Source organism: Nocardiopsis sp. N85, from assembly GCF_028882275.1.
Taxonomy (GTDB): Bacteria; Actinomycetota; Actinomycetes; order Streptosporangiales; family Streptosporangiaceae; genus Nocardiopsis; species Nocardiopsis lambiniae.
The window spans coordinates 1-115,343 of the sequence record NZ_JARBUT010000011.1 but is presented as its reverse complement, the minus strand read 5'-3'; the positions used below and the strand labels follow the sequence as shown (position 1 = coordinate 115,343).

Here is a 115,343-nt window from a genome sequence, read left to right as displayed (position 1 = left end):
TGCACCGCTACCAGCACGACGGGGACGGGTTCTCCTTCACCGAGACACCCGAGGGCGCCCTCCCCGGGTTGCTGGAGGACGACCGGTTCCGGCAGGACTTCGGTCAGCTCTACCGCTACTACCGCGACGCCCGCCTCCTCCAACTGCGCAAGATCGAGGATCGGCTGCTGGCCGTCTTCCAGATCGGGCCGCGGACGGAGGACGTGCGGGTGCTGCGGTGGTCGGTGGCGCCCACCGGTGAGATCGCCTATCTCGACGATCGCGGCGAACGCGAGCACGTGTTCCCGCCGTCGCACGAGTTCACGTGGGTGGAGACCAGCCGCGAGGACCACGTGCTCGGCCGCCACCCGCACATCTCCGTCCTCGACGAGCTGTTCGTGGAGACGGTCGGCGGCGACCTCACCATCAAGATCGAGAACAACACCGAGGTCGGCGAGGGCATCTACAGCGAGCCCGTCGACGAGGCGTTGCAGAGCCTGGCCGACGCCGCGGTGTTCCACGCCGAGGCGGGTCCGCTCATCCTGCTGCGGATCCTGCCCTACAACGAGACCGAGTGGCGGCACCTGGTCTTCAACCGGCACACCAAGGACGTGCTGCGCCTCGACGGGATCGGCCAGTCCTGCCGCCGGCTGCCCGACGACCAGGGGCTGATCTTCCCCGGCGGCTACTACCTGGCCACCGGGGCGGCCCGGACGTTCGACACCGACGTCACCGACCTGGAGTTCGAGCGGGTGGTGCGCTCGCCCAACGGAGAGGACGTGCTGTACGTCTTCCACTCCCGGACGGACGGGCGCAGCCTGCTGCTGTCGTACAACACCATCCGCAAGGAGGTGGCGAACCCGATCGTCTGCCACGGATACTCGCTGTTCGACGACGGCACCATGACGGTGTTCCGGGAGACGTCGGGCGAGCCCACCCGGGTGCACCCCATGCAGGTGTGGCAGACCCCGTACGTGTCCGACGAGTACGCCGCCTCCCAGCCCGTGGGCACCGGCCCGCTGGAGCGGATCGGCAACGCCGAGCTGGTCCGGGGCGTGTCGGACTGCCTGTCGGTGTCGCGGATGGCCCAGGACATGCGGCCCTCCACCGAGGTGTTCGAGGCGCTCATCGCCGCCTGCCGCCGGGTGTCCGACCGGTTCCACTGGCTGGGCGAGGAGGAACTGGGCGACCTGGCGGGGCCGTTGGCGCGGGTGCGCGCCACCGCCGAACGCGTGCTGGAGGAGTTCGAGACCGTCCAGGCCCTGACCGCCCAGGCCGCCGAGTCCCTGGCCGAGGCCGAGGCGAGGGCGACCACGCTCATCCGCACGTCCCGGGGGGAGACCCCCCGGTCCGCGGAGGGGTGGGTGAACCGGCTGACGGAACTGCGCCGCGCCCAGGGGCGGGCGGCCACGCTGAGCGAGACGCGTTACGTGGACGCCGACCGGCTGGCGGAGCTGGACCGGTCCCTGGAGGAGGAGATCACCTCCGTCGGTCGGCGCACCGTCGCGTTCCTCGAACAGGACGACGCGTTCGACGGCTATCACTCCGAGGTGGAGCGGCTGGTCGAGGAGGCCGGGTCGATCGAGGCGGTCAGCGCCGCCACCGCCGTCGGCGAGCGCATCGCCGCGCAGACCGAGGGCCTGCGAACGGTCACCGAGGTCATCGGTTCGCTGGAGATCGGCGACGCCCAGGTGCGGACCCGCATCCTGGAACGGGTCAGCGAGGTCCTGGCCGGGATCAACCGGGCCCGGGCGACGCTGGAGAACCGGCGCGGGGAACTGTCGGCGTTGGAGGGCCGGGCCGAGTTCGCCGCGGAGTTCGCGCTGCTCGGGCAGGCCGTCACCGGCGCGCTGGCGGCCGCCGACACCCCCGAGCGGTGCGACGAGCAGCTGGGGCGGATCATGCTCCAGCTGGAGAACCTGGAGTCGAGGTTCGCCGAGTTCGACGACTTCCTGGGAGAGTTGTCGGACAAACGCGAGGACGTGTACGAGGCGTTCTCCGGCCGCAAGCAGACCCTGGTGGACGAGCGGGCCCGCCGGGCCGACCGGTTGGCGGCCTCCGCCGAACGGGTGCTGGAGGGCGTGCACCGTCGGGTGTCGACCCTGGGCACGTTGGAGGACGTCAACACCTACTTCGCCTCCGACGCGATGGTCACGCGGCTGCGCCGCACCGTCGAGGAGATGCGCGACCTCGGCGACACCGTGCGCGCCGAGGAGCTGGAGGGGCGGATCCTCGCCGCCCGGCAGGAGGCGGGGCGCGCCCTCCAGGACCGCACCGACCTGTACGACGGCGAGACGCTCCGCCTGGGGCGGCATCGGTTCGCGATCAACTCCCAGCCGATCGACCTCACCCTCACCCCGCATCACGGGGAGATGGCGTTGTCGATCACCGGAACCGACTTCCGGGAGCCGGTCACCGATCCCGAGTTCGCGAGGACCCGGCACCTGTGGGACCGCCCGCTGGTGTCGGAGAGCCCGCTGGTGTACCGGGCCGAGCACCTGGCGACGTCGATCCTGGCCGCCGCCGAGGAGGGCGCCGGCGGGCTCTCCCTGGAGCGGTTGAACGAGGCGGAACTGCACCCCGAGAACGGGTCGTCGCTGCTGTCGGTGGTGCGCGAGGCCGCCGAGACCCGTTACGACGAGGGCTACGAGCGCGGCGTGCACGACCACGACGCGGCGAGGATCCTGTCGTCCCTGCTGCGCCTGCGCACCGGGGCGGGGCTGCTGCGGTACCCGGGCCGGGTGCGCGCGGTCGCCCAGCTGTTCTGGGCGTTCGGCCCCGAACGGCAGCGGCAGGAGGCCTGGGCCACCCGGGCGGCGTCGCTGGCCCGCGCCCGCGCGGTGTTCGGGGCCCGGCGCTCCGCCGCCATCGACGCGCTGCGCACCGAGTTCGCCGGGGCCGTGGACGTGTTCCTCACCGACACGGGGCTGTACCGGGACACCGACCTGGACCTGGTCGGCGAGTACCTGTTCGAGGAGTTGGCGGCGGACACCCCGACCGAGCGCGGATTCGTGTCCGGCGCGGGCGCGCGCACCCTCCTGGACCGGTTCTCCCGGGCGCTGGGCAGCACCCGGGAGACCACCCGCAAGTCCTTCGAGGAGGACCTGCGCCGCCTCGGCGACGACCTGGCCGCCCGCCACCAGCTGGTCTCCGCGTGGCTGGAGGCGTACACGGCCACCCGCGACGACGTCGACGCCGAGGACCTGCCCGAGGCGGCCGCGATCTCCCTGGCGAAGGTCGACCGGTACGAGTCGTCGGCGGCGGTGCACGAGACCGTCACCGGGCTCCTCGGGTCGCACCCGCGGGTGCGGGACCGGTCCCTGGAGGTGCGGTTGGACGAGATCCTGCCGCGCACCCGCCGGTTCCGGCTGGAGGAGGTGCCCGCCTACCGGGACTTCCAGAAGCGGCGCCACACCCTGGTGGCGGCCGAACGCGACCGCCTGCGGGTGGAGGAGTACAAGCCGAAGGTGATGAGCGGGTTCGTCCGCAACAGGCTGCTGGACGAGTCGTACCTGCCGCTCATCGGCGACAACCTCGCCAAGCAGCTCGGCGCGGCGGGGGACGGCAAGCGCACCGACCAGAGCGGCCTGCTGCTGCTCATCTCCCCTCCGGGTTACGGCAAGACCACGCTCATGGAGTACGTGGCCAGCCGGCTCGGGTTGGTCTTCGTGAAGGTCAACGGACCCGCCCTGGGGCACGCGGTCACGTCGCTGGACCCGGCGGAGGCGCCCGACGCCACCTCCCGGCAGGAGATCGAGAAGATCTCCTTCGCCCTGGAGATGGGCAACAACACGATGCTGTACCTGGACGACATCCAGCACACGAACCCGGAGCTGCTCCAGAAGTTCATCTCGCTCTGTGACGGGCAGCGCAAGATGGAGGGCGTGTGGAACGGCCGCACCCGCACCTACGACCTGCGGGGCAAGAGGTTCGCGGTGTGCATGTCCGGCAACCCGTACACGGAGCAGGGCAAGCGCTTCCGGATCCCGGACATGCTGGCCAACCGCGCCGACGTGTACAACCTGGGCGACGTGCTCTCGGGGAAGGAGGAGCTGTTCGCGCTGAGCTACATCGAGAACGCGCTCACCTCCAACCCGATGCTGGCCCCGCTGTCCACGCGGGACCGGGAGGACGTGTACCGGTTCGTGCGGATGGCCCAGGGCGATGACTCGGTGACCCTGGACCGGATGAGCCACCCGTACTCGGCGGTCGAGGTCGAGCGGATCGTGTCGGTGCTGCGCAAGATGCTGCGGGTGCAGGAGGTGGTGATGGCCAACAACCGGGCCTACATCGCCTCGGCGGCCCAGTCGGAGGACGCCCGTACCGAGCCGCCGTTCCGGCTCCAGGGGTCGTACCGGAACATGAACCGGCTGGCGGAGAAGATCGTGCCGGTCATGAACGACGCCGAGGTGGAGGCCGTCATCGACGACCACTACATGGGCGAGGCGCAGACCCTGACCTCGGGCGCGGAGTCCAACCTGCTCAAGCTGGCGGAGCTGCGGGGGACCATGACCCCGGAGCAGGAGGCCCGCTGGGCGGAGGTCAAGGCGGCCTTCCGACGCGGTCGGGCTCTGGGCGGCGCCGAGGACGACCCGATGACCCGCGCCATCGGCGCGATGGGCCTGCTCGCCGACCGCGTCGGCGAGATCGGCGCGGCCCTCGACCGCGACCGCACCTGACCGACGCGAACGACCGCACGGGCCGTGGGGCCGGGCACCGCCCGGCCCCACGGCCCGTCGGCCCCCCGACACGACCGCGACCACGGATGCCCAGGCGGGCGCAGCGCGCCCGGAACCGCGCGGGGGCTCGGCGCGTCGGGGGGAGTACCGTCTCCGGTGACGGATTTCGAGGACGAGGAGCGGAATGTACGCGATCTCCCTGGGTGACGACGCCGAGCTGCGACCGCTGGAACCGTGGCGGGCGCGCGAGTTCCTGGAGCACATCGACCGGGGGCGCGAGTACATCGGCCGTTACGTCGGGATGCCGGACCTGGTCACGGACCTGGCGTCGAGCCGGGCGTACCTCCAGCGGCACGCGGACAAGACGGCCGCCGACACCGGCCGGATCTGCGGGATCTGGCTGGACGACAAACTGGTCGGCGGGGTCATGCTGCCGAACCTGGACACCGCCCAGGGAACCGCCGAGGCGGGGTGCTGGCTGGAGCCGTCGGCGGCGGGCCGGGGTCTGGTGACCCGGGCGGTGCGGCTGCTCATCGACTGGGCGATCGAGGAGCGCGGGGTGCACCGCGTCGAGTGGCACGTGGCGTCGAAGAACGCCGCCAGCATCGCGGTGGCCCGACGGCTCGGGATGAGCCGGGACGGTGTGCTGCGCGAGAACCACCTGTACCGGGGGCGTCGTCAGGACACGGAGGTCTGGTCGGTGCTCGCCCCGGAGTGGCGTGCCGCCCGCGCGGAGTCCTGAGGTCCCGCCTTCTCCGGGCTTCCCCGTGAGCCCTTCGCTCCGGGATGACCCGGGCCCTCTTCCGGCCGGGTGAACGAAGACGCCCCGACCGGCCCCGACACGCGCCGGCCCATGGGGCCGCCGGGGCCGCCCCGGGGCGTCGCCGCGGTCGCCGACCCGCGGCCGGTGGCCCGGGTGGCCGGAGCACACGGCCCTCCTCCGAATCCCGCGCCTGGAATTGCGGACCGAAAGGAACGTGAGTCCACCCGCGCCGCTTCGACGTTCTCTCCGTTACGGTCCCGCGAACCCGGAGACACACTACGGATAACGGTTTATACAACCTCTATCGAGTTTCTTCACGGCATGTTACTTTCGAGCCGCCCGGGGGACTGTGCAAGAAACGAACTACCCGAAGAGGCTCACCATGCCCGAATCGACGGCTCTGGACATCGACCTGCCCGAGCTGAACTTCGACGACATGGAGGTGATGAGCGTTCGCGAGGCCGTCGCGGTGCCCGAGACCGGGGCCACCAGCGGTTCGAGCAGCTGCACCTCCACCTCCTGCTGCGGCTCCAGCAGCTGCTGCTCCGGCGGATCCTGCGGCTGATCCGCGCCCTGCGACAGACCTGGGACGGGCTCCGGCGCGTCCCTCTCGGGCCGTGTCCACGTGCGGCGCGACCTGCTGTCATCCCCCCTTGTCCGCCCCCCAAACACCCATGTGCATTTTCGCGCTGAAAAAGCTGGCAGCAGCCTCGATAACCCGATGAGCGGCGCGGGTGACACCCTTCCCAGAGGATGCCCCGGGCCTCTTGAGAGCCCGAAACATCCCACTGCTCAGATAGGGAAATGTCCTAGCCGTTTCATCCGGTCAAAGCGTGAACGAACGACATACCGTTTCTCCGGCGTGTCCATCCCCTGTTCCACTCCGCGAAAGGTTCCCCATGCAGGACTCTCCCGTCATCGAGCTGCCCGACCTCGACTTCTCCGACATGGAGGTCATGAGCGTCCGCGAGGCCGTCGCCGTCCCCGAGACCGGCGCGACCAGCGGCTCCAGCAGCTGCACCTCCACCTCCTGCTGCGGCTCCAGCAGTTGCTGCTCCTCGGGGTCGTGCGGCTGATCCGGCCCGCGTAGGGCGGTTCCCCACCGGTCGGGGGGCCGCCCCTCCCCCGCATCACCCCCACGAGAACACCGAGGGCAGCACGTGCACGCCATCAACGCCACCGACATCACCAAGGACTACGGCAAGGGCCGGGTCCTCCACGGCATCGACTACCGGGTGCCCACCGGTACGATCTCCGCCCTGCTCGGCCCCAACGGCGCCGGGAAGACCACGCTCATCGAGATCCTGGAGGGACACCGCGGCCGCACCTCCGGCCGTCTGTCGGTCCTCGGGCTCGACCCCGGCGTCCGCCGCGACTTCGCCCGTCTGCGCACCCGGATGAGCGTCGTCCTGCAACAGACCATGCTGGAACCGGGCATGTCGGTGCGCGACATCCTGCGCCGGCACGCCTCGTACTACCCCGACCCCGTCGGCATCGCCGAGATCCTCGACCAGGTCGACCTCGCGGAGAAGCGCGACGCGCTGGTCAAGTCCCTCTCCGACGGCATGCGCCGCCGCCTCGACCTGGCGCTGGCCCTGACCGGCCGTCCCGAACTGCTCTTCCTCGACGAGCCCACCACCGGCCTGGACCCGGTGTCGCGTCGCCGCATCCGGGCGCTCGTCAGCGGCCTGCGCGACAGCGGCACCACCGTCGTCCTCACCTCGCACGACCTCGCCGAGGTGCAGGAGCTCGCCGATCGGGTGGACGTCATCCGTGAGGGATCGTTCATCGCTTCGGGCACCCCCGAGGACCTGGTCCGCTCCTCCGCCGCGTTCACCGTCGTGGAGTTCGCCGACCCGGGCGTGCCCGCCGACCGGCTCCCCGCGGGGGCGAGTCTGGTCAACGGCCGGGTGCGCATCCACACCGACGACCAGGACGCCGTGGTCCGCGAGGTCCAGGCCTGGGCCGACCGCGAGAACACGAGCGTCAGCGGGTTGACGATCGTGCCGCCCACCCTCGACGACGCCTATCTGGCGATGCTCGACGCGGGCGCGGAGAAAACCGGGACCACCACGGGGAAGGCCGAATGAGCACCACCGACACCGCACCCGCCACCCGGCCCCGCCGGGCCAACGGCCTGCGCACCTTCCTCCTGCACGTCGACGGGGAACTCAAGGAGTTCTGGCGTTCCCCCATCACGTTGGCGTTCATCGTCCTGATGCCGGTGATGTTCTACGTCGGCTTCGGATTCGCGTTCCGCTCCCAGGCCGACGAGATCCGGATCCTCGGCGAACACGAGATCACCCAGGCCAACCTGAGCTTCGGCGGCGTCCTCGGGTTCGCGCTGATGTCGGTGGCGTTCGCCAACGTCGCCATCGGGTTGGCGATCCGCCGCCACCACGGGCTGTTCAAGCGGTTCCGGACGACCCCGGTCCGGCCGGTCACCGTCATGGGCGCCTACCTCGCCAACACGCTGCTCACCACGCTCATCGTGGTCGCGGTGGTCACCGCGATCGGACTGCTGGGCATGGGAGTGGGCGTCGCCCCCGAGCGGATCCCCCTGGTGCTGGCCGCGATCGCGCTGGGGTTCGTGTGCATGGCGCCGCTGGGGGCGGCCGCCTCCCTGCTGCCGCCCAACGCCGACGCCGCCGTGCCGATGATCAACGGCGTCTTCTTCCCCGCCGCGTTCCTGGCGGGCGGGTTCGTCGTCCTGCCGTTGGGCGACACCCTGAGCGCGATCGTGGACGTGCTGCCGGGTCGGCCGCTGACGATCCTGCTGCACGGGGCGCTGTCGGAGAGCGGTCCGGTGTGGGACTGGCCGTCGGTGTGGCTGCTGCTGGGCTGGTCCCTGCTGGGCACCGTGGTGGCGCTGCGCTGGTTCCGGTGGGCGTCGGAACGCGAGCCGCGCGGCTTCGGGGCGGGTAGGCGCAAGAACGCGGAGGGCGAGTGAGCACGACGTCCTTCGATCTCGTGGAAGGCCCCTACCTGGTCTCCCGCGTGAACCTGTACCCCTACCGGCCGCTGCGGTCCGACCGCGTCGACCTGGACCGGGACCTGCTGCACACCCTCACCGACGAGGAGGCGCACCGGGAGTTCCTCCGTGACCGCCTCCTGGAGACCCTGCACCTGATCACCCCGTCCCTGGAGGAGGAGGACGACCGGCGGACCGCGCTCGCCGTCAAGCGCGACGTGTTCAACCGGCGTCCGCCCCGCACCCCGCTGGTGGGGCACCCGCTGGCGTGGCGGATCGGCGCGCTCGGGGAATGGGCGGACAGCTGGGAGCGGACCCGGCTCGCCACGGCCACCCTGGACGAGGCGCACGCCGCCGCCCTGGTGGAGGAGCGCGCCGAACTGGTGGCGTGGGCGCGCGATCCGGCCACCGACCGGAGCACCGCCCTGTCCAGCCCGGACCTGCACCGGGCGGTGGCGGCGCGGGCGGCCGCGCCCGCCGACCGCGCGCCGGACAAGCGCATGCGCAAGGCCGAACCGTCGTTGGTGCGCTACCACTCGCGGTCCACGGTGAAGGTGAGCCCGTACTCGCTGTACACCGGCGTGTTCTTCGACGACCTGGGGCTTCCGTCGTCGGCCACCCGTGACGGGGAGCCGTTGCGGTTCTCCACGGTGGCGGGCCTGCGCCGGCTGCTGGTGCGGCAGGCGGCACGGGCGTTGGCCGCCGACCCCAAGGCGCGCCTGGAGATGGAGTGGGTGTTCACCGGCGGGGCGCGCCGCGACGGCGACCGCTTGACGGTGCGGCGTCGGCGGTGGGCGCCGCCGAGCGCGGGCGCGCGGGCGGAGTCGTTCGGCGAGGAGGAGGTGCGCCTGCCCCTGAGCGGGGCGTGGGGCACGCTGGTCTCGGCGCTGGAACGCCGGGCCGCCCGCCCGGTGGTGCTGGCCGACCTGCGCGACGGGCTGGCCGCGGAGCTGGGGCAGCCGCCGGAGGCGCTGCTCGGGGTCCTGGTCAAGCTCATCGACGCCGGCGTGCTGGTGCCGTGGGCACCGGTCGCCGAACAGGACCCGGAGCACGACCGGCGCTGGCACGAGGCGGTCCGCCGGTTGCCGGGGCCGGTGGCCGCCCGGATGGCGACGGCGTTCGACGCCACCGAAGAGGTCCTCAAGGGGTTCGCCGAGGCCGACGGGGCCATGCGCGCCCGCTCGACGACGCACCTGCAACGCCTGTGGGCGGAGGCCGTCACCCCGCCCGGGGCGCCGCCCGCCGGCCCGGAGGTGGCCTCGTCACCGCTGGTGGAGGATTGCCACGTGTCGCGCGGGGCGCCGGTGCCGCGCGCGTGGACCCGGGACTGGGCGGCGGACCTGCGGCGGATCATGCCGTTGCTGTTCGCCCTCGACGACCAGCGGGTGCTCTCCGGTGCCCTGGAGAGCGTGTTCGTCTCCCGTTACGGCGTGGGCGGACGCTGCGACGACCTGGAAGGGTTCGCCGGGAACGCGCGCGCCGCCTTCCCCATGACGCAGCGCCTCATGGCGGGCGACACCGACGGGGCCGGCGAGGAGCTGCGCCGGCTGGTGGCCGCCCGGCGGCTGGCCGTCGATCACCTCGCCGGGCTGGCGCGGAGCGACGCCGACGAGGTCGAGGTCGATCCGGCGGTGGTCGCCGAGATCGCCGGCCTCCTTCCCGAGCGCGAGTTCAGGGCGCGGCGGTCACTGGCCGTGTTCGGTCAGCCCGACGGGGGCCGACTCGTGCTCAACCACCTGTACGGCGGGCGGGCCCGGTACTTCAGCCGGTTCCTGTCCGCTCTGCCGGCGCGGGCCCGCGACCGGGTCGCCGAGCACGTGCGGCGATCGGGCCCGCCCGGCACCCCCACCGTGCACATGCGGTCGACGCTCGGGTTCAACGCGAACCTGACGCCGCCGCTGGCCGACGAGGAGCTGGCGCTGCGCGACGAACCCGTCACGGGTTCGGGTCCCGCCACCGCCGACCTGGCACTGGTGCACACCCCGGACGGGTTGCGGCTGGTACGGCGCCGGGACGGGCGGGAGATCGACCCGATCTACACCGGTTTCCTGGTCCCCCACGCGCTGCCCTACGACGAGATGCTCGTGGCGATGATCGCGGACTCGCCGTTCTTCTCCTTCGGCGACACGGTGATGGACCTGCACGCGCGCTGGGAGACCGAGGGGTTCACCGGCCCGGTGCCGCGCATCCGGTCCGGCGACGTCACGCTGTTCCGCCGCCGGTGGGCGTTGGAGACCGGGGACCTCGCGGCCCGGCCCGGGGAGTCCGCCCAGGAACTGCACCGGCGGATCAACGTCGCCCGGCTGACACGGGGCATCCCCGACCAGGTGTTCGTCCGCCCCCTCCAGGGTGCCCGGTTGGGGCCGCTGGAGCGGGCGATGGCGCCCAAACCCCAGCACGTGGACTTCCTGAGCAGGTCGCACACGGCGACGGCGGCCAAACGACTCGACCACCTCGGGCCGAGCCTGCTCGTCGAGGAGCTGGACCCGTGCCCGGAGCGGGCGGGTCTGAGCGGCCCGCACGGCCGGCACGCCACCGAGGTGTTCCTCGAACTGGCCGTCGTGCCCACCTCCGTCGAGGCGGCCCATCCCCCAGGCGAAGTGAGGCTGGTCCCGTGACCGTCGGACTCAGAGTGACCTACTACGACAGCGACAAGACCGCCCTGCTGGGCGAATGCCTGGTCCCGGCCGCCCTGGACGCGGCGGCCCGGCCGGGCGTCACGGCGGCGTGGCCGCACCTGCACTGGCGGTTGGGCCCGCACTGTTCGCTGTACCTGGACGGCGAGGACGCGGCGGTGGCGACCGCGGCGGCCGACGTCGAGGCGCGGGCCCGGTCGTTCCTGGAGCGGCGGCCGTCCACGGCGACGATCGATCCGGAGCGGTACGCGGAGTTCTCGGCGCGGATGGGCCGGTTGGAGCTGGTGGAACCGCCCTACGCGCCGTTGGAGCCGGACAACTCGATCCGCCGGCTGGACGGCGACCCCGTGGACACGTTCCTGCGCGGTCCCGAGGCGATCGCGCTCAAGGGCCGGGTGCTCACCGACGGGTTGGCGCTGGTGGCCGACCGGGTGGACGGGAACGGGGCGACCGCGCACGTGTTCGCCGGGATGGGGGCCATCGCCTCGCGGTACCCGGAGTGGGGACTGAGGTCGGGGTACCAGGCGTTCCTGTCGCACTGGAAGGAGTACTTCCACTGGTCGGACCCCGAGGGGCGGGCGCAGGCGCGGTTGGCCGGGTCCTACCGCGACCAGCGCGCCGACCTGGTGGCGCTGCTCGGGCCGATCCACGAGGGGACCACCCGGGACCCGTCGGCGCTGGCGTGGCTGGGGTGGACGCGACGGTGGCTGCCGGAGGCGGTGGAGCTGGCACGGCGGGACCACATCCTGCCCTACCCCCACCAGGACCGGCTGGACACGGCGACGCGGTTCGGCGATGACGTGCGGGTGCGGTGGAGCGGGTCGGACGAGCGGTCCTACAGCGACTTCCACCGGGAGTTCCGCAAGTTGGACTTCACCCGGTTGGGGGACGGGTACGGGTTCGCGGCGTTCCGGTTCGTCATCAACTGCTTCTTCGACCTGCTGCCGTTGATGGGGGTGTCGCCGATCCGGCGGTACTCGATCGCGTACCTGTTCACCGAGGCCGCCCAGGAGGTCGTGGGCGAGACCTGGGAGGAGACGGTGCGGCGGGTGGTGGCGCACCAGCAGAGCGACCCGGAGCTGAGGCCGACGCTGCCGTGGGTGGGCGATGTCTGAGCCGACGCTGCGTTTGAAACGGGCCGTGCGGGCCCGATCCCTGGCCGCCGAGGGGGTCGCCGTGAGCATGGGCGCGACCGCGGTGGTGCTGCGCGGGGCGCCCGCGGACGCGGTGTGGCGGGCGTTGGAACCGGTGCTGCGCTCGGGGTTCACCCCGGAGGCGCTGGTGGAGCGCTTCCCCGAACGGGGCCGAGCCGTGCTCGTGGGGATTCTGGACCGGTTGAAGGAGCACGGGTTCCTCCGGGAGGTCGAGGAGGAACACGACCTCGACGAGTCCGGGCAGGCCGCCTACCCGCACCTGGAACCGCTGACGGCACGGCCGTTCGCGGCGCTGCGGGCGCTGGCGGGGTCCTCGGTGCGGGTGCGGTCGGAGTCGGCGCGTGTGGAGGCGCGGGTGCGGCGGGCGCTGGGGCGCGCGGGCTTTCGCGACGTGGCCGCCGACACGGGGGCACCGCTGCCGGGGGTCCTGGTGGGCACCCGGCTGACGGTGCCGGGGCATCCGGAGGCGGTGCACGTGATCGTCGCCGAACGCGGGGTGTGGGTCTCGGGCCCGCGCGACGCGACCGCGACCCCGGAGGTCCTCGACGGGCTGCGCGCCTGGGCCGCCGCGCTCGACGAGCCGCCGGGGATCGGGCCGGACGCGCCGGAGTCGGAGGTGGCCCGCACCCTGGTGGCGGCGCAGCTCGCGCTGGCACTGGTGGCGCACGTGGCCCGGGTGACGGAGGGGACCCCTCAGGCCCGGGATCCGGAGTTCATGGTGACCACGGACGAACTCGTCTCCGAGCCCCATCGCCTGCCGCTGCTGCCCGCCCTGGATCCGGAGGTCACCGGGGCGTTCCCGGAGGTCTCCGCGCCCGCACCGCTGGTCACCGACCGGCTGGACGCGCTCGCTCCCCTGTGGGACCGCGTGTTCGGCCCGGTGGGCGAGCCGCTGCCGGGCGACCTGCCGCAGTTGCCGGTGGGCCTGGCCCGCACCGCCCGCCGGGGCGGGAGTGGCTGCGGTGTCACCACCGCCGAGGCGCGGCTGGACGCGCTGACGGGGTCGTTGCACGCCGTGGCCTGGGGCCGCAAGAGCGCGCTCGCCGGACACGGGGTGGGCTCGACCCGCGCCGAGGCGATCGGTGACGCCGTCGGCGACCTGGTGTTGCGCGAGACGGTGCCGTGGAAGGAGGTGGACCCGCCGGAACCGATGTCGGCGCGGGCCCGCCGCCTGTGGGCCGCGTTGACGCTGCGCTCCGGTGTGGCGGCGACGGCGTGCTTCCACGAGCTGGAGGACCTCGGCCTGTGGCGGGTGGACGTGGTCGGACCGGACGGGTCGGCGCTGGCCGTGGGCGCGGCGGCCGAGCCGGACCCCGCGCTGCGCGAGGCCCTGGTGCGCGCCGTCGCCGTCGTGCGGGAGGACCCGCCGGGGTTGGCGGTGCGCGCCGCGCGCACCCCGGACGCCGCACTGTCCCTGGCCGCCTGGGCGGACGCCTCCGGCCGGGTCCGGGTGGCCGCCCCCGAGGGCGCCGCCGCCTGGGCCGCCCACGGGGTCCACACGGCGGTGGCCGCGTGGACGTGACCGTGCTCTCGACGACCGGTCCGCACCGCGACGCCGGTGGGATCCGACGACGGGAACCGTGGGACGGGAGGGGGGCGCATGAACACGGTGGCGCGTGAGGAGACCCGGGCTCCGTCGCCGGTGGGAGCCACGTTGGCGGAGCCACGCACCGTCCGGGCCGGCGACGGCGTCCTGTACCTGGGCATGAGCGGCGGGCTGGCGGTGGTCGGGCCGTGGACCGCCGATGACGGGACCGGGTGCGCCCGGTGCGCCGGAAGGTGGCGACGCGACCTGGAGGGCGACACCTCCCCCGTCGGCGACGAACCCCCGCTCTTCCCCCTGTGGGCCGATGTCTGGACCGTCCTGACCCGCGCCGCGGCCGAGGTCCCCGAGTCGCTGCGGCTGGCGTTGTGGGCGCTGGACTGCCGCACCGGCGAGATCACCCGCCACACGTTCGTCCCCCACCCCCGGTGCGGCCACTGCTTCCCCGACGGGGAGGGCCTGACCGTGCCCGGCGGTCTGGACACGGCGGTCGCGCGCCCGGTCCCCGGCGACGCGCTGCGGGTACGGCGGATGGACCGCGAGGAACTGCGCGAACGGTTGCTGGACTTCCGGTTCGGCCCCGCCGCCCATGTGTACCGGGACGAGGAGTCCCCGCTGGCGTTGGTGACCTGCGAGACCGTCTCCCCCGGTCACGCCCGGCGCGAAGGCGGGTACGGCCGCTCCACCCGGTTCGCCGACAGCGAGGTCCCCGCCCTGCTGGAGGGCGTCGAACGGGTCACCGGCGGCCACCGGCACTCCGGCGCGCCCCGCGTGTGGGGTTCCTACTCCGCTTTGGCCGACGACGCCGTCGACCCCGCCCGCCTGGGCCTGCACGAACCCGAATGGCACGGCCATCCGGCGTTCGACCCGATCCCCTACACCCCGCACACCCCCACCCACTGGGTGTGGGCCTGGTCCACCCTGGAGGGCCGCCGGGTGCTGGTGCCCGAGCACGTGGCGTTCTGGCACGCCGGCACCGGCGACACCCGCTTCCTGTACGAGTCCTCCAACGGATGCGCGGTCGGCGGCGACCTGGCCGAGGCCGTCCTGTACGGCCTGTTCGAGGTGATCGAGCGCGACGCCTTCCTGCTCGCGTGGTACTCCCGGACCCGGTTGCGGGAGATCGACACACCCGACGACCCCGACCTGGTCCATCTCGTGGACCTGTTGACCGAGCGCGGCCTGCGACTGCGGATCCTGGACGTCACCTCCGACCTGGGCGTGCCCACCGCGCTGGCGACGGTGACCGCGCCGGAGGAGGTGGTGCGCTCCGGGACCGCCCCCGCGATGAGTCTGGCCACCGGCACCCACCTCGATCCCCGCCGGGCCCTGATGGCGGCGGTCGAGGAGACCGCCACCAACGCCCTCATGTACCCCAAGTGGGTGCGCATGCGGGAGTCGGTGAACGTCGAGCGCTGCCGTCCCATGCTCGACGACTTCACTCTGGTGAGGACGTTGGAGGACCACACCGGCGTGCACGGGCTGTGGGAGGCCCGCCGGCACTGGGAGTTCCTGGAGCACCCGTCCGGGGTCGTGTCGGCGGAGGCGTTCGCCGCCCGGGGCCCGGCGTCGTTCGCGGGCGCCGACCTGGGCGCGATCCTGCGCGAACGCCTGGCGGCGATGCACGCGCTGGGCCTGGACGTCATCGTGGTCGACCAGAGCAGCGCCCCCTACGCGGCGGCGGCCGGGGTGCGGTCGGTGAAGGTGATCGTGCCCGGGGCGCTGCCGATGACGTTCGGCCACACCCACCGCCGGACCCGCGGCCTGGAGCGGCTGACCCGGGCGTCCACGTTGTTCGAGGGAGGAGTCCCATGGGAGCGACCCGGCGAGGTCCGTCCGGTTCCGCATCCGTTCCCGTGACGGAGGCGACCCGGGCGCTCGCGGCGTTCCACGCGCAGTCGTACGACAAGGACGTCGCACCGGTGGAGACGTTGTTCTTCGGCCCCGGACTGGGGGACGCGACGTTGCGCGCGGAGTCCGGTCCGCGCGCGCCGTCGACGGCGCTGGCGGCCCTGCGCGAGGTGGACGCCGCCGGTCCGGCGCTCGCCGGACCGTGGTCGCCGGGCGCCCGGCTGGCGGCGGCGTGCGTGGAGGCGGTGCGGGTGCGCCGGCTCTCCCCCGCCGACCGGTACCCCGTGCACCGGGCCTATCCGTCGCCGCGCGGGCTGTTCGGCGCCGACCTGTTCCTGGTCTCCGAGGCGGGTGCGGAGGACCGGTGGTGCCTGCGGGTGGACCCGCGCACGCACGCCCTGCGGCCGTGGGGCGCGTCGTCGGTGCCGGACGACCTGGAGACGGCCCTGGCCGGGGCCCGGATGGTGGTGGCGGTGGACCACCGGCGCTACCCGCCCGAGTACGGCCGGCTGCGGCCGTCGTTGGCCCTGCTGGAGGGCGGTCACCTGGCCGCGACCCTCGGGCTGACGCTGGCTCGGGCCGGACTGGCGCCCCGCACCGTGTTCGCCCCCGAGGGGACCCCGGTGCCGGAGGGGTTCGCCCCCTGCGCCGTTCTCACCGTGGGGCCGGCGGCCGACGGGGCGGTCGTGATCGACCCGCCGTCCCTGATCGGGGTCGCCGACGTCGCCGCGCGCGGGGCGAGCGGGGCGGGCCTGCGCCGGTGGTTGGACGAGCGCACCAGCGGGGTCTCCTCCGCCAACCTGGTGACCAGCGCGTACGTCTCCCCCGATGACGGCGTGGAGGTCACCCGGGCCCTGGTGGCCGCGCTGGCGGCGTCGGTCCCCGCGATACCCGCGGACACGCTGCGGCTGGACCGGATCGTGCTGGTCGAGGACCGTGTGGACGACCGGGTCGCCGTCGAACTGCGCCCCGGCGGCGCCCCGGGGCCGTCCCGCCCGGTGCCGCGCACCGGAGAGACCAACGTGTCGTCCTCGCTCGGCTACACGCTGTCGGTCGACTTCGCCCCGTGGGCGCGCGCCTTCGGCGACCGCGCCCAGACCGCCCTGCACCCCCTGCTGGGGTGGATCGCCCAGTGGGGCTGCCTGGCGGCGGCCGCGACCGGGCTGTGCGCACGGCCCATGCGCAATCACACGGAGTCGGAGTGGGCGGCCGTGCTCGGCCTGGACCCCGGTTCGACCCCCGCCTACCAGCTGTGGGTGCGCGCCGAACGCGGAACCTACCTGGACCTGCCCGTGGACGCCGCACCCTGATCCACCGTCTCCCCCCTCCCCCGAACGTCCCGAGGAGATCGATGACCCGCACCTGGTCGGCCGTGTACGTCCACCTGCACCGCGGCCGCGAGAACATCGACGCGTTCCTGCTCGACCACGTGGCGCCCGCCGCCGAGGCGGTGGTCGCCGAGGGGGACGCCCAGGCGTGGTTCTTCATCCGGTACTGGGCGGGCGGACCCCACCTGCGGGTGCGGTTCCTGAACGCCGCGGCCGAGGCGGTGCGCGGGTTCGCCGAGCACGTGCGCGCGGCGGCGGCGAAGACCTCCGACGACGTCCTGGACGTGGATCCGGCGACCTACTACGCGCGGTTGCCGCAGGCCGACCCCGACGACTGGCACGCCGACGGCGAGGTCGTCGACGCGGTCTACGAACCGGAGACCGCCCGTTACGGGGGGCCCGAGGCGTTGGAGGTGTGCGAGGACTTCTTCTGCGCGAGCACCGCCATCGCCGTGGCCGTCCTGCGGTCCGCGCCCCGGGCCGGGCAACGGCAGGCGATCGCCGCCGACCTGATGTCGTTGGCGTTCGGGATCCTGGGGTGGGACGACGTGACGGCGGTGCGCCAGGCCCGCGGATACCACGCCGCCTGGGATTTCTCGGCGGAGGTGGCCCGGGGCGACGACCGGCCCCGGGAGGAGGCCGAGCGGTTGTTCCACTCCTCGCCGTCGCGGTGGCTGCAACGGCGTTCGCTGCTGGAGCGGCTGGTCGCCACCGAGGGGAACAGCACCCACCACCTGTGGACCCGGGCGCTCGGCGACACCGTGGACCGGTTGCGGGCGCTGCACGCCGAGCGACCGCTGGCCAACGGGATCGACCGGATCGTGTGGTCGCTGGTGCACATGAACCACAACCGGCTGGGGTTGGACATCGAGGACGAGCGGCGGATCGCCTGGTTGGCCTCGCTGGCCTACCCGCGCTGGGAGGCGCGGGAGGACTACTTCGCCGACGGGGCGAGCGCGCCCGACCGCGCCTACGCCGAGGCCGCCAAGTACCGGACCGAGGCGATCGCGACCACCCAGCTGCCGCGCCCGGTGCCGGTGGAGACGGAGCGCCCCGAAGCGTTCGGAGCGCCGGTCACGGAGCTGCCGCCGCCGGTGCCGCTCACCGCGCCGTTGGGCGAGGTGCTCGCGCGCCGGGGCAGCGCCCACGGCGACTACGGGTCCGGGCTGTCGCTCGCGGAACTCGCGTCGTTGCTGGGTCACGCCGCAGGGGTCAGCGCGGAACGGGCCGACGAGCCCGGCAGGCACCGGCCGCCGCGCCGACACCCCAGCCCCGGTGCGGCCTACGCGACCGAGGTGTGGGCGGTGGTGCGCGACGTCACCGGCGTGGACCCGGGGGTGTACCGGTACCGGGCGGAGGGGCACGCCCTGGTGCGGGCGGACGGACCGGTGCCGGTGGAGCGGCTGACGGCGCTCTCCCCGTTCCTGCGCCCGTCCGCGGACGGGATGCCCGGCATGGTGACGGCGAGCGCGGGGGCGATCGTGTTCCTGGTGGGCGACGTGGGCCGGTTGCGGGCGGGTTACGGGCAGCGGGCGCTGCGGCTGCTCCTCCAGGAGGCGGGGCACATCGCGCAGAACCTGACGCTGTGCGCGACGGCCCTGGGGCTGCGGAGCCTGGTCGTCTCCGGTTTCGTCGACGACGCCGCGCACGCGCTGCTGCACCTGGACGGCATCGACCGGACGGTCATGACCCTGATCCCGGTGGGCGGCGGAGCGGAGGGGCCGCGGCGGCGGTCCGCCCTGGGAGAGCGGTGACGGACGGTGACGGGCGACGGGCGTCCGATGACCGGGCGACACACCGACGTTCCGTCCGGGAGCGTTCCCATCCCCACTCGGGAATACTCTGACCCCGTTCCCACCAGGCGTTTCGCCATCCGTCCCTGTCCTGCGGGACACAGGTCCCCTACCCCCACTGGCATTGAGCGCTACTCGGTAGTAACATTGACTTGTTACTAGTCGGTAGATCCGCGTGTACAGACACCGCGGCCAGGGACACAGCGGAGCTGTCCATGACGCATTACAAGAGCAACCTGCGCGACATCCAGTTCAACCTCTTCGAGCTGTTCCAGCGCCAGGACATCCTGGGGCAGGGCCCGTTCGAGGAGCTGGACGAGGAGACCGCGCGGACGATCCTGGACGAGATCGACCGCCTCGCGACCGGCGTCATCGCCGAGTCGTTCGAGGACGCCGATCGCAACCCCCCGGTCTTCGACCCCAAGACCAACACCGTCCAGCTCCCCAAGAGCCTGAAGAAGTCCTACCAGGCCTACATGGACGCCGGCTGGTACAACATCGACCTCCCGCAGGAGCTCGGCGGTCTCGGCGCCCCCCGTTCCCTCGTATGGGCCGCGGCCGAGCTGGTCCTGGGCTCCAACCCCTCCATCCACATGTACTCCGCGGGTCCGGGCTTCGCGAGCATCCTCCACTCCGAGGGCAACGAGGCGCAGAAGAGGTTCGCCCAGCAGGCCATCGAGCGCGGCTGGGGCGCCACCATGGTGCTGACCGAGCCCGACGCGGGCTCCGACGTCGGCGCCGGCCGCACCAAGGCCGTGGACCAGGGCGACGGCACCTGGCACATCGAGGGCGTGAAGCGCTTCATCACCTCGGCCGAGCAGGACATGACCGAGAACATCTTCCACCTGGTGCTGGCCCGCCCCGAGGGCGCCGGGCCCGGCACCAAGGGCCTCTCGCTCTTCCTGGTCCCCAAGTACCTGGTCGACGAGGACGGCTCCCTCGGTGAGCGCAACGGCGCCTACGTGACCAACGTCGAGCACAAGATGGGCCTCAAGGCCTCCACCACCTGTGAGCTGACCTTCGGCGACAAGCACCCCGCCATCGGTTACCTCGTCGGCGACAAGCACGACGGCATCCGCCAGATGTTCCTCATCATCGAGTACGCGCGGATGATGGTCGGGACGAAGGCGATCGCCACCCTGTCCACCGGTTACCTCAACGCCCTGGAGTACGCCAAGGAGCGCGTGCAGGGCAACGACCTCGCCGGCGACAAGAACTCCCCGAAGGTCACCATCACCCACCACCCGGACGTGCGTCGCAGCCTGATGACGCAGAAGTCCTACGTGGAGGCCATGCGGTCCCTCATCATGCTGACCGCCACCCAGCAGGACGCGATCCAGATCGCCCAGGCCAACGGTGAGGACCACACAGAGCTGGAGGCCATGAACGACCTCCTGCTCCCGATCGTCAAGGGTGTCGGCTCCGAGCGCTCCTACGCGCTGCTGGCCGAGTCGCTCCAGACGCTGGGCGGCTCCGGCTTCCTACAGGAGTACCCGATCGAGCAGTACATCCGTGACGCCAAGATCGACACGCTGTACGAGGGCACCACGGCCATCCAGGCCCAGGACTTCTTCTTCCGCAAGATCCTGAAGAACGGTGGCCAGGCCCTCGGCACGCTCGTCGGCGAGATCAAGGCCTTCGCCAACAGCGAGGCCGGCAACGGCCAGTTGAAGGAGGAGCGCAAGCTGCTCCTGGAGGCCACCGAGAACGTCGAGAAGATCGTCGAGATCATGGTCGGCCACGCGATGGGCGCCGCCGAGAACCCGCGCGAGCTGTACAAGGTGGGCCTCAACTCGGTCCGTCTGCTCATGGCCTTCGGTGACGTGGTCCTGGGCTGGCTGCTGCTGCGCCAGGCCGAGATCGCCCTGGCCAGGGTCGACGGCGCCGAGGGCGACGACAAGGACTTCTACACCGGCAAGATCGCCGCCGCGCGCTTCTTCGCCGACCAGTTCCTGCCGCGCGTCGCCGCCGAGCGCCGCATCGCCGAGAACGTCACCAACGACCTCATGGACGTTCCCGAGTCCGCCTTCTAGGGCCACACGGGGACCGAACCGCCGCACGGAGGGGGCGGGGCCGCGACGCGGCCCCGCCCCCTCCGTGTCGGTCAAACGGTCCTCAAACGCTCCACGGGCTGCCCCGTGACCTCGGCTATCGGCTCGAAATCAGATGAGATCAACGAGCGGAGAAGCCACGGGTTCCTCTCAGGACTCGGCCCAGACGCCCAGCTCGTTGCCCGCCGGGTCGGCGAAGTGGAACCGGCGACCGCCGGGGAAGGCGTAGGGGCCCTGGAGGACGCGACCCCCGGCCTTCTCCACCGCCGCCACCGACGCGTCCAGGTCGGCGGAGAACAGCAGGACCAGGGGTCCGCCGCCGCGGTGCTCCGGCCCGTGCGGGGTGAGACCGCCGGCCTCCCGGCCCCCGGGACCCCGGATGCCCGCGTAGTCGGGTCCGTAGTCGTTGAACTCCCAGCCGAACGCCTCGGCGTAGAAGCGCTTGGACGCCTCCAGGTCGGCGGCCGGGATCTCGACGTAGTCGATGCGGTGGTGCTGAGATGACGTCATACGCCCATCGTGCGCCATCCCACCGACGTTCCCGTTGCTCCGGGCCGTCACCCCGGTGTCGGCGATGTCCAGACGCAGGGGGCGTGGTGGTGGCCGTGAAACCCGGACGGCGCAGGATGGGGGCGCTGCCCGGGAAGGCGTCCACCTGGAGGTGGCGAACGCCCGGGTCCACGACGACGGGGAAAGGCGCGTCGGAACTCCCCGGGCCGCCCCGGAGACCGGAGAAGGCCGCGTGGGGCCGTCAGGGGCGACGGAGGATGAAGAGGTACAGGACGCCGGTGGCGAGGATCGTCGTGACGCACATGGGCACGAACGCCACGCGGAACGCGTCGGGGCCCTCCGGGAGGGCCTGGAGGACCGCGCCCGCCGCGACGGTGCACACCACGGCCGTCGTGAACCCGCTCATGTTGACCAGACCCGACGCGACCCCCGTGCGGCCCGCCGGGATCCCGTCGCGGGCGAAGTCGAAGGAGATCGTGGGGGCCAGCGTCTGTCCCACGGCGCTCGCCGCCAGGACGGCCAGCCCGACCCCCGTGGGCACCCCGCCGGGCCACACCACCAGGAGCAGCCAACCGAGGGAGAGGACGGTGCCCAGGAAGAGGGCGAGGACCCCGCGCAGCGCCGGGTGACGGCCGACGAGAGCGCCCACAACCGGTGCCAGCCACAGCGCCCCGGCGGCCAACGCGGTGAGGGTGAGGGCGGCGGTGCCCTCCACCAGCCCCAGACCGGTGACGAGGAAGGGGTAGCCCCAGAGCACCATCATCATCGTGAAGGGCGCCATCACCGCCGCGTGGTGGGCCATGCCGATGCGCGGCCCGCGCGCGGCCAGGGCCTCCTTGAGCGCGGCCCACACGGGGATGGGGTCGATGACCGTGGAGTGACCGGCGGCGCCGGCCGGGCGGTCGCGCACGACCAGCAGGACGAGCAGGGCCATGAGGACGGTGAACCCGGTCGTGACGAGGAACGCCGCGACCCAGCCGATCCCGCCCAGCGCCCAGGCCAGGGGTGCGGCGCTGGCGACCTGGCCGGTGCCGCCGACGACACCGGTGAGCCCGCTGACGAGGGCGTAGCGGGCACGGGGGAACCACAGGGCGGCCAGCCGGATGACGTTGAGGAAGACGAGGGCGTCACCGAGGCCGATGAGGAAGCGGCCGGCGATGGCGACCTCGACGCCGGGCGCGAGGGCGAACAGGCAGGAGCCCACCGCCATCGCGATCATGCCCATGACGAGGGTGTAACGGGGGCCGAGACGATCGGCGAGCAGTCCCGCGGGCACCTGGAGCAGGACGTAGACCAGAAGCTGGAGCATCGGCAGCAGCGAGAGCAGGGCGGGGCCGACGTCGAAGCGCTCCTGGGCCTCCAGGGCGGCGACGCCGAGTCCGTTGCGGTGGAGCATGGCCAGGAAGTAGCCGCCCACGGCGACGCCCCAGACCAGCCAGGCGCGGGCGCCGCCCATGGGTTCCTGGGGAGCCTCGCTCCCGGTTGTCCTGTCACCGGATGTCTGGGTCTGGGTCACGGGTGCTTCTCTCGTAGAGGTACGACCTCTCCAGTCTCCTTCAGACGCGCGCGCGCCTATTACACCGGGGTTACCACGGACGCAGAACACCACGCCGGCGGGTGCGGCACAGCCGGACCCGCCAAGGGCAAGGAAGGGCGCGAGAAGGGTCAAGGGCCTCCAAGCTGGGCAAAGTCACCCTGAGTGACTTCTGATGCGCTATGCGCTGCCGGAACCGGTGACACTTCCTACAGCAGACTCGGGATTACTCGCGAGTAATCGCTCCTGAAAAAAACGTACACACTATCGATAAGCAATCTCTGACCTGCGGATATACAACAACATGCGGTCGAGACCCTTTCGTTAAATGTGACATTGGTCACTCCCAGAAGTCTCGACTACCGGGGGTCAGGTACTGCTAGCATCCGGAGCGCAAAGAATAACTACGAGGTAACGACAACCTCTGAACCTCACCAACTTTGTGGAGGGAAGCCGTCAACGCCCCCAGGGCGGAACGGTGGACCTTGAACCGCCGCAACGTGGCCGCAATCGCCACACACGGTCCGAACCGCGGCAAACGAGACACACTGGAGACGACCTTGAGTCACTGGCGACTGAACAACCCCCGGGTCTCCCGGGTGAAGTCGGCACTTGCCAGACGGGTCAAGCACAAGCCCCGCCACGCGTTCTGCGCCGAGCGCGCGATCACGGCCCTGCTGGGTGAACTCACCGCCTCCACCTCCCGCCAGTTCTACTGGTCGGGGACTTCCGAACTGGCGGTCATGTCGGTGAAGCACGACGTCAACGTGTGGTGCCGGGACGGCCGTTTCTTCTGGAACGACCTCTTCCAGGGCGGGACCATCTCGCACCCCGCCAGCGACCCGGCCGGCGCGGCCGCGATGCTCAATCCCTTCGCCTACTCGCCGGAGCCGTCCTACCGCTCCCAGCCGGTCGCCGCCTGACCCCTTCCACGATCGGGCGCCCACCCGGTCGTGACGGCGCCGTGGCCCGGCCACGGAACGCCCATCCACACTTCCACGGCCGATCCAGCCGCACCACGCGGCGGGTCGGCCGTCGTGGTGTTCGCCGACCGACCCGCCAGACCCGGGACCCCCGGGCCGCTCGCACGGCGATCCGCCCCCTGCCGTCCTCACGGGGCCGATCCACCGGCACGACATCTAACGCGGTCCCAATCGGTTCGCGGTTCCCTCTTTTTCGAACTTTTCTCACTCAGGTCACGTGGGCCCCACAGGCCACATGGCCAGCACGGAAAGTCACGTGATCGACACGCAAAGGGACCTTGTGCGAGAAAAGGCATCAGGGGCGACCTTGGTCCCGAATCGTGCCCTAACGGCGATGCCGACGGACTAAGGTGTCCCCTACCCCTCTTCGTCCCGACCGCGTCCTCATCCGCCCCTGGACCCCCCAGAGGACCCATGCGCCCCCTCACCCCCGATGAGCCCGATCGCCTCGGCGGCTTCCGCCTGATCGCCCACCTCGGCTCCGGCGATCTGGGTGACGTGTACCTGGGTGTCGACCCCGAAGGCCGACCCGCCGCAGTCCGCGCCGTGCGCCTCGAATACGCCTCCGATCACGCGTTCCGCACCGGCTTCACCCGTGAGGCCGACGGCACCACCAGGGCGCGCGGCCGTTTCATCCCTCCCCTCCTCGGTCACGACCTCGCCGCCGAGCGCCCCTGGTTGGCCACCGGTTTCGTCGCCGGCCCCCGCCTGCGCGACATGGTCGGCCGTGGCGGGCCCCTGCCCGGCCCCGCGCTGCGCCTGCTGGCCCGAGGACTGGCCGAGGCCCTGGACCACATGCACACGCAGGGGTGCGTCCACCGCGACCTGTCCCCCACCACCGTCCTCGTGGACGCCACCGGACCGAAACTCATCGGCCTGGGCATCGGCCGCGCCCTCGAAGGCTCCCCCGTGGGAAGGGGGAGGTCCACCCGGCCACCCGCCTACACCGCGCCCGAATACCTGGCCGGACGGGCCGTCCTGCCGGAGGGGGACCTGTTCTCGCTCGGCGCGGTCCTGCTCTTCGCCGGCACCGGCCGCGCCCCCTTCGGCGAGGGGAGGTCCGCCGAGGTGACCGCCCGGGTCCTGCGGGAACCACCGGACCTGTCCGGCGTTCCCGAGGAGTTACGCGACACGATCGCCGCCTGCCTGGACAAACTCCCGGAGAACCGGCCCTCGGCGGCGCGGCTCCTGGAGGAGCTCGGCGGTCCCCTTCCCGACGAACCCCCCGCGCCCTCCTGGCTGCCGCCGCGGTCACGCGAAACCGTCATCCGGGCCGAGGAGGCCTACCGTTCCGTCGCGGCCCCCACCCTGGGCCCGCTGCCCCCGCCCGGCTTCGATCCCTTCCCCGTCACGATCCGCGCCACCGGGCCCCGACCGCACGGCCGCGCCCTGCTGCGGGTGTGCGCCCTGGTGTTCGTGCTCCTCCTGTTCGCGGTGCTCGGCGTGTACTCGCTGTCGGGAGCCGAGAGGGAGGCCTCCGGAACCGCGGCCTCGACCTGCTCCCCGCACAACGGCCCCTCCGAGACGCTGCCCCCGCCCGAGGCCCCCGAGGCGTCCTTCTCGCCCGACACCCTGGTCGAGCTGGCCTTCTCCCTCGACGGAGCGACCCTGGCGGTCACCACCGGCGACGGGACCACCCTGTGGAACTGGCGCTCCTCGTCCGCCGTGGCCCACGTGCCCAACGAGGCCGCGCCGTTGCCGCCGGCCCCGGCGGCGTTCAGCCCCAACGGGTGTCTCATCGCCCAGGCCTCCCTGCACGGGGCGCTGGTCACCGACCTGTCCACGGGCCGCTCCTGGACGATCGCGTCGGGCCGCACCATCCGCTCGGTGGCGTTCAGCCCGAACGGCGCGGAGCTGGCCCTGGCCATCGACAACGATCCCGACCGACGGTTCCTGCACCTGTACGACACCGAGACCTGGAAGCCGACCACCGCGCTGGCCGGGTCGGGCTCGCTGGGAGCCGTGCGGTACACGCTCGACGGTCGGACGGTGGCGGGTGGCGAGTCCGGCGGCGGCGTGGCCACCTGGCGCACCCCGGGCGGTGCCCGGATCGGCCTGGTCCGGGACCGCAACGGTGCGGGCGCGGGCGCCTTCGACGTGGTCACGGGCAACGGCGGGGTGCTGGTCATACGCGGTGACCGGGTCCTGTTGATGAACCCCACCATGGATCGGGAGGTACGGGCGTTCGTCCCCGCCGACGACCACGGTGTCCCGGTCGACGTGGTGCACAGCCCCTCCAGCGGGCGGGTCCTGGCCGCCAGACTGGCACCGCAGACCGACGCGGCGTTCCTGTCGATATGGGACTTCGAGACCGGCGAGCCGGTGCGCACCCCGTGGTCGCCGCCCGCGCTGTTCCCCATCGCGATCTCCCCGGACGGTTCGCGGTTGGCGGGGGTGCGCCCGGAGACCGGGGACATCGCCGTGTACGACATGGGGATGACGCTCATGGGCATCCTGTCCGAATGATCCTCCCGGGTCCGCGTTCGACCGCGTCACGCACGCTTCGTCACCCGACCGCTACATTGACAGGAACACCCTCCCCCTCCCCGGCCCTCCCCGCTCCCGTACCTCGACCACGTGAGGAACGTGCCCGCCGTGCGACCCCTGGCCCCTGACGACCCGCAGCGGATCGGCCCCCACCGGCTGCTCGCCCGGCTGGGCGCCGGCGGCATGGGCAGGGTGTACCTGGCGCGCACCGCCGACGGCCATCTGGCCGCCCTCAAGGTGGTCCGTGAGGACCTGGCGCACGATCTGCTGTTCCGGGCGCGGTTCGCCCGAGAGGTCCGCGCCGCCGGACGGGTGCGCGGGCCGTTCACCCCGGCGGTCGCGGACGCCGACACCGAGGCGGACGTGCCGTGGATGGCCACCGAGTACGTCCCCGGTCCCACCCTCAAACAGGCGGTGCTGTCGGGCGGCCCCTTCCCGCCGGAGTCGCTGCCGGTCCTCACCTTGGGCCTGGCCCGGGCACTGGCGACGATCCACGAGGCCGGGCTGATGCACCGCGACCTCAAGCCGAGCAACGTCCTGCTGTCGCCGCGCGGCCCGCAGGTGATCGACTTCGGCATCGCCCGCGCCGTCGAGGGGACCGTCCTCACCCGCACCGGACAGACCCTCGGCACCCCCGCCTACACCTCCCCCGAGCAGGTCGTCGGCGAGGGCGTCTCGCCCAAGAGCGACGTGTTCTCGCTGGCCGGGACCGTGGTGTTCGCCGCGAGCGGTGAGCCCCCCTTCGGGCCCGGCCGGCCCGGTGAGGTACTGCGCCGGGTGATGACCGGCGAGCCGAACCTGGACGTGATCACCGAGGGGCCCCTGCGCGACGTGCTGTCCCGGTGTCTGGCCAAGGACCCGGACGAGCGGCCGGAGACGGCGGACATCCTGAGCGCCCTGGAGTCGCTGCCGCCGCCGACCGCCGAACACGGCTGGCTGCCCTCACCCGTGACCGAGCAGATCGACCTCCAGAGGGACCGGACCCGGTCCGTGGAGGAGGCCGAGCGCACCACCGAGGCGATGGCCCCACCGGCCCGGGGCGTCCCCGGCCCCGAGGAGGCCGCGGGGGCCGGGGACGCGGTGCCGCCGACCGGCCCGGCCGGAACGCGACGGCGACGCCGGGCGGCGGTCGCGGCCGCCGCCGCGGCCGTGGTCGTGCTGGGTGGCACGGCCCTGGCCCTGACCCTGCCGTCGGGCGGTGGGACGTCGACCGCGGAACCGAGCGCCTCGCCGTCGGAACCCGGAGCGTCCCCCTCCACCTCCGAGGCGTCGGCGGAGCCGGACTCGTCGCCGCTGGCCGGGTGGGCCTACGACCTGGTGTTCTCGGAGGACGGCGAGACCCTGTACGTCTTCGGGACGGCGGGGGTCTCGGTCTGGGACTGGCGCGCGCAGGAGCTGATCCGGGTGATCGGCGGTGCCGCGCCCCAGGCGGCGGCCCTGCGGCCCGACGGGCTCTTCGCCACCGGGTACGGGATCGGCTCGGAACACGTGACGTTGTGGGACGCCGCCACCGGCGAGGAGATCACCCGCCTCGGCTACGACAACGAGGGCCGGGGCTTCTACGACATGCCCGCGTTCACCTCCGACGGTTCCCGTCTGGCCCTGGTCGCCGCCGAGGGCGGCGACCCCGACGGCGACCGGCTCATCCAGGTCTGGGACGTCGAGGAGGAGACTCCGGAGGGTCCGGAGATCCCGGTGGACGGGCTGATCGGCGACCTGGTCTTCGCCCTCGACGACACCCGTCTGGTGGGCGTCGTCACCGACCGGTCCTGGAACAACGACCACGTGGCCGTGTGGGACGCGCGGACCGGGGAGGAGCTGTACCGGATCGGGGGCGAGGACGGCGTGATCTTCCACCTCGCCCCGTCCCCCGACGGGCGGACCATGGCGGTCCGGACCGAGGACCGGACGGTGCGCGTCGTCGACATCGCCACCGGGAACGCGGTGCGCGCCATGGCCGAGCCCGGCGAGGAGCACGAGGCGATCACCGGCCTGGGCTACTCCGTCGACGGCGACCGGTTGTACGGCGCCGCCTACGGGTGGGCCGACGACCGGGGCAGCGTGTGGGATCCGCGGACCGGCGAACTCCTGCACGACGCCGACGTGATGGTGTACGGCCCGATGGGCGCCCACCCCGACGGGGAGCACCTGGCCGTCGCCGCCGACGGCGGCGGCCGGATCCTGATCCTGGACGGCGCGTACACCACCGTCGCCGAGCTGACCTAGGAGGAGCCCGCCATGCGACCACTCGCCCTCGGCGACCCCCGGACCGTCGGCCCCTACCGGATACGTTCCCTGCTCGGTGTCGGCGGCATGGGCCGCGTGTACCTGGGCACGGCACCCGACGGCGGCGCCGTCGCCGTCAAGGTCGTGCGCGCCGAGTACGCCTACGACCCCGACTTCCGCGGGCGCTTCGCCCTCGAACTCGACCTGGCCCGCCGGGTGCACGGCCCCCACACCCCCCGGGTGCTGGACGCCGACCCGTCCGGGCAGACCCCGTGGATGGCCACCGAGTACGTCATGGGGCCCTCCCTGCACGACCTCGTCCAGCTCACGGGGCCGCTCACCGAGGACGCCGTCCGGTTCCTGGGCCGGGGCGTGGCCGAGGCGCTCGGCCGGGTACACGCGACCGGCATGGCGCACCGCGATCTCAAACCCGGCAACGTCATGGTCTCCGCCTCCGGCCCGCAGGTGATCGACTTCGGCATCGCCGGGGCCATGGGGGACGCCCACGGCGAGGACGGGCGGATCGTCGGGACCCCCGGGTACATGGCCCCGGAGCACGTCCGCGAGGAGGTGGGCGGGACGGCCTCCGACGTGTTCGCGCTGGGCGGGGTGCTCGTGTACGCGCTCACCGGCACCGGACCGTTCGGCGAGGGGCACCCCTCCGCGGTCCTGTACCGCATCGCCCACAACGATCCCGTGCTCAGCGGTGTGCCCGAGTCGCTGCGCGGGCTGATCGAGGCCTGTCTGGCGAAGGACCCCGCCCGGCGCCCCACCTCCCGCCAGGTGCTGAAGACGCTGGGCGGTCCGGCCGCGCCCGCCGCCTCGGCCGAGGCGTGGCTCCCACCGGCCGCCGTCGGACTCCTGACCGGGATCTCCCGGGAGTACCGGGAGGCCGTGGAGTCGTCGACGTACTCCCACCCGCTCGACCGGCGGGCGCTGGAGCGGGCCCGCCGCCGTGGGCGGAGGCTGCTCGTCGCGGGTGCGGCCGCCACCGCGCTGCTGCTCGTCGGCGGGGCCGGAACGTGGGCCGCGGTGACGAACCGGGGCGGGGGCGAGGAGGCTCCCGAGGAGGGCCCGGGGCTGCGCGACCGGTGCGATCTGAGCACCCACGTGGCCGCCGGGTTCGCCGCCAACGCCCGGGAACGGCCGCTGGCGCCCACCAGCCGGTTGCTCGCCACGGCCTTCTCCCCCGAGGGGGACGTCCTGGTGGTGGGCGGGAACGAGGGCATCGTCCTGTGGGACTGGCGGGAGGGGACCGAGTCGGCCCGCATCGACATCGAGACGGAGGGGTCCGGGGCGGTCCCCGTGATCTCCCCCGACGGATGCCGGATCGGCTACGCGGACGCCGACGGCGCGCACGTGTACACGGTCGAGACCGGCGAGCACCGGGTCTACCAGGAGGGCACCGACGTCAAGGCGGTGGCGTTCTCCCACGACGGCGGGTCGCTGCTGTACGCCGACTGGATGTCGGACTCCACCGTCATCGAGGTGGAGCTGGAGACCGATGAGATCGTGGGCGCCTACCGGGGCCCGTCCAACGCCCACGAGATCCACGCGACCGCCGACGGCGCGCACGTCATCGGCCTGGACTTCAGCGGTCGGTTGAACGTGTGGGACGCCGAGAGCCGAGAGGAGGTCCTGAGCCTGGAGGGGGTGGCCTCCGGGTGGGGCGCCAACGTCGCGCTCGTCGGCTCGGAGATGTACCACGTCACCGAGGACGGGCGGATCGTCCGCACCGGCCTGCCCGGCGGAGAGGTGCTCGGTGAGTTCACCGCCGAACTCCCCGAGGGGAGTTCTCTCGGCGAGCTGGCGGTGAACCCCGAGGGCGACCGCCTCTACGCCAACCACAGGTCACCGGACTTCGTCATCACCCCGGAGAAGGCCGCCCGGTTCGGAACCAAGGTGTGGGAGCTGTCCTCCGGGCGGGAGCTCACCGAGGAGAAGGACGAGGGGTTCATCGGCGGGATCACCGTCCACCCCGGGGGAGAGGTCATCACGGGCATCCCGTTGGACGGCGCCCCGGTCTGGGTGATCGACCCCGAACGCATGCGCCTGATCGACCGCATCGGCTGACCCACCGTCCGCCCCGACCCCGCCCCGAGGACCATGCGCCCCCTCCATCCCCACGATCCGCCCTCCGTCGGCCCCTACCGGCTCCACTCCCGTCTCGGCGAGGACGCCTGCGCGCGCGTCTACCTGGGTTCCACACCGGGCGGTCCGCCCACGGCGGTGCGGGTGGTGCGTTCGGAGTACGCCACCGACGCCCGGTTCCGGTCGGTGTTCGGGGAACTGGTGGAGAGCGGCCACCGCCTGGAGAGCGAACGGGTGTGCGCGGTGCGCGCGGCCGACCTGCGCGGCGCGGTGCCGTGGGTGGCGGTGGAGCGGCCGTACGGGATGACCCTCACCGAGCTGGTGGGCGAGGTGGGCCCGTTGACCGTGGACGCCGTGCACGCGGTGGCCCTGCACCTGGCGTTGGGGCTCGACGACCTCCACGCGGCGGGCCGGGCGCACGGGTCGCTGTGGCCGGACGGGGTGCTGATCACCACCGAACGGGCCCTGCTCGCCGACCCCGGTCTGGAGTGGGCGGTCGCCGACGTGGACCGACGGGCGCCGCACCCGTCGTTCGCCGCCCCGGAGGGCGGCGTGGGCCCGGGTGTCGACGTGTTCGCGTGGGCGGCGACGGTGTCGTTCGCGGCGAGCGGGGTGGAGGGCCCCGAAGGGCTGGCCCGGGTGCCGTTGCAGCTGCGCGGCCTGGTGGAGGCGTGCCTGCGCAACGGCCCGATCCTGCGGCCCGTCGCCGCCGACCTGGTGCGCATGCTCGGCGGGCCGCGCGCGGCCGACCCCTGGCCGCCGGAGGTGCTCTCGGTGGTCCGCGTCCGGGCCGGGGAGCAGCGGGACCTGGTCGTCGCGGCAGGGGACGCGCCCCTCGGCGAGGAGACGGGGCGGCGCCCGGAGGCGGCCCGACGGCGGCGGATCGTGGCGGTGACGGCGGGCGCGGTGGCGCTGGCCGCGATCGCGGCGACCGGGCTGTGGGCCCACGGGGGCGACGGGGACCCGGCCGGGGGCGAGACCACCGGCCCGGTGATGTCCGAGGGCGCGGACTGCGCGGAGGGCGTCGCCTACCCGGCGCCCGAGGCGCCGTTGGACGGGGCGGAGGTCCCGGCGTGGGCCACGGCGTTCTCACCGGACGGGTCGCTGCTCGCGGTGCTCACCGACGGGGGACTGGGCGTGTGGGACTGGCGGGCGGGCGAGGAGATCGCCCGGCTGACCGAGGTGGGGGCGCGTCTGGAACCGGTCTTCTCGCCGACGGGCTGCCTGGTGGCGGCCGGGGTGGAGCGTGGGTTCGAGGGCATGGAATTCCCGGTGACCATGGTGACCACGTTCGACCTGCCGTCGGGGACGACCTTCGAGCACCTGGGACCGCAGAAGGGGCCGAGCGGGCCGGACGGGGTGTGGGTGAGCGATCCGCGGCAGGCGCTGCACGCCGGGTTCAGCCCGGAGGGGTCGCTGATGACGATCACGCTGGACACCGGCCTGGGTCGGGCCGGCGTGGGGCTGGTCGACACCGCCACCGGCGAGGCGCTCGCCGCGATGGTGCCCGAGCGCACCGGTCTGGCGCTCCTGCCCGATCCCGGGCGGGTCGTCACCGCGAACGGCACGGAGCTGACGGTGTGGGACGCGCGGGACGGCCGGGAGCTGCACACGGTGCGGGATTCGAGGGATCGGGTCTTCACCGTGGTCCCGGGTACCGACGAGATCGTCCACGTCTCCGGGGACCGGTCGGTGTGGTGGGACTACGTCCGGCGGCGGGAGGTGCGCTCCTTCGCCATGGAGGGGTACCTGAACGAGGAGTGGATGACCCGCATGGAGCACCTGAGCCTGTCCCCCGACGGGACGCGGTTGTACGCGGACTGGTACCTGCTCGATGTCGAGCTCGCGGAGGCCGACCGGCACACGTCGTACGTGTGGGACGTCGAGACCGGCGAGGACCTGCTGTCCGGGGTCGAGGACCCGCTCCGGTTCGTCCACGTGGCGGCGCATCCCGACGGGGAGACGCTGATGATCGTCACCCCCGAGAACCGGGTGGTGCCGGTGGACGCCGAGACCCTGGAGCCGGGAGAGCCGCTGTTCTGAACGGATTCCGGGCGGGCCGCCGGGGTCCCGGTCGACCGACCGGGGCGAGCGGTTCGCCGGCCGCCGGGGGCCGCCCTCGCACGACCGGACCTCGTGCCGTGCGTGCGGGTGTCGCCCACGTGGACGTACACCCGGCCCCGCGCCGCCTGGACTCCCGCGCCGCGCCGCCATCCTCCACGGCGGCCGTGACCGGGTGGCCGGAACGCGCCACGGGAACGGATTCCGTTCCCCGCCGAGGGAGGGCGCTATAGCGTGAAAGTCCGCTTTCGCATTCAGGGAGATCAACATGTCGGAATCCGCCGCGGCACGCCGTGCCGCGCGCCGTGCCGCACGCCATCCGGCCGTGGCCGCGCTGTCCGGACTCATCGAGCGCACCGGCGCGGGGGCGCGGGCCGAGACGGTGTTCGGCGCGCCGGTCACCGAGGGGGCGACGACGGTCGTCCCGGTGGCCCGGGTGGCGTGGCTGACGCTGATGGGGGGCGGTTCCGGACGGCTCCTGATCTCCGATGGTGACGGGGCCGGCGGCTTCGGCCTGCTACGGGCCCGCCCCGCCGGGTTCGTGGTGCTGGACGGGTCCGGAGCGCGCTTCCAGCCGATCCGGCAGCCGGTGACGGCGCTCGTCCTGCCGTTGGCGGTGATCGGCGCGGTGGTGGCGACCCGCATCGTCGGGGTGTCCCTGCGCGAGGTGCGACGCCGGCGCGGGATCGCGGCCAAGGCCGCCATCGCCGCGGGCACCGTCGCCACGGCCGAGGAGACGTCGGAGCAGGAGACCGGCGCGCGGGAGTGACCCGGACGGCGGCCCGGGGTGCGCGGGATCGCACCCCGGAGTCGATGAGCGGACACCGTCGTCCGCGCCGATCGAACCGACCGGTAGTTTGGTCCCCGCTCCTCCCCTTGTCCCCGGGCACGGCACCATCCGTCCCGACGCAGTGAGGAACCCCCCGTGCACCCCCTCACCCCCGACGACCCCCGGTCCGTCGGACCCCACCGCCTGTTGGCCCGCCTCGGGGCGGGCGGTATGGGCAAGGTGTACCTGGCCCGCACACCCGGCGGTGACCTGGCCGCGCTGAAACTCGTCAAGGACGAACTCGCGCACGACCCCGAGTTCCGGGCGCGGTTCTCCCGCGAGGTCCGGGCGGCCGGCCGGGTGCGCGGCCCGTTCACCCCGGCGGTGGTGGACGCGGACACCGAGGCGGACGTGCCGTGGATGGCGACCGAGTACGTCCCCGGCCCCACCTTGAAGGAGGCCGTGCGCGAGCACGGCCCCCTGCCCGCGGCGTCCCTGCCGGTGCTGGTCTCGGGCCTGGCACGGGCGTTGGCGGCGGTCCACGACGCCGGGCTGACGCACCGCGACCTCAAACCGGGCAACGTGCTGCTCTCGCCGCGCGGCCCTCAGGTGATCGACTTCGGCATCGCCCGTGCGGTGGAGGGCACGGTACTGACCCGCACCGGACAGAACTTCGGCACTCCCGCCTACGCCTCCCCCGAGCAGATCACCGGCCGGGACGTCTCGTCCGGGAGCGACGTGTTCTCCCTGGCCGGAACGGCGGTGTTCGCGGCCGGCGGCGCTCCCCCCTTCGGGACCGGCCGCCCCGGAGAGGTCCTGCGCCGGATCACGTCGGGCGAACCGGACCTCGGCGCCGTGCCCGAAGGCCCCCTGCGCGATCTCCTGACCCGCTGCCTGGCCAAGGACCCGGCCGGCCGGCCGGACACCGTCGGGATCCTCGCCGCCCTGACCGACGTGCCCGTGCCGTCGACCGAGCACGAGTGGCTGCCCGCGCCCGTCACCGAGAAGGTGCGGCGCCTGCGGGAGCACGAGGCCGACGCCCGGGGCTCCCCCGCCGGTGAGGACCGGTGGCGGCGGCCCGCGCTGACCGCCGGAGCCGCCGCGGCCGCCCTGCTCCTGGTGGGCGGGGGCGGGTACGCGCTCACCGCCCTGCCCGGCGGAGAGGCCTCGAACACCGACGCCGGGAGCGGGACCGGGGACGGGGGGTCGGGCGGCGCGGGCCGCGAGGAGACCGAGGGCGGGGTGCCCAACGACGCCTTCGCGTCGACCGAGGTCGACCCGGACCTGTGGCTGGCCGACGAGGTCACCTTCTCCCCCGACGGGGAGCGGATGTACGTCACCGGCGTGACGTCCTTCTCCGTGTGGGACTGGCGGGCCGGGGAGATGGTCGGCCACCTGAACCCCACCCCGGGGGGCACCGACGTCAACCCCGAGGGGTCGATCGCCGCCGCACACGGCGACCGGGTCGAGATCCTCGACGACGACGGCGCCGTCCTCGTCACCACGCTGACCTCGAACGACCCGGACGTCTCCCACCTCCGCGCGCCCGCCGTGTCCCCCGATGGCGCCCGAGCGGCCGCGCTCGGCGTCCGGAACGAGGACTTCGAGAACGGGAACGTCCTCGTGGTCTGGGACGTGGAGACGGGAGAGGTCGTCCGCGACGTCTCCCTCGAAGGGCCGTTCTCGCGCCTGGAGTACACCGCCGACGGAGGGCACCTGGTCGCCCGGTTGACCTCGCACGACGGTGAAACGCTCCTGGGCATCGCGGTGTGGGACGTCGGCACCGGGGAGTGGGCCCACTACTTCGAGGGCCTCGGGGACATGGTGTTCGGCCTGCACCCGACCGACCCTTCGCTCATGGCGCTGCGGGACGACGGATCGGTGCGCCTGATCGACCTGCGGAGCGGCGGGACGATCCGCTCCATGGACCCGGTCGGCGAGGACCACGACGAGGTCGCGGCGCTGGTCTTCTCCCCGGACGGGGAACGGCTCTACGCCGGGGTCGACGAACCGATCGAGCACGACGAACCGATGGGCACCGTATGGGACGTCGCCAGCGGCGCGAAGATCCGTGACGGCGATGTCCTCCTGCCCGCGCCGCTGGGCGTCCACCCCGACTGGGAGACGGTGGCCGCCGTCGACACCGAGGAGCGGCACATCCTGATCCTGGACGGTGACGACCTCACCGTCATCGACGAACTGTCCTGAGGCGAAGGGCCCCGACGATGCGATCCCTCACCGCGGGTGACCCCCGCGAGATCGGTCCCTACCGGCTGTCGGCCCTGCTCGGCGTGGGCGGCATGGGCCGCGTGTACCTCGGCACGGGACCGGACGGCACCCCCGTGGCGGTCAAGGTGGTGCGCGCCGAATACGCCTACGATCCCGGATTCCGAGGGCGGTTCGCCCGCGAACTCGACCTGGCCGGTCGGGTGCGCGGCGACTTCACGCCCCGGGTGCTGGAGGCCGACCCGGCCGGCACCCCTCCGTGGATGGCCACCGAGTACGTGGCCGGTCCCACCCTGCACGACCTGGTCCGGGAGACCGGACCGCTCCCCCCGGAATCGGGGCGGTTCCTCGCCCGGGGCGTCGCCGCCGCCCTGGCCCGGGTGCACGCCCTGGGCACGGTGCACCGCGACCTCAAGCCCGGCAACGTGATGGTGTCCGCCTCCGGCCCGCAGGTGATCGACTTCGGGGTGGCCCGCGCCCTGGAGGAGGGCGAAGACGAGGAGACGGCGGTGGCGGGCACCCCCGGGTACATGGCACCCGAGCAGGTCGACGGGGTCGATGCGACCACGGTGACCGACGTGTTCGCGCTGGGCGGGGTGCTGGTCTACGCGCTCACCGGCACCGGGCCGTTCGGAGACGGGCACCCGGCGGCGGTGCTGTTCCGGATCGCCCATCAGGAGCCGGTGCTGGACGGGGTGCCCGGGGACCTCCGGGACCTGGTCGCGGCCTGCCTGTCCCGGGACCCTGACGCCCGCCCGTCGGCGGAGCGGGTACTGGCGGAACTGGGCGGCCCGGTCGAACCGGCGACGGAGGCCGGGGCGTGGCTGCCGCCGGCCGCGGCCGCCCGGGTGGACGGGATCGCTGCGCGGACCCGGGGCGACGCCCTTCCGGGCGACACGGCGCGACAGAACACGGCCTCCGAGGACACCGCGTGGCGGAACGGCACCGGCCCCGACGACACGACGGCGGTGATCGGGACACCCCCGAACCGGAGGCCGATCCCGATGCTCGGGGCCGGGGCCGCGGCCCTGGTCCTCATCGCCGGTCTGGGCGCCTGGGCGATGGCGGGGCGCGACACCCCCGAGGCCGAGGAGGCCCCCGGCCCCGCCTCGACCGGCGCTTCGGGGGGTGCGACGGCGCCGGGCGGCTGCGACCTGCCCGGGGACCTGGCGCCGGAGTACACCGAGGCGGCCCGGACCGACCCGGCGGTGCCCGGCGCGGACACCCACCACCTGGACGTTCACTCCCACCCCACCCCCGTCTTCCTCCAGGGCGGCGATCTGCTGGCCCTGGCCCATCCGGAGGGCATCGCCCTGTGGGACACGGAGACCGGGGACGAGGTCGCCTACATCGGCGCGGACCTGCCCGATTTCGCGCAGACGCCGGTGATGGCCCCGGACGGCTGCCGGTTCGGCTACACCTCGGGCTCCGGCGGGGTGCACGTGTTCGACCTGCGGACCGGGGAGCACACCGCGCACGCGGAGACGCTGCCCCTGCCGGTGGGCGTAGTGACGTTCTCCCCGGACGGCCGGTCCCTCGCGTTCGCCGAAGGCTCCGTAGGCGACGGGGCGCACGTGATCGACCTGGCGACCGGTGAGGCGACGACCGTCTTCGAGGGCGCCGCCCAGGGGATCGCCCACTCCCCCGACGGCGGGCTCCTGGCCGTGACCGGAGGGGAGGGCTCCGTGGTCGTGGACACCCGGACCGGGGCCGAGACGTTCCGGGGTCCGGAGGCCGCGACGGCCTCGACGACGGACTCACTGGCCCTCCCCGGCGATGATCTGTTCCTCTACATCCACGCGGAGGGGATCGCCCGGGTGGACCTCGCCTCCGGGGAGGAGCCCTCGATCCTCGCCCCGCCGGACGACACCGTCGCCGGCTTCGCGGAGATCACCGCGCACGCGGGCACGGACCGGATCCACGCCCTCCTTGAGGACTACGACGAGGAGACGGGCGAGTACGCACCCGAGCTGACGGTGTGGGAGCTGTCCACCGGAGAGCGGGTCTCCTCCGGCGGGGAGCGGCGGTACGTCCGCGACATCGCGGTACACCCGGACGGGACGGTCATCGCCGGACTGTCCGTGGACGGCACCTCGGTGTCGCTGTTCGACTCCGAGACCCTGGACATCGTCGCCGAGTTCGGCTGATCCCCCGAGGAACCGACATGGACCCCCTGCACCCGCACGACCCGCCCGCCATCGGCCCCTTCCGGCTGCTCGGGCGGCTGAGCGAGGACGCCGACGTCCGTCGCTACCTGGCCGAAGGCGAGGACGGCACCGGGGCGACCCTGGCGGTGGCGCGCCCGGGGCGGGCCACCGACCCGGCGTTCCGGGCCTCCTTCGCCCGCCGGATCGCGGCGGTGCGGGGGGCCGCCGGCCCGCACCTGTGCCCCATCGTGGCCGCCGAACCGCACGGGGCCGTGCCGTGGGCGGCCGCCGCGCGCCCGGCCGGGGACACCCTCGCCGACCTGCTGGAGCGGGACGACGGTACGGTCCGGGACCGTCCGGCCCCGATCGCCGTGGCGCTGGCCCGAGGACTGGCGGAGCTGCACGCGGCGGGGGCGGCGTACGGGCCGTTCACGGCGCGGGACGTGCTGATCGGCGAGGACGGAGCGGTGCTCGCCGGCCCGGTCCCCGGAGCCGAGGCCGACGGGGCCGCCGAGGACGTGCGCGCGTGGGCCGAGCTGCTCGTCTCCGCGGCCGGGGAGAAGGGGGTGCCGCTGTGGCTGCGCCGCCTCGTGGACCTGTGCCTGCACCCGGACCCGGCCCTGCGCCCGAGCGCAGCCGACCTGGTGCGGATGCTCGGCGAGCCGGCCTCGGACACCGATGCGCCCCCCGCCCGGGAGGGGAGGCGGCCCCGGCGGCGATGGCCCGCGCTCCTCGCCGGCGGGCTGGTCCTCGCCGTGGTCGCCGCCACGGCGGTGTCATCACGCGACCGCGCGGAACCCGAGGGCGGAGGCGCCGATGCGGCCGGCGCGCCTCCTCCGGGCTGCCCGGGCACCACCGCGTTCCCGCCGCCCGAGGACATGCCGGACGGGTTCTCCGCCCACGGGGCGGCCTTCTCTCCCGACGGGGACGTCCTGGCCGTGAGCGCCTACCAGCACGGGATCACCCTGTGGGACTGGCGGGAGAAGACCCCGATCGCCTACGTGAGCGAGCCGAACCACTACCCGCAGGTCCCCGTCTTCGCTCCCCGGGGGTGCGCGGTGGGGGTTCTGGAGTACGTGGGTGAGGGGGAGCCCCGAAAGAAGGCGGTCGTCTACGACCTCGTCACGGGCACGGTCACCGACCTCTCCGGGCGGCGGGGCGAGGAGCCCTTCGACCGCGCGGAGCCCGACACCTCGTTCGTCACGTTCTCCCCCGACGGGCGCGTCGCCGTGGGAACACCGTCGTGGGACGGACCGGAGAACGATGTGCGGCTCTTCGATCCGGGAGCCACCGAACCCGCGCTCGTCCTCGACAGCGGCGGGAGTTCGCGGACGGAGTTCATGGACGGGGACCGGCTGGCGGTCGGGCACGGGGACTCCGTCACCGTGTGGGACCTGGAGGGCGGCGAGAGGCTGCACACCGTCCGCCCGTCCACGGCCACGGAGTTCGCGTACGTGCCGGGGACCGACGACATCGTCCACGTGAACGGCGACAGGGTGGTCAGGTGGAACGTGGTCGAGCGGACCGAGGTCGCGTCGTTCGACCTGTCCGAGCACGCGGAACGGGAGTACGAGGACCTGATCGTCATCGCGCTCTCCCTGGACCCCGTGAGCGAACGCGTGTTCATCGCCTGGGGCGGGAGCGTCGACGGTGAAAGCCGGCTCCAGAGCGACGTCTGGGACATGGCCACGGGCGAGGACGTCCTCCCGGAGGACGCCCCCTCGCCCTACCGGGTGGCCTTCCACCCCGACGGCGGTCCGATCGCCGCCGTCGTCGAGTACAGCGTGGTCCTGCTCGACCCCGACACCTTCGAGGAGGTGGACGTCCTCATCCCCTGAGCCGCGGGATACGGGTCAGCCCGTCATGCGGGCGACGAGGTCGAACAGGCCCATACCCCAGGCGAAGACACCGGACATGGCGATGACGACCAGGATCTCCGTCCAGTTGAGGAGGCGGCGCAGCGACGCGCGCGGCACGTCGGTGAGGCGCACCCAGCTCAGCGACGCCAGGACGACACCGGCCGACAGGGCCACCACCGGCAGCCACGGTGCGAGGAACCCGTACTCGGACACCGCCGCGAACCCGGTCGCCCCGAACCCCAGCACCCCCGCCAGGCGCAGCGGCAGCACGTGCCGGATCCGGTCGAACAGACGCGAGCGCAGCACCAGCAGCGTCGACAGCAGCCCGCACAGCAGCAGGTCGGGCAGCCCTCCGGCCGTCATCGCCAACAGGACCACGGTGCCTCCCCCGGCGACGGACGCGCCCGTCACGAGGCCCAGGAGCAGCCGGTCGCTGTTGGTGAAGGTGTCCTCGAACCGCTCCGTGGCGACCTGCCCCGAACGCCCCACCTCGTAGTCGAGCCCCGACAGCCCGCCCATCACCATCGCCACCCGGGGGAGCGCGCCCACGCACAGGGCCAGGGCGATGGCCATCGACCGCGCCCCGTACACGGGGGACACGAAGATGCCCACCACGACCAGCACGGCGGCGACCAGCGCGACCACGCCCGCGCCGGCGATGTAGGGCAGGCCGGTCTCGTGCAGCGCCCAGCCGACCGCCGCCACGAGCAGCGCGCCCACCAGGGCGAACGCCAACGTCACCAGGGGTTCGGAACGGGTGACCAGCCCGGCGGCGGTCGCCGCCGTCACCCCGCCCCACACACAGGAGGCGGCGAACAGGACGTGCGCGACGGCGGGCAGCGGCCGGCGGGCGGCCGCCACCATCGCCCCGATGGAGAACAGGGTGCCCAGCACCGCCACCGCCAGGTGCCACGACGACGGGTACAGGCGCATCGCCGCCCCGAGCACGGCCAACGGCCCGATCGCGGCGACCAGCAGCCCGAAGGCGAACGTGGTGGTGGGGTTCCAGATCAGCGCCGTCCCGTCGACGCGGTCCTCCACCGCGCCGCGCACGTCGTCCACGTGCGCCGGCCGGCCCGGGGCGGTGCGCCGTTCCAGCAACAGCACGTCGCCGTCGTGGATCCCGGCGCCCTCCAGGGGCTCGTCCGGGTGGACGGGGGCGCCGTCGACCGTCGTGAGCGTCCAGGCCGCCGGCTCCAACGCCTCGGTATCGGGGGCGCACACCTCGACGATGCGGGGCATCAGCGCGGCCACGGGCACCGTTCCCGGCAGCGCCAGATCGGCCCAGCGCTCGGGACCGGTCACGGTGACCCGGCAGTATCCACTCACACCTATCGTTCCTTCGTCGTCGCGGCCCTGACGCCGCTTCTGCGACGTCATGACCGTTCGGGGGTGGGACTGACGTGAAATTAGGCGATTCGCCGCGTTCGCGAGATCATGCCCAAGGCACGCCCTAGCGTAGTCACCCAGACACCAGCCCCCTGTAGGTGGACGGAAGAGAGGTGCCCGTGGCGACGAGGACCGTCCCCCGGCCGGCGCGCAGCACTCCCCCCGCTCCCGGGACGTCTCCGCTGGTCATCGCGGCTCCGCCGCAGATGCCGGAGAACGCTCCGGCGTCGAGTTCCGGCGCGATGATCATCATGCCGATCATCACCGGATCGGGTTCGCTGCTGATGTCCATCACGATGGGGCACCGGCCGCTCATGGCGGTCGCCGGTGTGATGATCATGCTCGCCAGCGTGGTCGTGGGCATCATCATGTTCGTCGCGCAGCACAACGGTCCCCGCAAGCGCATCCGGGAGCAGCGCGAACGCTACCTCGACTACCTCGACCAGTTGCGCGAGATCGTCCGGGACGTCGCCTCGACCCAGCGGGCCGACAACGCCTTCCGGCACCCCTCCCCCGACCTGCTCACCGAACCGGCCAGGTCGCGCGCCCGCCGGTGGGAGCGGCGCGCGACCGACCCCGACTTCCTGGACGTGCGCGTCGGCTCCGGCACCCGGCCCCTGGCCCGACGGCTCAAGCTCAAGGTCGACACCTCCTCGCCGCTGATCGTCTACGACCCCGTCTGCCAGGGCGCCGCCGACCAGCTCATCGAGCTGTACGCGGACGTACCGGAGATGCCCCTGGTGCTGCCGCTGAGCGAGTACGGGGTGATCTCCGTGGTCGGCGACCGCACCGCCGGACGGTCCCTGGCCCGCTCGCTGCTGGCCCAGCTGACGGTGTTCCACTCCCCGCACGACCTGCGCGTGGGCGTGATCCGCGACGGCCGGCTGCGCGACCGATGGGAGTGGCTCAAGTGGCTGCCGCACAACACCTTCGACGACGCCGTGGACGGACCCATGCCCGCCCGGTTCGTCGCCGGGAACACCGTGCAGGCCGCCCAGCTCCTCTCCGAGGAGATCGAGCGCCGCACCGTGGACCTCCAGCGCCGACGCGGCCGACCGCCGGGCCCGGGCACGCAGCGGCTCGTGATCGTCCTGGACGGGGAGCACCAGTCCACGCTGTCCGGCCTGGCCGCCGAACCCCCCGTGCCGTCCCTGTCCGACCTGGGCATCCACATCATCGCCCTGGTCTCCGACAAGCGCGAGGAGCCCGAGTCGGTCGACCTGCGCCTGCGCGTGGAGGCCGACGGCACCCTCACCCAGGACACCTCCGCCCGCGCCGACGACGAGGTGCCCGCCCACCCTCCCATCGAGGGGAAGGCGGACCGAGCCGACGTCGCCCACCTCACCACCCTGGCCCGGGTCATGGCCCCCTACGGCATCACGGCCGCCGACGGCGACGACGCCATGCACTCCACCGTCGGCCTGCCCGAGATCCTGGGCGTGCCCGACGTCGCCCACCTGGACACCCGGCGCACCTGGGGCAAGCGCAGCACCGGCGACTACCTGCGGGTCCCCATCGGCATCGGCCCCAGCGGCAACACCGTGCTGCTGGACCTGAAGGAATCGGCGTTCGGCGGCATGGGCCCGCACGGCCTGGTGGTCGGCGCGACCGGTTCGGGCAAGTCCGAGATGCTGCGCACCATGGTGGCGTCCCTGGTCATCAACCACTCGCCGGAGCACCTGGCGCTGCTGCTGGTCGACTTCAAGGGCGGCGCGACCTTCGCCGACACCGACCGGTTGCCGCACAGCGCCGGGCTCATCACCAACCTCGCCGACGACGACTCCCTGGTGGCCCGGTTCCGCGAGGCCACCTTCGGCGAGCTGGTGCGGCGCCAGCAGATCCTCAAGGACGCCGGGAACCTGCCCAACCTGCACGCCTACGAGGCGGCGCGGGAGAACGACCCGACGCTGGAACCGCTACCGCACCTGCTCATCATCATCGACGAGTTCTCCGAGCTGCTGACCGCGCACCCCGACTTCGCGGAGCTGTTCGTGGCGATCGGCCGCATCGGCCGCTCCATCGGCGTGCACCTGCTGCTGGCCACCCAGCGCCTGGAGTCCGGCAAGATCAAGGGCCTGGAGTCGCACCTGTCCTACCGCGTGGGCCTGCGGACCTTCTCCGAGGCGGAGAGCCGCGAGGCGATCGGCGTGGGCGACGCCTACCACCTGCCGCCCGAGCCCGGATCCGGGTACCTGAAGGTGGACACCTCCGTGTTCGAGCGGTTCAAGGCCGCGATGGTGTCGGGCCCCTACGAGCCGCCCGCGCGGGAGGAGAAGGACGAGCACGAACCCGTCCTGCCGCTGCTGTCCTACAACGGCCTGGACAAGGTCACCGGGGCCGGGTCGCTGGTGGACTCCCTCATCGGTTCGCTCAAGGGCCGCCGGGAGGGACCCAGGGAGGAGAAGCGCACCATCCTCCAGATCATCGTGGACCGGCTGGTCGCCTCCGGCGCCGCGTCGGTGCGGCCGGTGTGGCTGCCGCCGCTGCCCGAGTGCCTCACCCTCGACGCCGTCCTCACCGAACTCGGCGAGGACGACCTGGAGGGGCCGGGCGTGGAGCCGCCGGCGGCGGAGATGCGCGCCGTGTTCGGGTTCACCGACATCCCCCGCGAGCAGCGGACCGTGCCCGCCACCCTGGACTTCACCGGCGGCGAGGGCAACGTCGTGATCCTGGGCGGACCCCAGTCCGGCAAGTCGACGATGCTGCGGACCCTGGTGGCGTCCCTGGCCTGGCGCTACCCGCCGGGCCGGGTCGGCGTGTACGCCATCGACTTCGGCGGCGGCGGGCTCCAGGCCCTGGACGGGCTGCCGCACGTGGCCGGCGTGGCGGGCCGGTCCGACCCGGAGAAGGTGCAGCGGGTCCTGGTGGACATGCGCGCCCAGCTGGACCGGCGCCAGCGGGCGTTCCGCACGTACAAGCTGGACTCCCCCGCCGCCCTCCGCCAGGCCCGCGCCGACGGGCGGGTCCCGGAGAGCGTCGCGGGCGACCTGTTCCTGCTCATCGACGGGTGGTCGTCGGTGCGGGACACCTTCGACGAGGCCGACGAGTTCCTCATGGACATCGCCACCCGGGGGCCGTCCCTGGGCGTGCACACGATCCTCACCGGAGCCGCCTCCTCCCAGGTGCGCTCCCGGCTCCAGGCCCTGTTCGGCGGCCGGTTCGAGCTGCGGCTGAGCGACCCGATGGACTCGGGGATCGGCCGCAAGATCGCCGACGAGGTGCCCAAGGACACCCCGGGGCGCGGTCTGAACTCCGACGAGAACCACACCCACGTGGCGCTGCCCCGGGTGGACGGCTCCGCCACCGACGCCGACCTGTCCGACGGGCTGGCCGACCTCATCGCCCGTGTCGCCGAGCGCTGGCCCCAGAAGGCGGTGCAGGGCGTCAAGACCCTGCCCGCCCGGGTCGAACTGGACGAGCTGCTCCAAGGACGCCGGGCGCCCCGGGGCCGACGGCTCGAACTGGTGCTGGGCATGGCCGAGAGCACCCTGGCACCGGCCACCACCGACCTCACCCGCGACCCGCACCTGGTGGTGTTCGGCGACCCGCAGAGCGGCAAGAGCACCCTGCTGCGCGGGCTGGTCAAGCAGATCATGCGACGGCCGGCGAAGGAGATCGGCATCGTCATGGTGGACTTCCGGCGCAGCCACCTGGAGCTGGTGCCGGAGGAGTACCTGCTGGCGTACTGCACCAGCGCGGAGCAGACCAACGCGGTCGCCAAGAACCTCGCCGGGTCGCTCAAGGAGCGCCTGCCGGGACCGGACGTCACGCCCAAGCAGCTGCGCGAACGCAGCTGGTGGAAGGGCCTGGACCTGTACGTCGTCGTGGACGACATGGACATGACGGGGTCCCGCGCCAACCCGCTGGGGCCGCTGGCGCCGTTCATCCCGCAGGGCGCCGACCTGGGGCTGCACGTGATCGCGGCCCGCCGCACGGGCGGCGCGGCCCGCGCCATGTTCGAACCGGTGCTCCAGGCGCTCAACGACATGGCCTCGCCGGGCGTGCTCTTCTCCGGCGACCGCATGGAGGGCCGTCTGTCCAACGGCACGGCCTCCCGCCAGCTGCCCCAGGGCCGCGCCCTCCTCGCCCGCCGAGGCCAGCGCCCCGACCTCCTCCAGGTCGGCTGGAGCGAACCCCCCGCCTGACGGGTGCGCGGAGGGCCGCGGCCCTCCGCGCACGAGCCGCGGTCTCCGCGCCGCTCAGGAACCGACGAGGCGTCCGCTCTCGCGGTCGACACGGTCGGCGATGCCCTCCCCGGAACCCCCCGGGAATCGAACGTGTCCTCGACGGACGTGGCGATCCTCTCGGCACCGTCTTCTCGGATGCACCGATCCGACGTGGCGGACCGACCGCCGCCACGGCCCCTACGGCGGGGCGGTCACCCGTGGGGACGGGTGGCCGATTCCGGCCACTTCGTCTCACCGGAGCCGGTACGTCACCTCGTACGCTCGGGAACCCGGTTCCACCACGCCGCCCCCGACGACGTTCTGTGACCTTTCGAACCGTAATCTTCCCTTGGGCATCCCACCTCCCGCACGCCCCGACCCCGGCACCGCTCCCCCGAAAGGCAGTCCTCCATGCGGCGCACACTCGCACTGGCCTCGACCGTGTGCCTGCTCGCGCTCACCGCGTGCACCGGCACCGCGGACGACACCGTCGAGAGCGTGCCCGACACCGTCGAGGACCTCGCCGAGGAGGGGCCCACCGGGCTGGCCCTGGTCCACCGCGGCTACGAGGGCGGCGACCCCGAGACCGACCAGGTCCTGGTGTTCCACGACGCCGTCACCGGACAGCCCCTGCACCGCTTCGACCTCCCCGACGGGTCCGTCGACCCCATGGCCACCGAGCCGCCGGTGCACGCCCGCTTCTCCGAGGACTGGGCGTTCTTCGTGTACGCCACCCGCGAGCCCAACGCCGTCCACATCGCCGTCCTCACCGACTCCGAGGAGACGCCGCCGACCGCCGAACCCGCCGAGGGAGAGAAGCCGTCCGCGTTCTTCTACCTACCGGTGGAGAGCATCGCCCCGCCCGCCGGCGAGGTGCTGTCCGACCCGGTCGTGCACGGCGACCGGCTGTGGTTCGTCTCCGACGACCCACAGGACGCCAACCCGCCCCGGGTGCTGTCGGTACCCCTGTCGGCCCCCTCCGGCACCCCCAACCAGGAGGGGTCCCTGCCGCTCGGCGAGAACCGGCGCCCCAGCGACTGGTCGCTCACCCCGGAGGGCGCCCTGCACATCCGCGACAGCGTGCAGACCCGCCAGGTCGGCGGTGGCGGGAACCTGGTGGTACGGCAGACGGGGGACAGTGTCGTCAACGCCACGCTGAGCATCGACGGGGGCCAGTGGCAGAGCTTCGACGACGCGCCCGTGTGGGGCGCGGGGACCGCCCTGCTGCGGTCGGACGGCTCGGGCGGTGAGCCCCCGAAGGGCGCCTACCTGGTGACCGTCGACGCCCAGGGGCACACCGCCACCAGGATCCTGGAGAACGCCGACGGACCGGTGGCGCAGTACGCGCTGCCCGCCGAACGCGACGCCGTCCTGGCGCAGACCCCCACCGCCTGGTTCCGGGTCGACCTCGACGAGAACGGCACGGTGACCGGCACCGAGGAGCTCTTCCCCCGCTTCCACGACTCCTCCATGGACGGGTGGCCGCTGGCCGTGCGCTGGGTGCGCACACCGGTCGCCATCGAATCCCCGAGTCCCACCGAGTAAAGGAGATTCCAGCGAGCGATCCCACGTTGACCCTGAGGCACCATCGTTACTATCGTCCGTAATATCCCCTCCTTTCTCACGGTGGCGCGAAATCCACCCGAGAGGAACCCCCGAGAACCCCTGGAAAGGCCCTGATGTCGCACGTCGGTATTGAGAACCACGATGCCCTCTCCACCGGTGGAGAACGGCTCGGACAGGAATCGGACAACCTCCGCACCCAGATGTCGCAGCTCATCGACGACATGAGCCAGGACGCCAACGTCCTGCAAGGCCAGGCGCTCGCCGACTTCAACACCGCGAAGCAGTCGCTGTCCGACCGCTTCGAGGAGCTCATGACCTGGTGCGGCCAGAACGGCATCAAGTTGAACGAGGGCCAGACCCAGTTCAACCTCACCGACCAGGAATCGAGTGACGTCCTCGGTCAGTCCGCCAGCGACCTCGGCGGCATCTCCCGACCGATCAACGCCTGACCCCCACTTCTCCTTTTCCAGAAAGGGCGGCCCCCATGGGAGCTTCCAACTACGACGTCTACGGTGACGTCGCCGGTATTCAGGGTCTCGCCGAGGACCAGCAGGCGCACCTCGGTCGGTTCACCGCGATCATGAGCCAGATCAACGAGCAGTCGGAGTCCACCGTCAGCAAGTGGGAGGGGTCCGGTAGCCCGCAGTTCCAGAGCAAGGCGCAGGAGTTCGACACCCACTTCTCCGAGGTGAACTCGGCGTTCGCGACGCTGATCGCCGCGACCAGCGACACCGCGGACAACTACGGCAAGCTCACCCGTTACCTGGACGGTCTGTTCTAGTAGGCTCTGCGACGATGTCCACCCCATCCCCGGCTCCCCCGGCCGACCCGGAACCGCAGCTGCCCGAGGCGTTCCATTACACGCCCAACGAGGAGAAGTACGTCCTCCAGGCGGACGCGCTGCGGCACCGCCAGCTGCGGTCGGCCCTGCTGTACGGATCCAGCCGCTACTGGCGGCGACGCCAGCAGGTGTGGCCCGCGGTGATCGGCGGACTGATCCTCGTCGCGTTGATCTGCGGCGTCATCGCCCTCGTCGGGGCCTTCGGCAAACAGCAGGAGGTCAACTCCGAACGCGGATGGGGCATGAACGGCCAGGAGACGTCCGCGCGGCCCTGACCCGCCGCCACCACCACGAAACACCTTCAGGGGGTCCCTCATGTCCGCATGGGCGCCCGGGTACGAAACGCCGGTCCTGTTGACGCAGGGGCGACGGGCCCGCATCGTGCGCGCGACCCGGTCCACCAGTGGGGCCGACGTCGTGCTGAAGGTGTTGTCCCCGCGGTGGGGACGTGCCGAGCTCGAACGGCTGCGGGACCTGAGCGGGGTGCCGGGGGTGGTGCCGCTGCTGGACGCGGGGAGCACCTCCGACGGGAACATGTTCGTGGCCCTGCCGTTCTACTCGGACGGTTCGTTCGCGGAGCTGTTGGCGGGCAAGGGACCGGCGCCGATCCACGAGGCGGCGGCGGTGGCGCGCAGCGTCGCGAGCGCGCTGGAGGCGATGCACCAGCGCGGATGGGTGCACGGTGACGTGTGCCCGGGGAACGTGCTGCGAGCGGGCCGGACACCGGTGTTGACGGGGTTCGGCGCGGTCCACCGTACGGGCGAGGCCCCGCCGCCGCCCGATCCGACCTCGGAGTCGTTCCTGCACGCGCCCCCGGAGTCGCTGCGCGGCGAACCCCCCACCCCGGCGTCGGACGTGTACCGGCTGGCGTCCACGGTGTGGACGCTCTTGGTGGGACGGCCCCCGTTCGCCGACGGCCCGTTCGACCCCCGCGCCCACACCGAACGCGTACTCACCCAGGAGGTCGGCCCGGTCCCGCGTCAGGACGTGTCGCGCAAGCTCCGGGGCGTGCTCACCCGGGCGCTGGCCAAGGACCCGCAGGAGCGCTACCCGAGCGCGGCGGCCTTCGCCAACGCCTTCGAGCAGGCCCGCACCGCGCAGAGCACCTCCACGGGCGCGGGCGCCTCGGGAGCACACGCGCCGACCCCCTCCGGGGGGCGGCCCTCGGCCGCGAGGGCCCCCGAAGGCCGCCACGGCCCCACCGGGCCGGAAGGCGCCTCCGCACAGCCGGGGACCGCGTCCTCCGGCCCGTACCCGGCGTACGCCCCCTCCGGGGGACAGCCCCCGGCCACCACATGGGGACCCGGCGCGCCCACGCCGAAGGATCCGGGCACGCCCTCCCCGTCCGGAGCCCACGCACCACAGACCACGCACGCACCGGGGAACACGCCGGCTCAGCCCCTCGGCACGACCCCCTCCGGCCCGTACCCGGTGTACGGTCCTTCCGACGCCCGGCCCTCGGCGGGCTCCGGGGAAGCGGCCGACCATCGGGCGGCCACCGGTCCGCGCACACCGCCGGCCACGGGAACGCCCGGAATCGCACCGGTCCCCTCGGGAGCGCGACCGTCCGCGTCCGCGTGGGTCCCCGAAGGCCACCCCGCCCCGCACACACCGACAGGCCCGGGTACGCCCGCGCACCCCGCAGCCGCGCCCTCCGGTCCACACCCGGCCCACACGCCCTCCGGAGCACAGCCCCCGGCCACCGCCCGGGGGCCCGGCGGCGCCCCGGCCGGACCCCGGCCGCCGCAGGACGTCCGGAAGTCCGGCGACACCGGCACGCCTCGGCCCGGGTCGACCGCCCCGCCCGGGGCGTACCCGGTGCCGCTCCGCGCACGGGGAACCGGCCTGGAGGGCAGTCGGTCGCCCGCCCTCGACGCGGGCGGCACCGCCGAGATCATGATGGCCAAGTTGCGCGGCGAGGAGATCTCCCCGCTGCGCGCCTGGTCACGGCTGGAAGGGTGGACCGGCGACACCGAATCCGCCTTCCTCCCCATCGACGAGGTCAAGCAGGAGGAGGCCGCCGACCGGGACTTCACCCACGTCCCCGCGCCCCCCGCCCGGTGGCGACGGCACCTGCACATCGTCGTCTCCGTCTGCGGCATCCTCCTGCTCACCACCGTCTCCGGGGTGTTCGCCGCCGCCTCACCGCAGGCACCGGTGGAGGCGGCCGCCGCGGAGCCCTCCCCCGAGCCGCAGGCCCCCGAGCCCGCCGCCGACGAGATCGTCTCCCCCAGCGCCCCGCCCGAGGTGGCCGCCCCCTCCGGTGTCGCGCTCCAGGACAACCTCGGCAACGTGCTGTTGACCTGGACCGACAACAGCGGCGGCACCGCCTCGTTCTTCGTACTGGGCGGCCTCAGCGGCCACGACCCCGTGACGGTCGCCCGCACCGGCCCCGGCGTGGTGTCCGCCCAGGTCATCACCGAGGACACGGTGCTGGAGTACTGCTTCACCGTCATCGCCGTCGAGGGCTCCTCCGCCCCCGCCGCCGAGGTGTGCACCACCCGGGGGCAGGCGCGGGCCGAGGCCGAGCGAGAGGCCGAGGAGGAGGCGGAGCGCGAACGCGAGGAGGAGGAAGCCGAGGAGGAGGAAGCCGAACCCTCTCCCGCGCCCTCCCCCGGCGACTGAGTTCAGCGCAGCGCGACGACCCGCCAGGTCCCCTTGTGCCGCCCGGTGTCCTCCGTGACCAGGATCGCTCCCGGCACCCGGACGATCACCGGACCGTCCCGGTAGGCATGGGATTCGTCCCCCGGCCACGGCTCCCCCGCGGACAGGTCCACCGGGATGCGCCGTACCCCTCCGTCCCAGGCGAGGACCTCCACGGTCACCGGCCCGCGCGCGTGTTCGGCCCCTTCAAGGAAGTGGACGCGCAGCACCCCGTCGGACAGCGCCCACCCCCGGTGGGTCTCCCGTTCCCCCGGGCGGGCCGGGGCGGTCACCTCCTCGCGGACGGTGCCGTCGAAGCCCACGTACCGGTATTCGACCACTTCGCCGTCGAGCCCGTGGTCCACGTACCCGTCCTCCCCGAACCAGACCCGTCGCCGTTCCCGGTCGTGGAGGAAGGTCCCCGCCCGTTCCGCCCCCGAGGCCGGTTCCAGCAGTTGGTGGATCAACCGCCCGTCCGTGTCGGTGTAGGGCATCTCCAGCAGCAGTACCGAGTCGTCGGGTGAGACGGTGAGTGCGGCATCGGCCGCCGTGGCGTCGGTGTACGCGTACTCCCGCTCCCACAGGACCCGCCCGGTGTCCGGTTCGAGCGCGACCGCGAGCACGGTGTACTCCTCGTGTGCTCCCTCGTAGGACCCGGCGACGATCACCGCCTCGGGCGTGATCAGCCCGTCGGCGAGGTGGAACCTCGTCGGGTCGGGGATCGGCGCCTCCAGTGCCCGTGACCAGACCGGCGCGCCGTCGTACACCGATTCCGCGGTCACCGTGACCGGGTCCCCGTCGCTCACCGAGATGCGCAGACCGTCACCGAGGTACCCCCGCCGGGCGTCCCCGCCGGGCACCCGGTGCTCACCGACGATCTCCCCGGTACCGGTGGCGAACACCAGCACGTCCTCACCACCGCCCTCGCCCCCGTCTCCGACGGCGTACGAGAGCAGCAGGGTCTCCCGGTCCGGGGTGACGGCCGCGTCGGCGACCCGCCGGTCCCGCGCCCGGTACCGCCAGAGTTCGTCGCCGGTCTCCCCGTCGAGCGCGATCACCCCGTCGTCCACCACCATCAGGGCACCGGAGACCCCGGCCAGAACGTGGTGGAGGCGATGCCCCTCGGGGGTCTCCCATTCCCAGGCGACCTCCGACACGGTGCCGATCGTCTCGGGCCGGGGCGCGTGTCCTTCGACCACGGCATGGTCCACCCGGGCGTCCGCCCAGACCAGCGCGGCGATGACCCCCAGGGCGACGACGGCGGCGGACACGGCGATGATCCATGGGGTCCGAACGGCCACGGGGTCCGCCCTTCGGGGTGTAGGGGAGGGGTGGGCACGAGCGTAGCCCGTGTGATCCCGGTCCTGGCGGGCCACCATCGCCGGGAGTAGGTTGCGAACGGTTTCCCTACCCTTGGAGGCGCCGTGTCGGGCGTGGTCACCGGTTTCGGCGTCATCACCAGCGTCGTCGTCATCGGCTACATGCTCGGTCGGCTCTCCCTCCTGGGCCCCGGCGCGCGGGACGTGCTCAGCGCCCTGGCCTTCTACGTGGCGGGCCCGGCCCTGATGTTCACGATCCTCCTCGACACCGACCTGTCGGTGCTGTGGTCGGGCAAGGTCGTGGTGAGCGTCCTGAGCGTGGCCGTGGTCGTCGCCGTCGTGGTGATCATCGGCCTGGTGCGCCGGTGGGGCGTCTCGCGCACCACGATGTCGGCGCTGACCTCCTCGTACGTGAACGCCGGCAACCTGGGCCTGCCGATCGCCTCCTACGTCCTCGGGGACGCCTCCCTGGTCGCGCCGATCCTGTTGACGCAGATGCTGGTGATGGCCCCGATCGCCGTGACGGTGCTGGACCTGGCCGGTGGCGAGGTGCGGGGCGCGGGCCCGGTGCTGCGCCGCGCCCTGAGCACCCCGATCCGCAACCCGTTGCTGCTGGCGTCCCTGGCGGGGGTGACGGTGTCGGCGGTGGGATGGGATCCGCCGACGCCCTTCCTCGAACCGTTCGGGCTGATCGGCGGGATGGCGGTCCCGGCGATGCTGTTGGCGTTCGGGATCTCCCTGCACGGCTCCGGAATGCCGGGTCGGGGGCCGCACCGGGGGTCGGTGCTGCTGGCGGTGGGGTTGAAGTCGGTGGCGCAACCGCTGGTGGCCTGGGCGCTGGGCGCGCTGTTGTTCGACCTGGCCGGCCCGGACCTGTTCGCGGTGGTGGTGCTGGCGGCCCTGCCGACGGCGCAGAACGTGTTCACCTACGCGCTGCGCTTCCGGGTGGAGGTGGACACGGTGCGCGACGCGGTGTTGATCTCGACGTTCGCCACGGTGCCGGTGCTGTTCGCCGCCACCTTCCTGCTCGGTTGACGAAGGCCCCGCCTCCGCGCGGCGGAGACGGGGCCGGTCCGGGCCGTTCCCGGGAGGTCACTCGGTGAAGGGCACGTCCTCGATCTCGCCGAAGGGACCGGCGCGCAGGGTCAGCGTCTCCACGTCGCGGGGCGGCGCGGGGAACACCGCGACCAGCTGGTAGGTGTTGTCGGGCTGCATCTCGTGGACCTCGTCGGCGAAGCCCGTGTAGCTCTGACCGCCGAAGTTGAGCACCGTCACGTACCTGACCAGGTCGGTGTCGGGCTCCAGGAGCTGGAACCCGCCCAGCGCGCCCTGGCTGAACTCGGTGGGCGCGCCCGGGATGACGGCGTCACCGCCGCCCATGTCGGGCAGGACCGGCTCGTCCCCCGTGTTGGTGAGCGACACCGTGCTGATCACGTAGGCGCCGTCGCGGCGCAGCGGGTGCACGTCCAGGCGCACGTCGCCGTCGGTGGCGGAGGCGACCACCTCGGCGGTGTCGTCCTCCACGAACCCGGCCGGCGGGAAGACGTGCCGTTCGCTGGAACCCAGCAGGCCCTCGTCCCGCCCGGAGGTGGCGCCCTCGTCGGAGCGGTCGACGACGTAGGAGAACTCGACGCGACGGTTGCGGGCGCGCGCCTCCTCGTCGTCGGAGCCGCCCTCCTCGGCGATGAGTTCCTCGGAGCCGCGGCCCTCCACCACGAAGTCATAGCCGGAGCCCAGCTCCTCCTCCAGGACGTCGCGGACGGTCTCGGCCCGCTCCTCCGAGAGCTCCTCGTTGTAGGAGTCGGAGCCGCGCCCGTCGGTGTGTCCGATGACGGTGATCTCGGAGTCGGCGGGGTCGATGTTGCGCTCCACCGAGCGGGCGGCGCTGCGCACGACCTCCTCCGCCTCGTCGGTGAGTTCCACCGAGTCGAAGTCGAACATGACGTCGGCCTTCAGCGCCACGGTCTCGGTGTCGCCCTCCCGGGTGGTGGAGGCGACGTCGGAGTCGACGAAGCTCTCCTGTTCGCCGATCCACTCCTCGGCCCCGGGGTCGGGGCGCCGGTTCTCGAACTCGACGATGTCGCCGTACGCGGGTCCCGTGACGACCAGGTCGGGGCCGTTGGGGTTCTCGGGGTCGGGCTGCTCCTCCTCGACGTCCACCACGGGGATGCCGGTCATCGCGCCCAGCCCGCTGCCCACGAACGTGATCTGCCTGATCTGGTCGGGCAGGCGCGGGAAGTAGCGGCGGTACCGGTTGGTGGCGCCCACCTCGACGGGATAGCCGTCGGGGGTCGGGGCGACCGAACCGTAGTAGTAGCCCTCCTCGTCGGTGATCTCCCAGAACGCCCGACCGCTGACCGGGTCGATGAGCGTGTTGGGCATGGACAGGTTGGTGACGATGCCCTGGAAGTGGTCGACGTAGGTGTTCTCGTAGTAGAGGACGGTGTACTCGTCGGTGCGCTCCAGGCCGGTGATGGCGAAGCGCAAAGTGGAGTCCTGCCCGTTGTCCTGGAAGATCTGGCCTTCACGGGTGTAGGGGAAGGCCAGGTCGGTCGGTTCGGGGCGGGGGTCCACCTCCTCTTCGGTGGGTTCCTCGACGACGGGTGTCTCGCGTCCGCCCGTGAGGTCGAGGACGATGCCGCAACCGGTCAGCAGGAGTGCCGACGCGGTCACCGACGCGCAGACGGCCACGGCCCGCGCCGGAGCGATGGCGGGTGGTGAGGTCATGGGGGATGACTCCTCGGCTCGATCGTTCCCGATACCTCGTGAGACACCGGCGGCACGGTGTCGGTTCCGTGAAGGGGAGGTCGCTTCGGACGGTCGCCGGGCGGATCGCCCGGACGGAGCGGGTGTCGGCCCCCATCGGGGGTGGGGTGAGTACCACCATGCTTCGACCTGTTGGCATCCGTGTTCCCGTCGTTTCCGGGACATAGGTTCTGAAAGGACATCCACCCCCCACGAAGAGAGAACCGATGCCCGGTCTCATGACGCGCCTCGTCTCACCGGCGGCGGCCGCGTTCGTGCTCGCGATCCCGATCGCGGCCGCTCCGGCCTCCGCCGATCCGACCGGAGTCCCCACACCCGCGGTCTCGGCCGCCGCCACGCCGTTGACCGTGGAGAGCGCCGGCGAGTTCACCGAAACCCGGGTCGCCGAACTCCTGGAGGAGTACGGGGCGCCGGGGGTGGCGGTGACGATCGTCACCGACGACGGGCCGATCGCCACGGTCGCCCACGGTCACGCCGACCTGGCGGAGGGGTCGCCGTTGGACCCGGCGGTGCACGTGTTCCCGACGGCGTCGGTGGCCAAGTCGTTCACCGCCGCCGCCGTGCTCACGATGGTGGAGGAGGGTCGACTGGACCTGACCGAGGACGTGAACACCTACCTTCCGGAGGACGTGCGGCTGCCGGGGGAGACCATCACCCTGCACGACCTGCTCACCCACACCCCGGGGTTCGCGGAGATGCTGGAACGCCTGGGCGGGGACGAGGGGGGCGAACTCGGTGAGGCCGTCCGCACGGCGGTCCCGGAGCCGCTGTTCGCGCCGGGCGAGTACACGGCCTACTCCAACTACGGGCTGGCGCTGGCTGGGTACATCGTGCAGGAGGTGTCGGGGGTCCCCTTCGAGGAGTACGCGCGCCTGCACGTGTTCGAGCCGCTGGGGATGGAGGACACGGCGTTCACGCAGATCCCGGACGCCCGCGCCGAGCGGCCGGTGGTGACCCCGCACCTGGTGGACGGCACCCCGGCGGAGGACCTGTACATCATGGACGTGCCCGCGGGCGCGGCGGTGACCACCGTCGACGACATGGCCCGGTTCATGACGGCCCTGCTGGACGAGGGGCGCGTCGACGGGGAGGAGGCGCTGCCCGCCGGCGTGGTCGAGGCGATGCTCGGCCGGCAGGAGGAGATGCACCCCGCCACCACGGGGATGGGTTACGGGACCTACCAGTGGCGGACCGGGGACTCACCGGCCTTCGGGCACGGGGGCGACCTGCCCGGGATCCACACGGGGTACGTGGTCGTGCCGGAGATCGGCGCGGGCGTGTTCGTGGCGGTGAACGGGGACGACGCGGCGCAGGGGGACCCGTTCCTGGACCTGCGGATGGCCGTGGTCACCGAGTTCCTGGAGACGTTCGCGCCGCAGGAGCCGCCCACGGGGGCGGCGGATCCCGCTGCCGACCTGAGCGCGTTCGAGGGGACGTACGTGACCTCCAGGCGGCCGGTGTCGGGGCCGGCGAAGCTGGTGACGCTGTTCGACAACGTGACGGTGAGCGACGCGGGTGACGGCACCCTGTCGGTGATCGGGGAGTTCGCGGCGGACGAGCGGTGGCTGCCGGTGTCGGTGGACGAGGGGGTGTTCGTCGCCGAGAACGGCACGGACGTCCTCGGTTTCGTGGAACGCGACGGGCACATGGTCGCCGTGGCCTTCGACGCGAATCCGACCAACGTGTACACCCGCACGGGTGCCCTGGGGACTCCGGCGACCCACCTGCTCATCGCGGGTGCGGGGCTGCTGGTGCTGTTGACGGTGCTGATCCCGGTGCAGCGGTCGGGGAACGGGTTCACCCTGGCGACGCGGGTGACGTTGACGGCGACGGCGCTGGCGGCGTTCACGGGGGTGGGGTTGTTGGTCTACGGGATCATGGACCTGCACCGGGCCCAGATCTGGTTGATCGAGAGGTCGCCGGCGTTGACGGTGCCGCTGACGGTGGCGGGGGTGCTGGCGCTGGTGTCGACGGTGCTCGTCGGGGTGTGTTTGGCGCGGGGGTGGCTGCGTCCGTTCTCTCGGGTCCACCTGTCGTTGGCGGCCCTGGCGGGGCTGGCGGTGACGGCGATCGGGCTGGTGTACGGGTTGGTCATCTCGCCGATCTGACCGGGCCGACCGGTGGGGCGGTGGGGCGGTGGGGCGGTGGGGTGTTGGTCCGGGGTCGGGAAACCTCAGGTGTCCGCACCGACACGCCGGGGAACAATCAGGGTTGCGGGTCCGTCCCCCTCCCCCTTGAGGGGCGGGCCCCATCTCGCGGTCGGGGCCGGTGCGCACAGCGCACCGGCCCTCTGTGTTCCGTTCGCATGTGGGGGTCGGGTGAGCTGACCGTGCACGTACCCGAGGGCATGTGACCATCCCCGCGTGCGCGGGGAGCAGATGGGGTACCGGCACGGGTGGATCGAGGACCTGGGACCATCCCCGCGTGCGCGGGGAGCACATCACGGCGCTTGAGAAGTCGCTCGGCCACCCGGGACCATCCCCGCGTGTGCGGGGAGCACGGCCCGGGACCGGGACCTGACCGCGATGGTGCGGGGACCATCCCCGCGTGTGCGGGGAGCACGGGGCGAGCGGGTCCCCGAACCCGTTCACCGAGGGACCATCCCCGCGTGTGCGGGGAGCACTGGCGCCACCCGGGCGGCCATTGGCACTGGCTGGGACCATCCCCGCGTGTGCGGGGAGCACAGGGACCGCAGCAGGCACCCGTGGGCGGAGGGGGGACCATCCCCGCGTGTGCGGGGAGCACACCCCCGCCGCGTGCCACATCGAGTGGGGCGAGGGACCATCCCCGCGTGTGCGGGGAGCACTCATCTCCTCCTGGGTGGCCTGGGCGCCGCCGGGGACCATCCCCGCGTGTGCGGGGAGCACCTCCCGCTCCCGTCCGGGCGGGAGGACCCTGCGGGACCATCCCCGCGTGTGCGGGGAGCACATCAGCGCGGTCGTGCCCGGTTCGTCGACCAGGGGACCATCCCCGCGTGTGCGGGGAGCACGATCCCGGCGATCACCTGGGCCACCCGGATCCAGGACCATCCCCGCGTGTGCGGGGAGCACGGCGAGGATGCCGAGCGTGATGGTCATCGGTGGGGACCATCCCCGCGTGTGCGGGGAGCACTGGTTCATCATCCGCTTCCCCTCCGACATCCTGGGACCATCCCCGCGTGTGCGGGGAGCACAACGTCCTTGGCGAGGTGATCGCGCGCGCCCGGGGACCATCCCCGCGTGTGCGGGGAGCACTTGATCATGTTCGCGCCGTCCTTGGCCAGGTCGGGACCATCCCCGCGTGTGCGGGGAGCACGCTCACGTTGACGTGCTCCCGGACACCCGCCGGGGACCATCCCCGCGTGTGCGGGGAGCACCGCGTGGGCGGGTAGGACGATGGGCCAGAAGAGGGACCATCCCCGCGTGTGCGGGGAGCACTAATTGAAACCCTGGGACCAAGTTGAGGTCAGGGGACCATCCCCGCGTGTGCGGGGAGCACCACAACCGGGGCGGGGTGCTCTCCCCGGGCTGGGGACCATCCCCGCGTGTGCGGGGAGCACTAATTGAAACCCTGGGACCAAGTTGAGGTCAGGGGACCATCCCCGCGTGTGCGGGGAGCACACCGGTGCGATCCGCGACAAGATCGTGGAGTGGGGACCATCCCCGCGTGTGCGGGGAGCACGACCCGAACGGGCCCTGCCCGTAGAAGCGGTCGGGACCATCCCCGCGTGTGCGGGGAGCACGTGGGCACCGTCCTCGGGGAGGGTGCCGACCCGGGACCATCCCCGCGTGTGCGGGGAGCACATGACGACCCGCTCGTCATAGGCGAGCGTCCGGGGACCATCCCCGCGTGTGCGGGGAGCACTCGCGCTCGGCCTCCATCGCTGCGCGGGCCCGGGGACCATCCCCGCGTGTGCGGGGAGCACGGCCCGACCGCAGTCGTGACCGTGGCCTCCCAGGGACCATCCCCGCGTGTGCGGGGAGCACTCTGCTCTGGCTATGAGGGTCTGGGCATGTCCGGGACCATCCCCGCGTGTGCGGGGAGCACGGTGTCCTGGCTGGCCGGACGCGGTCGATACCGGGACCATCCCCGCGTGTGCGGGGAGCACCCTCACAGCCCGGCGTCCCGCACGGCCGGGTCGGGACCATCCCCGCGTGTGCGGGGAGCACGCCTCCTGGGTGACCTCGTGTCCGGTCATGTCGGGACCATCCCCGCGTGTGCGGGGAGCACATGACCGGTGCGCCGGGCTCGATTGCCAGCCGGGGACCATCCCCGCGTGTGCGGGGAGCACGGGTTGTCGCTGGCGTAGTAGACGGCATCGGTGGGACCATCCCCGCGTGTGCGGGGAGCACTTGGGTCGGATGTTCGTCAAGGTGAATGCCACGGGACCATCCCCGCGTGTGCGGGGAGCACCCCACCTTTTCCACTTGGAATGGGGAACCATTAGGACCATCCCCGCGTGTGCGGGGAGCACCGGCCAGGATCTCCTCGCGCTTGCCGAGGATCGGGACCATCCCCGCGTGTGCGGGGAGCACAGTAAATGACCTGCGAAGATTCCAATGGAAACCAACCGATTTTGCAACTTTCCAAGAAACGGACATATCCCCCAAGGGTTCGCTTGGCCCTCGCAGTCGTTTCTACCTCGTGAAGGCGGGCGTGCGCTATGCCTCTGGTGGGTGGGGCAGAGACCAGAGCAGCCGGTCCGGGGTCTCATGCCACAGGCGATGAAGACCGCTCCGAGCGTCCACCGTCAAACCGAAGCGTTCCACCCCGGGCTCACCCCACGACCGCCACCGCCCCAAGGCCGCGTCGAACTCGTCCACCAGCAGACGAGATCCGCTCTGCTCCACACGCCCGTCCCCGTACAGTCGCGCCCACGATCCACAGCCTGTGGACGCCACCCAGAGATACGACTCCACCGCCCCCGGCTCCACATGCATGCCCATCCGCCACTGCGGAACCAGCAGCGACAGCAGCACCGTCGTTTCCCCTTCCAGCAAAGGCTCACGCGGATCCGCGTCGCGCGACTCCGCCCGGTCCGGTGTCGCCTCCGGGTCCGGGGCCGGCCCCGACACATAGCGCTGACCGCGCGCCCACATGAACGACAGCGTCCCCTCGAAACGCCCTTCTAGCACTCCCGGAGCGACCGCGTCCAGAACCGCGAGCGCCCCGCCCGGCAGCCCCGGATCCGGAGCCCACGGGGCGACGACCCGCCCGCCGTCGACGAGCCGACGCCGCCAGGCCCCTGGAATCCGGGAGAACGTGCAGGTGGCGATGAGCCGATCGAACGCGCCGTCCGGCAGGTCCGCCTCACCGTCCCCCGTGATCACCCCGGGCGCGTACCCCGCCTCACGCAGTGCGGCGCGGGCGACACCGGCCAGGCCCGGGTCGATCTCAACACTGGTCACGTGGTCGTCGCCCACGACTTCCGACAGCAGCGCGGCGTTGAACCCCGTTCCCGTGCCGATTTCGAGCACGTGTCGCCCAGGTTCGCACACCGCCGCCATGAGCATGCGCGCCATCATCGTCGGCGCGGAGGACGAGGAGGTCGGGACGCCCGGTCCGTTCGGGCGGCCGTCGTCTCGCTGGGTGACCAGGGCCTGATCGCTGTAGACGGCGTCCCACCACTCGTCGGGTTCGGTGGCGCGGTCCAGCCGACGACGGTCCTCGGTCCAGAGGAGGTCCGGGAGGAAGAGGTGCCGGGGCACCTTGCCGAACAGCCCGGCGATCCGGTCCGGAACGCCGTTCGTCAGGAGGTCGTCGGCGAGGGACAGGGCCGAGGAGAGGTGGTCCATGTTCTCGGTGTTCCCCATCAGACCTCCCCCGTCCCCTTGCAGCCCGAGCAGGCGATCCAACGGCGGATGGCCTTGCCCGGCGACTGGCCGTCGGTGGTCTCCCACCATCCGCGCTGCCCGTTGCACATGCCGCAGACAGCGGCCGTGGGGGTGGGAAGAAGGACGAGGGCCCGGGTCGGTGCCGGTTCCGGTGCGTCGATGCGAGCGATCCTCATAGCGGAAGCCGCCATGTCGTCTCCTATTCGGAATATCGCGAGGGAGAAAGGCCGTCCGGACGCGCGCACACCTTCGCCCGCGCCCGGACGTGTTGCGGTGGGTGAGGCGGGCGGTCCCCCCGGGAGGGCCGGGTTCCGTCGTGTACGGGACACCGAGCACGCCCCCTGCGGACGGACCGCACGCCCCGGTCATCGCGGCTCGGTGGCGTCCAGGCCGGAAGCGCGCGGTCGCGGAATCGGGGAGGGCGCGGCCTTGGCGCGGGTGCGCAGGCGTTCCTCCAACTGATCAGGGGTGGGCTCGATCTCGGTGCGCCAGTGCGAGGTGCGGTCGTAGGCGGTGGCCATCCACAACGAACCGGTCCAGGCGATCCGATGGGTACGGCCCCAGGTCTTGCGCAGGCGTTCCAGCACGACGCCCGGGGGTTCCCAGGTCTCGCCCCTGGCGTCCTCGTGCGGGCCGGGATGCCCGGTCTCCAGGTGGCAGGTGCTCAACCGGGCCTGATGGTCCAGACGGGATTCGTTACAGAGCGGCGGGATCAACATCCCCCCTCCAAAAACGCGTCCAACCCTGCCAGCGCGAGGACGGGGTCGTCGGTCTCGCGCAACCGGGACAGCGCGTCACGGACCGCCGCCACCACGGCCGGGGCCGGGTCGCCGTTCAGGGCCTCGATGGCCTCGGCCAAAAGGTCGTTCATGTGGATGCCCATCAGGCCACCTCCTGCAACCAGCGGCGCACGACCATGGCGAGCGGGGTCAGGTCACGCCCCCAGTGGACGACGTACATGCGGGCTCGTGCAGCGCGACGGGGCCTGCGCCACCGCAGCGCTTCCAGGGCGAGGTAGCGCGCGGCCACCAGCTCGGAACAGTTCAGGTATCGCGCCATGGCGACTCCTCATGAAAGGGGCCGGATGGGAGGTCCGGCAGCTGTTCAGGTAGTGCCATGTTGCCTCAGTGCATCCAAGGATGCAATATTCACTTCAGAAGAAGTGAGCCGATCTTTCCCGACCAGGGCGACCTAAAGTGAACGGTGCGTAGAATGTCGCAGAAAACGCCACGACGCGTAGAATCGCGGCCACCGACGACCCCGAGGAGCGACGAGTTGGCCGCATCACCGACGCTTCGCAGGCGGCGCTTGTCTCGCCAGCTGCTCACCTTGCGCGCGAACAAGGGCCTGACGGTCGACGCGGTCGCAAAAGAGGCCAAGAAGCGCAGCCCCCAACGCCCCTGGTTGGCCGCGAAGGTCACGCGCATCGAAAACCGCAAGGTTCAGCAGATCAGGGAGGTAGATCTACTCACCCTGCTCGATGTCTACGGGGTGATGGACAAAAGCGAGCGGGAGTCGTTCGTCGACCTGGCCAAGGAGGCCAGCCGATCGGGATGGTGGGTCGGGTACAAAGACGAGTTCGGCGCTGCCGCCTACATCGACCTGGAAAACGAAGCCACGGAGATGCGCACCTACGAACTCGGCTTCGTACCGGGCCTGCTCCAGACTCCTGGGTACGCACGCATGGTCATCGAAGGTAGCGGCGTGACCGATAAGAACGAGGTCTCGCGCCGTGTCGAAGCCCGTATGATGCGACGTTCCATCCTCGATAGGCCCGACGCTCCACGGTTGAACGCGATCGTTGACGAGGCCGCTCTGCACAAGGTCACCGGCACCGTGCTCCATGAGCAGATCCGCCATCTCACCACACCTCGTGAAACCGTTGAGGTTCGAGTGGTTCCGGACCGCGCAGGCCCACACCCTGCTCTGGCCGGCTCCTTCGTTGTCATGGTGTTCCCCCACGACCCGACACTCGTGTACTTGGAGCAATCGCTCAGCGGCCTCTTCCTAGAAGAAGAGCCCGAGATAGAGCACTATGAGAAGGTGTTCGCAGCTGCCCTGGAGTACACCCTCTCCCCTGCCGAGACAGTGGCATTCTTGAAGGACAAGCTGAGCACTGACCAGTAAAGAGACGACGATGACTGAGCGTTCCCACCTCATCTTCCGCAAGTCCTCCTACAGCAGTGGCACCGGCCAGAACTGTGTCGAGGTCGCCGACTTCCCTGGTGGTGCCGCTGTTCGTGACACGCAGAACCGCGAACTGGGACACATCACTTTCTCTGCCGCTGAGTGGACCACCTTGCTCGAAACGATCCGCAACGGCTGATCGAGCAACAGCGAAGGCCCGCCGGTTCGACCGGCGGGCCTTCGCGCGCTGTACCTGAACAGCGTTCCCGGAGCCACTGTATCCCTCTGCGTTGGCTTCGCCCAGCCCAAGATGGACCGGAGACGATCGCCATGAACGTGGCGGACTACGGGTAGACCGGTGGTGCCGAACCGACCCCACCACACCGGCGAGGGGTGGACCATGGCTCTCACCCACGACTCCCGCAAGTCCTCGTACGGCAACCCGAGCGACTGCGTGGAGGTGGCCGGCCTGGCGGGGAACACCCTGGTCCGGGACTCCCGGAACCACGCCACCGGCCACCTCCCCTCACCATCCCCCGAACGGGCCGTCCTCCTCACCACCCCCTCCCCCGAACGGGCCTGACGCCGCAACCCCCCACGACACCGGCACGTCCAACTCCCGACAGGGTCCCCCAGCCGAGCGTCAGGAGCCCTCATGCCCCCGTTCTCCCACCACCGAGGCCCCCGGACGCCGCGATGAGTGCCCGCCGCTACCTCACCGCCGGAATCGCCGCCCTGGTCAGCGGCGGCATGACCGTCGGCGTCGGCCTCTCCGTCAACCAGATCGACCTCAAGCAGTTCGACCAGCGCAGCGTGATCTGGCTCGGTACCGCCCTGGCCCTCGCCACCGGTATGGCGGTGGTGGCCGCGCGTACGGCCGGGGCCCCCACCCCCGCAGACGGCTCCGACACCCGCCCCGCCACCCCCTCGCCCCTCACGCACACGGGTCACGCCGACCGTGAGACCTTCACCCTCACCACGCCCGGTGAACGCCTCCGCATGCGCCTGCTCCACCCCTTCACCCAGGACCCCGGCGAGGTCCTCGGGCTCGTCTCCGGAGTGCTGCTCCTCATCGCCGTCGGCGTTCTCTGGATCGGTCAGAACACCGCACCCGTCCACGACCTCCTCGTCTGGATCGAACGTCGCACGGACGGGACCTCCCCCCGCACGTTGCTCGACTACGCTCCCCTGTTCGTGACCGCGGGTTCACTGCTCTTCGCGCTCACGTGGGTCCTGACCTGGTTCGGCAAGGGCGCACCCGGCGGTCACGACCGGGTCATCATCGACTCCCACGGCATCACCGTCCTGGACCTGCGCCGCGTACGCCGCCCCGACCGCAGCTACTCGGTGGAATGGGCCGACCTGGAAGAAGTCCGGGTATCGCCCACCCGGGAGGGCTCCGCCCACGCCGTGCTCCTCACCTTCGTGGAAGACCGGGAACCCGACCACGAGTGGAGCGAACGCACCGGGGTGACGAACCCGCGCGGTGACGCCCCCATCGCCTTCCTCGTGTCCCCCGACCAACACGACGAACACGGTCACCCCGTACTCCCCCGCCTCCGTAGCGCCCTGGAACGGTTCGGACCGGCCTCCCGCGCCGCCCCCTGAGCGACCCCGGGCCCCGAGCCCTCTGCGCCCCGAGGCCACGCCCCCTGACACGCGCGCGGCCCCCGGGGACGAGTCCCCGAGGGCCGGCATCGCACCGTCAGCCCCGACGGCGCGGTTCGCAGCAGACTACCCCCATGCGAGCGATGTGAGCTCCGGATCCTCCAGCGCCGCGCCGATGTCGCGCAACACCTTCGACCCCAGCTCCCCGTCGACCAGCCGGTGATCGAACGACAACGACAGCGTCGTGACCTTGCGGATCTTCAACTTCCCCTTGTGCACCCACGGCATGTCGCGGATCTGACCGAACGCCAGGATCGCCGCCTCACCCGTGTTGAGAATCGGGGTTCCCGCGTCCACGCCGAACACACCGACGTTGGTGATGGTGATGGTCCCGTTCGACATGTCCGCCGGGCTCACCTTGCCCGACCGCGCCGTGTCCGTCAGCTCCTTGAGCGCCGCCGCCAGCTGCGGCAGCGTCTTGGCGTTGGCGTCCTTGACGTTGGGCACCACCAGGCCGCGCTCGGTCGCGGCGGCGATCCCCAGGTTCACGTAGTCCTTGACCACGATCTCCTGGTTCGCCTCGTCCCACGAGGCGTTGACCTCCGGGTTGCGCTTGATCGCCAGCAGCAGCGCCTTGGCGACCATGAGCAGCGGCGACACCCGCACACCCGCGAAGTCCGGGTGCTCGCGCAGCCGCGCGACGGCCTTCATCGTGCGGGTGACGTCCACCTGGAGGAACTCGGTGACGTGCGGCGCGGTGAACGCGCTGCCCACCATCGCCGCCGCCGTCGCCCTGCGCACGCCCTTGATGGGCACGCGCCGCTCGCGCGCGGACCGGTCCACCGCACCGGCGGTCTCCGGTACCGCGACCGGCGCGGCCTCCGGCGTCGGGGCGTCGACCGGTTCCGGGGCGGTCGTGCCCTGGACGGCCGAGTGAACGTCGTCGCGGGTGATGACCCCGCCCGCACCCGACGGCGTGACCGTCGCCAGGTTCACCCCGAGGTCCTTGGCGAGCTTGCGCACCGGCGGCTTGGCCAACGGCCGCCCCTGGGTCGCCACGGCGGCCGGGGCCACCGCGACAGGCGGGGCCGGCGTCGCGGCGGGCTTGGCGGCCGGGGTCGGCGACACCGGGCCCGGGGCCCCCGGGCGGCGACGCGCCCGCCGCTGGGTGGCGGCGGCCTTCTCGCCGTAGCCCACCAGCGGCTTCTCGCGCACCTCCTCGGCCTCGGCCGGGGCGCCGGACCCGGCGTCCGGGGCGTCGTCGCCGCCGGTGCCGTCGTCCACGGTGATGATCACCGTGCCGACGTCCACCGTCTGCCCCTCCTCGACCAGCAACTCCTTGACCGTGCCCGCGAACGGGCTCGGCAGCTCGACGACCGCCTTGGCGGTCTCGATCTCGCAGATCATCTGGTTGACCTCGATCACGTCACCCGGCTTCACGAACCAGGTGAGGATCTCCGCGTCGACCAGTCCTTCGCCCACGTCGGGCAGTTTGAACGAGTGCACGCCGCCCACGGCGGGGGCGTTCTTCTGAATCGCCATGTCCTTCGGTCTCCCCGATCCCTAGTACGCGAACGCCCGGTCGACCCCGTCCAGAACCCGGTCCAGGTCCGGGAGGTAGTACTCCTCCAGCCGGGACTGCGGGTACGGGGTGTCGAACGCGGCGACCCGGATGACCGGGGACTCCAGGTGGTAGAAGCACGCCTCGGTGACCCGGGCGGCGATCTCCGCGCCCGGCCCGCCGGTGAGGGTGGCCTCGTGCGCGACCACCAGGCGCCCGGTCCGCTTCACGGACTCGAAGACGGTCGGGTAGTCCACGGGGGACAGCGACCGCAGGTCGATGACCTCGATGGAGTGCTCGGTGTCGGCCTCGGCCGCCTGGAGGGCGGTCTTGATCATGGGCCCGTAGGCGAGGAGGGTGACGTCGGTGCCGGGGCGCGCGATCCGGGCCGCGCCCATCGGGGCGGCCTCGGCGATGGTCGCCTCGGTGTCCACCTCGGACTTCTCGTAGTAGCGCCGCTTGGGCTCCAGGAAGATCACCGGGTCATCGCTGCGGACGGCCTGCTGGATCATCCAGTAGGCGTCCACGGCGTTGGCGACGCTGATCACCCGCAGACCGGCGGTGTGCAGGAAGTACGACTCCGGGGACTCGCTGTGGTGCTCGACCGCGCCGATGCCGCCGCCGTAGGGGATGCGCATGACGATGGGAACGCTGAGCTTGCCCGCGGAGCGCCGGCGCATCTTGGCGAGCTGGGTGAAGGTCTGGTTCGCGGCCGGGAAGAAGAACCCGTCGAACTGGATCTCCACCACCGGCCGGTAACCGCGCAGCGCCATGCCGATGGCGGTGCCGACGATGCCGGACTCGGCGAGGGGCGTGTCGATGACCCGGTCGGCCCCGAAGTCCTTGTACAGGCCGTCGGTGACCCGGAAGACGCCGCCGAGCTTGCCGACGTCCTCGCCCATGACGAGGACCTTGGGGTCGTGCTCCATGGCGGCGCGCAGGCCGGCGTTGATGGCCTTGCCGATCGTGAGGTTGGTCATGGCTATCGGGCCCCTTCCGCCTCGAAGGAGGCCAGGTACTCGGCGAACTCGGCGCGCTGCTGGTCGATGTGGACGTTGGGCTCGGCGTACACCTCGTGGAAGATGTCCAGCGGCTCCGGGTCGGGCAGGGCGCGGCACTCGGTGCGCACCCGCTCGCCGAGGGCGTCGGCCTCGGCGTCGACCGAGGCGAAGAACTCCTCGTCGGCCAGGCCGTTGTTCTCCAGGTACCGGCGCACCCGCAGGATCGGGTCCTTGGCCTTCCACTCGTCGAGCTCGGCCGCGTCGCGGTACCGGGTGGGGTCGTCGTTGGTGGTGTGGGCGCCCATGCGGTAGGTGAACGCCTCCACCAGCGTGGGCCCGTTGCCCTCGCGGGCGTTGTCCAGGGCGGCGCGGGTGACGGCGAGCACGGCCAGCACGTCGTTGCCGTCCACGCGGACACCGGGGAAGCCGAAGCCGGCGGCGCGCTTGTAGATGGGCACGCGGGCCTGGCGCTCCAGGGGCTCGGAGATGGCCCACTGGTTGTTCTGGCAGAAGAACACCACGGGGGCGTTGTTCACCGAGGCGAAGTTGAACGCCTCGTTGGTGTCGCCCTGGCTCGTGGCGCCGTCGCCGAAGTAGGTGATGACGGCGGTGCCGTCCTCGCCCACGGCGCCGTCGCGCTGCACGCCCATCGCGTATCCGGTGGCGTGCAGGGCCTGGCTGCCGATGACGATCGTGTACAGGTGGAAGCCCTGTTCGTGGGGGTCCCAGCCACCGTTGGTGACGCCACGGAACATGCCGAGCAGTTCCTTGGGCTCGATACCGCGACACCAGGCGACGGCGTGTTCACGGTAGGAGGGGAAGGCCATGTCGTGCTCGCGCAGGGCGCGGCCGGAGCCGATCTGCGCGGCCTCCTGGCCCAGCAGCGAGGCCCACAGGCCCAGTTCGCCCTGGCGTTGCAGGGAGACGGCCTCACTGTCGACCCGGCGGACCAGTACCAGGTCGCGGTACAGGTCGCGGATCTCGTCCGCGGTGATCTCCAGGGGATAGCCGGGGTGTCCCGTCAGCTCCCCTTCCGGTGTCAGGAGCTGGATGAGCTCCGGTTCCTCGTGCGCGGTGGTGTCCGACACGTCGCTCCTCGGGTGTTCGGGGCCGAATTCGCGTGGGTGAACGCTGATCGGCCGGATCGCCGCGCGCACCCGGGGTGGTGGGTATCGCGCAGACCTCACCATATGGTGACAGAACTCACCATGGCGAGCGCAAGACCTCAGCATCACCTTTTAAGCTGCGCGCCCCATGATCCCCGATGCCGGACAGGTGCGTTTAGCAGGGCTTCCTAGCATGTACAAGGCCTTCCAACGACTTGGGCGGCCCATGGGGACGCCGGTTCGGGAAGAACCCCGGCACGGGGTCGGGAGCGTCCGGCCGCGGAGCGACGGGCGGCCGGGTCCGGCCACGGAGCGTGGCGAAGGGGTCTGTCCGAAAACCCTCTCGGGGCGGCTCTCGGGGTTTCCGGGGCTCGGGGTCTCCGGATTCCGGGGACGACGGGAGCCCGAAGGCGCCGGGGGTCCGGGCTTCGGGACGTCCGGGGGACGGGGCACCCGTGACAGGGGTGCCGGTGTGCGTCGATCGACGACGCGGGGCGGGCCTGCGGCACGGGTTCGGGGTTCCAGCCCTCCCGTCGGGCGCCGGGGCCCATGGCCGTGTCCGACCGATGGGCGCGCGCCCCGGGGGCGTGTCAGCGCTCGGCCGGCACGCGCATGCCGCGTTCGCGGGCGTAGTCGGTGAGCATCTCGCGGAGCTGGCGACGGGCGCGGTGCAGCCGGGACATCACGGTCCCCAACGGGGTGCCCATGCGCTCGGCCACCTCCTTGTAGGCGTAGCCCTCGATGTCGACGAGGTAGATGACCTCCTGGAACTCCTCGGGCAGTCGCGCGAGCGCCTGCTTGATGTCGGAGTCGGGCAGGCGGTCCAGGACCTCGTTCTCGGCCGACCGCATACCCGAGGAGGTGTGCGCCTCGGCGGCGGCGAGCTGCCAGTCCTTGATCTCGTCGGTGGTCTCCTGACGAGGCTCCCGCTGCTTCTTGCGGTAGCTGTTGATGAAGGTGTTGGTCAAGATCCGGTAGAGCCAGGCACGCAGATTGGTGCCGGCGCGGAACTGGTGGAAATTGGCGAAGGCCTTGGCGAACGTCTCTTGAACGAGGTCTTCTGCGTCGGCCGGGTTGCGGGTCATCCGCAGGGCCGTCGGATAGAGCTGGTCGGCGAACGGCGTGACCGCGGTGGCGAAGTCCAGTGACTGCTCCCCGTCGCGGTCCCGCGTGGCGATGCGTTCCATTTCGATAGTCGTCAAGATTCCCCCTCAGGACGACCGGACGATCACTTCCACCCTGTTAGACGCCACCTCGTGTCCTCAATGATGACATCAATCGGAGTGATCCGAGTCACGAACGTACCGAAACACTCGCTTGCAGGGGTCAGCATGCGGTAAAAAACCTCGCTTTCTTCGACACCACGGGGACTTGGGTGCATTCCCGGCATCGGCGGCCCCGAACGCGCTCCCCCAGGGTGACGAAGGACTCATCGACCGCACCGCACCCGTGTGTGCCGTACTCTGGCGTCGCCCGCTCCGAGCAGTACGGAGAGGGGTCCGCCCGGCCGGGGAGCCGCGGCCGGACCGAGGGCGGCACACCCATTTCTCTTGTGGAGGACCCTGTGGCCCGCGTCGTTGTTGACGTCATGCTCAAGCCCGAGATCCTGGACCCGCAGGGTCAGGCGATCGCCGGCGCCTGCTCGCGTCTGGGTTTCGAGGGGATCGAACAGGTCCGCCAGGGCAAGCGCTTCGAGGTCGAGGTCGAGGGCGAGGTGGACGAGGCCAAGATCGCCGACGTCCGTCGCCTGGCCGAGACCCTGCTCGCCAACACCGTCATCGAGGAGTTCCGGGTCCACGTGGCCTCCTGAATCCGGTCGGCGCCGGCCGAACGCCCAGGCGAATAAAGGTCTTTGCCCGAAAGCGTGCCGAGTGTCCGCAGTGCCTGATGTGCCATGAAACGACCGGCGATACCCCATGAGGGAGTCACCGGTCGTTTTACGTACGGCTCCCTCGGGAAGGCTCCTTGAGGCACAGAGCCCATGACCGACAACGGAGCACGAGAGGTGTTATGCATGGACGCCGTCTTCTCGATCTCCCTCCCACGGCGGGCGTACACGGTCGCCGTCGTACGTGACATCCTCGGAACCCTCCTGTCCCGGGCCGGGTTATGCCGAGGCTGCGTCGACGACTTCCTCCTGGCCGCCTCCGAGGCATCCGCCAACGCGATCGAACACGGTGGATCCACCGCGGTCTACCGCATCGACGCCGAGATCGACCCCGACTGGTGCGAGGTACGGATATCCCATACCGGCAGAGCGCCCGATTCCCAGGCGCTCGCGGAGCGCTTCTCCTCGGAACGCCCCCCGCCCCTCCCCGAACTGGACTCAGAATCGGGCAGGGGCATTCTGTTGATGCGACGCCTCATGGACGAGGTGTACTTCGAGGGGGAACCGCGGGTCACCGTACTCCTGCGCAAGCGTCGCACCGGCTGTGACGAGGGAACCGACGATCTCAGGTCCGGGGCCTACCCGGGCGGGGCCGACGCCCGGCTGTCGGTCCGGGTCTGATCGACCAGGGAGGTTCCGAGAGGCCTTCGAGGGTCGCCCCGAGGACTGTGTCCCACACCACGGGACCTGTCGGGTCGCACACCCCGAGGCCTCTCGAAGCCTCCCCGATCGGGAGAATCGTACGAAAGCACCCCCCTCAACGGGGGTGAGCGTCGTACCCGCGCACAGGTGAGCGGGTACGCTGCCAAGTGCGGACGCGGTGCCCCCCGGTCACGGGGGCGAGGGCGCCGCCATCCTCCTCGCCGACACTCCCCGCAGCCGCGGGGAGGGACCCGAACAATGACTCGGAGTGTGCTCATGACAGCCCGTGTGGGCGTCGTCACCTTCCCCGGTTCCCTCGACGACAAGGACGCCGCGCGCGCCGTCGCGCTGGCGGGCGCCGAACCCGTCTCCCTGTGGCACGGGGACGCCGACCTCAAGGGTGTGGACGCGGTCGTCCTCCCCGGCGGCTTCTCCTACGGCGACTACCTGCGCTGCGGCGCCATCGCCCGGTTCGCCCCGCTGATGTCGGAACTCGTTCCGGCCGCCCGCTCCGGTGCTCTGCCGGTCCTGGGCATCTGCAACGGCTTCCAGATCCTGTGCGAGAGCCACCTGCTGCCGGGCGCGCTCACCCGCAACTCCAGCCTGCGCTTCGTCAACCGCGAGCAGCGGCTGCGGGTGGAGAACACCTCCACCGCCTGGACCGGGGACTACACCGAGGGCCAGGAGATCCTCGTGGTCCTCAAGAGCGGCGAGGGCAGCTACGTCGCCGACGAGGCCACCCTCGACGAGCTGGAGGCGGCCGACCGGGTCGTGGTCCGGTACGCCGACGCCAACCCCAACGGGTCGCGCCGTGGCATCGCCGGCATCACCAACGAGCACGGCAACGTCGTCGGCCTCATGCCGCACCCGGAGCACGCCGTGGAGGCGCTGACCGGCCCGTCCACCGAGGGCCTCGGCTTCTTCACCTCGATCCTCGCCCATCTCGCCGCCCGGACCCCGGCCGGGGTCTGACCGGGCCGGAGACCACCGCACACCGATCAAGGGGACGATCTTCGCCATGATGGCGCTCCTGCGCTCCCGGACGACGATGTTCGTCCTCGTCGGCATCGTCGTCGTGGGCCTGGTGGTGTCGGCCGCCGTGGGGCTGTTCAACTCGATCGGCACGGCGCCCGTCGGCGGCACCGCACCCCAGAACGGGCAGGAGGGAGCCCCGCCCGGCGCCTCCTCCGAGCCCGACGTCCCCGACGTCTCCGCGCTCGGGGACGCGCCGTCCGGCCTGTCCTACTCCTCCGACCCGGAGGCCGACATCTACTGCGAGCAGCAGGGGTGCGGCCGACTCGTCACCGTGGGCGCCGAGGAGGGGGAGACCCCCGAGGACTCGACGGCCGCCGTGCGGGAGATCTACGAGGACCTGCTCGACCGGGACTGGAAGATCATGCTCCCCCCGGACGTGGAGGACCCCGAGGACCTCCCCCTGGAGGAGCACGTGCTGACCGACGGCACCGTCATGGTCGCCGACAGCTCCCCGGCCGGGGCGGACGGACCGACGGTCCTGCTGCTCATCGGCTCGGGCCCGCAACGGTGACCCGCTCCACGACCTTCCGCGCCGGTCGGCGGACGCCACGGCCCGGCTCACATCCGCACATCCCGAACGGAACCACGCATGTCTGAAGTCCCTCGTCTCGACACCGTCGCCGTGGCGCAGAACAGCCCGGACACGCCCCAGCCGTACGCCGAACTGGGCATGGCCAAGGACGAGTACGAGCGGGTCCGCGAGATCCTGGGCCGCCGCCCCACCTCCGCCGAGCTGGCCATCTACTCGGTCATGTGGAGCGAGCACTGCTCGTACAAGTCGTCCAAGGTGCACCTGCGCCAGTTCGGCGAGAAGGCCCCCGAGAGCGACGCCCTGCTGGTCGGCATGGGCGAGAACGCCGGTGTGGTCGACGTCGGCGACGGCCGCGCGGTGACCTTCAAGATCGAGTCGCACAACCACCCGTCCTACGTGGAGCCGCACCAGGGCGCGGCGACCGGCGTGGGCGGCATCGTCCGCGACATCCTCACCATGGGCGCGCGCCCGGTGGCGGTCATGGACGCGCTGCGGTTCGGCCCGGCCGACGCCGATGACACCAAGCGGGTACTGCCGGGCGTGGTCTCCGGTATCTCCTTCTACGGCAACTGCCTGGGCCTGCCCAACATCGGCGGCGAGATCGGCTTCGGCGCCGGCTACATCGGCAACCCGCTGGTCAACGCCCTGTGCGTGGGCGTGATGAAGCACGAGGACATCAAGCTGGCCCAGGCTCCCGGCCCGGGCAACAAGGTGGTGCTGTTCGGTTCCACCACCGGCCCCGACGGCATCGGCGGCGCCTCGGTGCTGGCCAGCGCGACCTTCGACGACGAGTCGCACGCCAAGCGGCCCAGCGTCCAGGTCGGCGACCCGTTCATGGAGAAGCTGCTCATCGAGTGCAGCCTGGAGCTGTTCGCCAAGGACATGGTCGTGGGCATCCAGGACCTGGGCGCGGCGGGCGTCTCCTGCGCCACCACCGAGCTGGCGGCCGGCGGTACCGGCGGCATGCGCATCGAGCTGGACCTGGTGCCGCTGCGCGACCCGCGACTCACTCCCGAGGAGATCCTCATGAGCGAGTCGCAGGAGCGCATGATGGCCATCGTCGAACCGTCGAAGATGGACGACTTCCTGGCCATCTGCGACAAGTGGCAGATCCTGGCCACCGAGATCGGCGAGGTCACCGACGTCACCCCCGAGGAGGCCGAGCGCGGGGGCCGCCTGGTGATGACCTGGCGCGGGGAGACCGTGGTGGACATGCCGCCGCGCACCGCCTCCGACGAGGGCCCGGTGTACGAGCGCCCCTACGCCCGCCCCACCTCGCAGGACGCCCTTCAGGCCGACGACGCCGGGGCGCTGCCCCGGCCCACGACCGACGCGGAACTGCGCGAGCAGCTGCTGCGGGTGCTCGGCGCTCCCGGTGTGGGCGACCCCACCTGGGTGACGCGGCAGTACGACTCCTACGTGCGCGGTGACACGGTGGTGTCCACCCCGCACGACTCGGGGATGATCCGCATCGCCGACGACTCGCACCGGGGTGTGGCCCTGTCCACCGACGGCAACGGCCGGTTCACCCGCCTGGACCCGTACGTGGGCACGCAGCTGGCGTACGCCGAGGCGTACCGCAACGTCGCGACGACCGGCGCCCGGCCGCTCGCGGTGACCAACTGCCTCAACTTCGGCTCGCCGGAGGACCCGGGCGTCATGTGGCAGTTCGCCGAGTCCACCCGCGGCCTGGCCGACGCCTGCCAGACGCTGGGCACCCCGGTGACCGGCGGCAACGTGAGCTTCTACAACCAGACCGGTGACGTGGCGATCAACCCGACCCCGGTGATCGGCGTGCTGGGCGTCATCGACGACGTGCGCACCCGCCTGAAGTCGGCGTTCGGCACCGAGGGCGCCCGGGTGTTCCTGCTGGGCGAGACCCGGCCGGAGTTCGGCGGTTCGGCCTGGGCCGACACGGTCCACGGCCACCTGGGCGGGCTGCCGCCGCGGGTGGACCTGGCCGCCGAGGCGGCGCTGGGCGAGGTGCTGGTCACCTCCGCCGAGCGGGGTCTGGCGGAGGCCGCCCACGACCTGTCCGACGGTGGCCTGGGCGTGGCCCTGGCCGAGTCGGCGCTGCGCGGCGGCCTGGGCGTGCGGGTGACGGTGTCCACCGACGCGTTCACGGCCCTGTTCAGCGAGTCCGGTGCCCGCGCGATCGTCGCGGTGGCCCCGGGCGGCGAGGAGGCGTTCGTGGCGCTGGCCGCCGAGCACGGCGTCCCGGTGGAGCAGATCGGCACCGTGGGCGGCGGATCGCTGAGCGTCACGCACCCGGGCGGCGCCGTGGAGATCCCGCTGACGGAGCTGCGCGCCTCCTACGAGGCCGCCCTGCCCGCCCTGATGGGCGACGTGTAGACACGGGGTTCCATCCTCGCCCGGAGCGGGGACGCCGTCACGGCGTCCCCGCTCCGACGCGTTCCGGCCGTCATGGGGGGAGAAGACGGGAAGGTCCTCGGCCTCCGCCGCCTTCGCGAGCCCGGTGTCGTCGGTGACGGATCCGATCAGGGCCGCACCGGGTCCCGGGGCACGTGTTCCGATCAGGGCCGCACCGGGTCCCGGGGCACGTGTCCGGGTGGACGGACCTCACCGCCCCTCCTCCTCACGCGACCCCCTCGTGCCGTCGGACACCCCTCCGGTGGGGCGGATTCGGGAGGTGGGGTAGGAGTGGGAGGGGAGGTGTTCGCGATGGGACGCGAGAAGTTGCGGCGAGGCCGGCTGAGGGGACCGCTGGGCAGCCACGAACGGCCGGCGAGCGCGCTCGGCTTCCGGCTGGTGATGGCGGTCTTCGGGTGTCTGGTGCTGCTGGCGGGCACGGTGGCGGCGTTTTTGATGGACGCCCCCGTGTGGCTGACGGTGGTGCTGGCGGCCGGGTTCGCGGCCGGCTGCGTCAACGTGTACTGGGTGGCCCGGCGGTTGCGCTACGAGCGCCCCGGTCACTGATCGCCGGTCAGTCCAGGTCCAAGGCCACCGAGATCATCCGGTGGTCGGAGTGCGGCACGTCCCGGTTCTCCGGGTTCTCGGCGGAGAACTCCGGGGTGACGAGGATGTGGTCGATCTCCTGCGGCGGCCCCGCCAGGCTGGGGATGGTGTTGAAGGGTCGCTCGAAGGGGTCGCGCAGTCCCGCCTCGGTCAGGATCGACCAGGCCGGGTTATCGGGCTCGATGTTGAGGTCCCCGGCCAGGACGACCGGGCGCCCCTCGGCCCGAGCCGCCGTGACCAGGCCCGCGAGGTCGCGCAACTGCTCCCGGGCGCTCTCGGCCGTGAAGTCGTAGGTCTCCGGTTGGACGTGGGTGGCGATGACGCTGACCCGGGTGCCGTCCTCCCAGGGCAGCACGATCTCCAGGGCCTGGGCACCGGTCGGGCCGCTGGGGGTGAGGGTGTGGCCGCGCACCTCGATCACCTCTCGGGAGGTCAGGATCGCGTCGCCCCACAGGGGCCCGTCGGCGGGCGCCCAGTACGCCCGCATGCCGAGCCGCTCGGCCATGAGGCTCAGCGCCTCGTGCCCGCCGTTGAGCAGCCACCCCCGGTCGACCTCGCTGAGGACGACGATGTCGGGGAAGTCCTCGTCGAGCAGCTCGATCTGGTCGTGCAGGGCGTAGCGCCCGTCCATGTCGAAGCCCATGCGCACGTTGTAGGCGGCCACCCGCAGCCCCGGATCGGGGTCCCGGACGCGCTCCCGCTCGACGTGGAACCCGGTGTGCAGGGAGGGCGCGGCGACGGTGGCGATCAGGGCGAACGCGGCCGCCCCGGCGGTGAGCCAGGGACGTCCGCCACGGTCGGGGGCCGGGCCCCGACCGGTCATCGCGAACATGATCGGGATCAGGGCCAGGAACGACACCAGGGCGTTGTCGTAGTACAGGTCATAGGAGGCGTAGAACGCGAACACCAGGACCACCAGCAGGAACAGGCCGCCGAAGGCCGCCCGTCCGGTGGCGGCGCGGCCCGCTCGCACCGCTCCGTGGACGGCCCATCCGGCGCATCCGGCCAGGCCGATCTGGCCGATGACGAGGGCCATGAGGGCCCAGGAGGGCCACACCCCGGGAACGCCTCCGACCTCGGTGGGGGACGCCCACAGCGCGATGAGCGATCCGGTCAGGAGGAGGAAGGGGAGCGCCGGGTGCCAGGTGAACCAGCGCGGGTCGGCGGCCACCATCACCGACAGCACGGCGGTGGTGGTGACCAGGGCGGCCGCGACCGGCGAGTCGCCGATGACCTCTCCCACCGCCGGGTTCGCGGTGTACAGACCGCTGAGGAACAGCAGGGGTCCGAGGGCGAGCCAGGCCCGGGCGGAGGCGGGTCGGGGGTGGGAGCCGCCGGTGTCGTGGCGCCACGCGCCGAACAGGGCCCAGGCGAACAGGCCGATCTGGACGAGCACCCCGATCCAGGGCAGGGCACCGTCGCGCCAGACGAGGTCGACGGTGTTGAGGAGGGTGTGGATCACCGCCGTGGCGGCGATGCCGCTGATGACGCCGACCATCACCCCGTGCCCGCTGAACCGGGGGTCGTCGACGGTGGCCATGGCCGTGGTGACCAGCCACACGGCGCCCACGCCGATCAGGAACGACGACAGGTACAGCTGGGGGTCGCCGCCGTCGGTCGCCTGGAGGGCGACACGTCCGCCGGCGAGTACGACGGCCGTGACGAGCGCCGTGCGCGCCGGGTCGAGGCGTCGGTGCAGGACGACGAAGGGGAGCGGGGCCAGGAACCAGGCCAGCGCGTACAGGCCCATGAGCTCGGGCGAGGTCTCCCCCGCCCGCCCGAAGAGGGTGATGAGCGAGGGCAGGAACACCCTGAGGACGTCCAGGAACAGCACCGTCCCCATCGCGACGGCGAATCGGTCCCAGCGCATGGTCCTCCCGGTGATCCGATGGCCCGCACTCCGCGACATGAATAATTCTCATGTCTCTCATCCGGACGGACAAGGGTCATGGATCACCCGATTCCCCCGAAACCGGTTTCCATGCCGCTCCCGGGCCGGGGACGTGCCCCGGCCCGGTCGAGGTCAGCCGGCGTCGAACCCCGCGGGGATCCACGGGCGCCACACGTCCGGGTTCTCCTCGACCCAGATCTCCGCCGCGTCGGAGGAGTCCAGCCCCTCGTCGGCGATCATCCGGGCCACTTCGTTCTGGTGGTCGTTGGTCCACGTCCAGTTGTCGAGGAAGCGGTAGGCGGGGTCGTCCTCCTCCACGAAGCCCGCCCGGAAGATCTTGTTCAGCTCGTAGGCCGGGTAATCGCAGGGGACCGCTTCGAGGTCGTCGGCACAGCCGTCCTCGTAGGGCGGCAGGTCGACCTTGACCAGGTCCAGCTCCTCCTGGAGCCACTGCGGCTCGTAGAAGTAGAAGAGCACCGGCTCCTCCTCGGCGTAACGCCGCCGCACCTCCGTGATCTGCGCCGGCTCGGACCCGGCGAACACGATCTGGAGATCCAGGTCGAAGGCGTTGATCATCCCCTGGTCCTGGGTGACGAACCCGGGTGCGCCGCCCAGGAACTCGCCCCGGTCGCCGGTCTCGGCGGTCCGGAAGATGTCGGTGTTCTCCTTGAGCCCCTCCAGGGTGGTGATCTCCGGGTACTCCTCCTCCAGGTAGGCGGGGACGTACCAGCCGATCACCCCCTCGTTGCCGTTGGGACCGCCGTCGACGGCGGTGCCGTTGCCCCCGGGCCCGTACAGCTCCATGAGGTCCTCGTGGCCCCAGTTCTCCACGATGACGTCGAGGACGCCCTGATCGATGGCCTGCCACGACGGCTGTTCGTCCACCCGGACGAGCTGCACCTGGTAGTCCATCTCCTCGCGGAGGATGTGGGCGAGCACCTCGGCGCTGGCCTCGTACCCCACCCATCCGTTGAGGGCCATGCGCACCGTGCCCGGGTCCCGGGCGAGCTGGTCGGTGCGCACCGCGCAGGAGGAGAGCAGGACCATCACCACCGCGACCGCCGCGGCCCGGACGAGACGTCCCCTACGCACGTCGCACCTTCCTTCCCTGGGTGACCCGGTCCAGGAACAGGCCCAGGCACACGATGGCCAGACCCGAGGCCAGACCCAGCCCCAGTTGGTTCTGCGCCAGGCCGAACACCACGTCGAAGCCCAGTGATCCGGCGCCGACGAGGGCGCCCATGACCACCATGGACAGGACGAGGATGAGCCCCTGGTTGACGGCGAGCAGCAGCGAGCCGCGCGCCATGGGCAACTCCACCTTGGTCAGCAGCTGCCATCCGGTGGACCCCTGTGAGGTCGCCGCCTCCAGGGTCGCCGGGGGCACGCCCCGGATGCCGTCGTTGACGAGGCGGATCACCGGCGGCAGGGCGAAGATGACCGCCGCCACCAGGGCCGGGACGCGGCCGATGCCGAACAGCGCCACCGCCGGGATCAGGTACACGAACGGCGGCAGGGTCTGCATGGCGTCCAGGACGGGCCGCAGGATCACGGCGAACACGTCGTTGCGCGACATCAGCACCCCGACGACCACGCCGAGGGCGATGGTGAGCACCGACGCCACCAGTACCTGGGACAGGGTGTCCATCGCGTTCCCCCATACCCCCAGCAGCCCCACGCCCAGGAACGACCCCGCCGACACGAGGGCCGCGCGCCATCCGCCGAAGATCGCCCCGAGGGCGGTGGCGCACAGGACGACCAGCGGCCAGGGAGCGCCGCCCAGCACCGCGCTGAGCGGATTCAGGACCCGGTCCAGGGTCCAGGTGCCCAGGGCCGTCGTGAACGGACCGATGGCCGCCTGGAGCCCGTCGGCGAAGGCGTTGACCGGACCGCTGATGTCGACGGAGAGGTCGCGCGGCCAGCCCTCCACCCCCAGCAGCCGGGCCACCCCGACGGTGACGATGGAGACGATGAGCCCCGTGCCCAGCAGCGGCAGCCGGTAGCGGTCGGGGATGTCCGGCGTGCGCGTCCCGTGCCCGACGGCGCCGGTGACCCGGTCCATGGCGATGGCGAGCATGACGATCGCCAGTCCGGCCTGGAGCGCCTGCCCCACGTTGACCTTGGACAGTGCCTGGTAGATGGCGTCGCCCAGGCCGCCCGCGCCGATGACCGACGCGATGACGACCATGGAGACGGCCAGCATGATGGTCTGGTTGACGCCCAACAGGATGGTGCGTCGGGCGGACGGCAGCTGCACCTTGGTGAGGATCTGCCACGGCGTCGACCCCAGCGACGTGGTCGCCTCGATCGCTCCCTTGGGCACCCCGCGAATGGCCAGCGCCGTGATGCGCACCGCCGGCGGGATCGCGTAGACCGCGGTGACCACGGCCGCCGCCGGGTTGCCGATGCCGAACAGCAGCACGAACGGCAGCAGGTAGGCGAACGCGGGCATGATCTGCATGAAGTCCAGCACGGGCCGGATGGCCCGGTGGAAGCGGTCGCTGCGCCCGGCCAGGATGCCGAGCGGGAGGCCGAACAGCAGGGCGATGGACACCGAGGTGATGATCAGCGCCAGCGTCGTCATCGACTCGTCCCACAGCCCGGTCAGGGCGAACACGCCGAAGGTGACGAGCACCAGCAACGCCACCCGCCACCCGGCGACGCGCCAGGCGGCGAGCACGCCGATGACGGTCACACCGGGCCAGGTGAGGAGTCCCAGGAGCCGGTCGATCAGGACCACGGCCGACCCGAGCCCCACCGAGACGTAGTTGAAGAAGTACAGGAACAGCGGGCTGTCGTTGCGGTTGACGACGATCCAGGCGTAGATCCCGTCCAGCCACGCCATGAAACGCTCGCCGGTCGTGCCGGGGAACCCGCCACCGATCCCGAGGGAGCGCGCGATCACGTAGCCGACCACGAGGACGATGATCACCAGCAGCGCCTGGAACCAGGGGGACGCCGAGAAGCCCGGGGCCGCCTCGCGTCGTGGGTGTGCCCCGTCCGATGCTCCGGCGCCCCTGTTCGAGGGCGTGGTCATCGCGGTCACGTCACCCACCGCTCCCCGTCGGCGCCGGTCCGCCGTATCCGTCGGGGTCGACGACGGTGTCCCCGTGGGCCCGGGTGGCGGTGTCGGCGTTCCAGGGCACCGTCGTCTCCGCCGGCCCGACCTCGCCCGGCCGGTCGGCTCCGGTGGCGTCGACATCGGACCAGTTGTCGGAACCGTGGTCGACGAGGTGGTCCGACAGTTCCCCCACCGTCTCCTTCTCGATCGCGGCGGCGACGGAGGCGTCGTCCAACTGGTCCTCGGCGATGGCGCGCAGCACGTCGTCGCGGCCCACGTACCCGAGGAGCCGGCCGTTCTCCACGACCCGCACCGGAGCGGTACTGGCGGCGAGCATCGGCAGCACCTCCGCCAGGACCGTGTCGGGTTCGGTGATCGGTCCGTTCGTGCTCTCCTCCAGGAAGGCGTCGCGCACCAGCCACCGGGCGGTGAGCACGGTGGTGCGGGCGACGTCGGAGGTGAAGTCGGCGACGTAGTCGTTGGCCGGCCGGCCCACCACCTCCTCGGGGGTGCCCACCTGGACGAGTTCGCCGTCGCGCATGATGGCGATGCGGTCGCCCAGCTTGAGCGCCTCCTGGAGGTCGTGCGTGATGAACACCGAGGTCTTGGACAGCTCGCGTTGGAGGCGGATGACCTCCTGTTGCATGTCGCGTCGGATGAGCGGGTCCAGGGCGCTGAACGGTTCGTCGAACAGCAGCACCTCCGGGTCAACGGCCAGCGCCCGGGCCAGGCCGACGCGCTGCTGCATGCCGCCGGACAGCTCTCCCGGCCGGGAGTCCTCGTGGCCGGACAGGCCGACCATGTCGATCATCCGACCGGCCCGCTCGTACCGTTCGGTGCGCGTCATGCCGCGCACCTCCAGACCGTAGGCGACGTTGTCGATGACCTTGCGGTTGGGCAGCAGCCCGAAGTGCTGGAACACCATGGCGATCTTGTAGCGGCGCAGTTCGCGCAGCCGCTGCGGGCTCGCCGTGCCGATGTCCTCCCCGTCGAGCACGACCTGCCCCGCGGTGGGTTCGATGAGCCGGGTCAGGCACCGGATGAGCGTGGACTTGCCGGACCCGGACAGGCCCATGACGACGAAGATCTCACCGGGACGGACGTCGAAGGAGACGTCGCGCACCGCCACCGTGCAGCCGGTCTCCTCCTTGATCCGGTCCCGGTCGGCCCCTTCCAGATCGGTGCCGACGATGGAGCCGGCGTTCTTGCCGAAGATCTTCCACAGGTTGCGGACGGAGAAGGTGACGTCCGACGTGCCGTGACTGTGCCCCGGGGGAACGGTGGGTTCGGTGGTCAGGGTGCTCATCGGCTCTCCTCGCGTTCGGCCCGGTGGTCCTCGCGCACCAGATCCGCGGCGCGCTCGCCCACGGCCAGGACCATGACCATGGGGTTGGGGGTGGGCAGGGTCGGGAAGACGGAGGCGTCCGCGATCCGCAGACCGCGCAGACCCCGGACCCGCAGGCGCGGATCGACGACGGCGTCGGGGTCGTCGGGGGCGCCCATCCTGCACGTGCCCGCCGGGTGGTAGACGGTGTGGGCGGCGCGCCGGCCGTACTCGGAGAGTTCCTCGTCGCTCCGGATCCCGGGCCCGGGGGCGACCTCCTCCTCCAGCCACGACCGGAACGGCTCGGTCTCGGCGACCCGCCGGGCGATCTTGAGACCGTCGACGATGGTCCGTTCGTCGTAGCCGTCGGGGTCGGTGAAGTAGCGGAAGTCCAGGGCCGGTTTCACCTCGGGATCGGCGCTGGTGAGGTAGAGCCTGCCGCGCGAACGCGAGCGGGGGATGTTCGGCGTCATGCAAACGGCGTATCCGTCGGGCGGGGAGGCGTATCCCAGGCGCTTCGTGTTGTCGTCGAAGGGGATCTGGTAGATGTGGAACATCAGGTCCGGGCGCGGGTCGGAGTCGTCGCGCCGGACGAACAGGGCGGCGTCGGAGTCCATGACCGTGTTCTCCGGAACCGGACGGCTCGTCCGCCACATGATGATCGACTCGGGGTGATCGAGCAGGTTCTCGCCCACGCCCGGCAGGTCGTGCCGGGGTTCGATGCCCACTTCGCGCAGGTCCTCGGCGTTGCCGATGCCGGAGAGCAGGAGCAGGCGGGGCGTGTCGACGGCGCCGGCGCACAGGATGACCTCGCGCCGCGCCGTGACGGCGATCCGCTTCCCGTCCCGGCCGACGGCCTCCACCCCGGTGGCGCGGTCGCCGTCCAGGACGATCCGGTCCACCCAGGTCTCCAGGAGGACGGTGAGGTTGTCGCGCACGTCCATGATGGGGTGCAGGTAGGCGACCGAGGCCGAGGAGCGGTACCCGGTGTAGGGGTCGTAGGCGATGGACAGGAACCCGGCGCCCTCGGCGAATCCGCCTCCATGGGAGGTCACGGCGTTGAAGTCCTCGATGATCGGGACCCCGGTGGCCTCGGCCGCGGACTCCACCCAGTCGCGGACCATGGTGTTGCGGTCCTTCTCGGCGACCGGGACGATGTTGCACCTGATCCGGTCGGCGTAGCCCTGGACGGTGGCGTTGTCCCAGCCCTCGGCGCCGGCCGCGACCCAGTCGTCGAGGTCCTCGGCGAAGGGCCGGAAGCTGATGAGCGTGTTGTGCGAGGAGCAGCCGCCGAGCACGCGGGCCCGCGAGTGCAGGATGTGGGAGTTGCCGCGCGGCTGTTCGACGGTCGTGTACTTCATGTCGAGGTCGCCGTCCAGCACGCTCAACCAGTCGCGGAGACGGAGCACGTGCTCCAGGTCCCGGTCGTCGGGCCCGCCCTCGATGAGGCACACGGTGGTGTCGGGGTCGTCGGTGAGCCGATGGGCGAGCACCGATCCCGCGGTGCCGCCCCCGACGATGACGTAGTCGTAGGTCTCCTCGTGGGACACGGCCTGATTCCTCTCGTTGTGTCACCGGGGGACGCCGGGGAAATCGACCCGTGCTTCCTTGTCGTGCGTCGTGGCTCGGGGCGGGTCGCCCCGGGGGCCCGGGTCAGCCGAACCAGCGCTGCGGTTCGGGTGCGAGGTTGCGGTAGACGTGCTTGGCCTCGCGGTACTCGTCGAGCCCCGACGGGCCGAGTTCGCGGCCGATGCCGCTGCGACCGAAACCGCCCCATTCGGCCCCCGGGAAATAGGGTCCGTAGTCGTTGATCCAGATGGTGCCGTGGCGCAGGGCGGCGGCGACGCGTTCGCCGCGCCCGGTGTCGTCGGTCCACACACCGCCGGAGAGCCCGTAGTCGGTGTCGTTGCCCAGGGCGATCGCCTCCTCCTCGGTGCGGAAGCGCTCGACGGTGACGACCGGGCCGAACACCTCGGTCCGCACGATGTCCATGGAGCGGTCGCAGTCGACGAGGACGGTGGGGCGGTAGAAGTAGCCGTCCCGCAGTTCCGGGTCGTCGGGGCGCCGGCCGCCGGCGATGATCCGGGCTCCCTCCTCGACGCCCCGGGCGACGGCCGCCTCGACCTTGGCGCGGTGCTGCTCGGAGACCAGCGGGCCGCAGCGCACCCCCTCCTCCTGGCCGCGGCCGATGCGGATGGCTTCGGCGCGGCGGGCCAGTTCGGCGGTGAAGGCGTCGTGGAGGTCCTCGTGGACGATGAGCCTCGCCCCGGCCGAGCACACCTGGCCGGAGTGGAAGAACGCGGCGGAGAGCGCGTAGTCCACGGCGGTGTCCAGGTCCACGTCGGGGAAGACGATGTTGGGGTTCTTGCCGCCGAGCTCCAGGGCGATCTTCTTGACCGTGGGCGCGGCGGCGGCCATGATCCGCTGCCCGGTGGCCAGACCGCCGGTGAAGGACACCAGGTCCACGTCGGGGTGCTCGGACAGGGGCGCGCCGGCCTCGGGACCGCTCCCGGTGACCAGGTTGACCACCCCGTCGGGGACGCCCGCCTCCACCACCAGCTCCATGAGCTTGAGGGTGGTGACGGGGGTGACCTCGCTGGGTTTGATCACGCAGGTGTTCCCGGCGGCCAGGGCCGGGGCGAGCTTCCAGGCGAGCTGGAGCAGGGGGTAGTTCCACGGGGTGATGAGGCCGCAGACCCCGACGGGTTCGTACACGATCCTGCTGTGCACGCCCTCGGGCGCGGACACCAGGCGACCCGTGTCCTTGTCGGCCAGGCCCGCGTAGTAGCGGAAGACCTCGGTGACGTCGTCGACGTCGATGCCGCCCTCTTCGATGGTCTTGCCGGTGTCGAGGGACTCCATGACCGCGATCTCGGCGCGGTCGCGCTGGAGGAGGTCGGCGACACGGTCCAGCAGACGGCCGCGCTCTCCGTCGGTGGTGCGCCGCCAGGGGCCGGCGAAGGCCCGCTTGGCGGCGGCGATGGCGTCCTCGGTATCGGCGCCCCCGCCCTCGCTCACGACGGTCAGCACGGAGGCGTCCGCGGGGTCGAGGATCTCCCTGACCCGCTCGTCCCGGGCGGCCCTCCACGTACCGTCGATGTGGAGGCTGGTGGCCCGGGTCGAACCCGGAGGCGCCAGGTAGGGGGCCTCGGGCAGGGTCTCATGGCGTTCGTTCACGGGTCCGGTTTCCCCTGGTTCGATCATCACAAACGGTTTCTTCTCATGGGTCACTCATGTCACAACACCCGCGCATTCCGTCCTGAACGACCGGAACGCCCTGCCCGGAAACCGTCACCCGTGGTCGGCTCGACGTGACGCCGGGGTGAAAAACTATGCCCCGGAGAGGTTCCCGTACCCGAGGACACCCTGCCCCGGGGGAATACGGGGGAGAGTCTTTGACGTACATTTAGGTGTACCTAAGTGGGTTCGCCCGGTCCTCGGGCGCCCAGCACCGACGGCCCGCCCCTGGGCCGTGACCGCGCACCCCTTGAGGAAAAATGCTGCTGGAACAGGAACGACGGGATCTCTGCCTCACCGCCCGCGCCCTCGCCACCGCCCCGGGCGTGGCACCGGGCGAGTCCGCGACGCTGAGCGTCCGCAGCGGTGACCTGGTGGTGGTCACACCTCACGGGGTGCCGTTGGACCAGATCCAGGCGGCCGACTGCCCGGTGATGTCGCTGGACGACCGGATGTTGGAGGGCCGTCGCGACCCGGCCGCCGAGACGACGCTGCACATGGCGGTGCACCGGCAGGCGGCGGACCACGGGCGCGAGGTCACCGCCGTGGTCAACGCCTTCACCGCCGACACCGTCGCGGTCTCCTCGGTCCTGGCCGAGCTGCCCCCGATCCACCACCGCGCCGCCGGACTCGGCGGGGCCGTCGCCGTCACCCCGTACACCACCTACGGCACCGGGGACATCGCCGACCAGGCGGTCAAGGCCCTCAAGGGCCGCGACGCCGCGCTGCTGTCGAACCACGGCGGGGTCGCCCTGGGGCGGGGCCTGGAGCAGGCGCTGGAGAACCTGCGCCTGCTCGACTGGCTGTGCGCCACCTACCTGAGGGCCCGGCGACTGGGCGAACCCCGCGTCCTGTCCGAGGACGAGCTCGCCGCGATCTCCCACCGCGACACCTACGGCTGGGCCGGCCCCGACATCTGGTAGCGGCTACTCCACGTCGGGGACCTCGTCGGGGCGGGTCCAGGCCAGGAAGCAGGCGGGGAACGCGGCGTGGGCCATCGCGGTGATCAGCACCAACGGGGCGAGGACCGCCAACGGAAGCTCCGCGTCCATGCCGCTCCCGGGCGCCGCCGTGGCGAAGGCGGCGGTCACCGCGATGAGCAGGGTGGCCAGACCGGCGGTCACGTGGTGGCCGAGCAGGGTGGCCCGGTCCATCTCCGCGCGCTGGAACTCGTCCACGCCCCGGTAGCCCACCACCCAGCGGGTGGCGATGTTGACCTGGGCGGCGATCACCATGGTCAGCAGCATCAGGCCCACGAACCCGACCAGCGAGATCAACGGGATCGGCGACCACGAGGCGTCGACGACGAGCGGGAGCACGAGGAGCAGCGCGGCCGCCAGGGTGATGACCGTCATGACGATCACCGCGATACGGCGGCGCGACCGCGCCGCCCAGAACGCCCGCCGACGCGGGTTCTCGACCATGGCGCGCATGCGCTCCTGGGTCCGGCTGTCGGGTCGTCCGATGAACATGGTGCTCCTTCGATGGTTCGGGTTCGGTCAGTGGCCGATGCGGGGGAAGGGCTCGGTGGAGAAGACGACCTCCACCGGGACCTCGAAGTAGTGGGCGATCCGCAGCGCCAGGTGGAGGCTGGGGCTGTACTCGCCCCGCTCCAGGTAGCCGATGGTCTGGTAGTGCACCCCGAGCGCCTCGGCGAGCCGGCGCCGTGACACGTCCCGCTCGGCCCGCAGCATGGCGATGCGGTTGTGGATGACCTCGGTGTTCCCCGCCGCGGCCTTGCCTCGGCGGGCGGAACCGCCCTTCTTCTCCTCAATAGCCACGCTGTATCGCCTTCTCCCTGGCCTCTTGGACCCTCGAACCCGACGTCCCGCGGGCCATCCGTCGCAGGACCCACTGCGCGACGGCGAACCCGACCACGGCCCACAGTGCCAGGACCCCGGCGACCTGGGGCAGCCGCCAGGAGCCCGCGAGTTCGAGGACGGCGTCGGCCTCGGGCAGGACGGCGGCGCGCACGCCCAGGCCGGCCCAGTACGCGGGGAAGATCTGGGCGACGGTCTGGAGCCAGCCCGGCATCCAGGTGATCGGGAACACCACCCCGGAGATCCCGGTCAGTCCCAGGACGGGGAGCATGAGCAGGCCGACGCCGGTGCGCGGGTTGCTCAGGACCGCGCCGACGATGGCCCCGATCGGGGCCAGGGCGAGCAGGGTCAGCAGGCACACCCAGACCAGGGTGATCGCGCCGGAGACGCCCTGGACGGCGAAGCCGTCGACGAAGAGCAGGCCGGGCAGCAGCATGAGCGCCAGCGACACGACCGCCATCGTGAGGAGGTGCCAGCTCTTGGCCACGGTGTAGCCGAGCATCCCGTTGGGGGCGACGCGGGCGCGCAGCAGGGTGCCGTCCTCGCGCTCACTACCGATGACCTGGGCGATCGTCGCGGTGCCGAGTATCAGCAGGAGCATCGTCACACCGGTCGTCATGAGGAACGCGGAGAGCGGGGTCCGCCCGCCCTCCACCGTGGAGTCCGCGGAGAACACGGCGACGGCCAGGAAGAGGGCGGGGGTGAGCAGGTAGCCGCCGAGCACCTCTCCCACGTTGGCGAACGAGTTCTTGAACTCGATCCAGCCGCGTGAGAAGCCGGCGCGGACGGCGTTGGGGACGGGGTTCATCGGATCTCCTCGGCGAACTCGACGGCGGCGCGCTCGGCGTCGCCGGACTCGGAGCGCTGGACCAGGTCCAGGTAGACCTCCTCCAGGGAGGGGCGGAGCACGCGCAGGTCGGTGATGTCGTCACCGTGCACGCGGTACAGCTCGGCGACGTGCCGGGCCGGGTTGTCGGTGGAGTGCACGTGGCGGGCCCCATCGACGCTCCAGGTGACCTCGCTCTGTCGTCCCACCAGGGTGGAGAGCCGGTCGGCGCTGCCGTCGGCGACGATGCGCCCGCCCGCCAGGATGAGGATGCGGTCGGCGAGCTTCTCCGCCTCGGCCAGGTCGTGGGTGGTGAGCAGGATGGTGGTGTCCTCCTCGTCGGCGAGCCGGTGGACCAGCTCGTGGAAGTCACGCCGGGCCTGCGGGTCCAGACCGGTGGTGGGCTCGTCGAGGAAGAGCAGCTCGGGGCGGCCGACCAGCCCCAGGGCGACGTCGACGCGGCGACGTTGGCCGCCGGAGAGGGTGCGCACCCGCTTGCGGGCGTGCTCGGTGAGGCCGAGCGCCGCCAACAGTCCGTCGGTGTCGTGGGGCCGGGTCCGCCCCGGCTCGGAGTAGGGGGCGTGGAAGCGACCGAAGTGGTCGACCAGGTCGCGCACCCTCCAGGCGCCGTGATCGCGCCAGGACTGCATGACCACCCCGAGTCGGGCCCGCCAGCGTTCGTCACCGTGGGCGGGGTCCATGCCCAGCACCTCGACCCGGCCGGCCGAGCGGGCCCGGAAGCCCTCCAGGATCTCGATGGTGGTGGTCTTGCCGGCACCGTTGGGCCCCAGCAGGGCGATGACCTCACCTCGGCGGGCGGTCAGGTCGACGCCGCGCAGGACCTCGGTCCGGCCGTAGTTCATGCGCAGGTCGCGCACGGTGATCGCGGGTTCCTCGGGGGTTCCGAAGGCCTGGTCGCGGGCCACCGATCGCACTCGGACATCCGTCACGGTCACACCTCCTCGTCGTCTCTCTACTGCGATCGATAGTACATGTACTACATTCATAAGAACAGTCACTACATATCGATGGAGGGAGAATACGGCTCGGGCGGAGGGGCCACCGGCGGTGGAGGAGGGGGGTGTGACCGCATGCGGCCGGACGCGAAAATCCGCACGTTCCCCGTGTCGGCGCCACGGATCAGCCGAAAACCGGGTACGCATACTCAGGAAGGACGTCACCCCGAGACCCCACACTGGTGCCGACGATCACAGACCCCGCTGGGAGGCCCCCGAATGCGCTGTAGCTATATCCGGCTCCTCGTCGACGACTACGAGGCCTGCTTCCGTTTCTACGCCGACGTGCTCGAACTCCCGGTCCTGCGCGGCGACGAGAAGAGCCGCTACGCCGAGTTCGACGTGGAGTCCGGCACCCGCCTCGCGCTCAACCAGCGCGAGGTCATGGCCGAGGCGCTGGAGACCGACACCGCCGACCCCGAACTCCCGCACCAGGACCGCATGGCCGTGGTGTTCGAGGTGGACGACGTGGACGCCACCGCGGCCCGGCTGGTCGCCGACGGCGCCCCCCAGGTGATGGCGCCCCGCGACTGGACGGCCTGGGGGATCCGGGCCGCCCACTTCCGCGACCCGGACGGCTACCTGTTGGAGATCAGCCGACCGCTCCTGTGAGCGTCACGGGGCCACATGCCGGACCAGCAGTTCGTTGACCCGGTCGGCCCGCTCCACCCCGAGCAGGTGCGCCGCCCCGGTGACCACCTCGAACCGGGAGTCGGGGAGGCCGTCGGCGAGCCTGCGCCCGTGACCGGGCGGCAGCAGCGGATCGTGCGCGGCCGACACCACCAGGGTGGGAGCCCGCACGCCCGCGACCAGGTGCCGCTGGTCCATGCCGTGCACCGCGTCGCACACCGCCGCGAAGGCGTCGGAGTCGACCTTTCCGAGGTTCCCGGTGAACCGGTCGACGACCTCGGGGCGCTCCTCCGCCATGTCCGGGGTGAACCAGGGCAGCGACACGTCGGCGACCACGGCCTCCATGCCCGTTTCACGCGCCCGGTCGGCGATCCGATCCCAGCGGTGCATGGGCGGAGTGCGCGGAGCGGCGGCCAGGAGGACGATCCGCTCCAGCGTGCGCGGCGAGTTGGCGGCGATCCACACCAGCAGCGAGGAGGCGAACCCGGCGCTCACCGCCGACACCCGGTTGAACTCCAGGACCTCCAGCAGACCGAGCACGTCCAAGGCCAGATCCTCGATGCCGCAGGCGTCGGCCGGGGCGGGCGAGGAACCGTGGCCGCGGTGGTCGACCCGCAGGACACGACGGTTGCGGGTCAGTTCGGGCATCTGTGGTTCCCACACCGACATGGTGGTGCCGAAGGGCGGGACGAGCAGTACGACGGGCGCGTGTCGCGGTCCGTCGATCCGGTACTGGAGCGGAATGGTCATGAGGCCTCCGAGTCGCCAGAACGCCAGGGTATCCGGAAGGACCCGAAAGGCCCCACGATCATCCGCCTCCTCCTTCGAGTGGAGGACCGGATCCGTCCTACACGCTTCCTAGGGTCGGATCACCGACACGGCGACAGCGAAGGTGGTCATGATGTCAACGGTGACGGATGCCGAGCGCACCTCCCTCCTGAAGATGCTCGCGGACCAGCGCGGCTTCCTCCGTCACACGGTGGAGGGCCTGGACGACGAGCGGGCGACCCGGCGCACCACCGCGAGCGAACTGACCCTGGCGGGCCTGGTGAAGCACGTGGCACAGGTCGAGGAGAACTGGATGCGGTTCGTGGTGGACGGCCCGCCCACCGAGCCGATCGACTACGAGGACCCGAGCGCTCACGTCGAGCACGAGAGGGGCTTCCGGCTCCTGGACGGGGAGACCCTGGAGGGCACCCTCGCCGAGTACGACCGGGTCGCCGCCGAGACGGACCGGATCGTCCTCTCCCTGCCCGACCTGGAGTCGGGCCACCCGCTCCCGGACGCCCCGTGGTTCGAGGGCGGCGCCTCCTGGTCGGTCCGCGACGTGCTGCTGCACATCCTGCGCGAGACCGCCCAGCACTGCGGACACGCCGACATCATCCGCGAGTCCCTCGACGGCCGGAAGAGCATGGGCTGATCACGCCTGCGGCCGGCGCGGTGAGGTACGGGATCCTCGTCGCCATGATGCCCGCCAACGCCCGGAGCAGGCCGTCGAGGACCTTCGACGTCACGGTGGTCCACCCGATCCACGCGAGGCCGGAGCCGTCCGGGACGACATCCGGCGTTCGGAGGCCCACCACTCCACGGCCCGGGAAGGGAACACGCTCGTTCCGCGCGAGGTGCGGACCCTCCTCGACCAGCGGCGAGCGGTGGGCGTGAGACCACTCAAGGAGCACAGCGGGGTCCGCGGCAACGCCGACGGGGTGCGCCCGATGGGCGCACCCCGTGGAAAAGGTGGCGAGGGTCGCTTCCGCATCCCGTGTACATGTCGGAACCAGGCGCCTCCGGATACCAGCAGGGACACGCAAGGACAGGTAGGACACCGCCCCCAGCACATCCGGGAACATCCCCGGGCACCCCGATACCGGGGCGGCAGTATCAGAACGGGTATCAGCGGCGGGGCGTCCGAGCCGGCACAGGGCCCCTCTCAGGGGATCGGTCAGGGCGATCACTCCTTCGCCGATCTATACATTTTTCTATACAGTTGAGGTATGGCGATTCTTGAGCACATTCAGCAGATCAGCGTCACCGATGCGGCCAGACGTGGTGTCGCAGGCATCGTCCACGACGCGGAACAGGGCACCGAGGTCATAGTGACCCGCCGACGCGAGCCGGTCGCGGCCGTGGTCGCGTTCTCCCGGCTCGCGGAGCTGGAGCAGGCGGAGGCGGATCTGAGGGACCTCGCCCTGGTCATGGCTCGGGAGCTCACGGACGGCGGGCGCCGGACCTCCATGGACGACGTGCTGGCCGCCTTCGGGCACAGCCGCGCCTCACTCGAAGAACTCCCCGAGGACTGATGGCCGAGATCACCTTCACCGACGCCGCCCTCGACGACCTGCGGCGGCTCGGCCCAGACGCCGTTCCCAAGGTCCTCAAGAAGGTCCTGCTCCTGGAAGAGAACCCGGAGGCCGGATATCCCCTGGGCGGTGAGCTCACCGGTTTCAGAAAGCTGATCGTCGGACGCAACACCTGGCGTGTCGTGTACCGCGTCACTGAAGAGAAACATGTGGAAATCTGCGAGGTCTGGGCTGTCGGAACACGAGCCGACGCCCAGGTCTACGCCGAGGCCTCCCGGAGAGTCCGGACAGCCTCGGGGGACACCCCCGCCGCCCAGAAGCTCGCGGTCGTCATCGAGCACCTCGGCAAACCGGCGGAAAGGCTGGCGCACGAACCGCCCCCCACGAGAGAGCCCGTCCCGGACTGGTTGGCCGAACGCCTGATCCACACTGTCGGCATGCCCCCTGAGAAGGTGGCCGCCCTCAGCCTGGAACAGGCCGTGGACCTCTGGTCCGACTTCCGATCACGACCGCACCGACCTAGGCCGAGTCGTGCTCCTTGAATCATCTCGGACTCGCGACCACCAGGCCGCCTCTCGCTGCGCCGCCGGTCCGGGCCGGCACGGGCCCGGACAGCCGGACCCACTCCGCCCGCGGTGTCCCAACGCGTATCAGCAACGCGGGACATGCCCGGAAAACCGACGGGGACGCCCCCACTGATCAGTGGAAACGTCCCCGTCTACGAGGTGGCGAGGGTCGCTTCCGCATCCCCCCTCAAAGTACGGAAGCGACCCCCGCGCTGGGAGCGGCCTGCGACTCCTCCCCCCTGGAGTCGCGGCCTGAAGGCCTGTCACGCGGGCGGCTCGGTGCGCTCTGCGGCCCGTGGGGCCCGGAGCGACTTTGTCGTTCCGCGTTGATAGAGACACTACCCACCACGACCTCGCAAGACAACCCTCAGTCACGAGAAACTACTTAAAGTGATCGCCATCGCTCCGTCGACACCGCGCCAAGGGGCCGTGGGCAGTGTCAACCCGGGGTCATGAACACCCTCTCCGAGGGCGCGCATAGCCTGGTCGGGTGAGATCACCGTTGTTCAGTCCTCGGTGGATCGGCATCCACCTCGTCGCCCTTCTGGTCGCCGCTGTGTGCGTCGCCGGTACCGCCTGGCAGTTCGCCCGCGCCTTCGAGCCCGACCGCGAGGTCATCACCAACCCGGCGGAGGACCTCGCCGACGCCGTGCCCTTGGAAGGGCTGCTCGAACCCGGCGAGTACCTGCACCCGGACAGCTTCGCCAACACCGCGGTGACCGTCAGCGGCCGCTACGCCCCCGAGGACCTCCTGCTGGTCCCGCGTCAGCAGGACGGGGTCCGCGGCCACGACGTCATCCTGCCGCTGGTCACCGCCGAGGGCGCCGCCGTGACGATCGGCCGCGGCTGGGTCCCCGAGGGAGCGGAGATCCCCGAGGTCACCACCGACGAGGTCACCGTCACCGGGTGGCTGCTGCCCCCCGTGAAGGACGGCGGGTTCACCCCCATCGCCACGGAGGAGGGGACGATCGAACGGATCGCCACCTCCCTGCTCGTCAACGAGTGGGATCACCCCCTCTACGAGGGGTACGTCGTCCTGCCCGAGGGCGACCCGGCGGCCGAGGGGCTCACCCCCGTGCCACCGCCCGAGCCCCCCACCGGGCTCACCGTCAACTGGCGCAGCCTGAGCTACACCGTCCAGTGGGCGATGTTCGGCGTCTCCGGCATGGTGTTCTGGATCCTGACGATGCGCCGCGAACTGGCCGACGCCCGGGACGACGCAGGGGCCCCCTCCGCGTCGGAGGAGGCCCCTGCGGGCGAAGATCAGCCGGCGGCCGCGGGTTCCTGAGCCGCGGCGGCTCCGGACTCCCGGGCCTTCTCCGCCTCGACCACCTTGTGCTCGACCACGAAACCGAGGATCGGGATGGTGCCGGCCAGGACGACGCCGAGCGTCTTGGGCGCGCTCCACCGCCGGTCCAGGGCCACCCAGAGCACCACCAGCACGTACACCATGTAGATGTAGCCGTGCGGCATCGCGATGAACAGCATCAGCGGCGACTCCGGGCCGAACCAGTGCTCCAGCCCCGCCGGCGCCGACACCAGGGAGAAGCGCGCGGTCTCCCCGACGAGGTACTTGGCGGGCATGGCCACGAAGGTCAGCCCGAGAAGGAAGACACCGGTCACATAGGCCAGCACCCGGTACAACACCAACGACACCCGGCTCTTGTCCACCGCTACTTCCCACCCACTCGGACGACTCGTACCCCGAGAAGGGTCGGGGTCCCTTTCCCGAGGCTAAACGCTGTCCGGAACCGGCCGTCCCCGGGGTGGTGCGTGCCGTCCCTCACTTCGCGGAAGACGCCCTCGGAGCGCGGGCCGGATCCCGCGCCCCTCCCGGTTCACTTCTTGGCGACGCGGTCCGGACTGGACCAGCGGCCGTCGGACTCGGCGGTCCAGGCCTTCGGGAGCATCTTCAGCGTGATGAAGGCGTCGACGACGCGGATCGGGAAGAAGAGCAGGCCGTAGATCAGGTACGACGGGCGCCGCCGGATCGCCGTCATGGCGCAGGTGAGCATGTAGTCGGGGATGAGCAGACCCATCGCGAGCGCCGTCAGCGGCAGGAACGCGGTGACCGCGGTGAAGGACGTCCCCACGAAGGGCACGGCCACGAACGACGCCCCCGCCAACGTCCCGACCAGGACGAACCCCGCGATCAGCGTGGTCAGCAGCAGGATGAGGGAGACCACCACCACTTCGAGGATGTACAGCGCCAGGAAGAACCAGAACATGCTCGGCCAGACGCCGTGACGCCGCACCGTCTGCCAGAAGCCCAGCGTCCACCGGCCGACCTGCTTGCGGTAGTCGACGAACGTGAACGGATCCTGGCTGTAGGCCTTGGTGTCGGGGTTCATCGAGATCCTGCCGAGGCGCTTGTGGTGCACCTCGAAGGTCATGTTGAAGTCCTCGATGACCAGGCCCTTGGGGTTGACCTCGATCTCGCGCAGCGCCTCGCTGCGGTAGACGCTGGCGAACCCGGGGACGATGAACGAGGCGTTGGTGCCGCGCCAGGTCTGCCCGAACCGCATGAGGTACTGGAGCATGAAGTACAGGCGGTCGCGGTAGGCGGAGATCATCCGCCCGATGAAGGTGCGCTCGTTCGGCTTCCACTCCGACACCACGAACCCGGCGACGGCGGCGACACCGGGATCGCGCAGCTGGCGTCGGGCCCCCTCGACGTAACCGGCGTCGAGTTCGGTGTCGGCGTCGAGGATGAGGACGCCGTCGTAGTTGTCGGTCAGCGAGAACTCCTCGATGACCGCCTCGATGGCGCCCGCCTTGCCGCGGTTGGTGAGCAGCTCCAGCACGTTGACGCCGGTCTTGGCGGCGATATCGGCGGTGGAGTCCTTGGACGAGTCCGACACCACGTAGATGTCCCACCGGGGGAACAGCCCCAGCGCCGAGGAGATGGCCCCGCCGATGACGGGCTCCTCGTTGTGGGCCGGGATGATCACGGCGAGGGAGGCGTCCGGAGGGGCCTCCCCGCCCGTGGTCGCCACGGCGGTGTCCGCGTCGGCGCCCTCCCCTCCGGCGCCGGCGGAGCCGCCGGAACCGACCAGGACGCGTTCACGGGAACGGACCGACGGGCGAGCGCCGGCGGTGGAGTCGCGCCTCAGTACGGCGCGGACGGAGTCGTCGCCCAGGCGCAGCAGCCCGATGACGGTCCAGAGCAGAAGGTTGGCGCCGAAGGCCAGCCACAGGAACACGTACCCCACGGGGCCGAGACCGGCCGCGGCGGCCATGTCGGTCGCGAAGTCGAACCAGAAGACGAAGAGTGCGACGGCCAAGGCCAGGGCGAACAACCCGACCAACAGACCACCGACGAAACGTACGATACGCACAGCCTTGGGACCCCTCCCGAAAGTCATCGGTTTCGGACCGACGTTAACCCGCTAAGTCGGCGTTAGGTTGACGCCCTGCCACCTGGAGGGGTTCACCCGAGTTCGCGTCCTATGTAGGCCACGCAAATCGTATACACGGGCTTGTGTGAGGTGGTACCCATTAGAAGATATTTGAGACAGGGGATCGGAGGCGTACGCGCCACCGGTTTATCCGAGGCCGCCCGAACCCCTCGGAGGGCCCTGTGACTCATGACGGACGGAGAGAAGGAGAATGCTCGGCGTGATCGGCGACTCCGTATCCCCCTCGCCCGATCCCGATCCCGATACTCCGGCCCGACAGCCGGGGGACCGACCCCTCACCAGCGAGGAGTCGGGGCCGGCTCACGGGATCCGGGTGGCGGTGCACCAACCCCACTATCTGCCGTGGCTGGGGATGGTCGACAAACTCGACCGATGCGACCGTTTCGTTGTCCTCGATACGGTCCAGTTCGAGCGTCGCGGTTGGCAAAACCGCAACTATGTGGCCGGACGTGGCCGGCCGGTGCTGCTGACCGTCCCGGTGAACCAGGGCAGTCGCGACGATCGAATTCTGGACAAAGCCATTGATAACAGCCAGAAATGGAGGAGCAAGCACTACAAGGCACTGGCCGAACACTGCTACTCCAAGACGCCCTACTGGAGCGATTTCAAGGAAGAAATCGTTCACCTGTACGAAACCGAGTGGAACGACCTCGCGGAGCTGTCCATCGCGACGATGCGGTTGGTGATGCGCGGCTTCGGGATCGACACGCCGATCCTGCGCGCGAGCGAGATCGGTGACTTCCCCGGCCAGAAGAGCGAACTGCTGGCCCAGATCTGCGCCAAGACCGGAGCGGACGTCCTGTTGTCCGGCGACGGCGCACGGGACTACCTGAACCCGGAGATCCTGCTGCGGTACGGGATCGACGTGGAGTGGCAGGGCTTCCAGCACCCGGTCTACCGCCAGTACCAGCGGGAGGCCGACGACTTCGCGCCCCGGCTGTCGGCACTCGACCTGCTGTTCAACGCGGGTCCCGACGCCCTGGAGATCCTCCGACGGGCGAGAACGCAGAGCTGATCTCAAGAGTCGATCTCTCCACGGCGGCCCTCCGGCCGTCGTGACGCCCAGGGCGCCTGCACGCTCGAAGCGGTCGTGTACGGGCGCGCCCCTCACTCGGCAAAGGACGGGAAAGCAGCATGATGACGGACTGGTCCCAGGAACGCATCCTGGTCTACGCCCCTCACCCCGACGACGAGACACTCGGCTGCGGTGGTCTCATGAGCAAGGCCAAGGCCGCGGGCGCCGAGGTGTTCGTGCAGTTCATGACCGTCGGGGACACCGCAGACCAGTCGCCGAAGGGCTTCTCCACCGCGGAGGAGCGCTACGCCGAGATCAAGAAGGTCGCCGACCACTTCCGCTGGGACGACTGGCACATGGCCCTGCCCGGCGACGAGTACCACCTGAGGCTGGACGCCGTCCCGAGGGTGGACCTCGCCCACATCATCGAGGCCTCCAGCCCGCTGTCCATGTCCCGCCTGCGTCCCACCGTGGTCGTCGCGCCCCACCGGACCAGTTACAACCAGGACCACCAGGCCATCGCCGAGGCCGTGCACACCGCGCTGCGCCCCTCCGACCGCGCGCTGCGCCACCACCCCCGACTGGCGCTCGCCTACGAGGAGGCCGCCGACCAGTGGCGGCTGGAGCCGACCTGCTCCCCCGGCCTCATCGTGGAACTGTCCGAGAAGGAGGTGGGGGACAAGATCCACGCCATGGAACTGTACGGATCGCAGTGCCATCGACACCCCCACACCCGTTCGGAGTTGACCTTGCGCAGTCTGGCCGCCCTCCGGGGCATGCAGGCCGGCGTGGCCTTCGGAGAGGGTTTCCACGTTCTGCGCTGTCTGGCCTGACCGATGCCGGCCACCCGCTCCGGCGACACGACTCCCCCGCCATCCCATTCGCGCCATCACCCCGTGAAACAAGACAACACAACGCCTGTGAAAATGTGGAGGGGAAACCATGAAGGCTGTAGTCACCGGTGGAGCCGGGTTCATCGGCTCCCACTTGTGCGACCATCTCGTCGCGCAGGGGCATGAGGTGGTCGTCCTGGACGACCTGTCGACCGGTTCATCGGAGAATCTGGTCCATCTGGAGAACACACCGGGCTTCCGCTTCGTCCAGGGGGACATCCTGGACCGGGATCTGGTCCACGACCTGGTGGCGGAGGCGGACACCGTGTTCCACCTCGCCGCGGCGGTGGGCGTCTACAACATCGTGGACAACCCGCTGCGCTCCCTGCGGATCAACCTGCACGGCACGGAGAACGTGGTCGAGGCCGCGGTCGCCAACCGGGTGCCCTACATGGTGGCGTCCACCAGCGAGGTCTACGGCAAGAACGACACCGACGGCCTCAAGGAGGACGACGACCGGATCTACGGCTCGGCCACCAAGAGTCGCTGGTCCTACGCGGCCGCCAAGGGACTGGACGAACTGGTCGCCTACGTGCACGGTTCCGAGTCGGGCGTCCCGTGTGTGATCACCCGGTTCTTCAACGTGGTGGGGCCCCGGCAGACCGGCCGCTACGGGATGGTCGTGCCCCGGTTCGTCGAGCAGGCCCTCTCGGGCGAGCCGATCACCGTGCACGGGACGGGGGCGCAGCGCCGCTGCTTCGGCTCGGTGTACGACGTGGTCCCCGGCCTGTTGCGGCTGATGGACACCCCGGAGGCCTACAACCGGGCCGTCAACCTGGGCGGACACGAGGAGGTCTCCATCAAGGGACTGGCCGACCGGGTGGTGGAGTTGACCGGGTCGAGCAGCGAGATCGTCTACATCGACTACGACGAGGCCTACGGTGAGGGGTACGAGGACATGCAGCGCCGCTACCCGGACACCTCGCTGGCCAAGGCCCTGGTCGGGTACGAGCCGACCCGGGACCTCAACGCCATCATCGACTCGATCGTGACGTACCACCGGGCCCAGGAAGGCGTTCCGCAGCCGGTGTAGGGCACATCCGACGCACGTTCCCCCACTCGATCGAGGCCGGGAACGCCGGACGTTCTCCGGGATCCCGCCCCTCGCCCGCCCAGGGCGCACCACTCCATCCCCGCTCATGGAGACGACCGGCCCCACTCGCCGCCGGCTCCGGATTCCCCCTTGAACCAGGGGAAGCCCGGCCGCCCGAAGACCCCCTCTCCCCACCGCGTCCGCCCGGGACCACGGGGCCGACGGAACACACGGAAGACGATCCGGCCCGGGGTCTCCGCCCGCTCGGGTCGAGACGGGCGCGAGCGTCCACGCCGGGGCGCCGGACCCGGAAGACGCCGGATCGGTCTCCCGACCGCTCAGCCCAGGACGATGGTCAGGATCTGCACCACGCTCAGGGCCAGCACGGCCACGCAGAGCATGACCATGGCCCAGGGCGCGCCCACCGCCGTCGGTGTCCGCCCGGTCTCGGGGTCGAGCACGCCCTCGCCGATCCGCCGCCAGCGCAGCCACAGGTGCAACCCCAGGACGATGGCGACGGCGAGGAGCCCGAACATCACGGCCGCCCGCAGCGCCGGCGGCGCCTGGGGGACGAAGGACGCCCCCGGGACCAGTTCGCCGCGTAGGAACAGCAGCGCGACCACCACCAGCAGGATCACGGTGCGCTGCCACGAGAGCAGGGTGCGTTCGGGTTGCAGGCCGGGGTCGCCCCGATCCCGCGGACTCCTCACAGCAGGTTCCCCACGAGGACGATCACGCACACCATTCCCACGGCGATCGTGGTCAGGATGGGCAGCAGGCTCGGTTTCAGCGTGCCCCCGGCGCGCATGATGCGCTGGACCCGGTACCAGCGCAGGGGCGCGTAGACGGTGATGAGGGCGGCCAGGGCGGCCAGCGTGAGGCCGACCACCGTGCGCGATGCGTCGTCCCACCCCAGGGGGAGCAGGTGCAGGACGGCCACGGCCCCCGCGAGCAGGGCCAGGGAGGTGCGCAGCCAGGCCAGGAAGGTCCTCTCGTTGGCCAGGGTGAAGCGGTAGTCGACGGCCCCGTCCTTGCCGGATCCGTGATCGACCGTGTCGGCGTCCATCGAACCACCCCCCGCTCTCTCATCCCTCCTGTCCGACCGTAGCCCCAACCTCACTTTCCACCCAAACAGGTATGCACCACGTGTTGGGTAGGAGACCGTCGGTCCGGTGGAGCCCGACAGTGGTGCTCCACACGCTTGTGGAACAAACGAGTGGGCACCATCGCTGTAGTTCACCGAAGAAGGGGGTGGTCGGCCCACCGGCCCCCCCGATACCGACAGACCAGGAGATCTCGTGCCCACCGTCGCTCTGACCAAGGACAACTTCGCGGACACGCTGAAGGACAACGACTTCGTCCTCATCGACTTCTGGGCGGACTGGTGCGGTCCCTGCCGTCAGTTCGCCCCGGTGTTCGAGCAGTCCGCGGACAAGAACGCCGACATCGTGCACGCCAAGGTGGACACCGAGGCCGAGCGGGAACTCGCCTTCGAGTTCAAGATCCAGTCCATCCCGACGCTGATGATCGTGCGGGACCAGACCGTCATCTACAGCGAGCCGGGCGCGCTGCCCTCCGAGGCCCTGGAGAGCCTGATCACCCAGGCCCGGGAGCTGGACATGGACGAGGTCAAGAAGAAGATCGCCGAGCAGTCCGGCGAATCCGTCTGAGGAGACCCCCGGTGCCCCGGTCGACGTCCGCGTCGACCGGGGCACGGTCGTGTCCGCCAACGGCCACGGCCGACCGCGTCCGGTCATGCCCTCTGGAATGGCGCGACCTCCTCGCGGTCGCGTCCTCGCAGGTCATTCGGGCGGATGACGGGAGGTGAACGACTCCCACGACCTCGTGGCGACGCCCACCGGGGCGGACACCGGCACCGCTCACCCAGGGGAACCGCGCACCCGGGGGAACGGGAGCGGAGAAGTCACACCACTCGATGGGACACCATCCCGCGTTCGGTCCCTCCCCCATCACCGCGGCCGTCCGACCCGCCGCCCCCGGAACCGCGACGTACGCCTCCTCCGCCGTTTCCCTCTCCCCCCGGGGCGTGTTCCGTGGGCGCCGACCGTCGCGGAACGCCGCCGGACGCAGGCCGCCCCGGCGCCTCGCGGGGGTGGGAGGGCGCACCGGGGCGCCGGACGGCGGGGCGGACATCCGCCGCACACACCCCACGGCCGCGGATCGATCCGGACAGCGACCACCGCGCCCGGGGATCGTGCCGACGGACCCGTCGACACGGGGAGGACCGACCTTTCGGTCCGCGCGAAACGGCGTCCGAGCAGGGGGCCGCGCGCTCGAAAGCGCATGTGGCCGACGCGTTGTCACGCATGCCCCACCCGCCCCATTGGAACCGAAGCGACCGGTTCGGTGACGGGCCGACAACGGCGCGCGTCATCACGGATCCGAGTCCACCGCCCACGTTCACCTGGTCAACGAGGTTCGTTCACCTCCGCTTCACACGGGCATATTTGCATGGGTTCGACCGCGCTCTGTCGGTTCACCCTCTCTGAGTCCGCAAGCACCGTCCGACCCGGAAGTGGCCCCATGTCCATCAGCAACACCGCCTCCGCTCGCGGAGTCGCCCCCGACGCCATCCGGTACAACCGCGAGGTGCCCGGACTGGGCGACCCCGTCTTCGAGGTCTCCGGCCTCTCCATCTTCTACGGCTCCAACAAGGCCGTGCGCGACGTGGACCTCAAGGTGGGCCCGCGGCAGATCACCGCCATGATCGGCCCCTCGGGCTGCGGCAAGAGCACGGTGCTGCGCACGCTCAACCGGATGAACGACCTCATCCCCGGTGCCCGCATCGAGGGCGACGTCACCTATCACGGCGAGGACCTGTACGCCCCGCACGTGGACCCCATCGAGGTGCGCCGGCGCATCGGGATGGTCTTCCAGAAGCCCAACCCGTTCCCGAAGTCGATCTACGACAACGTCGCCTACGGTCCGCGGATCAACGGCGTGCGCAACAACATGGACGACCTGGTGGAGGAGACCCTCACCAAGGCCGCCCTGTGGGACGAGGTCAAGGACAAGCTCAAGGAGAGCGCGTTCGCCCTCTCCGGCGGCCAGCAGCAGCGTCTGTGCATCGCCCGGACCATCGCGGTCAACCCCGAGGTCATCCTGATGGACGAGCCCTGCTCGGCACTGGACCCGATCGCGACGCTCAAGATCGAGGACCTGATGTACGAGCTGGCCTCGGAGTACACCATCGTCATCGTCACCCACAACATGCAGCAGGCCGCTCGCGTCTCCGACCGCACCGCGTTCTTCACCGCGGGCGTCGACGACAAGGGTGATCGCTACGGCAGTCTGGTGGAGTTCGACGAGACCGCGAAGATCTTCAGCAAGCCCGCCGACCAGCGCACCGAGGACTACATCTCCGGCCGCTTCGGCTGATCGGCGCCGCCTCCGCACGCCTCTTCGACACACCCCTCTTCGACGAAGTGGATCCACGACCATGACCGCCCTCTCCGCCTCCGCGTCCGTCCCCCGCCCCTCGGGCGCGCTGGACGACGCGGTGGAGCGCGCCGAGGGGCCGCTGCGGGTCCTGTTGGTGGAGCCGGAGTCGGAGCAGTCGCACCAGTTGGTGCTCTCGCTCAGCGGTCATGACGTGGACATCACGGTGTGCGTCGACGGAGCCGAGGCCCTCCTGCGGGTGGGGCTGATGCGCCCGGACACGATCGTGACGAGCGCCACCCCGCCCGAGGTGGACCTGGAGACACTCGTACGGGTGACCCGGCGGGCGACCGACATCCCGATCCTCATCGGGGTGGGCCCGGGCGACTCCCAGCGGGCGCTGCGCGCCCTGGCCGCCGGGGCCACCGCCTGCGTCAACCGCCCCTACCGCATCCCCGAGCTGGCCGCCCTGTTGCGCGGCTCCCTTCCCGGGATGGACGGGGGCGGCATGCTGGAACAGGGCGGCGGGCCGCACACGTCGCTGCGTTCGGGGGCGTTGGAGCTGGACGCCCTGGGGCACCGACTGTTCGTGGACGGCGACCCGGTCGACCTGGCCCTGCGGGAGTTCGGGATCATGGACTTCCTGCTGCGGCACACCGGCCGGGTGGTCAGTCGCGAGGAGCTGTGGACCGAGGTCTGGCGCAAGCCCCTGCCTCCGGTGAACAACACCATCGCCGTGCACATCCGTCGTCTCCGGCACAAGCTGGGTGACTCGGAGGCCCGCCCCAGATTCATCCACACGGTGCGCGGAATCGGTTATCGATTGGATACTGCGAACGGCGGATAGGGCATGTTCTGACCTCTTATCAAGGGTCCTCCGGCGACAGCCGGGGCGACCCCTTGTTCATGTTCGCGTCACTTCACGTCGAAGCGGACGCAAAAGTGAACGATAAGACAACCGCGAACATCGGCGCGATGATCGCGCACACCCCGCACTTCTTGGCATACCCGCAGGTCATCACGGTGAGTTCAAACACAGCAACGGAACTCCACCACCTGGCCACACGCTCCGCGTTACATAAATGTTACCTCCATTCACCCGCCATTCATCCGACTTCCACCGTCTGGCCGTCATTCCGATGTCAGCACGACTTTCTCCGCCTTTAACGTCGTTTCACGTCAGCCCCGACATCGGTGATTCAACGAGGAGAACTTCGACATGCGCAACGGGCGTTCCAAGCTCGCCGTCCTGGCGGCCATCCCCCTGCTCGCCACGGCTTGCGGCGGCGGAGGCGACACCGGTGACGGTGCCGACGGCAACGGCGGCGACGGCGGCGAGCAGCTCAGCGCCTCGCTGACCGGCGCGGGTGCCAGCTTCCCCGACCCGCTCTTCCAGGACCTGATCTACACCTACAACAGCGACGTCCAGCCCGGCGTCCAGATCAACTACCAGAGCGTCGGCTCCGGTGCCGGCGTCGAGCAGTTCCTGGAGCAGACCGTCGACTTCGGTTCCTCCGAGGAATACCTGGACGACGAGGACCTGGCCGCGGCCGAAGAGGCCCGCGGTTGCGTCGCCGTCCAGTTCCCGGTCGTCTTCGGCGCCGTGGTCATCGCGTTCGACAACGAGGACCTGAACGGCCTGGTCCTGGACGCCGAGACCATCGCCCAGATCTACGACGGCCAGATCACCAGCTTCGACGACCCGGCCATCGCCGAGCTCAACCCCGACCTGGACCTGCCGAGCGACGAGATCATCCCGGTCCACCGCTCCGACGGCTCCGGCACCACCTACGTGTTCAGCCACTACCTGAGCACCGAGGTGGACTGGTGGGCCGACGAGTACGGCGAGGGCAAGGAGCTGGACTGGGCCGACGGTCTGGTCGGCGGCCAGCAGAACGACGGCGTCGCCCAGGGCATCACCCAGAACCCCGGCGGTCTGGGCTACGTCAACCAGTCCTTCGCCCAGGAGGCCGGGCTGGCCGTCGCCAGCATCGTGAACGAGGACGGCACCCCGATCGAGCCGACCCTGGAGGCCACCATCGCCGCCTCCGAGGAGGTCGAGGTCCCGGACAACTTCCAGTTCGCGATCGACAACGTCGGCGGCGAGGGCTACCCGATCGCCGGCTCCAACTGGATCTTCACCTACACCTGCGGCTACGACCAGGCCAACGCCGACGCGATCATCGACTTCTGGACCTGGGCCCTGACCGACGAGAGCGCCCGCGACCTGGCCGGTGAACTGGGCTACGCGCCTCTGGGCGAGGGTCTGACCGACCGCGTCGTCGCCGAGCTGGAGAAGACCAACTCCGCCAACTAGGCGACAACGGTCGCCCGGGCGACGAGGCATCCCCTCTCCCCTCCCGGTGACCACCCGCGGTGGCCGGGGCCCGAGCCCCGGGTCCCGGCCACCGCCCTCTCTCCCTCCTCCGCCCCGTGGTGATGGGGCGGGAACGCTCTCCACTCCCCACGAAAGCCACAGAGGAGAAGCACATGTCCACCGAGGCCCCCGAGGCCCCGCAGGCTCCCGAGGACCCACAGCGCAGGACGCTCCAGTCCAGCAGGGGGCGGTTCGCCGACCCGATCTTCAAGTGGACCGTCGCCGCCTGTGGGACCACCGTGCTGGTCATCCTGGCGCTGATGGTCTTCCGGACCACCACCGAGGCATGGCCGGTCTTCGCCAAGGAAGGCTTCTTCGGGTTCCTCTTCGGGCAGACCTGGGACTCGGGTGGATCGCGTACCGAGATCACCGGCACCTACGGTGCCTGGCCCTTCATCTACGGCACCCTGGTCACCGCCACCATCGCGATCGCCATCGCCCTGCCGCTGGCGATCATGGTCGCCGTCTACCTGACCCACCTGGCGCCGCGCCGCCTCGCCAAGCCGCTCTCCTACACGGTGGAGCTGCTGGCCGCCGTGCCCAGCGTCATCTTCGGCCTGTGGGGCCTGCACTGGTTCCTGCCCAACGTGATGCGCCCCTTCTTCGAACTGGTCGAGTCCACCCTGGGGTGGTTCTTCCTCTTCGAGGGCCCGGTGCGCGGCGTCGGCTACTTCCCGGCGGGCATCGTGCTGGCCATCATGATCCTGCCGATCATGACCGCCATCATCCGCGAGGTCATCGCGGTGCAGCCGCTGGAGCAGCAGATGGCGGGTTACGCCCTGGGCTCCACCCGCTGGGAGGTCATCACCAAGGTGGTGCTGCCCTCCAGCTTCTCCGGCATCGTCGCCGCGAGCATGCTGGGACTGGGCCGCGCCCTCGGTGAGACCATCGCCGTCCTGATGCTGATCGGCGGCTCCCAGTCCTGGGGCGCCAGCCTCTTCGGCACCGGCAGCAGCATGGCCTCGCACATCGCCGCGACCTTCGGTGAGTCCTCGCCGGAGGCCCGGACCGGACTGATGGCGATCGGTGTCGCCCTGTTCCTGGTCACGATGATCGTCAACATCCTGGCCCGCGTCATCGTCTGGCGCCTGGGACAGTTCACGGGAGACGCCGCAGTATGAGCACCTCGACCCTCACACCCGCCCCGCACGTCCCGCTGAGCGTGAGCCCCCCGGGCTCCGGCCGCCGACGCTTCAAGAACAACGTGGCCACGGTCGCACTGACCGCCGCCATGGTCATCGCGATGATCCCGCTCGTCCTGATCATCTTCGAGATCACGCGGCGCGGTATCGGCGTGATGAGCCTGGAGTTCTTCACCGCGACCGAGCCCCCGCCCCGGCGCGAGGGCGGCGGTTACGCCGCGGGCTTCTTCGGCACCCTGTACATCATGGCGCTGGCGGTCGTGATGTCGATCCCGTTCGGTATCGCCACGGCCGTCTACATCGTGGAGTACGGGCCCAACCGGCTCACCGCGGCGATCCGTTTCTTCACCGACGTCATGACCGGTATCCCGTCGATCTTCGTGGGTCTGTTCGTCTACGGCCTGCTGGTGATCGGCTGGGGCTCCCTGGGCTTCGGCACGTTCGTGGGCGCGGTCGCGATCGCGGTGATGATGCTGCCGATCGTCACACGCTCGGCGGAGGAGATGCTGCGGCTGGTGCCGAACGAGCTCCGCAACGCCAGCTACGGTCTGGGCGCCCGCAAGTGGCAGACCATCGTCCACACGGTCCTGCCCGCCGCCGCCCCCGGTCTGACCACCGGTTCGATGCTGGCGGTCGCCCGCGGCATCGGCGAGACCGCGCCGCTGCTGTTGACCGCGTTCGGCACCGGCATCATCGTCAACGCCTTCCAGGGTTCGCCTCAGGGCGCGGTGCCGATGCAGCTGTACCGGGGCGCGACCCAGCCCTTCGAAGCGGGCATCGACCGCGCGTGGGGCGCGGCGCTGTCCCTGTTCCTTCTGGTACTGCTGTTCACGGTGATCGCCCGGTGGATCGGTTCCCGGGCCTCGGTGAGCAGGTGACACGTTCCTCCGAAGGGCCGTGACGGGTGAGAACCACCCGGCACGGCCCTTCGTCCTACCGGTAACCTTTCCGCACCAACGGACCCCCACCTGGGAGAGACAATGCCCGAGACCTCCGAGTACGCCGCCACGTTCGCCCTGGTCGACATCGACGGGGACGGCCTCATCTCCGCCGATGAGCTGACGGCCCTCATGCGCAACCTGGGCGACGAGTGCACCGACGAGCAGGCCGCCGACGTGGTCCGCTCCATGGACACCGACGGCGACTCCCGGATCTCCCTGGAGGAGTTCGCCCGGTTCATGTCCTCCCGGAACTAGGCGACGCGGCCCGCACGGCGGTCCCGTGCACCGTTGACGGTGGTCCCGGTCGAGGGGCGGCGATCGCCGCCCCTCGACCGGGACCACAGCGCCTTCACGGGCGGGCCGGCACCGCTCGACGACCGAGGTGGACACGGCCCGGGGACCCGTCGCCGTCCATCACCGGTGATCCCCGACGGCCGCGTCGCCGGTCAGGCGGCCCGGGCCAGGTAGACGATGTCCGGGATGTCCAGGGACACCGGCACCTCGACCACGTCCACGTGGGCGAAGCGTTCCCGCAGCAGCGCCTCGAAGGAGGCGACCGCGTTCGCGCTCCAGAAGGCCAGGACGCCGCCGGGGGCCAGCAGTCCCTTGAGGAGGTCCAGGCCCGCGGCCTGGTACAGGCGGTCGTTGGCCTCGGTGACGGTCCAGTCCGGGCCGTTGTCGGTGTCGAGGCAGATCGCGTCGTAGCGCTGCGGGCGGGTGGCGGCCGCCTCCGTCCAGGCCACGATGTCGGCGTTGTGCACCCGGCAGCGGGGGTCGCGGTGCACGTATTCGGCGGCCTCACCGAGTTCTCCGTCGTGCCAGGCGATGACCTGGGGCTCCAGCTCGACGACCTCCACCAGGCTGACGCGGGGGTCTTCGAGCGCCTCACGCGCGGAGAAGCCCACCCCCAGGCCGCCGATGAGGACCCGGGCCCGGGAGCGTCCCCGGGGCAGGGCGGCCAGACTCGCCCGGACCATCTCCCGTTCCGAGGTGCCGTCACGGGTGTCCATGAGAAAGACGCCGTTGGAGTAGATCTCGTAGTGCGCGCCCACCCGGAGCAGCACCAGATCCCCACCCGTCTCGCCCTTCACACGGGCCAGCGTCTCCTTCTCTTCCTGCACCTGTCGTGTCTCCATCCCCACATTGTGCCCGTAGGGGCGCCGGCCGTGGCGAGGGAACCGTCGGAACCGGCCCGCGGGGCCTCCCTCCGCACCTCACGAAGGCCGCTCCGCCGTCGTAGGCGGCGATCGGGGAACGGGTTCCCCGTCGAGGGCCGGATCCCCGTGGTCGCGGGAGGGGGCTACGGGCCGGGCGGTGGTCGACGCGGGTCCCGGTGCGCGTCGCCGCCGAGCGGAAGCCCGGGAAATCCGGAGCCCCGAGCCCTTCCCCAGCTTGTGACCGACGGGTAACTTAGGTGCTCCGACACCGGGAGGAGAACAGTGAAGACCCTGCGCAAGGTGGCGCCCTACGCCCTCGGCGGCCTGTTCCTGGGTTCGGGGGTACTGCACTTCGCGGCACCGAGACCCTTCGAGGCGATCATGCCCCGTTCCCTGCCCGCCCGGCGCGCCTGGGTGTACGGCAGCGGCGTCGCCGAGATCGCCTGCGGCCTGGGGCTGCTGACCCGCCGCCGCTGGGCGGGACCGGCGAGCGCGGGCCTCCTCCTGGCGGTGTGGCCGGCCAACGTACGGATGGCCCTCGATTCCGGCACCGGCCGCCTGCCGGGGCTCGCCGACAACCGCGCCGTCGCCTGGGGCCGGGTGCCGTTGCAGATCCCGCTGATCTGGGCCGCCCTCCAGTCCCGCCCGGCAGACGACCGACCGTGACCCCGTAGGGGCGTCTCCGGGTCAGGACTTCCAGGAAGGGCCCCAGCCGCTGCTGTCGGAGACACCCTCGGGCATCGGCTCCAACAGCCCTGCCCCTGGCGGGACCCGATCGGTCCGGGGCCGATCCGCCTCGGGCCGCGGTTCCTCCTCGACCTCCCACCGGTCGGGGGGCGGAGGCGGCACCAGCGACGCCCCGGGCGGCACGAAGCCCTCGCCGGGTTCCTCCCCTCCACCGGACACTCCGGCGGCGGCCGGGTCATCGGGCGCGCCCCACGGTTCGCCCCGGTCACCGCTGCCGACGGCCTGCCACGGCTCGGGGGGACCGAACGCGCCCGGCGGCCCTGCGGGCACACCCTCGCCGCCGGGTGCCCGGTGAGCACCTGATCCCCGACCACCGTTCTCCGTCTCCGCACCGTGGGGCGCGCCCCACGGTGCGGGGCCCTCGGGGTTTCCGGGCGGGTCGGAACGGCGGTCGGCGGGTGCGCCCCAGGACTCGAAGGGCTCGGGCCCACCGGGCCGCCCGGCGGCGCCACGGTCGCCCTCGGCGCTCCGGGGCTCGGCGTGTCCGGGCGTCTCCCCGCCGACGGTGCTCCACGGCTCGGGGGGCTCGTGCGCGCCCGGCGTTCCGGTGGTGGGGGCGTCCCACGGCCGCGCGGTCCCGTGGTCTCCGAAGGGCTCCTCGGCGGGCACACCCCACGGCTCGGGAGGCGGCGGGGCGCCCCTGTCACCGGTGGGGCTCCACGGACCGTCCGCCGAGGAGTCCGACCCGCGTCGGGACAGGAGGGACTCCGGAACCTCCGTCGCCTCGTCATCGGTGTTCCGAACGCCCGAGGAGCCCGACCCACCTCGGGATTCGAGGGACTCCGGAACCTCCGTCGCCTCGTCATCGGTGTTCCGAACGCCCGAGGAGCCCGACCCACCTCGGGATTCGAGGGACTCCGGAACCTCCGTCGCCTCGTCATCGGTGTTCCGAACGCCCGAGGAGCCCGACCCACCTCGGGATTCGAGGAACTCCGGAACCTCCGTCGCCTCGTCATCGGCGTTCCAGGCACCCGAGATCTCCTCCGGCGGCACGTCCACCACCGGCGACGTCTCCTCCTGGCTCTGGACCAGGGGGTGCAGCACACTGCCCGCCGCGTGGACCCGGGTCCACCACGCGGCGGCCTCGTCGCGGTTCAGTTCCTCCTCGATCCGCAGCCATCCCGGGATGTGCGGGTGACGGCGCCCCGTGCGCCAGGTGTGCTTGAGCGAGATCGGCTCCAGCACCAGCACCCGTTCGCCGTTCACCACGGGGACCGCCCCAGGCGTGGCCTCGTTCCCCACCCAGGTGCCGTCACCGCCGACCAGGTCCCACTCGCCGTCGACGATCGACAGTCGCGGATCGTCGCGCAGGTCGGTGGCCGACGCCACCCAGTCCGGCATCGGCCGCTGTCCCGGCACCCCGCGCCCCTCGGGCCCGATGAGCGCGTCGGCGAGCAGGGTGTGCAACTGGAAGTTGTCCCCCACCCCGTCGAAGCGCACCCGGAAGGCCCGCCCCGAGACGCGGTCGAGCACCAGCAACCGGTCGACCTCGGCCATCAGCAGGAGTTCGTACACCTCCGCGAACTCCTCGACGTGGCGGCGCATCCGGGTGGCCAGCGCCAGCAGCTCGGCCAGCCCCCGCGGATCCTCGCGCAGGGCGACGCGCACCTCGGCGTCGCCGAGGACGGCGCGGATGGCGATCCCGTAGGGCTGCATCGTCGCCCACGCCGCGAGCGCGTACATGTCCGCGTCGCCGAGCACCGGGGTGACCCGGGCCCGATGCGGCTCCCCCGTCTCCCTCGGGTGGGGCGGGTCGTCGTCGCCCGTGCTCTCCCAGGCCTCGGCGAAGCGCAGCGCCTGCGCGCCGACCTCGCGGGCCCGACGGGTGATCTCGACGCCGGCGGGCCCGGCCGGTGTTCCCACCTCGACGAGCGCACCGCACAGCACCGACAGGTCGGCCACGGCGCCCAGCGCGATCCGCTCGGGTGCGCGCAGTCGTTCGGCGATGACCGCGAGCGCCTCGGACCGTTCTCCGACGGGTACGTGCCCCGCCAGCTGGAACAGCGTTCCGGCGAGCGGAAGAACGTCGTGCGGCCGCGTCCGGGCGGCTGCGACGACGTCGGCGACGGCGCGGCGGAAGTCTTCGATCATTCGGGCATCGTTACACAGTCCTCTGTCACCGCCCGCGTCCTCCCCCGGAAACGACCACCTTCGGCCACCGGGGATGACCGGGGACGAACGGTACGTGAACGTCACCGGACGGGCGGGCGACGACGCGCGGTAGGACCGAAACCCCCGAAGGCTCGGATGTTCAGGCGGTGGCCGCCACCCGCCCCCGGACCGCGACCCGTGCGACCCCGCAGACCCACCCCAGTGTCGAACCCCACAGCAGGCCGGTCAGCAGGCCGCCCGCGAGCATCGCGTACCACCCGATGGGCCCCAGCCCCATCTCCCAGGCCGGGACCAGCGCCCGGGGCGCGCCGGAGGCCATCGCCCCGAGCGCGAACGCCGCCCACCCGGCGAAGAACGCCCGCCCGGCGGAGGCGTCGGGGCGTCGCCGCACCGATCGGGCGGTCCACCACCACACGACGGCGACCAGGACGGCCACGGCGACGAGTTCGACGGTCAGCGCCGACCAGGGCTGTTCACCGATCGGGACGACGCTCAGAGCCGGCACGGCGAACGGCGCGCCCAGCGCGCTCGGCAGCATCGGCCAGGCGCTCCACGCGCCCAGCCGGGTGAGGAATCCGGCGGAGCCGAACAGCAGGCACGGCAGCAGCGCGGAGGCGGCCGTGACCGCCGGGATATTGCGAATAAGATTCACGTTTTGCAGGATAGTGATGTACGTCTCCTTTCCCCACCCCCCGAAGGACGCGGCTTGAAACGTCTGGCGGTCCTCGCCGTCCTACTCCTCCTCCCCGGGCTCCTGGCCGTGCTCACGCGACACGACCCGGGCCCCACCCGTTACATCACCGACGACCAGGGGCGCGCCCTGTTCCTGCACGGCTTCAACACCTCCGGTTCGGCCAAGGGCGACCCCGAGCGCCTCCCCTGGATCACCGAGGACGACGTCCAGACCGAGTACGACCTCATGGGCACCAACTTCGTGCGCTTCCTCGTCCAATGGCAGGCGCTCGAACCCGAACGCGGCGTCTACGACGAGGAGTACCTCGACGCCGTCGCCGAGCGGGTCGACTGGTACGCCGAGCGCGGCCACCACGTCCTCCTCGACATGCACCAGGACCTCTACGGCCGCCACACCAGCCCCGAGGAGCACTCCGGCAACGGCGCCCCCGCGTGGGCCACCCACAACGACGGTCTGCCCGTGGAGTCGCGGGACATGTGGGAGCTGGTCTACCTGGAGCCGGGCGTCATGCGCTCCTTCGACCACTTCTGGAACACCACCGGAGCCCACCCCGGCCTCATGGACGACTACGCCGCCGCCTGGCGCCACCTGGCCGCCCGCTTCGCCGACCATCCGGCCGTCATCGGGTACGACCTCATGAACGAACCCTTCGGCGGCAGTCTCCAGGGGCCGGACTTCGAGGCGGGTCCCCTCGCCGGGCTCTACCGCCGCTGCCTGGCCCGGATCCGCGAGGTCGACCAGGACACCTGGATCTTCGTCGAAGGTCAGGCCGTCGGCGTGAACTGGGGCTTCCCCTCCGCCCTGCCCCACCTGACCGACCCCCGTGACGGAGAGCCCCGCATCGTCTACGCCCCGCACGCCTACCCGCTGCCGATGGACCTGGGACGGCCCTACGAGGGCGACTCGCGCGAGACCGTCGACACGAGCATCCGGATCTGGTCCGACAGCGTCCGCGTCACCGCCGAACGCCTGGAGGCCCCCATCGTGCTGGGCGAGTTCGGCCTGGACATGTCGGGACCGGGCGCGGGCGACTACGTGCGACGCATGCTGGAGGAGACCGAGTCGATGGCCACCGGCCGCGCCTACTGGTCCAACGACCACGACGGCTGGGGCCCGTGGGCGGACGAGGACCTCACCCCCGGGCCGCTGGTCGAGGTCATGTCCCGCGCCTACCCCCGTGCGGTCGCCGGCCGACCGGTCGAGGTCTCCTACGACGCCGACTCGGCCGGGTTCCGGCTCCGCTTCACCGAGCGCGACGGAGTGTCGGGACCCACCGAGATCCACCTCCCGGCGCACGCCTTCCCCGACCACGAACTCACGGTGGACGCCCCCGCCGGGTGGACCTCGGACTGGGACGGGGAGCGTCGGATCCTGTACGTCGACATCCCCCGCCACGGGGCCGGCACCGAGTACGCCATCACGGTCGTCCCGGCCTGAGAGAGCGCGAGGGGCCCGCGATGTCCATCGCGGGCCCCTCCTGAAAGCGTCCGGGTCAGAGACGGCAGGCGTAGATGTCGGTGACCAGGATCGCCCGGGCCCCCAACTTCCACAGGTCGTCCATGATCCGCTGGGCGTCCCGGCGCGGCACCATCGACCGCACCGCCACCCAGCCCTCCCGGTGCAGCGGGGAGACCGTCGGCCCCTCCATGCCCGGGGTGAGCGCCACCGCCGCCTCCAGGCGTTCGGCGTGCACGTCGTAGTCCATCATCACGTAGTCGCGGGCGACCAGGACGCCGCGCAGTCGGCGCAGCAGGGTGTCGAACTTGGGCTCGGGTTCGGCGTCGACGGGGCGGATCACCACCGCCTCCGAGACCAGGATCGGCTCCCCGAACGTCTCCAGCCCGGCCTGGCGCAGCGTGGTGCCGGTGGACACCACGTCGGCGACGGCGTCGGCCACCCCCAGCTGCACGGAGCTCTCGACCGCGCCGTCCAGGTGGATGACGCGCGCCTCGATGCCCTCCTTCTCCAGGTAGGAGCGGAGCAGACCGTCGAAGGACGTGGCGACGCGCTTGCCGTCGAGGTCGGCGACCCTCATGTTCGCGCCGTTCGGGGCGGCGAACCGGAACGTGGACCCGCCGAACCCCAGCGGCAGGACCTCGTCCACCGGGGCGCCGGAGTCCAGCAGCATGTCGCGGCCGGTGATCCCGGCCTGGAGGATGCCCTCACCGACGTAGACGGCGATGTCCTTGGGGCGGAGGAAGAAGAACTCGGTCTCGTTGTCGGGGTCGACCATCACCAGGTCGCGACTGCTCTTGCGCTGCCGGTACCCGGCCTCGCGCAGCATCTCGACGGCGGGTTCGGACAGCTGGCCCTTGTTGGGCACGGCGATTCTCAACATGTCGGGCATGTGTCTGGCTTTCGTCGTTGGCTCTGCGTGGTTGAAGACGTCCGAGCGGCCGCACGCGCCGATGGGGCGCGCCGACCTACAGATGCTTGTAGACGTCTTCCAGCCGCAGGCCACGGGCCAGCATCAGGACCTGGAGGTGGTAGAGGAGCTGCGAGATCTCTTCGGCGGCCTGCTCGTCCGATTCGTACTCGGCGGCCATCCAGACCTCGGCGGCCTCCTCGACGACCTTCTTACCGATGGCATGGACGCCGGCGTCGAGCTGGGCGACGGTCCCGGACCCCTCGGGGCGGGAGCGCGCCTTCTCGGACAGCTCGGCGAACAGCTCTTCGAAGGTCTTCATGGTGTCTTTCCTCGACCGACAGTGCGCTACCAGCGTAGGCGGTCCGGAGGGCCGGCGCCGCAGGGAGGGCGAGAAGTCTCAGTATGCGGGCACGAGTACGTCACACCATCCGCCGGGCGAGCACCCGGACCAGGGTTCGCGGCAGCACCTTGAGCAGACCGTCGGCGGTCTTGTACTGGGGGCCGGGGATGACGTGCGGGCGGCCCGCCGCCCAGGCCCGCAGCGAGTCGCGGACGATGTGGTCCTTGGGCACGAACGCCAACTCGGGCAGCCCCTTCTCCTGCACGCCCAGGGTCATGTCGGTGCGCACGAACCCGGGAAGGACCACGGTGACCGCCACGCCCGAGGACCGGACCTCGGCGGACACGCTCTCACTCCACAGGGTGAGGAACTTCTTGCTCGCCCCGTAGACCGAACCGCCGGGGTTGACCACCGGTTCGCCGGCCAGCGAGGAGACGGTGATGACGCCCACCTTCGCCTTGTCGTCGGCGGCGCGCCGGGCGATCTGCACCGGCAGGACGGCGCGGGTGAGGCGGAGGACGGCGCGCACGTTGAGGTCGAGCATGGCGTCGATCTCGTCGGGGTCCTGGTCGACGAACGATCCGCCGTCGCCGCGTCCGGCGTTGTTGACGAGCAGGTCGATGGGGGCCCGGTCATCGGTGCCGTCGGCGGTGAGGCGTTGGACGACCCGATCGACGCCCTCGCGGGTGCCCAGGTCGACGGGGATCGTCTCCACGGGAACGCCGTAGATTTCGCCGAGTTCCTCGGCCAGCGCGGCCAGGAGTTCCCCGCGCCGGGCCACGAGCACCAGCCCGTATCCGCGCTGGGCCAGGCGGCGCGCGTACTCCTCACCGATCCCGGCGGAGGCGCCGGTCACCAGCGCGGTCCGGGGGTGTCCCCGGTCGGTTCCGGGTGTGTCGACCGCTTCGTTCATGGGACAAGCCTAGCGGGGACGGCCCGCGATGCCCTGTACCGCCGGGGTTCCCGAAACCCGGGTGGGATGGTCCACAGGTGAATTCACCACGCGGGATCACCCGTGTCACCCGCCGGGGGCCGACAGGGGTTAGCGTTCGATCATGTCCGAGACACAGAGCACCACCGGACCCCTGTCCGCCCTTCGGCTGGACGAGCGCCTGCGCGACACGAGGCTGTTCTTCACCCAGGCGTTGCGGACCTTCCACGCCACCGGCTCCATCGTGCCGAGCAGCCCCGCGCTGGCCCACGCGATGGCCGAACACGTCCGCGTCCGTCCGGTATCCGAAGAACCACTGAGGATCATGGAGGTGGGCGCGGGAACGGGGGCGATCACCCGTGGCATCGCCGCCGCCATGCGCCCGGGGGACACCGTCGACCTCGTGGAGGCCAACCCCGAGTTCGCCGCCCACATCGAACATCTGCTGGAGACCGACCCCGTGCTGGCACCGATCGCCCCGCAGGCGACGGTGCACGCCATGTTGGTCGACGAGATGGGCACCGACCGCACCTACGACGTGATCGTGTCGGGCCTGCCGTTCGCCAACTTCACCGTCGACACCGTGCGGGACATCCTCGACTACTACTTCGAGGTGCTGCGCCCGGGCGGTTACCTGTCCTTCTACGGCTACCTGTACACCAAGGAGGTGAAGGCGGTCATCGCCCGCCGTGAGGACTACCTGCGGCAGGCGCGCACCGGTTGGCTGGTGCAGGACCGGATCGACCGGTACGGCATCCGGTCCGACAAGGTGTTCGCCAACATCCCGCCGGCTTTCGTGCACCACCTGCGCAAGCCGGAGAAGTCCTCCTGACCGTCCGGGGCCCGCCCTCGCGGCGGGTCCCCCTCCACCCGCTTCGATCAGGCGTCCTCGCAGTTCATCGGCGTTTCCTCGGGTTCCACCCGGAGTGTCGGAAGGCACATCGCCGGGAGCGGGAGGAATCGCGGCCGTGTCGGCCCGACCTCTCATCGTCCGAAGAGCCGCAGTGGGCGGAATCCTTCCCTCTCGGACACCTCCCGCCGACCACGGAAAAGTCATCTTTTCGTGATCCCCATCACACGACTCCGATGTCACAGGAACCACAAAGCGCAGGTAGTCTCGCGTTGTCTTCCGGAGGACCGGATCTTGACGGCTCGCGCGATCCCTTTCATCCACATGCGCGTTAAAAGTTCCTGAGATCTGCCTCAAGTCCCCTGAAGCCCCACCCGCGCCACAAGCCCAGGGTTCTACGTTCTTCACACCAGTTCCGTGTGAACCGGAAGTATGCGCGCGGAGTCCTACAGATCACCCATTTCCCCAGGTCGTACATGGACCAGCGGAGGAGGCAACGTGACGCTCACCCAGGCTGCGGAGGTGACTCCGGAGATGCCGGAAGAGCCCACCGGCGCGATCCCCGACCCCCTGCCCACCGATGTGCGTCGGCGTGTGTCGGCTCTGGCCCGGGCCTCGCGGTTGCTGGTGGCCT

The 115,343-nt window shown here is 71.5% G+C and carries 95 protein-coding genes and 1 CRISPR repeat array (1 of these 96 running past the window's edge); of the genes, 59 read left to right on the top strand and 36 right to left on the bottom strand.

What is annotated here, in order from left to right; genetic code table 11:
- From PWG71_RS16960 to PWG71_RS16900, 13 genes are all read left to right on the top strand, one after another.
- On the top strand, nucleotides 1-4,658 hold the 3' portion of the coding sequence (locus tag PWG71_RS16960) for a DNA repair ATPase (RefSeq protein ID WP_274810715.1). It extends 361 nt beyond the left edge of the window; 4,658 of the gene's 5,019 nt are visible here — the last part of the coding sequence; its start codon lies off the left edge, out of view; it ends in the stop codon at nucleotides 4,656-4,658.
- Between the two features lie 184 nt (nucleotides 4,659-4,842).
- Nucleotides 4,843-5,400, top strand: coding sequence for a GNAT family N-acetyltransferase (locus PWG71_RS16955; RefSeq protein WP_274810714.1), 558 nt, complete (start codon nucleotides 4,843-4,845; stop codon nucleotides 5,398-5,400).
- A gap of 403 nt (nucleotides 5,401-5,803) precedes the next feature.
- Nucleotides 5,804-5,986, top strand: a complete 183-nt coding sequence (locus PWG71_RS16950; RefSeq protein WP_220564355.1) for a thiazolylpeptide-type bacteriocin — start codon at nucleotides 5,804-5,806, stop codon at nucleotides 5,984-5,986.
- Nucleotides 5,987-6,320: 334 nt separating this feature from the next.
- On the top strand, nucleotides 6,321-6,497 hold the full coding sequence (locus PWG71_RS16945; RefSeq protein ID WP_274810713.1) for a thiazolylpeptide-type bacteriocin: 177 nt from the start codon (nucleotides 6,321-6,323) through the stop codon (nucleotides 6,495-6,497).
- Between the two features lie 84 nt (nucleotides 6,498-6,581).
- Entirely contained in the window at nucleotides 6,582-7,511 is a 930-nt protein-coding gene (locus PWG71_RS16940; RefSeq protein ID WP_274810712.1) for an ABC transporter ATP-binding protein, read from the top strand.
- Entirely contained in the window at nucleotides 7,508-8,371 is an 864-nt protein-coding gene (locus PWG71_RS16935; protein ID WP_274810711.1) for an ABC transporter permease, read from the top strand. Before PWG71_RS16940 ends, PWG71_RS16935 begins: the two co-directional genes overlap by 4 nt.
- The gene (locus PWG71_RS16930) at nucleotides 8,368-11,010 is read left to right on the top strand and encodes a lantibiotic dehydratase (protein ID WP_274810710.1); all 2,643 of its coding nucleotides are present in this window, start codon (nucleotides 8,368-8,370) and stop codon (nucleotides 11,008-11,010) included. Before PWG71_RS16935 ends, PWG71_RS16930 begins: the two co-directional genes overlap by 4 nt.
- A complete protein-coding gene (locus PWG71_RS16925) occupies nucleotides 11,007-12,143 on the top strand; it encodes a lantibiotic dehydratase C-terminal domain-containing protein (protein WP_274810709.1) in 1,137 nt (378 codons plus the stop codon). The genes PWG71_RS16930 and PWG71_RS16925 overlap by 4 nt, the downstream gene beginning before the upstream one ends.
- On the top strand, nucleotides 12,136-13,704 hold the full coding sequence (locus tag PWG71_RS16920) for a hypothetical protein (protein ID WP_274810708.1): 1,569 nt from the start codon (nucleotides 12,136-12,138) through the stop codon (nucleotides 13,702-13,704). The genes PWG71_RS16925 and PWG71_RS16920 overlap by 8 nt, the downstream gene beginning before the upstream one ends.
- A gap of 78 nt (nucleotides 13,705-13,782) precedes the next feature.
- Nucleotides 13,783-15,585: a TOMM precursor leader peptide-binding protein gene (locus PWG71_RS16915; RefSeq protein ID WP_274810707.1), complete on the top strand. Its 1,803-nt coding sequence runs from the start codon at nucleotides 13,783-13,785 to the stop codon at nucleotides 15,583-15,585.
- A complete protein-coding gene (locus tag PWG71_RS16910) occupies nucleotides 15,582-16,886 on the top strand; it encodes a hypothetical protein (RefSeq protein ID WP_342455986.1) in 1,305 nt (434 codons plus the stop codon). Before PWG71_RS16915 ends, PWG71_RS16910 begins: the two co-directional genes overlap by 4 nt.
- 41 nt (nucleotides 16,887-16,927) lie before the next feature.
- Nucleotides 16,928-18,658 (top strand): thiopeptide-type bacteriocin biosynthesis protein, encoded by a 1,731-nt coding sequence (locus PWG71_RS16905; protein WP_274810705.1) that lies wholly within the window; start codon nucleotides 16,928-16,930, stop codon nucleotides 18,656-18,658.
- 254 nt (nucleotides 18,659-18,912) lie between these two features.
- Nucleotides 18,913-20,730: an acyl-CoA dehydrogenase gene (locus tag PWG71_RS16900; RefSeq protein WP_274810704.1), complete on the top strand. Its 1,818-nt coding sequence runs from the start codon at nucleotides 18,913-18,915 to the stop codon at nucleotides 20,728-20,730.
- 168 nt (nucleotides 20,731-20,898) lie between these two features.
- Here PWG71_RS16900 and PWG71_RS16895 read toward each other — a convergent pair whose 3' ends face one another.
- Together PWG71_RS16895 and PWG71_RS16890 are read right to left on the bottom strand one after the other, a co-directional pair.
- Nucleotides 20,899-21,258 (bottom strand): VOC family protein, encoded by a 360-nt coding sequence (locus PWG71_RS16895; RefSeq protein WP_274810703.1) that lies wholly within the window; start codon nucleotides 21,256-21,258, stop codon nucleotides 20,899-20,901.
- Between the two features lie 241 nt (nucleotides 21,259-21,499).
- On the bottom strand, nucleotides 21,500-22,714 hold the full coding sequence (locus tag PWG71_RS16890) for an MFS transporter (RefSeq protein ID WP_274810815.1): 1,215 nt from the start codon (nucleotides 22,712-22,714) through the stop codon (nucleotides 21,500-21,502).
- 638 nt (nucleotides 22,715-23,352) lie between these two features.
- On the opposite strand from PWG71_RS16890, the gene PWG71_RS16885 reads away from it, so the two are divergent.
- The 9 genes from PWG71_RS16885 to PWG71_RS16845 all read left to right on the top strand — a co-directional run bounded on the left by PWG71_RS16885 (nucleotide 23,353) and on the right by PWG71_RS16845 (nucleotide 39,620).
- Nucleotides 23,353-23,715, top strand: a complete 363-nt coding sequence (locus PWG71_RS16885) for a hypothetical protein (RefSeq protein WP_274810702.1) — start codon at nucleotides 23,353-23,355, stop codon at nucleotides 23,713-23,715.
- A 474-nt stretch (nucleotides 23,716-24,189) separates the two neighbouring features.
- On the top strand, nucleotides 24,190-26,241 hold the full coding sequence (locus tag PWG71_RS16880; RefSeq protein ID WP_274810701.1) for a WD40 repeat domain-containing serine/threonine protein kinase: 2,052 nt from the start codon (nucleotides 24,190-24,192) through the stop codon (nucleotides 26,239-26,241).
- Between the two features lie 129 nt (nucleotides 26,242-26,370).
- Nucleotides 26,371-28,488 carry a WD40 repeat domain-containing serine/threonine protein kinase gene (locus PWG71_RS16875; protein WP_446725046.1) on the top strand — a complete coding sequence of 706 codons (2,118 nt, stop codon included), beginning with the start codon at nucleotides 26,371-26,373 and terminating at the stop codon, nucleotides 28,486-28,488.
- Nucleotides 28,489-28,500: 12 nt separating this feature from the next.
- Entirely contained in the window at nucleotides 28,501-30,561 is a 2,061-nt protein-coding gene (locus PWG71_RS16870) for a serine/threonine-protein kinase (RefSeq protein WP_274810699.1), read from the top strand.
- Nucleotides 30,562-30,594: 33 nt separating this feature from the next.
- Nucleotides 30,595-32,622, top strand: a complete 2,028-nt coding sequence (locus PWG71_RS16865) for an acyl-ACP thioesterase (protein ID WP_274810698.1) — start codon at nucleotides 30,595-30,597, stop codon at nucleotides 32,620-32,622.
- Between the two features lie 286 nt (nucleotides 32,623-32,908).
- Nucleotides 32,909-33,409, top strand: coding sequence for a GerW family sporulation protein (locus PWG71_RS16860; RefSeq protein ID WP_274810697.1), 501 nt, complete (start codon nucleotides 32,909-32,911; stop codon nucleotides 33,407-33,409).
- Between the two features lie 156 nt (nucleotides 33,410-33,565).
- Nucleotides 33,566-35,617, top strand: coding sequence for a WD40 repeat domain-containing serine/threonine protein kinase (locus PWG71_RS16855; RefSeq protein WP_274810696.1), 2,052 nt, complete (start codon nucleotides 33,566-33,568; stop codon nucleotides 35,615-35,617).
- Between the two features lie 17 nt (nucleotides 35,618-35,634).
- Nucleotides 35,635-37,782 (top strand): serine/threonine-protein kinase, encoded by a 2,148-nt coding sequence (locus PWG71_RS16850; RefSeq protein WP_274810695.1) that lies wholly within the window; start codon nucleotides 35,635-35,637, stop codon nucleotides 37,780-37,782.
- 17 nt (nucleotides 37,783-37,799) lie between these two features.
- The gene (locus PWG71_RS16845) at nucleotides 37,800-39,620 is read left to right on the top strand and encodes a protein kinase family protein (RefSeq protein ID WP_274810694.1); all 1,821 of its coding nucleotides are present in this window, start codon (nucleotides 37,800-37,802) and stop codon (nucleotides 39,618-39,620) included.
- Between the two features lie 15 nt (nucleotides 39,621-39,635).
- Here the strand turns inward: PWG71_RS16845 and eccD are convergent, their stop codons facing one another.
- Together eccD and PWG71_RS16835 are read right to left on the bottom strand one after the other, a co-directional pair.
- Entirely contained in the window at nucleotides 39,636-40,970 is a 1,335-nt protein-coding gene (gene eccD, locus PWG71_RS16840) for a type VII secretion integral membrane protein EccD (RefSeq protein ID WP_274810693.1), read from the bottom strand.
- A 133-nt stretch (nucleotides 40,971-41,103) separates the two neighbouring features.
- Complete coding sequence (locus tag PWG71_RS16835; RefSeq protein ID WP_274810692.1) at nucleotides 41,104-41,292, bottom strand: hypothetical protein; 189 nt, start codon at nucleotides 41,290-41,292, stop codon at nucleotides 41,104-41,106.
- Here PWG71_RS16835 and eccCa point away from each other — a divergent pair.
- From eccCa to PWG71_RS16805, 6 genes are all read left to right on the top strand, one after another.
- Nucleotides 41,273-45,175: a type VII secretion protein EccCa gene (gene eccCa, locus PWG71_RS16830; RefSeq protein ID WP_274810691.1), complete on the top strand. Its 3,903-nt coding sequence runs from the start codon at nucleotides 41,273-41,275 to the stop codon at nucleotides 45,173-45,175. The two genes, PWG71_RS16835 and eccCa, sit on opposite strands and share 20 nt — an antisense overlap.
- 432 nt (nucleotides 45,176-45,607) lie before the next feature.
- Nucleotides 45,608-46,741 (top strand): hypothetical protein, encoded by a 1,134-nt coding sequence (locus tag PWG71_RS16825; RefSeq protein ID WP_274810690.1) that lies wholly within the window; start codon nucleotides 45,608-45,610, stop codon nucleotides 46,739-46,741.
- A gap of 134 nt (nucleotides 46,742-46,875) precedes the next feature.
- Nucleotides 46,876-47,211, top strand: a complete 336-nt coding sequence (locus tag PWG71_RS16820) for a hypothetical protein (protein ID WP_274810689.1) — start codon at nucleotides 46,876-46,878, stop codon at nucleotides 47,209-47,211.
- Nucleotides 47,212-47,246: 35 nt separating this feature from the next.
- Nucleotides 47,247-47,543 (top strand): WXG100 family type VII secretion target, encoded by a 297-nt coding sequence (locus PWG71_RS16815; RefSeq protein WP_274810688.1) that lies wholly within the window; start codon nucleotides 47,247-47,249, stop codon nucleotides 47,541-47,543.
- Between the two features lie 14 nt (nucleotides 47,544-47,557).
- Nucleotides 47,558-47,878, top strand: a complete 321-nt coding sequence (locus tag PWG71_RS16810; protein ID WP_274810687.1) for a hypothetical protein — start codon at nucleotides 47,558-47,560, stop codon at nucleotides 47,876-47,878.
- Between the two features lie 40 nt (nucleotides 47,879-47,918).
- Nucleotides 47,919-50,228 carry a protein kinase domain-containing protein gene (locus PWG71_RS16805; RefSeq protein WP_274810686.1) on the top strand — a complete coding sequence of 770 codons (2,310 nt, stop codon included), beginning with the start codon at nucleotides 47,919-47,921 and terminating at the stop codon, nucleotides 50,226-50,228.
- A gap of 2 nt (nucleotides 50,229-50,230) precedes the next feature.
- Here PWG71_RS16805 and PWG71_RS16800 read toward each other — a convergent pair whose 3' ends face one another.
- Nucleotides 50,231-51,547 (bottom strand): outer membrane protein assembly factor BamB family protein, encoded by a 1,317-nt coding sequence (locus PWG71_RS16800; protein WP_274810685.1) that lies wholly within the window; start codon nucleotides 51,545-51,547, stop codon nucleotides 50,231-50,233.
- Between the two features lie 123 nt (nucleotides 51,548-51,670).
- Here PWG71_RS16800 and PWG71_RS16795 point away from each other — a divergent pair, with 123 nt between their 5' ends.
- Nucleotides 51,671-52,600, top strand: coding sequence for an AEC family transporter (locus tag PWG71_RS16795; RefSeq protein ID WP_274810684.1), 930 nt, complete (start codon nucleotides 51,671-51,673; stop codon nucleotides 52,598-52,600).
- 57 nt (nucleotides 52,601-52,657) lie between these two features.
- Here the strand turns inward: PWG71_RS16795 and PWG71_RS16790 are convergent, their stop codons facing one another.
- On the bottom strand, nucleotides 52,658-54,292 hold the full coding sequence (locus PWG71_RS16790; RefSeq protein ID WP_274810683.1) for an OmpA family protein: 1,635 nt from the start codon (nucleotides 54,290-54,292) through the stop codon (nucleotides 52,658-52,660).
- Nucleotides 54,293-54,537: 245 nt separating this feature from the next.
- On the opposite strand from PWG71_RS16790, the gene PWG71_RS16785 reads away from it, so the two are divergent.
- A complete protein-coding gene (locus tag PWG71_RS16785; protein WP_274810682.1) occupies nucleotides 54,538-56,439 on the top strand; it encodes a serine hydrolase domain-containing protein in 1,902 nt (633 codons plus the stop codon).
- A gap of 241 nt (nucleotides 56,440-56,680) precedes the next feature.
- Nucleotides 56,681-58,845: a CRISPR direct-repeat array (repeat unit 29 nt; unit sequence GGGACCATCCCCGCGTGTGCGGGGAGCAC).
- Nucleotides 58,846-58,971: 126 nt separating this feature from the next.
- Here the strand turns inward: PWG71_RS16785 and PWG71_RS16780 are convergent.
- The 5 genes from PWG71_RS16780 to PWG71_RS16760 form a co-directional block, all read right to left on the bottom strand.
- Nucleotides 58,972-60,123, bottom strand: coding sequence for a methyltransferase domain-containing protein (locus PWG71_RS16780; RefSeq protein ID WP_274810681.1), 1,152 nt, complete (start codon nucleotides 60,121-60,123; stop codon nucleotides 58,972-58,974).
- Nucleotides 60,123-60,335: a hypothetical protein gene (locus tag PWG71_RS16775; RefSeq protein WP_274810680.1), complete on the bottom strand. Its 213-nt coding sequence runs from the start codon at nucleotides 60,333-60,335 to the stop codon at nucleotides 60,123-60,125. The genes PWG71_RS16780 and PWG71_RS16775 overlap by 1 nt, the downstream gene beginning before the upstream one ends.
- Nucleotides 60,336-60,509: 174 nt before the next feature.
- The gene (locus PWG71_RS16770; RefSeq protein ID WP_274810679.1) at nucleotides 60,510-60,863 is read right to left on the bottom strand and encodes a hypothetical protein; all 354 of its coding nucleotides are present in this window, start codon (nucleotides 60,861-60,863) and stop codon (nucleotides 60,510-60,512) included.
- Entirely contained in the window at nucleotides 60,857-61,027 is a 171-nt protein-coding gene (locus PWG71_RS16765) for a hypothetical protein (protein ID WP_274810678.1), read from the bottom strand. Before PWG71_RS16765 ends, PWG71_RS16770 begins: the two co-directional genes overlap by 7 nt.
- The gene (locus PWG71_RS16760) at nucleotides 61,027-61,203 is read right to left on the bottom strand and encodes a hypothetical protein (protein WP_274810677.1); all 177 of its coding nucleotides are present in this window, start codon (nucleotides 61,201-61,203) and stop codon (nucleotides 61,027-61,029) included. The genes PWG71_RS16765 and PWG71_RS16760 overlap by 1 nt, the downstream gene beginning before the upstream one ends.
- Before the next feature lie 216 nt (nucleotides 61,204-61,419).
- Between PWG71_RS16760 and PWG71_RS16755 the strand changes: the two genes are divergently transcribed.
- From PWG71_RS16755 to PWG71_RS16740, 4 genes are all read left to right on the top strand, one after another.
- Nucleotides 61,420-62,271 carry a DUF5753 domain-containing protein gene (locus PWG71_RS16755; RefSeq protein WP_274810676.1) on the top strand — a complete coding sequence of 284 codons (852 nt, stop codon included), beginning with the start codon at nucleotides 61,420-61,422 and terminating at the stop codon, nucleotides 62,269-62,271.
- A 10-nt stretch (nucleotides 62,272-62,281) separates the two neighbouring features.
- Nucleotides 62,282-62,470 (top strand): DUF397 domain-containing protein, encoded by a 189-nt coding sequence (locus PWG71_RS16750; protein ID WP_274810675.1) that lies wholly within the window; start codon nucleotides 62,282-62,284, stop codon nucleotides 62,468-62,470.
- A 201-nt stretch (nucleotides 62,471-62,671) separates the two neighbouring features.
- Entirely contained in the window at nucleotides 62,672-62,854 is a 183-nt protein-coding gene (locus PWG71_RS16745) for a DUF397 domain-containing protein (protein ID WP_274810674.1), read from the top strand.
- A gap of 113 nt (nucleotides 62,855-62,967) precedes the next feature.
- Nucleotides 62,968-63,879 carry a hypothetical protein gene (locus PWG71_RS16740; protein WP_274810673.1) on the top strand — a complete coding sequence of 304 codons (912 nt, stop codon included), beginning with the start codon at nucleotides 62,968-62,970 and terminating at the stop codon, nucleotides 63,877-63,879.
- A gap of 126 nt (nucleotides 63,880-64,005) precedes the next feature.
- On the opposite strand, the gene PWG71_RS16735 is transcribed toward PWG71_RS16740, so the two are convergent.
- The 4 genes from PWG71_RS16735 to PWG71_RS16720 all read right to left on the bottom strand — a co-directional run bounded on the left by PWG71_RS16735 (nucleotide 64,006) and on the right by PWG71_RS16720 (nucleotide 68,734).
- On the bottom strand, nucleotides 64,006-65,421 hold the full coding sequence (locus PWG71_RS16735) for a dihydrolipoamide acetyltransferase family protein (RefSeq protein WP_274810672.1): 1,416 nt from the start codon (nucleotides 65,419-65,421) through the stop codon (nucleotides 64,006-64,008).
- A 21-nt stretch (nucleotides 65,422-65,442) separates the two neighbouring features.
- Entirely contained in the window at nucleotides 65,443-66,420 is a 978-nt protein-coding gene (locus tag PWG71_RS16730) for an alpha-ketoacid dehydrogenase subunit beta (protein ID WP_274810671.1), read from the bottom strand.
- 2 nt (nucleotides 66,421-66,422) lie between these two features.
- A complete protein-coding gene (gene pdhA, locus PWG71_RS16725; RefSeq protein ID WP_274810670.1) occupies nucleotides 66,423-67,529 on the bottom strand; it encodes a pyruvate dehydrogenase (acetyl-transferring) E1 component subunit alpha in 1,107 nt (368 codons plus the stop codon).
- A 608-nt stretch (nucleotides 67,530-68,137) separates the two neighbouring features.
- Complete coding sequence (locus tag PWG71_RS16720) at nucleotides 68,138-68,734, bottom strand: sigma-70 family RNA polymerase sigma factor (protein WP_446725045.1); 597 nt, start codon at nucleotides 68,732-68,734, stop codon at nucleotides 68,138-68,140.
- A gap of 377 nt (nucleotides 68,735-69,111) precedes the next feature.
- On the opposite strand from PWG71_RS16720, the gene purS reads away from it, so the two are divergent.
- The 6 genes from purS (at nucleotide 69,112) to PWG71_RS16690 (ending at nucleotide 74,581) form a co-directional block, all read left to right on the top strand.
- Nucleotides 69,112-69,357 carry a phosphoribosylformylglycinamidine synthase subunit PurS gene (gene purS / locus PWG71_RS16715; RefSeq protein ID WP_274810668.1) on the top strand — a complete coding sequence of 82 codons (246 nt, stop codon included), beginning with the start codon at nucleotides 69,112-69,114 and terminating at the stop codon, nucleotides 69,355-69,357.
- 204 nt (nucleotides 69,358-69,561) lie between these two features.
- On the top strand, nucleotides 69,562-70,056 hold the full coding sequence (locus PWG71_RS16710) for an ATP-binding protein (RefSeq protein WP_274810667.1): 495 nt from the start codon (nucleotides 69,562-69,564) through the stop codon (nucleotides 70,054-70,056).
- Between the two features lie 297 nt (nucleotides 70,057-70,353).
- Nucleotides 70,354-71,049, top strand: a complete 696-nt coding sequence (gene purQ / locus PWG71_RS16705; RefSeq protein ID WP_274810666.1) for a phosphoribosylformylglycinamidine synthase subunit PurQ — start codon at nucleotides 70,354-70,356, stop codon at nucleotides 71,047-71,049.
- A 46-nt stretch (nucleotides 71,050-71,095) separates the two neighbouring features.
- Nucleotides 71,096-71,623 carry a hypothetical protein gene (locus PWG71_RS16700; RefSeq protein ID WP_274810665.1) on the top strand — a complete coding sequence of 176 codons (528 nt, stop codon included), beginning with the start codon at nucleotides 71,096-71,098 and terminating at the stop codon, nucleotides 71,621-71,623.
- A 78-nt stretch (nucleotides 71,624-71,701) separates the two neighbouring features.
- Entirely contained in the window at nucleotides 71,702-73,996 is a 2,295-nt protein-coding gene (gene purL, locus PWG71_RS16695; protein ID WP_274810664.1) for a phosphoribosylformylglycinamidine synthase subunit PurL, read from the top strand.
- 330 nt (nucleotides 73,997-74,326) lie between these two features.
- Nucleotides 74,327-74,581 (top strand): hypothetical protein, encoded by a 255-nt coding sequence (locus tag PWG71_RS16690; protein WP_274810663.1) that lies wholly within the window; start codon nucleotides 74,327-74,329, stop codon nucleotides 74,579-74,581.
- A gap of 7 nt (nucleotides 74,582-74,588) precedes the next feature.
- On the opposite strand, the gene PWG71_RS16685 is transcribed toward PWG71_RS16690, so the two are convergent.
- The 6 genes from PWG71_RS16685 to PWG71_RS16660 all read right to left on the bottom strand — a co-directional run bounded on the left by PWG71_RS16685 (nucleotide 74,589) and on the right by PWG71_RS16660 (nucleotide 84,100).
- The gene (locus PWG71_RS16685; protein WP_274810662.1) at nucleotides 74,589-76,490 is read right to left on the bottom strand and encodes an endonuclease/exonuclease/phosphatase family protein; all 1,902 of its coding nucleotides are present in this window, start codon (nucleotides 76,488-76,490) and stop codon (nucleotides 74,589-74,591) included.
- A 153-nt stretch (nucleotides 76,491-76,643) separates the two neighbouring features.
- Nucleotides 76,644-77,558: a glycine betaine ABC transporter substrate-binding protein gene (locus PWG71_RS16680; RefSeq protein ID WP_274810814.1), complete on the bottom strand. Its 915-nt coding sequence runs from the start codon at nucleotides 77,556-77,558 to the stop codon at nucleotides 76,644-76,646.
- A 37-nt stretch (nucleotides 77,559-77,595) separates the two neighbouring features.
- Nucleotides 77,596-79,548: an ABC transporter permease gene (locus PWG71_RS16675; protein WP_446725041.1), complete on the bottom strand. Its 1,953-nt coding sequence runs from the start codon at nucleotides 79,546-79,548 to the stop codon at nucleotides 77,596-77,598.
- A 10-nt stretch (nucleotides 79,549-79,558) separates the two neighbouring features.
- Nucleotides 79,559-80,878 (bottom strand): quaternary amine ABC transporter ATP-binding protein, encoded by a 1,320-nt coding sequence (locus PWG71_RS16670; RefSeq protein WP_274810660.1) that lies wholly within the window; start codon nucleotides 80,876-80,878, stop codon nucleotides 79,559-79,561.
- Nucleotides 80,875-82,446 carry a GMC family oxidoreductase gene (locus tag PWG71_RS16665; protein ID WP_274810659.1) on the bottom strand — a complete coding sequence of 524 codons (1,572 nt, stop codon included), beginning with the start codon at nucleotides 82,444-82,446 and terminating at the stop codon, nucleotides 80,875-80,877. Before PWG71_RS16665 ends, PWG71_RS16670 begins: the two co-directional genes overlap by 4 nt.
- A gap of 103 nt (nucleotides 82,447-82,549) precedes the next feature.
- Complete coding sequence (locus PWG71_RS16660) at nucleotides 82,550-84,100, bottom strand: aldehyde dehydrogenase family protein (protein WP_446725040.1); 1,551 nt, start codon at nucleotides 84,098-84,100, stop codon at nucleotides 82,550-82,552.
- 293 nt (nucleotides 84,101-84,393) lie between these two features.
- Here PWG71_RS16660 and PWG71_RS16655 point away from each other — a divergent pair, with 293 nt between their 5' ends.
- On the top strand, nucleotides 84,394-85,056 hold the full coding sequence (locus tag PWG71_RS16655; protein ID WP_274810657.1) for a class II aldolase/adducin family protein: 663 nt from the start codon (nucleotides 84,394-84,396) through the stop codon (nucleotides 85,054-85,056).
- 3 nt (nucleotides 85,057-85,059) lie between these two features.
- Here the strand turns inward: PWG71_RS16655 and PWG71_RS16650 are convergent, their stop codons facing one another.
- The 4 genes from PWG71_RS16650 to PWG71_RS16635 all read right to left on the bottom strand — a co-directional run bounded on the left by PWG71_RS16650 (nucleotide 85,060) and on the right by PWG71_RS16635 (nucleotide 87,642).
- Nucleotides 85,060-85,605 carry a hypothetical protein gene (locus PWG71_RS16650; protein WP_274810656.1) on the bottom strand — a complete coding sequence of 182 codons (546 nt, stop codon included), beginning with the start codon at nucleotides 85,603-85,605 and terminating at the stop codon, nucleotides 85,060-85,062.
- 27 nt (nucleotides 85,606-85,632) lie between these two features.
- Nucleotides 85,633-85,827 carry a helix-turn-helix transcriptional regulator gene (locus PWG71_RS16645; protein WP_446725044.1) on the bottom strand — a complete coding sequence of 65 codons (195 nt, stop codon included), beginning with the start codon at nucleotides 85,825-85,827 and terminating at the stop codon, nucleotides 85,633-85,635.
- 76 nt (nucleotides 85,828-85,903) lie between these two features.
- A complete protein-coding gene (locus PWG71_RS16640) occupies nucleotides 85,904-86,761 on the bottom strand; it encodes an ABC transporter permease (RefSeq protein WP_274810654.1) in 858 nt (285 codons plus the stop codon).
- Nucleotides 86,758-87,642, bottom strand: coding sequence for an ABC transporter ATP-binding protein (locus tag PWG71_RS16635; protein ID WP_274810813.1), 885 nt, complete (start codon nucleotides 87,640-87,642; stop codon nucleotides 86,758-86,760). Before PWG71_RS16635 ends, PWG71_RS16640 begins: the two co-directional genes overlap by 4 nt.
- A 372-nt stretch (nucleotides 87,643-88,014) precedes the next feature.
- On the opposite strand from PWG71_RS16635, the gene PWG71_RS16630 reads away from it, so the two are divergent.
- Nucleotides 88,015-88,407 (top strand): VOC family protein, encoded by a 393-nt coding sequence (locus PWG71_RS16630; protein ID WP_274810653.1) that lies wholly within the window; start codon nucleotides 88,015-88,017, stop codon nucleotides 88,405-88,407.
- Nucleotides 88,408-88,410: 3 nt separating this feature from the next.
- Here the strand turns inward: PWG71_RS16630 and PWG71_RS16625 are convergent, their stop codons facing one another.
- Complete coding sequence (locus PWG71_RS16625; protein ID WP_274810652.1) at nucleotides 88,411-89,175, bottom strand: alpha/beta fold hydrolase; 765 nt, start codon at nucleotides 89,173-89,175, stop codon at nucleotides 88,411-88,413.
- A gap of 151 nt (nucleotides 89,176-89,326) precedes the next feature.
- Here PWG71_RS16625 and PWG71_RS16620 point away from each other — a divergent pair, with 151 nt between their 5' ends.
- The 4 genes from PWG71_RS16620 (at nucleotide 89,327) to PWG71_RS16605 (ending at nucleotide 92,579) form a co-directional block, all read left to right on the top strand.
- The gene (locus tag PWG71_RS16620; RefSeq protein ID WP_274810811.1) at nucleotides 89,327-89,845 is read left to right on the top strand and encodes a DinB family protein; all 519 of its coding nucleotides are present in this window, start codon (nucleotides 89,327-89,329) and stop codon (nucleotides 89,843-89,845) included.
- A 574-nt stretch (nucleotides 89,846-90,419) separates the two neighbouring features.
- Nucleotides 90,420-90,725, top strand: a complete 306-nt coding sequence (locus tag PWG71_RS16615; RefSeq protein ID WP_274810651.1) for a prevent-host-death family protein — start codon at nucleotides 90,420-90,422, stop codon at nucleotides 90,723-90,725.
- Nucleotides 90,725-91,267 carry a type II toxin-antitoxin system RelE family toxin gene (locus PWG71_RS16610; RefSeq protein WP_274810650.1) on the top strand — a complete coding sequence of 181 codons (543 nt, stop codon included), beginning with the start codon at nucleotides 90,725-90,727 and terminating at the stop codon, nucleotides 91,265-91,267. Before PWG71_RS16615 ends, PWG71_RS16610 begins: the two co-directional genes overlap by 1 nt.
- Nucleotides 91,268-91,781: 514 nt before the next feature.
- Nucleotides 91,782-92,579: an SURF1 family protein gene (locus PWG71_RS16605; protein ID WP_274810649.1), complete on the top strand. Its 798-nt coding sequence runs from the start codon at nucleotides 91,782-91,784 to the stop codon at nucleotides 92,577-92,579.
- Here the strand turns inward: PWG71_RS16605 and PWG71_RS16600 are convergent.
- Both PWG71_RS16600 and PWG71_RS16595 read right to left on the bottom strand, forming a co-directional pair.
- On the bottom strand, nucleotides 92,555-92,962 hold the full coding sequence (locus PWG71_RS16600; RefSeq protein ID WP_274810648.1) for a DUF3817 domain-containing protein: 408 nt from the start codon (nucleotides 92,960-92,962) through the stop codon (nucleotides 92,555-92,557). The genes PWG71_RS16605 and PWG71_RS16600 overlap by 25 nt on opposite strands.
- A gap of 167 nt (nucleotides 92,963-93,129) precedes the next feature.
- A complete protein-coding gene (locus PWG71_RS16595; RefSeq protein WP_274810647.1) occupies nucleotides 93,130-94,629 on the bottom strand; it encodes a glycosyltransferase family 2 protein in 1,500 nt (499 codons plus the stop codon).
- Between the two features lie 388 nt (nucleotides 94,630-95,017).
- On the opposite strand from PWG71_RS16595, the gene PWG71_RS16590 reads away from it, so the two are divergent.
- From PWG71_RS16590 to PWG71_RS16580, 3 genes are all read left to right on the top strand, one after another.
- Nucleotides 95,018-95,725 (top strand): WbqC family protein, encoded by a 708-nt coding sequence (locus PWG71_RS16590; RefSeq protein ID WP_446725043.1) that lies wholly within the window; start codon nucleotides 95,018-95,020, stop codon nucleotides 95,723-95,725.
- Nucleotides 95,726-95,844: 119 nt separating this feature from the next.
- A complete protein-coding gene (locus PWG71_RS16585; protein WP_274810645.1) occupies nucleotides 95,845-96,558 on the top strand; it encodes a PIG-L deacetylase family protein in 714 nt (237 codons plus the stop codon).
- Between the two features lie 109 nt (nucleotides 96,559-96,667).
- Nucleotides 96,668-97,651, top strand: coding sequence for an NAD-dependent epimerase/dehydratase family protein (locus PWG71_RS16580; protein WP_274810644.1), 984 nt, complete (start codon nucleotides 96,668-96,670; stop codon nucleotides 97,649-97,651).
- Between the two features lie 338 nt (nucleotides 97,652-97,989).
- Here the strand turns inward: PWG71_RS16580 and PWG71_RS16575 are convergent, their stop codons facing one another.
- Complete coding sequence (locus PWG71_RS16575) at nucleotides 97,990-98,361, bottom strand: DUF202 domain-containing protein (protein ID WP_274810643.1); 372 nt, start codon at nucleotides 98,359-98,361, stop codon at nucleotides 97,990-97,992.
- Nucleotides 98,358-98,717, bottom strand: a complete 360-nt coding sequence (locus PWG71_RS16570; RefSeq protein WP_274810642.1) for a YidH family protein — start codon at nucleotides 98,715-98,717, stop codon at nucleotides 98,358-98,360. Before PWG71_RS16570 ends, PWG71_RS16575 begins: the two co-directional genes overlap by 4 nt.
- A gap of 232 nt (nucleotides 98,718-98,949) precedes the next feature.
- On the opposite strand from PWG71_RS16570, the gene trxA reads away from it, so the two are divergent.
- The 7 genes from trxA (at nucleotide 98,950) to PWG71_RS16535 (ending at nucleotide 105,765) form a co-directional block, all read left to right on the top strand.
- Nucleotides 98,950-99,321 carry a thioredoxin gene (trxA, locus tag PWG71_RS16565; protein WP_274810641.1) on the top strand — a complete coding sequence of 124 codons (372 nt, stop codon included), beginning with the start codon at nucleotides 98,950-98,952 and terminating at the stop codon, nucleotides 99,319-99,321.
- An 874-nt stretch (nucleotides 99,322-100,195) separates the two neighbouring features.
- Nucleotides 100,196-101,050: a phosphate ABC transporter ATP-binding protein PstB gene (gene pstB, locus PWG71_RS16560; protein WP_274810640.1), complete on the top strand. Its 855-nt coding sequence runs from the start codon at nucleotides 100,196-100,198 to the stop codon at nucleotides 101,048-101,050.
- 61 nt (nucleotides 101,051-101,111) lie between these two features.
- Nucleotides 101,112-101,897 (top strand): winged helix-turn-helix transcriptional regulator, encoded by a 786-nt coding sequence (locus tag PWG71_RS16555; RefSeq protein WP_274810639.1) that lies wholly within the window; start codon nucleotides 101,112-101,114, stop codon nucleotides 101,895-101,897.
- Nucleotides 101,898-102,269: 372 nt separating this feature from the next.
- Nucleotides 102,270-103,367, top strand: coding sequence for a phosphate ABC transporter substrate-binding protein PstS (gene pstS / locus PWG71_RS16550; RefSeq protein ID WP_274810638.1), 1,098 nt, complete (start codon nucleotides 102,270-102,272; stop codon nucleotides 103,365-103,367).
- Between the two features lie 173 nt (nucleotides 103,368-103,540).
- Nucleotides 103,541-104,548, top strand: coding sequence for a phosphate ABC transporter permease subunit PstC (gene pstC, locus PWG71_RS16545; RefSeq protein WP_274810637.1), 1,008 nt, complete (start codon nucleotides 103,541-103,543; stop codon nucleotides 104,546-104,548).
- Entirely contained in the window at nucleotides 104,545-105,447 is a 903-nt protein-coding gene (pstA, locus tag PWG71_RS16540; RefSeq protein WP_274810636.1) for a phosphate ABC transporter permease PstA, read from the top strand. The genes pstC and pstA overlap by 4 nt, the downstream gene beginning before the upstream one ends.
- Nucleotides 105,448-105,549: 102 nt before the next feature.
- Nucleotides 105,550-105,765, top strand: a complete 216-nt coding sequence (locus PWG71_RS16535) for an EF-hand domain-containing protein (RefSeq protein WP_274810635.1) — start codon at nucleotides 105,550-105,552, stop codon at nucleotides 105,763-105,765.
- Nucleotides 105,766-105,956: 191 nt separating this feature from the next.
- On the opposite strand, the gene PWG71_RS16530 is transcribed toward PWG71_RS16535, so the two are convergent.
- Nucleotides 105,957-106,646: a spermine/spermidine synthase domain-containing protein gene (locus PWG71_RS16530; protein ID WP_274810634.1), complete on the bottom strand. Its 690-nt coding sequence runs from the start codon at nucleotides 106,644-106,646 to the stop codon at nucleotides 105,957-105,959.
- Between the two features lie 303 nt (nucleotides 106,647-106,949).
- Here PWG71_RS16530 and PWG71_RS16525 point away from each other — a divergent pair, with 303 nt between their 5' ends.
- On the top strand, nucleotides 106,950-107,333 hold the full coding sequence (locus PWG71_RS16525) for a DoxX family protein (protein ID WP_274810633.1): 384 nt from the start codon (nucleotides 106,950-106,952) through the stop codon (nucleotides 107,331-107,333).
- 21 nt (nucleotides 107,334-107,354) lie between these two features.
- Here PWG71_RS16525 and PWG71_RS16520 read toward each other — a convergent pair whose 3' ends face one another.
- Nucleotides 107,355-109,505 carry a hypothetical protein gene (locus tag PWG71_RS16520; protein WP_274810632.1) on the bottom strand — a complete coding sequence of 717 codons (2,151 nt, stop codon included), beginning with the start codon at nucleotides 109,503-109,505 and terminating at the stop codon, nucleotides 107,355-107,357.
- A 160-nt stretch (nucleotides 109,506-109,665) separates the two neighbouring features.
- Nucleotides 109,666-110,178 carry a hypothetical protein gene (locus tag PWG71_RS16515; protein WP_274810631.1) on the bottom strand — a complete coding sequence of 171 codons (513 nt, stop codon included), beginning with the start codon at nucleotides 110,176-110,178 and terminating at the stop codon, nucleotides 109,666-109,668.
- Between the two features lie 54 nt (nucleotides 110,179-110,232).
- Here PWG71_RS16515 and PWG71_RS16510 point away from each other — a divergent pair, with 54 nt between their 5' ends.
- Nucleotides 110,233-111,657 (top strand): cellulase family glycosylhydrolase, encoded by a 1,425-nt coding sequence (locus PWG71_RS16510; RefSeq protein WP_274810630.1) that lies wholly within the window; start codon nucleotides 110,233-110,235, stop codon nucleotides 111,655-111,657.
- A 55-nt stretch (nucleotides 111,658-111,712) separates the two neighbouring features.
- On the opposite strand, the gene hisG is transcribed toward PWG71_RS16510, so the two are convergent.
- The 3 genes from hisG to PWG71_RS16495 form a co-directional block, all read right to left on the bottom strand.
- A complete protein-coding gene (gene hisG, locus PWG71_RS16505) occupies nucleotides 111,713-112,567 on the bottom strand; it encodes an ATP phosphoribosyltransferase (RefSeq protein ID WP_274810629.1) in 855 nt (284 codons plus the stop codon).
- A gap of 76 nt (nucleotides 112,568-112,643) precedes the next feature.
- Entirely contained in the window at nucleotides 112,644-112,907 is a 264-nt protein-coding gene (locus tag PWG71_RS16500) for a phosphoribosyl-ATP diphosphatase (RefSeq protein WP_014913038.1), read from the bottom strand.
- A 100-nt stretch (nucleotides 112,908-113,007) separates the two neighbouring features.
- Nucleotides 113,008-113,841, bottom strand: a complete 834-nt coding sequence (locus tag PWG71_RS16495) for an SDR family NAD(P)-dependent oxidoreductase (RefSeq protein ID WP_274810628.1) — start codon at nucleotides 113,839-113,841, stop codon at nucleotides 113,008-113,010.
- Nucleotides 113,842-113,983: 142 nt separating this feature from the next.
- Between PWG71_RS16495 and PWG71_RS16490 the strand changes: the two genes are divergently transcribed.
- On the top strand, nucleotides 113,984-114,691 hold the full coding sequence (locus tag PWG71_RS16490) for a class I SAM-dependent methyltransferase (RefSeq protein WP_274810627.1): 708 nt from the start codon (nucleotides 113,984-113,986) through the stop codon (nucleotides 114,689-114,691).
- Nucleotides 114,692-115,343: the final 652 nt, after the last annotated feature.

Bases quoted from the DNA above. Each gene is read 5' to 3' on its own strand.
- PWG71_RS16730 (WP_274810671.1), bottom strand. From the start codon at position 66,420: ATGACCAACCTCACGATCGGCAAGGCCATCAACGCCGGCCTGCGCGCC.
- PWG71_RS16935 (WP_274810711.1), top strand. From the start codon at position 7,508: ATGAGCACCACCGACACCGCACCCGCCACCCGGCCCCGCCGGGCCAAC.
- purQ (WP_274810666.1), top strand. From the start codon at position 70,354: ATGACAGCCCGTGTGGGCGTCGTCACCTTCCCCGGTTCCCTCGACGAC.
- PWG71_RS16580 (WP_274810644.1), top strand. From the start codon at position 96,668: ATGAAGGCTGTAGTCACCGGTGGAGCCGGGTTCATCGGCTCCCACTTG.
- PWG71_RS16650 (WP_274810656.1), bottom strand. From the start codon at position 85,605: ATGTTCATCGGACGACCCGACAGCCGGACCCAGGAGCGCATGCGCGCC.
- PWG71_RS16570 (WP_274810642.1), bottom strand. From the start codon at position 98,717: ATGGACGCCGACACGGTCGATCACGGATCCGGCAAGGACGGGGCCGTC.
- PWG71_RS16630 (WP_274810653.1), top strand. From the start codon at position 88,015: ATGCGCTGTAGCTATATCCGGCTCCTCGTCGACGACTACGAGGCCTGC.
- PWG71_RS16895 (WP_274810703.1), bottom strand. From the start codon at position 21,258: ATGACGTCATCTCAGCACCACCGCATCGACTACGTCGAGATCCCGGCC.
- hisG (WP_274810629.1), bottom strand. From the start codon at position 112,567: ATGCCCGACATGTTGAGAATCGCCGTGCCCAACAAGGGCCAGCTGTCC.
- PWG71_RS16850 (WP_274810695.1), top strand. From the start codon at position 35,635: ATGCGATCCCTCACCGCGGGTGACCCCCGCGAGATCGGTCCCTACCGG.
- PWG71_RS16775 (WP_274810680.1), bottom strand. From the start codon at position 60,335: ATGGCGGCTTCCGCTATGAGGATCGCTCGCATCGACGCACCGGAACCG.
- PWG71_RS16660 (WP_446725040.1), bottom strand. From the start codon at position 84,100: ATGATCGAACCAGGGGAAACCGGACCCGTGAACGAACGCCATGAGACC.
- PWG71_RS16815 (WP_274810688.1), top strand. From the start codon at position 47,247: ATGGGAGCTTCCAACTACGACGTCTACGGTGACGTCGCCGGTATTCAG.
- PWG71_RS16720 (WP_446725045.1), bottom strand. From the start codon at position 68,734: ATGGAACGCATCGCCACGCGGGACCGCGACGGGGAGCAGTCACTGGAC.
- pstS (WP_274810638.1), top strand. From the start codon at position 102,270: ATGCGCAACGGGCGTTCCAAGCTCGCCGTCCTGGCGGCCATCCCCCTG.
- PWG71_RS16950 (WP_220564355.1), top strand. From the start codon at position 5,804: ATGCCCGAATCGACGGCTCTGGACATCGACCTGCCCGAGCTGAACTTC.
- PWG71_RS16490 (WP_274810627.1), top strand. From the start codon at position 113,984: ATGTCCGAGACACAGAGCACCACCGGACCCCTGTCCGCCCTTCGGCTG.
- PWG71_RS16905 (WP_274810705.1), top strand. From the start codon at position 16,928: ATGACCCGCACCTGGTCGGCCGTGTACGTCCACCTGCACCGCGGCCGC.
- PWG71_RS16635 (WP_274810813.1), bottom strand. From the start codon at position 87,642: ATGAACTACGGCCGGACCGAGGTCCTGCGCGGCGTCGACCTGACCGCC.
- PWG71_RS16890 (WP_274810815.1), bottom strand. From the start codon at position 22,714: ATGGGCGGCGCCCGCGCCTGGCTGGTCTGGGGCGTCGCCGTGGGCGGC.
- PWG71_RS16680 (WP_274810814.1), bottom strand. From the start codon at position 77,558: ATGGTCCTGCTCTCCTCCTGCGCGGTGCGCACCGACCAGCTCGCCCGG.
- PWG71_RS16825 (WP_274810690.1), top strand. From the start codon at position 45,608: ATGCGGCGCACACTCGCACTGGCCTCGACCGTGTGCCTGCTCGCGCTC.
- PWG71_RS16625 (WP_274810652.1), bottom strand. From the start codon at position 89,175: ATGACCATTCCGCTCCAGTACCGGATCGACGGACCGCGACACGCGCCC.
- PWG71_RS16675 (WP_446725041.1), bottom strand. From the start codon at position 79,548: ATGACCACGCCCTCGAACAGGGGCGCCGGAGCATCGGACGGGGCACAC.
- PWG71_RS16820 (WP_274810689.1), top strand. From the start codon at position 46,876: ATGTCGCACGTCGGTATTGAGAACCACGATGCCCTCTCCACCGGTGGA.
- PWG71_RS16790 (WP_274810683.1), bottom strand. From the start codon at position 54,292: ATGACCTCACCACCCGCCATCGCTCCGGCGCGGGCCGTGGCCGTCTGC.
- PWG71_RS16920 (WP_274810708.1), top strand. From the start codon at position 12,136: ATGTCTGAGCCGACGCTGCGTTTGAAACGGGCCGTGCGGGCCCGATCC.
- PWG71_RS16770 (WP_274810679.1), bottom strand. From the start codon at position 60,863: ATGTTGATCCCGCCGCTCTGTAACGAATCCCGTCTGGACCATCAGGCC.
- PWG71_RS16915 (WP_274810707.1), top strand. From the start codon at position 13,783: ATGAACACGGTGGCGCGTGAGGAGACCCGGGCTCCGTCGCCGGTGGGA.
- PWG71_RS16640 (WP_274810654.1), bottom strand. From the start codon at position 86,761: ATGAACCCCGTCCCCAACGCCGTCCGCGCCGGCTTCTCACGCGGCTGG.
- PWG71_RS16760 (WP_274810677.1), bottom strand. From the start codon at position 61,203: ATGGCGCGATACCTGAACTGTTCCGAGCTGGTGGCCGCGCGCTACCTC.
- PWG71_RS16835 (WP_274810692.1), bottom strand. From the start codon at position 41,292: ATGATCGGCATGATGATCATCGCGCCGGAACTCGACGCCGGAGCGTTC.
- PWG71_RS16530 (WP_274810634.1), bottom strand. From the start codon at position 106,646: ATGGAGACACGACAGGTGCAGGAAGAGAAGGAGACGCTGGCCCGTGTG.
- PWG71_RS16670 (WP_274810660.1), bottom strand. From the start codon at position 80,878: ATGAGCACCCTGACCACCGAACCCACCGTTCCCCCGGGGCACAGTCAC.
- PWG71_RS16780 (WP_274810681.1), bottom strand. From the start codon at position 60,123: ATGGGGAACACCGAGAACATGGACCACCTCTCCTCGGCCCTGTCCCTC.
- PWG71_RS16865 (WP_274810698.1), top strand. From the start codon at position 30,595: ATGCGCCCCCTCCATCCCCACGATCCGCCCTCCGTCGGCCCCTACCGG.
- PWG71_RS16620 (WP_274810811.1), top strand. From the start codon at position 89,327: ATGTCAACGGTGACGGATGCCGAGCGCACCTCCCTCCTGAAGATGCTC.
- PWG71_RS16645 (WP_446725044.1), bottom strand. From the start codon at position 85,827: ATGCTGCGGGCCGAGCGGGACGTGTCACGGCGCCGGCTCGCCGAGGCG.
- PWG71_RS16585 (WP_274810645.1), top strand. From the start codon at position 95,845: ATGATGACGGACTGGTCCCAGGAACGCATCCTGGTCTACGCCCCTCAC.
- PWG71_RS16765 (WP_274810678.1), bottom strand. From the start codon at position 61,027: ATGGGCATCCACATGAACGACCTTTTGGCCGAGGCCATCGAGGCCCTG.
- PWG71_RS16520 (WP_274810632.1), bottom strand. From the start codon at position 109,505: ATGATCGAAGACTTCCGCCGCGCCGTCGCCGACGTCGTCGCAGCCGCC.
- PWG71_RS16750 (WP_274810675.1), top strand. From the start codon at position 62,282: ATGACTGAGCGTTCCCACCTCATCTTCCGCAAGTCCTCCTACAGCAGT.
- pstB (WP_274810640.1), top strand. From the start codon at position 100,196: ATGTCCATCAGCAACACCGCCTCCGCTCGCGGAGTCGCCCCCGACGCC.
- PWG71_RS16700 (WP_274810665.1), top strand. From the start codon at position 71,096: ATGATGGCGCTCCTGCGCTCCCGGACGACGATGTTCGTCCTCGTCGGC.
- PWG71_RS16845 (WP_274810694.1), top strand. From the start codon at position 37,800: ATGGACCCCCTGCACCCGCACGACCCGCCCGCCATCGGCCCCTTCCGG.
- PWG71_RS16735 (WP_274810672.1), bottom strand. From the start codon at position 65,421: ATGGCGATTCAGAAGAACGCCCCCGCCGTGGGCGGCGTGCACTCGTTC.
- PWG71_RS16710 (WP_274810667.1), top strand. From the start codon at position 69,562: ATGGACGCCGTCTTCTCGATCTCCCTCCCACGGCGGGCGTACACGGTC.
- PWG71_RS16810 (WP_274810687.1), top strand. From the start codon at position 47,558: ATGTCCACCCCATCCCCGGCTCCCCCGGCCGACCCGGAACCGCAGCTG.
- PWG71_RS16685 (WP_274810662.1), bottom strand. From the start codon at position 76,490: ATGCGCTGGGACCGATTCGCCGTCGCGATGGGGACGGTGCTGTTCCTG.
- PWG71_RS16785 (WP_274810682.1), top strand. From the start codon at position 54,538: ATGCCCGGTCTCATGACGCGCCTCGTCTCACCGGCGGCGGCCGCGTTC.
- PWG71_RS16495 (WP_274810628.1), bottom strand. From the start codon at position 113,841: ATGAACGAAGCGGTCGACACACCCGGAACCGACCGGGGACACCCCCGG.
- PWG71_RS16870 (WP_274810699.1), top strand. From the start codon at position 28,501: ATGCGACCACTCGCCCTCGGCGACCCCCGGACCGTCGGCCCCTACCGG.
- PWG71_RS16500 (WP_014913038.1), bottom strand. From the start codon at position 112,907: ATGAAGACCTTCGAAGAGCTGTTCGCCGAGCTGTCCGAGAAGGCGCGC.
- PWG71_RS16900 (WP_274810704.1), top strand. From the start codon at position 18,913: ATGACGCATTACAAGAGCAACCTGCGCGACATCCAGTTCAACCTCTTC.
- PWG71_RS16555 (WP_274810639.1), top strand. From the start codon at position 101,112: ATGACCGCCCTCTCCGCCTCCGCGTCCGTCCCCCGCCCCTCGGGCGCG.
- PWG71_RS16655 (WP_274810657.1), top strand. From the start codon at position 84,394: ATGCTGCTGGAACAGGAACGACGGGATCTCTGCCTCACCGCCCGCGCC.
- pstA (WP_274810636.1), top strand. From the start codon at position 104,545: ATGAGCACCTCGACCCTCACACCCGCCCCGCACGTCCCGCTGAGCGTG.
- PWG71_RS16535 (WP_274810635.1), top strand. From the start codon at position 105,550: ATGCCCGAGACCTCCGAGTACGCCGCCACGTTCGCCCTGGTCGACATC.
- PWG71_RS16690 (WP_274810663.1), top strand. From the start codon at position 74,327: ATGGGACGCGAGAAGTTGCGGCGAGGCCGGCTGAGGGGACCGCTGGGC.
- pstC (WP_274810637.1), top strand. From the start codon at position 103,541: ATGTCCACCGAGGCCCCCGAGGCCCCGCAGGCTCCCGAGGACCCACAG.
- purL (WP_274810664.1), top strand. From the start codon at position 71,702: ATGTCTGAAGTCCCTCGTCTCGACACCGTCGCCGTGGCGCAGAACAGC.
- PWG71_RS16945 (WP_274810713.1), top strand. From the start codon at position 6,321: ATGCAGGACTCTCCCGTCATCGAGCTGCCCGACCTCGACTTCTCCGAC.
- PWG71_RS16955 (WP_274810714.1), top strand. From the start codon at position 4,843: ATGTACGCGATCTCCCTGGGTGACGACGCCGAGCTGCGACCGCTGGAA.
- PWG71_RS16880 (WP_274810701.1), top strand. From the start codon at position 24,190: ATGCGCCCCCTCACCCCCGATGAGCCCGATCGCCTCGGCGGCTTCCGC.
- PWG71_RS16745 (WP_274810674.1), top strand. From the start codon at position 62,672: ATGGCTCTCACCCACGACTCCCGCAAGTCCTCGTACGGCAACCCGAGC.
- PWG71_RS16740 (WP_274810673.1), top strand. From the start codon at position 62,968: ATGAGTGCCCGCCGCTACCTCACCGCCGGAATCGCCGCCCTGGTCAGC.
- PWG71_RS16615 (WP_274810651.1), top strand. From the start codon at position 90,420: ATGGCGATTCTTGAGCACATTCAGCAGATCAGCGTCACCGATGCGGCC.
- PWG71_RS16805 (WP_274810686.1), top strand. From the start codon at position 47,919: ATGTCCGCATGGGCGCCCGGGTACGAAACGCCGGTCCTGTTGACGCAG.
- PWG71_RS16610 (WP_274810650.1), top strand. From the start codon at position 90,725: ATGGCCGAGATCACCTTCACCGACGCCGCCCTCGACGACCTGCGGCGG.
- eccCa (WP_274810691.1), top strand. From the start codon at position 41,273: ATGATCATCATGCCGATCATCACCGGATCGGGTTCGCTGCTGATGTCC.
- PWG71_RS16860 (WP_274810697.1), top strand. From the start codon at position 32,909: ATGTCGGAATCCGCCGCGGCACGCCGTGCCGCGCGCCGTGCCGCACGC.